Genomic DNA, 89,603 nt, shown 5'->3' on the forward strand with positions numbered 1-89,603 from the left:
AGCGGGCGTACCGCCACCCGCACTCGCGCTCGGTGCGGGGTTCGGGCTCTGCAGCGGCGGAAGGTCCGTGTAGTAACGCGAGTTGCCGGTCGCGGTGTCGTCGCCGCCCGCTTCGTTCGCGTCCTGGCCGACATCGGCGCCCGCCGACTGTCTCCCGTGGTCGTCGGTCATCACTCCCGGGGCCTGCGAGGCGGACAGAGCCGCGACCGCGGCCGCGGCCACAGCGGTGGTTGCCGCGCTCTTGCGCAGCCTCCTGCCGAATTGCGCCGCCATGAAGTGAACCCCTCCCACGGACGACCGGCCCAGCCCGCCGTCTCTCAGAACCCTGTGCGCTTCCACTGCTTCCGGTGTTTCCGGCCGTGTTCCCCGGCGCGGCGACCCAGGCGACCCTACGACAACTTCCGTTGAGCGGGGACCCGTTCGCGCCCGGTATTCACCAGTTGGCCATGTGACGTCGTCCCGCATACTGGCCGTCAGTGATCAACAGGCCGGACATAGCCGGTCACTCGTAGCCGCAGGGGGACGATTTGCCCTTCACTCTCAGTCACGCGGCCGCCGCACTGCCCGCCATACGCGGGGACGGAAGCGGTCGCGGCCGATTGATTCCCGCCGTTCTCGTGGCGGGTTCCTTCGCTCCCGACATGACCTACTACGCGGCGAGCGTAGTGCCCGGGGCGATGGAGTTCGGCACGTTCACGCACTCGTTCACCGGAGTGTTCAGCATCGATGTGCTTATCGCATGGGTGTTGGTGGGCGCCTGGCTGGTGCTGCGCGAACCGCTGGTGGCACTGATGCCTGCGGCACGACAGGGGCGCACGGCGCGGCTCTTGCGCTGTGGAGCCGTGCGCGAGCCGGTGCGCGCGCCGATGGTCCTGTGGTGGTATGTCTCGGCTGCGCTCGGCGCGCTGACGCATGTGGTGTGGGACGCGTTCACCCACCACGACCGGTGGGGGGTGCGGCTCTTCCCCGTCCTCGGGCAGAACCTCGCGGGCTCGCCGCTCTACTGGTACGTCCAGTACGGCAGTTCGGCGTTGGCGGCCGTCGTGATCGTGACCTTCGTGGTGCTCGCGCTGCGCCGCACGCCGTACGGCCCGGTCGTCGGGGTGCCCGTCCTGTCCACCGCCGACCGGTGGCTGGCCGCCGTGGTGATCGGTGGCCTCGCGCTGGCCGCCGCGGTGCAGCGGGCAGTGCGCTGGTGGGCGTACTGGGGGTCCATCGCGAAGCCGTGGGAACTGATTCCGCCGCTGTGCTTCGGCGGGGGCGCGGGCCTGGTCCTCGGCCTCGTCCTGTACGTCTCGGCGGTCAGGATGTGGCGTCGCGCTCCGGCTCGTCCCGGCCCGGCGGCGGCCCGTCCGGAGCCGAGCCGGCCGACTGCTCGCTGACCGCGGTACCGGCGGCGAGGCTCCGGAGCAGGCCGCGTCCGTGACCGAGGCCCCGGTGCACGGCCAGGGCGACACGTTCGACGACGCGGGCGCCGTACGGCATCGTCGGATGGTCGTAGGAGAGGACGATGACGCGGTAGGTGCGGGAGGGGCCGGTGAACGCCCCGATGCCATGGACGCGCCCGCCGTTCGCGGCCCGGGGCAGCCGGCCGGTGGAGATGTGCGCCTTCAGGCCGTGCGGCAGGGCGGAAGGCACGGCCCGGCGCCCCTCCCCGCGGACCCGGGTGAACAGCCCGAGGCCGTACGCGCGGGCCCTCAGGAACTCGTGGGCGCCGGAGAGCACCGCCGGCAGCCGCATCCGGTCGCCGGACGCGGTGCGGGCCGGGCCGCCTGTCCTGTCGTCCCCCACCGCCACCGGGCCAGTGCCCCGGCGTGCCGACGGCGCCGCCCGGAGGTCGCGGGACATCCGGGCGGCGAGGTCCGGGTCCTGAGGGGAACGGCAGGCTTCGGGCAGCTGGGCGGTGCCCGCTTCGGCGGCGACCGCGGGTATCGGGGCGAGCAGCACCGGGACGACGGCCGCGGTCACCGTCACGGTCGCGACCACGACGGTCGTGGCCATGGCCGTACGGCAGTGGAGCGTGCGTATACCCATGCCCGCATCCTTACGGCACCTTCCGGCCCGGGGCGCTTTGTGAGAGCCACGCGAGTGACAGCTCCCTCCGGGCACGGGCGGGCACCGCGCGATCCGCGCGGGGGGGCAGCGGAACCGCGAAGCCCGCAGTAGCGGGGGGCGGATCCGGTGCGCCGGAAGAGGTCAGGCACGCGCCCGAAGTCACCCGGCGCGCCCGAAACCCTCCTGCATGTGGCCGGGGCAGGCCCGGAGCCGCCCGGCGCGCGCCCGAAGAAGCCCTGCACGCGACCGGGGTACGCCCGGAGTCGCCCGGCGTGCGCCCGACCACAGCCGAAGACGCCCTGCATGCGGCCGAGGTGAACCCGAAGGGCGGCCCGCCTGTAGCCGAAGTCGCCCTGGACGCGGCCGGAATACACCCGGCGCGCGCCCGGAGTCGTCCGGCATGCGGGCCCGGTACCTCGTGTGGTGCCGGGCCCGCACCCGTTGGCCGATGGCGGCCCCGACGCTAGTGCGCCGCCGACTCCCAGTCCGGGCCCGAGCCGACGGAGACGTCCAGCGGGACGGTGAGCTCGACGGCGGACGCCATCTCGTGGCGCAGCAGCTCCTCGGTCCTGGCCCGCTCGCCCGGAGCGATCTCCAGGACGATTTCGTCATGGACCTGGAGCAGCATGCGGGAGGTGAGGTTCGCCTCGCGCAGCGCCCGGTCCACGTTCAGCATCGCGATCTTGACGATGTCCGCGGCCGTGCCCTGGATGGGCGCGTTGAGGGCCATGCGCTCGGCCGCCTCACGGCGCTGCCGGTTGTCGCTGTTGAGATCCGGCAGATAGCGGCGGCGCCCGAAGAGTGTCGCGGTGTAGCCCGTGGCCCGGGCCTCGTCGACCGCCCGGCGCAGATAGTCCCGTACACCGCCGAAGCGCTCGAAGTACGTGTCCATCAGCGCACGGGCCTCGCCCGCCTCGATGTTCAGCTGCTGGGAGAGGCCGAAGGCCGACAGCCCGTAGGCGAGGCCGTAGGACATCGCCTTGATCTTGCGGCGCATCTCGGCGTCGACCGCGGACCGCTCCACGGAGAACACCTGGGAGGCGACGGTGGTGTGCAGGTCCTCGCCGGAGGAGAACGCCTCCAACAGGCCCTCGTCCTCGGACAGATGGGCCATCACCCGCAGCTCGATCTGGCTGTAGTCCGCGGTCATGAGGGACTCGAAGCCCTCACCCACCACGAACCCGCGGCGGATCGCGCGGCCCTCGTCCGTGCGGACCGGGATGTTCTGCAGGTTCGGATCGGTCGACGACAGCCGGCCCGTCGCCGCGACCGTCTGGTTGTACGTGGTGTGGATGCGGCCGTCCGCGGCGATCGACTTGATCAGGCCCTCGACGGTGACCCGCAGCTTGGCCTGCTCACGGTGACGGAGCATGATCACGGGCAGTTCGTTCTCGGTCTGCGTCGCCAGCCAGGCCAACGCGTCCGCGTCCGTCGTGTAGCCCGTCTTGGTCTTCTTCGTCTTCGGAAGCGCCAGCTCACCGAAGAGGACTTCCTGGAGCTGCTTGGGCGAGCCGAGGTTGAACTCGTGCCCCGCGGCCGCGTGCGCCTCCTTCACGGCCTGCTGCACCGCGCCCGCGAACATCTGCTCCATGGCCTCCAGATGCGCCCGGTCCGCCGCGATGCCGTGCCGCTCCAGGCGGGCCAGCAGGCTGGACGTGGGCAGCTCCATGTCGCGCAGCAGATCCGCCGCGCCGACCTCCTGGAGCTTCTCCCCGAACGACTCGCCCAGGTCGAGGATCGTGCGGGCCTGCGCCATCAGCGCGTCGGCCTCGGCCTGCTCGTCCGTACCGAAGGCGAGCTGTCCGTCGGCCGCGGCGGCCGGTCCGAGCTCCCGGCCGAGGTACTCCAGGGAGAGCGCGTCCAGCGCGAAGGAGCGGCGGCCCGGCTTGACCAGGTAGGCGGCGAGCGCGGTGTCCATGCTCACGCCCTCGATGGTCCAGCCGTGCTCGGCGAAGACCCGCATCGCACCCTTGGCGTTGTGCATGACCTTGTGCTTGCCGGGGTCGGCGAGCCACGCGGCGAACGCGTTCTCGTCGGACTCGTCCAGCTGGGACGGGTCGAACCACGCGGCCGCACCCCCGCCGGCCGCGAGCGCCACCTCGGCGACGGACCCCGTGCCCAGCGCCCACGAGTCGACCGTGGACATACCCAGAACCGCCGTGCCGTGCTCGGCCAGCCACGGCTTCAGCTCGCCCGCGCCCAGCACCGTGCCGTCGATCTCGACGCCCTCGGCGACCGGCCGCGCCTCCTCGGCCTCACCGGCCCCCGGGTCCACGGCGAGAAGCCGCTCGCGCAGCGAGGGGTTACGGATCTCCAGGGTGTCCAGGACCATCGCGAGCGCCGTACGGTCGTACGCGGCCCGCTCCAGGTCCGCCACCGTCCGGGGCAGCTCGACGTCCTTGACCATCTCCGTGAGACGGCGGTTCAGCTTCACCGCCTCCAGGTGGTCGCGCAGATTCTGCCCCGCCTTGCCCTTGACCTCGTCGACCCGCTCGACCAGCTCCGCGAACGAACCGAACTGGTTGATCCACTTCGCGGCCGTCTTCTCGCCGACACCCGGGATGCCCGGCAGGTTGTCCGACGGGTCACCGCGCAGCGCCGCGAAATCGGGGTACTGCGCCGGCGTCAGCCCGTATTTCTCGAAGACCTTCTCCGGGGTGAACCGGGTCAGCTCGGAGACACCCTTCGTCGGGTACAGCACCGTCGTGTGCTCGGAGACCAGCTGGAAGGAGTCACGGTCGCCCGTGACGATCAGCACGTCGAAGCCCTCGGCCTCTGCCTCGGTGGCGAGCGTCGCGATGATGTCGTCGGCCTCGAAACCGTCCACCGCGAACCGCTGCGCGTGCATCGCGTCCAGCACCTCGCCGATCAGCTCGACCTGCCCCTTGAACTCGTCCGGGGTCTTCGACCTGTTCGCCTTGTACTCGGTGAACTCCTCGGAACGCCACGTCTTGCGCGACACGTCGAACGCCACCGCGAAATGCGTGGGCGCCTCGTCGCGCAGTGTGTTGGCCAGCATCGACGCGAAACCATAGATGGCGTTCGTCGGCTGACCCGTCGCGGTCGTGAAGTTCTCCACGGGCAGCGCGAAGAACGCGCGGTAGGCCAGCGAGTGCCCGTCCATGAGCATCAGGCGCGGGCGGCCCGTACCTGCGGTGTTCTCGGTCTTCTTCGATGCTGTGTCTGCCACATCCCCGATCCTGCCACGGCCCACTGACATCGAAAGCCGTCCCGGCCCGGCAGGCACCTCCCCCGCCCGGATTCCCACAACCCCCGACCGTCGCTGTCGGCCACGCGTGCGAGGATCCAACCGGTACGAAGACACGCACACCGACGTGCGCACGCGAAGGGGTTCAGCGATGGCCAGCAAGCCGCCGAAAAGCGATCCGGTCCAGCACGCGCCGCAGGTGGCCGAACCCCTGCGCGCGGCGGCCGGGCTCCCCGCCATCGGACACACCCTGCGCATCGCCCAGCGGCAGATGGGCGTGCGCCGCACCGCGCTGACCCTCCTGCGCGTCAATCAGAAGGACGGCTTCGACTGCCCGGGCTGCGCCTGGCCCGAGCCGGAGCACCGGCACGCCGCGGAGTTCTGCGAGAACGGCGCGAAGGCGGTCGCCGAGGAGGCCACCCTGCGCCGGGTGACCCCGGACTTCTTCGCCGCGCACACCGTCTCCGACCTCGCCGGCCGCAGCGGCTACTGGCTCGGCCAGCAGGGCCGCCTCACCCACCCCATGTACCTCCCCGAGGGCGCCGACCACTACGAGCCCATCGCCTGGGAGCGCGCCTTCGACATCGTCGCCGAGGAGCTCGCCGCGCTCGGCTCCCCCGACGAGGCCCTCTTCTACACCTCGGGCCGCACCAGCAACGAGGCCGCGTTCCTCTACCAGCTGTTCGCCCGCGAGCTCGGCACGAACAACCTGCCCGACTGCTCGAACATGTGCCACGAGTCCTCGGGCTCCGCCCTCAACGAGACCATCGGCATCGGCAAGGGCAGCGTCCTGCTCGACGACCTCTACCAGGCGGACCTGATCATCGTCGCCGGGCAGAACCCCGGCACGAACCACCCCCGCATGCTCTCGGCCCTGGAGAAGGCCAAGGCCAACGGCGCGAAGATCATCACCGTCAACCCGCTGCCCGAAGCGGGCATGGAACGCTTCAAGAACCCGCAGACCCCCCAGGGCATGATCAAGGGCGCCGCGCTCACCGACCTCTTCCTGCAGATCCGCCTCGGCGGCGACCAGGCCCTCTTCCGCCTGCTGAACAAACTGATCCTCGACACCGAAGGCGCTGTCGACGAGACCTTCATCGCCGACCACACCCACGGATTCGAGGACTTCGCCCAAGCCGCCCGCGCCGCCGACTGGGACGAGACACTCACCGCGACCGGCCTCACCCGCGACAGGATCGACGAGGCCCTGAGCATGGTCCTCGCCTCCCAGCGCACCATCGTGTGCTGGGCGATGGGCCTCACCCAGCACAAGCACTCCGTCCCGACGATCCGCGAAGTCGTCAACTTCCTGCTGCTGCGCGGCAACATCGGCCGCACCGGCGCGGGCGTCTGCCCGGTCCGCGGTCACTCGAACGTGCAGGGCGACCGCACCATGGGCATCTTCGAGCGCCCCGCCCCCGCCTTCCTCGACGCCCTGGAGAAGGAGTTCGGCTTCAAGCCGCCCCGCGAACACGGCTACGACGTCGTACGGGCCATCCGCGCCCTGCGTGACGGCGACGCCAAGGTCTTCTTCGCCATGGGCGGCAACTTCGTCTCCGCCTCCCCCGACACCGAGGTCACCGAGGCGGCCATGCGGCGCGCCAAGCTGACCGTGCACGTCTCCACCAAGCTGAACCGCTCGCACGTCGTCACCGGCGCCCGGGCCCTCATCCTGCCCACCCTCGGACGCACCGAGCGCGACCTCCAGGGCAGCGGCGAGCAGTTCGTGACCGTCGAGGACTCCATGGGCATGGTGCACGCCTCACGCGGCCGCCTGGAACCCGCCGGCCCCCACCTGCTGTCCGAACCCGCCATCGTGGCCCGCCTCGCCCGCAAGGTCCTCGGCGAGCGCAGCACCACCCCCTGGGAAGAGTTCGAGAAGGACTACGCGAGCATCCGCGACCGCATCTCGCGCGTCATCCCCGGCTTCCAGGACTTCAACGCGCGCGTGGCCGACCCGGCCGGCTTCACCCTCCCGCACGCCCCCCGCGACGAGCGCCGCTTCCCCACGGCCACCGGCAAGGCCAACTTCACCGCCGCGCCCGTCGAGTACCCCGAGCTCCCCGCCGGCCGCCTGCTGCTGCAGACCCTGCGCTCCCACGACCAGTACAACACCACCATCTACGGACTCGACGACCGATACCGGGGCATCAAGAACGGCCGCCGGGTCGTCCTCGTCAACCCCGAGGACGCCCGTGCGCTGAGCGTCGCGGACGGCTCGTACGTCGACCTGGTCGGCGAGTGGAAGGACGGCGTGGAACGGCGCGCCCCCGGCTTCCGCGTCGTGCACTACCCCACCGCCCGGGGCTGCGCGGCCGCCTACTACCCGGAGACCAACGTCCTGGTCCCCCTCGACGCGACCGCCGACACCAGCAACACCCCTGCCAGCAAGTCCGTGGTCGTCCGTCTGGAACAATCGACAGCCGACTGAGCGTTCGCTCAGCAGGGAGAATCCACGACGAACGGAGCCGGGCCCGATGGGCGAACAGCACACCCCGAAGTTCCCGCAAGGGGTCATCGACGAGTACGCCGCGCTCGGCGTCGATCTGCCCGCACTCTTCTCCGCGGGCCACCTCGGCAACCGCATGGGCGTCCAGATCATCGAAGCCTCCGCGGACCGCGTCGTGGGCACCATGCCGGTGGAGGGCAACACCCAGCCCTACGGCCTGCTGCACGGAGGAGCCTCCGCCGTCCTCGCCGAGACCATCGGCTCCGTCGGCGCCATGCTCCACGGCGGCATCACCAAGATCGCCGTCGGCGTCGACCTGAACTGCACCCACCACCGCGGCGTCCGCTCCGGCCTCGTCACCGGCGTGGCCACACCCGTCCACCGCGGACGCACCTCGGCGACGTACGAGATCGCGATCACGGACGAGGACGGCAAGCGCGTCTGCAGCGCACGCCTCACCTGCATCCTCAAGGACGTGCCCCAGAACTGACGCCCAGGGCCCCGGCCGCTCCCTCCGGGGTGCTCCGGGGTGCTCCGGGGCCCTCACGAGGCTCCAGAGGGGGAGAAACGGCTCCCGGACGGCGAGGCACTCAGGCGCACGCCCAGGAGCGTCCGCCAGGCCAGCCGCCCGGCCCCCGAACACCCGACCAGGGAGGGCCGGCCCCAGGACGTCCCGCCGCGGAATGCCGGGCCGCAAGGCACCCAGCCCCGGGACACACCCGACCTCGGGACACCCGACCCCAGGACGCCCCGCCTCGGGATGCCGGGCCGGGGAATGCCGGGCCGCAGGGCGCCCGGCCCCGGGACTCCCGGCCTCAGGACGCCGGCCCCCGGTCTCCTGGCCTCAGTACGCCCGGCCCCCGGACCCCCAACTCCCCGTCTCGCACGACCCCTTGGCGGAGCCGCGCCCTCCGGTCCAGCATGAGACATGACCGGCATCGGGCCCGTCGAGCCGTACCACCCCGATGAAGCCGACGGCCTCCACCAGGACGCACCCACACCCACCGACCTGCTGAAGTCCGACACCCCGCACCTCGGCACCCGTTGGGCGGCACTCCCGCGCTCCCGCCGGCGGCTCGTCCAGACCCTGGCCGTGATCGCGACCGCAATCGGCGCCCTCTTCGCCCTGCACCCCGCACCGGACACCCGGGCCGCCCCGAACCCCTACCCGTGGCCCGCGAGTGTCACCACCCTCCGCTACGAGGGCCGTGGCACCACGCCCACCTCCTTCCGCTTCGAGGTCGACGTCGCCCGGGGAACCCCCGTCACCGTCCACCAAGTGGGCGCCGGACTGCCCGAGTTGAGCGCCCGCACCACACCCCGGCTGCCACTGACAGTGAAGGCCGGAAATCCCCGCCTGATCACCGTGCGCATCTCCGTATACGACTGCGCACTCCTGCCGCCCGCCATCGTCCTGCCCTACCTCGACCTGCTCATCAGCAACGAGACAGCGCAGCAACAGCAAAGCTTTCTCTTCGGCGGCACCTACCCGCACGACCTGTGGACCGGTCTGCGCGCCCTCTGCTTCCCCAACCGGCCCTCCCCCACACCCACTTCACCCGGCCAGGACACCGGCGGCCGCCTCACACGGCAGTAACAGTCGGTTACCTCTGCTGTAACGAAGCAATCCCCGCGCCGCGAGGCGCGCCGCACCACGCTCCCCGCAGCACCCCGACCCGGCACCGCACGTACAGCTTCCGCTCTCCGCCATGAACCCGGAACAGCGCGTTCTCACCATGCGAACACACAACCGCCTCCGACCAGCACACCGAAATGCTCCGATCGTCCGCCCCACGTCCCCGGGACACCCCCCGCATAACAAGAGCGTCACAGCCTTCCCTACGGTCCTCCCCACTCCCCCTACCTGCGCTTATAGTCACGGCCAGTCACCGCGCCGCCGGGCGCGTCACTGCACGGCCCTGCTTCACCCAGTACGGCCCGGCGAGACACACGGCCCCCACCCTGGGGTGCCGCGCCAGGGAGAGGATTCAACGTGCGACAGCGTTCTATGGTCATACTCACCGCCGTGCTCACTACAGGAGCACTCACGCTGACCGCCTGCGGCTCGCGCGACAACAGCGGCGACAGCAAGGGCGACAAGAAGACCGAGATCATCATCGGCGTGGACGCGCCGCTGACCGGTCAGAACTCCGCCACCGGCCTGGGCATCCAGGGCGGCGTCCAGATCGCCGTCGACGACGCCAACAAGAACAACACCGTTCCCGGTGTGACGTTCAAGGTCCAGGCGCTCGACGACAAGGCCATCCCGGCCTCCGGCCAGGCGAACGCCACCCAGCTCGTCCAGGACGACAAGGTCCTCGGCGTGGTCGGCCCGCTGAACTCCGGCGTCGCCACCCAGATGCAGCAGGTCTTCGACACCGCCGGTCTGGTCGAGATCTCCCCGTCCAACACGGCCCCCGAGCTCACCCAGGGCAAGAACTGGCAGACCGCGAAGTCCCGCCCGTTCAAGACGTACTTCCGCACCGCCACGACCGACGCCCTCCAGGGCGGCTTCGCGGCCGAGTACGCCTACAGCACCTTGAAGAAGCGCAAGGTGTTCGTGGTCGACGACAAGCAGACCTACGGCGCCGGCCTGGCCAAGCTCTTCAAGGCGGGCTTCACCAAGTCCGGCGGCAAGGTCGCGGGCGAGGACCACGTCAACACCGGCGACACGGACTTCTCGGCCCTCGTCACCAAGATCAAGAACGCCAAGGCCGACCTCGTCTACTACGGTGGCCAGTACGACGAGTCGGAGAAGCTCACCAAGCAGCTCAAGGACGGCGGAGTCAAGATCCCGCTGTTCGGCGGTGACGGCATGTTCACCCCGACCTACATCGAGACCGCCGGCAAGACCTCCGAGGGCGACCTCGTCACCTCGGTCGGCCAGCCCGTCGACTCCCTGCCCTCCGCCGCCGACTTCATCAAGAAGTACAAGGCCTCCGGCCTCAAGGGCGACTACGGCACGTACGGTGGCTACTCCTACGACGCCGCCACGGCCATCATCAAGGCCATCGGCGCTGTCGTGAAGGACGGCAAGATCCCGGACGGCGCCCGCGCCAAGATCGTCGCCGAGGTCCAGAAGACCAAGTTCGACGGCATCGCCGGCCCCGTCTCCTTCGACGAGTTCGGTGACACCACCAACAAGCAGCTCACCGTCTACCAGGTCGTCGACGGTAAGTGGAAGGCTGTCAAGAGCGGTACGTTCAACGGCTGATCCGCACCACCCGGGCCACTCCGGCGGATCGGTCCGACTCCAGGCCACGGCGCCCGAAACGGCACCGTGAGCCCGGTCCGATCCACCGGACAGGCCCTCAGCACAACCACAGGGCCGCGCGGCCACGACCACACGTCACCGCGCGGCCCGATTCATACGCCCTGCTCAACTCTCCCCACCACATGGAGGCCATGCGGTGAACACCCTGCCGCAGCAGCTGGCCAACGGGCTGTTCCTCGGCTCGATGTACGGGCTGATCGCCATCGGCTACACGATGGTGTACGGCATCGTCCAGCTCATCAACTTCGCCCACGGCGAGATCTTCATGACCGGCGGCTTCGGCGCACTCTCGGTCTACCTCTACGTTCTGCCAAACGGCACATCCATGTGGATAGCCCTCCCAGCGATGCTGATAGGCGGCGGAATCGTCTCCGTCCTCATCGCCGTCGGGGCCGAACGCTTCGCCTACCGGCCACTGCGCGGAGCGCCACGCCTCGCACCCCTCATCACGGCCATCGGTCTGTCCCTCGCCCTGCAGCAGATCGTCTTCAACACGTACCCGGACGCCAAGACCGACATCACGTTCCCGCAGCTCCCCTTCGGTCCCCTGCACATCGGCTCCGTCAGCATCCAGAGCGGCTCCGTCTTCGTCATCGTCGCCGCCCCCCTCTGCATGGCGGCCCTCGCGCTGTTCGTCAGCCTCTCCCGCACCGGCCGCGCCATGCAGGCCACCGCGCAGGACCCTGACACCGCACAGCTCATGGGCATCGACACCAACCGCATCATCGTCATCGCCTTCGCCATCGGCGGCTTCTTCGCCGCCGTCGCAGCCGTCGCCTACGGCCTGCGCTACGGCACGGTGAAGTACGACATGGGCTTCCAGATGGGCCTCAAGGCCTTCACCGCGGCCGTCCTCGGCGGCATCGGCAACATCTACGGCGCCATGATCGGCGGCCTCGTCCTCGGCCTCGCCGAGACCATGGCCACCAGCTACATCGACGGCATCCCGGGCATGCAGCAGCTCGGCGGCGGCGGCTGGTCCTCCGTCTGGGCCTTCGTACTCCTCATCCTCGTACTGCTGTTCAGGCCACAAGGCCTCGTCGGCGAACGCGTCGCGGACAGGGCGTGAGCATCATGGCAACCACCGAGACCACCACCTCCGAGCGCGGCCTGATCGCACTCCCCGAGAGCGCCGCCCGCGCCCTCATCGCCTTCGGCGCCATCGCCACCATCGCCAGCACGTTCATGTCCTGGACCTACACGTCCGACTTCCCCGGGGACCTCACCTACTACGGCTCCCCGGCCGGACTCCAGGTCCTCGACATCGTCGCCGGCGCCCTCACCCTCCTCTACGCCCTGACTCTCTGGAACGTCCGCGGCCTCGGCTGGCTCAACCCGGCGGGCGCCACCCAGCCCGTCGTCCTCGCCGCCGCCTCCGCGTTCGCCGTCAGCTGGTTCAGCGCCATCGCCATCGCCGTCGACCTCAAGGGCCTCGTCGCACTCGACCCCGGCGCCTACGTCGCCGCCGTCGGCTCCCTGATCGCCCTCCTCGGCACCCTGGCACTCCCCAAGCCCGGTGACACCCTCAAGGACTACGTCACCAAGCCCGACCTCATCCCCCCGGCCGCCAAAATGGCCGGCTGGGGCGAGCGCCTCGTCATCACCGCCGCCACCGTCGTCGCACTCACCGCGTTCACGTACGGCATCGGCGTCGAGCCCGACGCAAGCGAAACGTTCCTGGGCTACCTGCTCCTCGTCGTCTTCGGCACCTGGGCCCTCCAGACCGCCGGACTCTTCGACCGCTTCGCCCAGCTCAACGCCCGCCACAAGGGATTCGCCACCACCATGGCGTTCCTCGCCGCGGCGATCTTCCCCTACGTCGCGGACAACGAGCACAACTCCAACCTCGGCGTGAACATCCTCGTCGTCGGCACCGTCGCCCTCGGCCTCAACATCGTCGTCGGCCTCACCGGACTCCTCGACCTCGGATACGTCGCCTTCCTCGGCGTCGGCGCCTACGCCGCGGCCCTCGTCTCCGGCTCCGAGTTCTCCCGCTTCTCCGGCGTCCAGTTCCCCTTCTGGGCCGCCATGCTCACCGGCATGGCAGCATCGCTCGTCTTCGGCGTCCTCATCGGCGCCCCCACCCTGCGACTGCGCGGCGACTACCTCGCCATCGTGACCCTGGGCTTCGGAGAGATCTTCCGCATCGCCGTCAACAACCTGGACGGCGCCTCCGGACCCAACATCACCAACGGCCCCAACGGCATCTCCATGATCCCGGACCTCAACATCTTCGGGTTCGACTTCGGTGCCACCCACAACATCGCCGGCCACGCCCTCGGCCGCTTCTCCAACTACTTCCTGCTGATGCTGCTCATCACCGGATTCGTCGTCGTCGTCTTCTCCCGCGCCGCCGACTCCCGGATCGGCCGCTCCTGGATCGCCATCCGCGAGGACGAGACCGCCGCCACCGCCATGGGCATCAACGGCTTCCGCGTCAAGCTCGTCGCCTTCGCCCTCGGCGCCTCCCTCGCCGGCCTCGCCGGAACGGTCAGCGCCCACGTCGGCTACAGCGTCAACCCGGCCCCGTACCAGTTCGCCGGCTCCGTACCCCCGAACTCCGCGTTCCTCCTCGCCGCGGTCGTCCTCGGCGGCATGGGCACCGTCAGCGGACCCATCCTCGGCGCCACCCTGCTCTACCTCCTCCCCGAGAAGCTCCAGTTCCTCAAGGAGTACCAACTCCTCGCCTTCGGCGTCGCGCTCGTCGTCCTCATGCGCTTCCGCCCCGAAGGCATCATCGCCAACCGTCGCCGCCAGCTCGAGTTCCACGAGAGCGACGCCGGCGACGAGACCATCCATATCCCCGAACAAGGCCTGCCCGACTCCACCGTCGGCGTCACCAAGGCAGGGGCGTAACCCACATGACCACCACCACAGCCCCCAGCCCCGTCCTCGAAGCCACCGGCGTCACCATGCGCTTCGGCGGCCTCACCGCCGTGCACAGCGTCGACCTCACCGTCAACAGCGGCGAGATCGTCGGCCTCATCGGCCCCAACGGCGCGGGCAAGACCACCTTCTTCAACTGCCTCACCGGCCTCTACGTCCCCACCGAGGGCAAAGTCGCCTACAAGGGCAAGATCCTGCCCCCGAAGCCGCACCTGGTCACCAGCGCCGGCATCGCCCGCACCTTCCAGAACATCCGGCTCTTCGCCAACATGACCGTCCTGGAAAACGTGCTCGTCGGACGCCACACCCGCACCAAGGAAGGCCTCTGGTCCGCCCTCCTCCGCGGCCCCGGCTTCCGCAAGGCCGAAGCGACCTCACGCGAACGCGCCATGGAACTGCTCGAGTTCATCGGCCTCGACCACAAGGCCGACCACCTCTCCCGCAACCTCCCCTACGGCGAGCAGCGCAAGCTCGAGATCGCCCGCGCCATGGCCAGCGAGCCCGGCCTGCTCCTCCTGGACGAGCCCACCGCCGGCATGAACCCCCAGGAAACCCGCGCGACCGAAGAACTCGTCTTCGCCATCCGCGACCGCGGCATCGCCGTCCTCGTCATCGAGCACGACATGCGCTTCATCTTCAACCTGTCCGACCGCGTGGCCTGCCTCGTCCAGGGCGAAAAGCTCGTCGAGGGAACGTCCGAGGTCGTCCAGGGTGACGAGCGCGTCATCGCCGCCTACCTCGGCACACCCTTCGAGGGCGCCCCCGGCCAGGAGGAACTCGCCGAGGTCGAGGCCGCCGAAGCCGCGGGAGCGGCCGGAGCGGCGGCGACCGCCGAGCCCGAGCCCGAGGACGCCGTCCCGGCAGTCACCGACGCCGAGAACGCGACGGACCCGGCGGAAGCCACCGCGACCGAGGAAGCCGGAACGACCACGGAGGCCGAAGAAGCCCCCGAGGCCGCGGCAACCGAGGAAGCCGCCGAAGCCGAGGAGACCGAGGAAGCCGCCGAGGCCGAAGGAACGTCCGACGCCCCCGAGGCAGCCGACGCCCCCGAAGACTCCGAGGCGCCCGAGGCCCCCGCCGCGTCCGACGCGACGAGCAGCACCAGCAAGGAAGGAAACGCCCAGTGACCGCACTGCTCGAGGTCGAAGACCTCAAGGTCGCCTACGGCAAGATCGAAGCCGTCAAGGGCATCTCCTTCACCGTCGAAGCCGGCCAGATCGTCACCCTCATCGGCACCAACGGCGCCGGCAAGACGACGACCCTGCGCACCCTCTCCGGGCTCCTCAAGCCCAGCGGAGGCCGCATCCTCTTCGACGGCCAGCCCCTCGCCAACGTCCCCGCCCACAAGATCGTCGCCCTCGGACTCGCACACTCCCCCGAGGGACGCCACATCTTCCCCCGCCTCACCATCGCGGAGAACCTCCAGCTCGGAGCGTTCCTCCGCAGCGACAAGGCGGGCATCGAGAAGGACATCCAGCGCGCCTACGACCTCTTCCCCATCCTGGGAGAGCGCCGCAAGCAGGCCGCAGGCACCCTCTCGGGCGGCGAGCAGCAGATGCTCGCCATGGGACGCGCCCTGATGTCCCAGCCCAAGCTGCTCATGCTCGACGAACCCTCCATGGGCCTCTCGCCGATCATGATGCAGAAGATCCTCGCGACCATCGCCGAACTCAAGGCGGCCGGCACGACGATCCTCCTCGTCGAGCAGAACGCCCAGGCGGCGCTCTCCCTCGCCGACCAGGCCCACGTCATGGAGGTCGGCAACATCGTCCTCTCCGGCACCGGCCAGGACCTGCTCCACGACGAGTCCGTCCGCAAGGCGTACCTCGGCGAGGACTGATCCTCCGCGACCCTCCGGTCGCGCGAAGAGGCCCGCACCTCCGTCAGGGGTGCGGGCCTCTTCGCGTCCGCGCGCAAGACGCGGAACCAAGCACTTCAACAGCGTTCTCCAGGGCGCGAACTAGCCCTTCGACGCCTTCTTCTCCTCGGCGTCCTCGATGACCGCCTCGGCGACCTGCTGCATCGACATACGACGGTCCATCGACGTCTTCTGGATCCACCGGAACGCCGCCGGCTCCGTCAGGCCGTACTCCGTCTGCAGAACGGACTTGGCACGGTCGACCAGCTTCCGCGTCTCCAGACGCAGCGTGAGATCCGCGATCTCCTGCTCCAGCGCCTTCAGTTCCGCGAACCGGGACACGGCCATCTCGATCGCCGGCACCACGTCACTCTTGCTGAACGGCTTCACCAGGTACGCCATCGCGCCCGCGTCACGGGCCCGCTCGACCAGGTCGCGCTGCGAGAACGCGGTGAGCATCAGGACGGGGGCGATGGACTCCTCGGCGATCTTCTCGGCCGCGGAGATGCCGTCCAGCTTCGGCATCTTCACGTCGAGGATCACGAGGTCCGGCTTGTGCTCCCGGGCCAGCTCGACGGCCTGCTCACCGTCACCCGCCTCGCCTACGACGGTGTAGCCCTCTTCCTCGAGCATCTCTTTGAGGTCGAGACGGATCAGCGCCTCGTCCTCGGCGATGACGACACGGGTCGTCAGCGGAGGCACGTGCGACTTGTCGTCGTCGGGCGCGTCTACGGGCTGGGGCGACTCGGGGGCGGTCACGGGGGCTCCTCGTTCAGGGCGGGACTGCTGACAAGAGCCTACCTAGCTGCGGTAAGGTGAGGGCACGGCGGGTGATCGCTACCCTCTGTTTCAGAGGAAGCCCCGGTAGCCCAGCGGTAGAGGCAATGGATTCAAAACCCATACAGCGTCGGTTCGAATCCGACTCGGGGTACTTTTCCTTGGATGTCAAGGTTGCTTCACAAAAGCGGATGTTCCCATTCTGGTGAACATCCGCTTTTTGCTGCGTGTCGCAAGTTCCGAGTGCACACAGTGGCCATATGTACGACATGGGCACACGTAAGCGGACTCTTGCCCTGGTGGACCAGGGGCGCAGCCTGAACTCGGTGAGCAAGGAAACCGGGATCTCCCGAGCCGCTATCCGCTCATGGCAGTTACGCATCGAGTCCCTCGACGGCAACCGCTCGCAGCCCTGTCCAAGGTGCCGCGCCATCCCAGGGGACCCCGACGAGCCCGCCGCGTACACCTATTTGCTGGGTCTCTATCTCGGCGACGGCTGCGTCAGCCTCCTGAGAAGAGGCGTCCACTTTCTTCGCATCGCATGCGCCGACGCCTGGCCCGGTCTGATCGACGCCTGCGCGGCAGCGATGCAGCTGGTGCGCCCCGACAACAAGGTGTCCGCGTCCAAAGCGCGGGCTGCCAGTACGTCACCTGCTGCAGCAAGCACTGGCCCTGCCTGTTCCCCCAGCATGGCCCCGGCAAGAAGCACGACCGCGAGATCGCTCTCGAACCCTGGCAGCGGCGAATCGTCGATGCCCACCCCTGGGAATTCATCCGGGGTCTCATCCACTCGGACGGCTGCCGCATCACCAACTGGACGACGCGCCTCGTCGCCGGGGAAACGAAGCGCTACGAATACCCCCGATACTTCTTCACCAACAAGTCGTCCGACATCATGCGCCTCTTCACCGACACCCTCGACGCCGTAGGCGTCGACTGGAAACAGCCGAACTCCCGCAACATCTCCGTCGCCAAGAAGGCCTCCGTAGCCCTCCTCGACGCCCACGTCGGCCCCAAGTACTGACCGGCGGCGGCGGAGAAGGCCCTGCCGGCTACTTCGGGCTGTCGTCCTCGCCGACGTGGTGGACGCGGACCAGGTTCGTGGAGCCGGAGACTCCGGGCGGGGAGCCCGCGGTGATCACGACGATGTCGCCCTTGGCGCAGCGGCCGTACTTGAGGAGGAGTTCGTCGACCTGGTCGACCATGGCGTCGGTGGAGTCGACGTGGGGGCCGAGGAAGGTCTCGACGCCCCAGGTGAGGTTGAGTTGGGAGCGGGTGGCGGGGGTGGGGGTGAAGGCGAGGAGGGGGATCGGGGAGCGGTAGCGGGAGAGGCGGCGGACGGTGTCGCCGGACTGGGTGAAGGCGACGAGGAATCTGGCGCCGAGGAAGTCGCCCATCTCGGCCGCGGCGCGGGCGACGGCGCCGCCCTGGGTGCGGGGTTTGTTGCGGTCGGTCAGCGGGGGCAGGCCCTTGGCCAGGATGTCCTCTTCCGCCGCTTCGACGATGCGGGACATCGTCCTGACGGTCTCGATGGGGTATTTGCCGACACTCGTCTCGCCGGAGAGCATCACCGCGTCGGTGCCGTCGATGACGGCGTTGGCGACGTCGGAGGCTTCGGCGCGGGTGGGGCGGGAGTTCTCGATCATCGAGTCGAGCATCTGGGTGGCGACGATGACCGGCTTGGCGTTGCGCTTGGCGAGTTTGATCGCGCGCTTCTGGACGATCGGGACCTGCTCCAGGGGCATTTCGACGCCGAGGTCGCCGCGGGCGACCATGATTCCGTCGAAGGCGGCGACGATGTCGTCGATGTTGTCGACGGCCTGGGGTTTTTCGACCTTGGCGATGACGGGGAGGCGGCGGCCCTCTTCGTCCATGATGCGGTGGACGTCGTCGATGTCCTTGCCGCTCCTGACGAAGGAGAGGGCGATGACGTCGAAGCCGGTGCGCAGCGCCCAGCGGAGGTCGTCCTCGTCCTTGTCGGAGAGGGCGGGGACGGAGACGGCGACGCCGGGGAGGTTGAGGCCTTTGTGGTCGGAGACCATGCCGCCTTCGATGACGGTGGTGTGGACGCGGGGGCCGTCGACGGAGGTGACTTCGAGGCAGACCTTGCCGTCGTCGACGAGGACGCGTTCACCGGGAGTGACGTCGGCTGCCAGTCCGTCGTAGGTGGTTCCGCAGTGGTCGCGGTCTCCTTCGGCGCCTTCTTCGACGGTGATGGTGAAGGTGTCTCCGCGTTCAAGGAGTACGGGGCCTTCGGTGAAGCGGCCGAGCCGGATCTTCGGGCCTTGAAGGTCGCCGAGGATTCCGACGCTGCGGCCGGTCTCGTCGGAGGCCTTTCGCACGTGTCGGTAGCGCTCCTCGTGGTCGGCGTGGGTGCCGTGGCTGAGGTTGAAGCGGGCTACGTCCATTCCGGCTTCGACCAGGGCTTTGATCTGGTCGTACGAGTCGGTGGCGGGGCCCAGGGTACAGACGATTTTTGCTCGGCGCATGATTCGAGCCTAGGCCTTACCGGTCGGTAGAGAATTGGTCGCGCATGACTACTCAACAACCTTTGCGTGAAGGGTTATTGACAACTGTTGAATTGTGCGCAGTGCTGCTCCGATGAGCAGGGCATTGCTCCCGGTGCGGCCGGCGCAGTTGCCTGCCGGTGTCCGTCCAGTATCCGTCCGGCTGTGCGACGGGTGCGCGGCAGAGTCGGCGGGTGACTTTCCGTGATGTTTCCATGAGCGGCTAGAGCCGTGGTGGCGCCATGGTGAAGCGGGCGTTGATCTGGGCGTGGACGTGTTGGCGCTGGGGTTCGAGGTCGAGGGGGGCGGGTTCTTCCTCGAAGGGTCCTGCTCCGGGGGCGGCTGCGCGCAGGGAGCGGGTGGCTTGGGCGGTGTAGGTGTTGCGGTGGGTGTCTTCGGCGCCGATGTCGGCGAGTTCGACGAGGGCGGTGAGGGTGGTGTCGAGGGCTTCGGCGTATTCGCGGGCGCGTTGGACGGCTTCGCGGACGGCTTGTTGGCGTGCTGTGCGGTGGGCGGGTGAGGTGGGGCGCAGGGTCCACCAGGGGCCGTCGACGCGGGTGAGGTCGAGGTCGGCGAGGGCGGTGGTGAGTTCGCCGAGTGCGGTGAAGTCGTTGAGTTCGGCGGTGATGTGGACGTGGCCGTGGTGGGTGCGGATGCGTTCTCCGCGGCCGTGCCGGCCGAGTTCGGGGCTGATGGTGAAGGCGCCGGTTTCGAGGTGTTCGACGGCGTCGCCGTAGGTTTTGACGAGGTCGAGGGCGAGGGTGTTGCGGCGGGTGAGGTCGGCGAGGGCTTCGCGGCGGTCTTTGCCGCGGGCGGTGACGGAGATGCCGATGCGGGCGATCTCCGGGTCGACTTCGAGGTGGGCTTCGCCTCGGACGGCGATGCGGGGTGCGTCGGGGGTGCCGTAGGGGACGGAGGGTGGGTTCTGCTGGGTGGTGGGGGCGGCGTTGGGGGTCATACGTCCCACTCTGTCACTGGGTGCGGGGTGTGTGGTGCCGTCGGGTCATCAGATGGCAACCTCCAGGGCCTTTTGCGGAGGCGGGTGTTGGGTCAGAATCTACGCGCGTCGTTGACCTTTTCCCGAGGAGTTCGAGACATGTCGTTGAACCGCCGGAAGTTCCTGAAGAAGTCCGCCGTGACGGGTGCGGGGGTGGCGCTCGCGGGTGCGGGCGCGGCTCCGGTGGCGCAGGCGGCAGAGGTGAAGGGGGGTTCCAGGCCGGTGAAGCGGTATGCGCTGACGGTGATGGGGACGACGGATCTGCACGGTCACGTGTTCAACTGGGACTACTTCAAGGACGCGGAGTACTCGGACAAGGCGGGTAACGCGCAGGGTCTGGCGCGGATCTCGACGCTGGTGAACAACATCCGTGCGGAGAGGGGCCGTTGCAACACGCTGCTCATCGACGCGGGTGACACCATCCAGGGCACTCCGCTGACGTACTACTACGCGAAGGTGGATCCGATCACCGCCAAGGGTGGTCCGGTGCATCCGATGGCGCAGGCGATGAACGCGATCGGCTATGACGCGGTGGCGCTGGGGAACCACGAGTTCAACTACGGGATCGAGACGCTGCGGAAGTTCGAGTCGCAGTGTCGTTTCCCGTTGCTGGGGGCGAACGCGCTGGACGCGAAGACGCTGAAGCCGGCGTTCCCTCCGTATTTCATGAAGGAGTTCCGTGTTCATGGCGCTCCGCCGGTGAAGGTGGCGGTGCTGGGTCTGACGAACCCGGGTATCGCGATCTGGGACAAGGCTTACGTCCAGGGGAAGTTGACGTTCCCGGGTCTTGAGGAGCAGGCGGCGAAGTGGGTGCCGAAGCTGCGGTCGATGGGTGCGGACGTGGTGGTCGTGTCGGCGCACTCGGGTGCTTCGGGGACGTCTTCGTACGGTGACCAGGTGCCGTATGTGGAGAATTCGGCGGCGTTGGTGGCGCAGCAGGTGCCGGGGATCGACGCGATCCTGGTGGGTCACGCGCATCTGGAGATCCCGGAGTTGAAGGTCACGAACACGGCGTCGGGGAAGACGGTCGTGCTGTCGGAGCCGCTGGCGTACGCGGAGCGGATGTCGGTGTTCGACTTCGGGCTGGTCTTCGAGAAGGGCCGGTGGCGGGTCGAGTCGGTGGCGGCTTCGGTGCGCAACACGAACTCGGTGGCGGACGACCCGAGGATCACGCGGCTGCTGAAGGACGAGCACGACGTGGTGGTGGCGTACGTCAACCAGGTGGTCGGCACGGCGACGGAGACGCTGACGACGGTGGAGGCGCGGTACAAGGACGCGCCGATCATCGATCTGATCACCAGGGTTCAGGAGGACGTGGTCCGAGCGGCGCTGGTGGGGACGCAGTACGCGTCGCTGCCGGTGATCGCGCAGGCGTCGCCGTTCTCTCGGACGTCGGAGATTCCGGCGGGTGATGTGACGATCCGGGATCTGTCGAGTCTGTATGTGTACGACAACACGCTGGTGGCGAAGCTGCTGTCGGGTGCGCAGGTGCGGGCGTACCTGGAGTATTCGGCGAACTATTTCGTGCAGACGGCCGCGGGTGCGGTGGTCGACACGGAGAAGCTGACGAACGCGAACAACCGTCCGGACTACAACTACGACTATGTGTCGGGTCTCCGGTACGACATCGACATCGCGCAGGCGGAGGGTTCGCGGATCAAGAACCTGACGTACAACGGTGCGGCGCTGGATGATGCGCAGCAGTTCGTGTTCGCGGTGAACAACTACCGTGCGAATGGCGGCGGTGCGTTTCCGCATGTCGCTTCGGCGACCGAGGTGTGGTCGGAGTCGACGGAGATCCGGACGCGGATCGCGGAGTGGGTGACGGCGAAGGGCTCGCTGGACCCGAAGGAGTTCGCTTCGGTGGACTGGAAGTTGACGCGGGACGGTTCGCCTGTGTTCTAGGGCGGGGCGAGTTGGGGGTCACGGCGTCGGCGCGGTTTCTCGCGTCGGCGCCGTTGCCGTTCGGGCCGGTGCGTTCGGCGTTACGGGCGCTCAGCCTTACCGGCCGTTCACGCTGGTCTGCGGGCCCCGGCCTTGCGGGTGTTCAGGCCGGCGTCTGCGCCGTCTCCCGCCCTCTCCGCCCTCTCCCGCTGGTTCTTCATCTCCCCTCGACCAGGGGGATCAGGGGAACGAGGGGGGTGAGGGTCCGGGTTTCCTGGCGGGCGGCCGGGACGCGGGGGGTCTGTTCCAGGCCGAAGGTGGTGAAGGCGGTTCTGCCGGGGAGGGGGTAGGGGTCTTTGCCGGTGAGGGAGTTGAGGATGGTGGCGCTGCGCCAGGCGGCGAGGCCCAGGTCGGGGGCGCCGACGCCGTGGGTGTGGAGTTCGGCGTTCTGGACGTAGACGCGGCCGGTGACGGCGGGGTCGAGGATCAGGCGGAACTGGTTGTCGATGTCGGGGCGTTCGGCGTTGTCGCGGCGCAGGTAGGGGTCGAGTCCGGCGAGGAGCGGGGCGATGGGTCGCTCGCGGTAGCCGGTGGCGAGGACGACGGCGTTGGTGGTGAGGCGGGAGCGGGTGCCCTGCTGGCCGTGTTCGAGATGGAGTTCGATCTTGGTGGTGGCGATGCGTCCGGCGGTGCGGACGGTGACGGCGGGGGTGAGGACGGCGTCGGGCCAGCCGCCGTGCAGGGTGCGGCGGTAGAGCTCGTCGTGGATGGCGGCGATGGTGTCGGCGTCGATGCCTTTGTGGAGTTGCCATTGGGCGGCGACGAGCCGGTCGCGGACGGGTTCGGTGAGGGCGTGGAAGTAGCGGGTGTAGTCGGGGGTGAAGTGTTCGAGGCCGAGTTTGGAGTACTCCATGGGTGCGAACGCTTCGGTGCGGGCGAGCCAGTGGATCTTTTCTTTTCCGGTGGGGCGGTTGCGCAGGAGGTCGAGGAAGACTTCGGCGCCGGACTGGCCCGCGCCGATGACGGTGATGTGTTCGGCGGTGAGGAACTGGTCGCGGTGTTTGAGGTAGTCGGCGGCGTGGATGACGGGCACGCCGGGGGCTTCCACGAGTGGTTTGAGCGGTTCGGGGATGTGGGGGGCGGTGCCGACGCCGAGGACGATGTTGCGGGTGTAGGAGCGGCCGGGGGCTTGGGCTTCGCCGTTGGTGTCGAGCCGGCTGTAGTCGACTTCGAAGAGGTCGTGTTCGGGGCTCCAGCGGACGGCGTCGACCTGGTGGGCGAAGCGGAGTCCGGGGAGGTTGTCGGCGACCCAGCGGCAGTAGGCGTCGTATTCGGCGCGCTGGATGTGGAACCGCTCGGCGAAGTAGAAGGGGAAGAGGCGGTCGCGGTCCTTGAGGTAGTTGAGGAAGGACCAGGGGCTTGTGGGGTCGGCGAGGGTCACCAGGTCGGCGAGGAAGGGGACTTGGAGGGTGGCGCCGTCGATGAGCAGGCCGGGGTGCCAGTCGAAGCCGGAGCGCTGTTCGTAGAAGACGGTGTCGAGTTCGGTGAGGGGGTGGGTGAGGGCGGCGAGGGAGAGGTTGAAGGGGCCGATGCCGATGCCGACCAGGTCGCGGGGTGTTTCGGCGGCGGGGCGCTGGGGGTGGGGTGTCGGTCTCATCGGGGGGTGTGTCCTTCCACCAGTTTCAGGAGCGTGGCCAGGTCGCCCGGCCGGGTGTGGGGGTTGAGGAGGGTGGCTTTGAGCCAGCGGCGGCCGTCGAGGGTGGCGCGGCCGAGGACGGCGCGTCCTTCGTTCAGGAGGGTGCGGCGTACGGCGGCGACGGTGTCGTCGGTGGCGCCGGTGGGCCGGAACAGGACGGTGCTGATGGCCGGGCGGTCGTAGAGCTCGAAGCCGGGGTGGGCGGCGATGAGGTCGGCGAGTTCGTGGGCGTGGGCGCAGACCTGGTCGACGAGTGCGCCGATGCCGTGCCGTCCGAGGGTTTTGAGGGTGACGGCGATCTTGAGGATGTCGGGGCGGCGGGTGGTGCGCAGGGAGCGGCCGAGCAGGTCGGGGAGGCCTGCTTCGGTGTCGTCGTCGGCGTTGAGGTATTCGGCGCGGTGTCCGAGTGGGGTGAGGTCGGCGGGTTCGCGTACGGCGAGTACTCCGGCGGCGACGGGCTGCCAGCCGAGTTTGTGCAGGTCGAGGGTGACGGTGTCGGCGCGGGCGAGTCCGTCGAGTTCGGTGCGGTGCCGGTCGCTGAAGAGGAGACCTCCGCCGTAGGCGGCGTCGATGTGGAGGCGGGCGCCGTGGGTGGCGCAGAGGTCGGCGATGTCGGGCAGTGGGTCGATGAGTCCGGCGTCGGTGGTGCCGGCGGTGGCGGCGACGAGGAGGGGGCCGCGCAGGTCGGTGAGGGCGCTGTCGAGGGCGGCGGGGTCGAGGGTGCCGGCGGGTGCGGGGACGACGACGGGTTCGGGGAGGCCGAGGAGCCAGGTGGCGCGGTGGAGGGAGTGGTGGGCGCCTGCTCCGCAGACGAGTTGGACGCCGCTGTGGGTCTCGCGGGCGAGGAGGAGGGCGAGTTGGTTGGACTCGGTGCCGCCGGTGGTGATGAGGGCGTCGCCTCGGGCGCCGTAGACCTCGTGGGCGAGGGCCTGGGTGACGAGTGTTTCGAGTTCTGAGGCGGCGGGGGCCTGGTCCCAGGAGTCGAGGGAGGGGTTGAGGGCGGAGGCGGCGAGGTCTGCGGCGGTGGCGACGGCGAGGGGTGGGCAGTGCAGGTGGGCGGCGCACAGGGGGTCGGCGGGGTCGGCGGCGCCTTCGGCGAGGGCGCGTACGAGGGTGTGCAGGGCGTCGGCGCTGCCGTGCTGGGGCAGGGGGTCGCCGAGGGCGGCGCGCAGGCGGCTGGCGACGTGTTCGGGTCCTCCGGCGGGGAGGGGTCCTCCGCGTGCGGCGGTGCCTTCGGCGAGTGCGTGCAGGACGGTGTCGAGCAATGGCCGCAGCGCGTCGGGGCCTTCGGGACCTGAGGCGAGGGGCGGCGTGCTCATGGGTGTCCTCCGGTGGACGCGCGGCGGGGTCGTTCCCGGCGTGTACGCGTTTTGGGCAGGTGCGCCCGCCAAGGACAACGATTCGGCCCCGGCGGGGGTACTGCCGTACGGAGGAAATGTGTGGGGGGGGCGGTCACCGGTACCCCGTCGCACGGTCGTTCGGGGCGGTTGGGCCTGAACGGCCGTGTACGCGAACGCCGGTGAGCTGAGGATCGGTCTCACCGGCGTTCACGGATCGCGGTCCGGAGCGGGGCTCCGGGGACGGCAGGGGGCGGAGCCCTGTGTTTAGGCCTGCCTCACCCGCAACGCCCGTGCGAGGTCGTCGAGTTGGTCGGCGAGTTTGCGGCGCAGCGCCGGGATGGGGTCGGCGTCGCGGAGGCAGGTCTCGCCGAGGGCGAGGGTGTCGGGGGCGACGGCGCAGGCGGGGAAGGCCCAGCGGCCGGCGGCTTCGGCGATGGCGGGGCCGCGCCGCTCGGCGACGGCCACGGCGTCGGGCCAGTAGCGCTCGACGTACTCGCGGACGAGGTCGGTCTGTTCGGGCTGCCAGAAGCCCTGGGCGGTGGCGGTGAACAGGTAGTTGGAGAGTTCGTCGGTGGCGAACATCGCTTCCCAGGCGGCGCGTTTGGCCTGCGGGTCGGGCAGTGCGGCGCGGCAGCGGGCGGCGCCTTCCTGGCCGGTGGCGCTGGGGTCCTGGACGAGTTCGGCGTCGATCACGGCGTCGTCGACGGCGCCGAGGACGGAGAGCCGGCCGAGGATGCGCCAGCGCAGTTCGGGGTCGAGTTCGGGGCCGCCGGGGACGGTGCCCTCGGAGAACCAGGCGCTGATGGTGTCGGGGTGGGCGGCGACGTCGATGAGGTGGCGTACGGCGGTCAGGCGCAGGCCGGGGTGGGAGCCGTCCTCGGTGCGGCGGATGAGGTCGCGGCACAGGTCGGTGAGGATGGCGAGGGCGGTGGGCCGATGTTCGGGGCGCAGGTACCGGTCGGCGACGTGGGCGGTCGCGAAGGACAGGATGCCCTGGACGAGGGCGAGGTCGGTCTCGTGCGGCAGGTGGGCGCGGGCGGCCTCGATGTAGGCCATGGCGGGCAGTTCGCCGTCGCGTACGGCGTCGCGCAGGGCGTTCCAGACGACGGCCCGGGTGAGGGGGTCGGGGAGGCCGGAGAGGGCGGCTCGTACGGTCTGGAAGGACTTGGGGTCGAAGCGGACCTTGGCGTAGGTGAGGTCGCCGTCGTTGAGGAGGAGCAGGTCGGGGCGGCGGCCCGGGCGGGGCCCGGCGGAGTCGCCCTGGGGAACGTCGAGTTCGAAGCGGTCGCGCAGGACCAGCCGGTCGCCCTCGCCCGGGACGGTGTCGTAGGCGCCGACGGCGATGCGGTGGGGGCGGCTGCCCTCGCGGTCGACGGTGAGGTGCCACTGGCCGGCGGCTTCGGTGATCTCGGGCCTGAGGGTGTCGACGCCGGTGGTGCGCAGCCAGGCGTCGGCCCAGGCGTGCACGTCGCGTTCGGTGGCGGAGGCGAGGTTGTCGATGAAGTCGGCGAGGGTGGCGTTGGCGAACTTGTGGCGGGCGAAGTGGGTGTTGATGCCGGCGAGGAAGTCCTTCTCGCCGAGCCAGGCCACGAGTTGGCGCAGTGCGGAGGCACCCTTGGCGTAGGAGATGCCGTCGAAGTTGAGCATGGCGGACGCGGTGTCGGGGACCGAGTCGGGGTGGGGGGCGACGGGGTGGGTGGAGGGGCGCTGGTCGGCGTCGTAGCCCCAGGACTTGCGGGCGACGCCGAAGTCGACCCAGGTGTCGGTGAAGCGGGTGGCTTCGGTGAGGGTCTGGTAGCCCATGTACTCGGCGAAGGACTCGTTGAGCCAGATGTCGTCCCACCAGCGCAGGGTGACGAGGTCGCCGAACCACATGTGGGCCATTTCGTGGGCGATCACCATGGCGCGGGTCTGCCGCTCGGTGTCGGTGACGGCGGAGCGGTAGATGAACTCGTCGCGGAAGGTGACGAGGCCGGGGTTCTCCATGGCGCCGGCGTTGAATTCGGGGACGAACGCCTGGTCGTAGGAGTCGAAGGGGTAGGGCTCGTCGAACTTCTCGTGGTAGCGGTCGAAGCAGGCGCGGGTGACGTCGAGGATCTCCTCGGCGTCGGCGTCCAGGTACGGGGCGAGGGAGCGGCGGCAGTGGAGGCCGAAGGGGAGGCCGCGGTGCTCGGTGCGTACGGAGTGCCAGGGGCCGGCGGCGACGGCGACGAGGTAGGTGGAGATCAGCGGGGTGGGGGCGGCCTTCCAGTGGCCGTCGCCGAGGTGTTCGGTGATGCCGTTGGCGAGGACGGTCCAGCCTTCGGGGGCGGTGACGGAGAGCTCGAAGACGGACTTGAGGTCGGGCTGGTCGAAGGCGGCGAAGACGCGCTGGACGTCTTCCATGAACAGCTGGGTGTAGAGGTAGGTCTCGCCGTCGGTGGGGTCGGTGAAGCGGTGCATGCCCTCCCCGGTGCGGGAGTAGCGCATGGCGGCGTCGACGCGCAGTTCGTGCTCGCCGGCGGTGAGGCCCTTGAGGGGCAGCCGGTTCTCGTCGAGGGTCTCGGGGTCGAGGGGCCGGCCGTCGAGGGTGACGGAGCGCAGTTCGGCGGGCTTCAGCTCGACGAAGGTGTCCGCGTCGGCACGGGTGGTGAACCGGATGACGGTCAGGGAGTCGAAGGTCTCGTCCCCTCCGGTCAGGTCGAGTTCGATCCCGTAGTGGTGGACGTCGAGGAGCCTGGCACGGGTCTGCGCTTCGTCGCGCGTCAGTACGGACATGGGAACATGCTGCCCGATGCCGCAGGCAGGACACAGGCGTGGTCCGGTATATGCGCATTGTCGCCACCCGGTCACGGGCCGCTGTTACGGCGTGCGGCCCTGTTCCAGTCGGCCGCTGCCCCGCGAGGCGTGCCGGTCGTCGGTCGTCGGACGACGGGTGCCGGTTCTCGCGGTTCCCACGGGGCTCGTGGGGTTCATGGTTCCCGCTGACCTCGTGGGGCTCGTGGTTTCCGCTGGGCTCATGGGGCCCGCTGGGCTCGTGGGGGTCCGCTGGGCTCGTGGGGCCCGCGCGGGTCCTCCACGGACTCCTGCAGGTCCTCTCCCGGCCCGTGCGGTTCCTCCCGCGGCGGGCGTGGGTCCTGCCCGGGGCGGCGTCGGCCGGGGATGCGTCCGTCGGGGTGCGCGAGGGCGGGGGCGGGGGTGTGTTCCTTGACGAGTGCGCGCAGTTCGCGCAGCTCGGCTTCGAGGGCCTGGTGGCGGCGCTGGGCCTCGTACAGGTAGCGGACCTTGGTGCGCAGGGCCCAGGGGTCGACCGGTTTCATGAGGAGGTCGGCGACGCCGAGGCCGAAGGCGGTGGCGGTGAGTCCGGCGTCCGGGCCGAAGCCGGTGAGCAGGATAACGGGGATGTGCTGGGTCTGCTCCAGGCGCCGCAGGTAGCGGACGACGTCGAGGCCGCTCACGCCGGGCATGCGCACGTCGAGGAGGAGCAGGGCGACCTGGCCGCGCAGGACTTCCTTGAGCGCCTCGTCGCCGCCGGTGGCCCGCACGACCCGGTAGCCGAGCGGGGCCAGGACGCTCTCGAGCGCGTACAGGGTGTCTTCGTGGTCGTCGACGATGAGGATCTTGGCATCCGACGGCATGGCCCGACGTCCCCTCGTTTGGGCATACCAGCTTATGCCCGTACGGACGCGCGACGCGGGCCCGTGGTGGTGGCGGAAGTGTCGCCGTCGAGGACGGGCGTGGCGTTCTCGACGGCGCCCACGGGCGTTGTGTGGCGGGCATGAAGTGTGCGGGAGTGCACAGCGCAGGATGCCCGCTGCGGGCCCCCGGTGTCACTCCCCCGGGTCGGCCGTACCGGTTCCCGCGTCGTCCGCGATGCGCTCGTGGTGCCGAATGACCTCGGCGATGATGAAATTCAGCAGTTTTTCGGCGAAGGCCGGATCCAGCTTGGCGCTCTCGGCGAGGCGGCGGAGCCGGGCGATCTGGTGGGCCTCGCGGGAGGGGTCGGCCGGCGGCAGCTGGTGGGCGGCTTTGAGGTGGCCGACCTGCTGGGTGCACTTGAAGCGCTCGGCGAGCATGTGGACGACGGCGGCGTCGATGTTGTCGATGCTGTCGCGCAGCCGGGCGAGTTCCGTGCTGACGGCGGGATCGACTTCCTGGGGCGTGCTGGTGCTCATGACATCCAACCCTACGTGGCTCGCGCGGGCCCGATCATGGGCGGCGCCGCCCGGCGGGAACACGGCGCCGCCGACACGGTGAACTCGTAGGATCACGCGGCCGGTTCGGCGACCGTCGGCGGTTCCGCTCGGGCGAGCCGACTCGTCTGCGCGCCCTGACCGACGGCGGTGGTCCAGGCGTACGGCCGCCTTGCCTTCTCGCACTGACGCCCCCAGCCGGGCGGGCCTCCGGTGGAGGGTCCCTACGGCCGTGGACCTCCGCTCCCCACAGGTTCCCGCGGGCCGCCACGGGTTCCGGGGCCCGCCCGGGGTCCCGCAGGCCCGCCACGGGCCGTCCACGTCCTCCTGGCGCGGTACCGCGTCGTACCCCGCGGCGGTCGCCCGCGACCGGGGTCGCGGGCGCCGCTGGTGCCGGCACTGGTGGTGCCGGCACTGGTGGTGCTGGTGCCGGTGCCGGTGCTGGTGGTGCCGGTGCTGCCGGTGCTGCCGGTGCTGCCGGTGCTGCCGGTGCTGCCGGTGCTGCCGGCAAGGTCACAGGCCGGCGGCCACCCTGGCTATGTCGGCGGCGAAGGTCGAGACCTCGCTGTACACGCCGGGGTATCCGGGCTCCGCGCAGCCCTGGCCCCAGCTGACGATCCCGACCTGGATGTAGGCGCCCGTGTCGTCCTTGCGGAACATGGGCCCGCCGGAGTCGCCCTGGCAGGTGTCGACGCCGCCCTGGGCGACGAATCCGGCGCAGATCTCGTCGCTGGGGACGAGATCACTGCCGTACGCCTGCCCGCAGGTGGCGTCGTCGACGAAGGGAACGGTGGCCTTGAGCAGGTAGCGCTGCTGTCCGCCGCCCTCGCGGGTGGCGCCCCAGCCGGCGACGGTGAAGTCGCCGTTGTTGTAGGCGGTGTTGGTGGCGATCTTCAGGGTGGGCTGCTCGATGGGCTTGGCGAGTTTGATGAGGGCCCAGTCCTTGCCCTTGCCGTTGTAGCCGGGCGCCTGGAGCACCTTGGTCGACTTGACCTTGACGGCGCTGCCGCTCTGCAGGTCCACGACACCGGCGGTGGCGGTGATGGAGGTGTTGGTGCCCGAGCCGTTCACGCAGTGCGCGGCGGTCAGGACGATGCTCTTGGTGTAGAGGGCGCCGCCGCAGCCCATGGAGAGGCGGACCATGAACGGGAACTCGCCCTGGGCGGCACGTGTTCCGCCGACGACGGGTGCGGGTGCGGCGTGCGCGGACAGCGGCTGGAGGGACACGGCGGCGAGCGCGACCGCGCCGACGGCGAGCAGTCTTCTGATGACGCCGAGCTTCTTGAGAGACTTCAACGCGCTTCCTTTCGTGGGGGGTTGTCCGCAGGGCAGGCGCACAGGAAACGCCTCATGGCATGCTCCTGCCAAGCTGGTGCGGATTATGGGGACCGGCCGCCGTACCGGGCAAGAAGCGCATTCCGGCCAGCCGCCGTCCCGACCCGCCTCCGCACCCCCGCCACCGGAGGGAACCCCGCTTACAGTGGAGAGGAGTTCCGGCGTCTTCTGGGGGTGCGGGCGTGGCGAACGGCGGACCCGTCGAGCACGGCTACCCGCATCTGGACACGGTGCGGGCGTCGATCACCGCGCTCTACAAGCGGCTCTCGTACGACACCATCCACACGTTCGCGACCAGCGTGGCGCCCGCCGACGTGGCCTTCGCCGACATCGACGACCTGCATCTGGGCGCCCAGCGGGTGGCCCGCGAGATGGTGCGGCACTACCGGCTGCCGGACGCCCGGATGATCGTCGGCTTCCGCGAGATGACCCACGCGGCGCACGTCGAACTCGCCGCGGGACCCGAGTACTTCATCGAGCTCAACGACCGCTTCCGCACCCATCGCAGGGACATCGGCGCCGCCCTCGCCCACGAGGTGATGCACGTCTATCTGCACCGCCTCGACCTCTCGTTCCCCGGCACCCGCGACAACGAGATCCTCACCGACACGGCCGCCGCCTACCTCGGCACGGGCTGGCTCCTCCTCGACGCCTACCGCGAGGACGCCGCGTCCTCGCAGAAGCTCGGTTATCTGACCCCCGAGGAGTTCGGTTACGTCCTCGCCAAGCGCGCCCTGGTCTTCGGCGAGGACCCCTCGGTGTGGTTCACCAGCCCGCAGGCGTACAGCGCGTACACGAAGGGCATGGCGCAGGCCCGCCGCGACGAGCAGCAGCCCCCGCTGACCGCGGCGGGCTGGGCGGGCCGCCGCCGCTATGCCAGGGACCGCCGCCACGCGCAGGACCACCACACCCCCGACCACTCCGGCGTCCCCTACGCCTTCGCGCCCGAAGACCGCGGCCCGCTGCGCGTCTCCTTCCCGTGCCCGACCTGCCACCAGCGCATCAGGGTGCCGGTACGCGGCCGGGTTCGGGCGCGGTGCGCGCTGTGCCGGACGGTGCTGGAGTGCGACACGTGAGGGACGAACCGTGGGCGGTACGGGGGAAGAGCTGACGCCCACGGGGTGCGGGTGAGGCAGAACACCCCAAAAGTCTTTGCCTCGCGGGTCGGTGGCGAGCGAGGGTCGAAGGATGAGCGCGAACGACCCGACCGCACGACTCTTCCCCGCCCTGTACGAGGGGGACGAGGACGCGGTCGTACGGCTGCTGCGCGCGGGAGTGAGCGCCGAGGCGGTCGACGAGGACGGCCAGAGCGCCCTGTACCTGGCGGCGGTGAGCGACCGGCCCGGCATCGTACGGCTGCTGCTGGCCGGTGGCGCCGAGCCCGACCGCCTCAGCCTGGGCACGGACGCTCCCCTGTGCGGTGCGGCCTGCGGTGGTCACACGGAGGTGGTCCGCGCCCTGCTCGCGGCCGGGGCGAACCCGGACACGGTGGAGGCGTTCGGTTTCACCGCCCTGACCTGGGCGCTGCGGCGGGGCCACACCGCGGTGGCGGAGGCGCTCCTCATGGCGGGCGCGGCCCCGGACCGGCCCGGACCGGCGGGCGAGCCCCCGCTGGTGACGGCCGCGCACCGGGGATCCGTCGGCTGTGTACGGGCCCTGCTCGCGCACGGGGCGGGCGCGCGGGGCGAGGCGCTGGCGGAGGCCCGCCGTCTGCTCGGCGTCGGCATCGAGGTCGAACTCCGGGGGAGCCTGGCCCGCACGCACGGCCCCGGCCATCCGTCGGTCACCCACCGTCACCCCTCACCCGAGGGCACGACCATCGAGGTCCAGCTCCTCGATGCCCAGGGACGGCCTTTCGCCGGCGACGACCTCCAGACCGGCCACGCGGAGATCGTCACCCTGCTGAAAGCGAGCACGACACGCCCCGGACGCTGAACATCCGGGGATCCAGGTGCGGTAGGGCACCACGGGCACCAGTTCCTGGACGGGATGCGCCGAGTCCTCACCGAGGTCCCTCGACCACCCCGGGGTCCCACCTCAGTCCCAGTGGGTCCGTCGGCCACCCGGGAGTCCCCGCTCCGTCCCAGTGGGGCCGTCGAACACCCCGGAGTCCCCGCTCCGTCCCAGTGGAGGCCACTTCCGCGGGAATCCCCGCCGCCGGGCCGGCGGGGCACCAGGGCGGGACAGGCCGAGCCTCCTACCGTGCGCCGTACACCGCCCCCGGAGTCTCCGCCTCCGTCAGGAGCTTCCGGGCCGTCTCACCGGCCTCCGCCGGGGTCCACCGGGCCCCCTTGTCGGCGCTCGGGCCCGGCCGCCAGCCCTCCATCACGGTGATCCGGCCGCCCTCGGTCTCGAAGACGCGGCCGGTGACCCCGGCGGACGCGGCCGACCCGAGCCAGACGACCAGCGGCGAGACATTGCCGGGGGCCATGGCGTCGAATCCGCTGCCGGGAGCGGACATGGTGTCGGCGAAGGTCCGCTCGGTCATCCGGGTGCGGGCGGCCGGGGCGATGGCGTTGACCTGGACGCCGTAGGGGCCCATCTCGGCCGCCGCGACCAGCGTCAGAGCGACGATGCCGGCCTTGGCGGCGCTGTAGTTGCCCTGCCCGACGGACCCCAGCAGGCCCGCTCCGCTACTGGTGTTGACGACTCTGGCGTCGGGCGCGCGGCCCGCCTTCGCCTCCGCCCGCCAGTGCGCCGCCGCCTGCCTGAGCGGCAGGAAGTGTCCCTTCAGGTGGACTCGCATGACGGCGTCCCAGGCGTCCTCTTCGAGGTTGACCAGCATCCGGTCGCGCAGGAACCCGGCGTTGTTGACCAGTGTGTCGAGCCGGCCGTACGTCTCCAGGGCGGTGCGGACGAGGGACGCGGCGCCCTCGGTCGTCGCGATGTCGCCGCCGTGGGCCACCGCTTCGCCGCCCGCCGCGCGGATCTCCTCCGCCACTCGCCGGGCCGGGCTGTCCGGTCCTGGGCTGCCGTCGAGGCCGACGCCGAGGTCGTTCACCACGAGCCGGGCGCCCTCGGCGGCGTACGCGAGCGCGTGCGCCCTGCCGAGCCCGCGGCCCGCACCCGTGACGATCACGACCCGCCCCTCACACAGCAATCGTGCGCTCATCCCACTTCTCCCTGCCGGTCCTTGTTGGCGGTGGCGGCGTCGAGGAAGGCGGGCCGCTCGCCGCCTCCGTGGACGAGGATCGAGGCGCCGCTGATGTACGCGGCGGCGTCCGAGGCGAGGAACACGGCGGCGGCGCCGACGTCGGACGGCCGGGCGAGGCGGCCGAGGGGGACGGTGCGGGCGACGGCGGCGACGCCGTCCTCGCCGCCGTAGTGCAGATGGGCCAGTTCGGTGCGGACCATGCCGACGACCAGGGTGTTGACCCGGATCTCCGGTGCCCATTCGACGGCCATCGAGCGGGCCAGGTTCTCCAGTCCGGCCTTGGCCGCGCCGTAGGCCGCCGAACCGGGCGAGGGGCGCGACCCGCTCACGCTGCCGATCATCACGATCGAGCCCCGGGCCCGCCTGAGATGTTCGTACGCGGCGATCGACGCGGTGAGCGGGACGGTGAGGTTGAGCTCGATCACCCGGGCATGCCGCTCGGCGTCCGCCTCGGCGAGGGGCCGGTAGGGGGCGCCGCCCGCGTTGTTGACCAGGACGTCGAGCCGGGGCAGGGCGTCGAAGAAGGCCCGCACGGCGGCCGGGTCGCGCAGGTCGACGGGGACGAAGTCGGCGCCTTCGAGGGGGACTTCGGGCGGTCGGCGGGCGCAGACCACGACGTGTGCGCCCGCCCGCGCGAAGGCCCGTGCGATACCCGCCCCGACTCCTCGGGTGCCGCCGGTGACGACGGCGGTCCGGCCGCCGAGGTCCACGGCGGCGCCTTCGCGGTCCTCGGTGTCCACGTTGTCCACAGGGGCCTCCCGCGCGGCCGCGATCGCTGCTAGCTTCGCATCACACCTAACAAACGTTTGGTGGAAAGGTAGCTGATGTGCCCATGGGTGTCTCCACCTCGTCCCCGGAAAAGGGGATTTCCGTCGTCACGGTCGACTACCCGCCGGTGAACGCGCTGCCGGTGCGGGGCTGGTTCGACCTCGCCGACGCCGTGCGCGCGGCGGGCAGCGACCCCGGGATCCGCTGCGTCGTCCTCGGAGCCGAGGGGCGCGGGTTCAACGCGGGCGTCGACATCAAGGAAATGCAGCGCGACACCACGGGTCACGGCGCGCTGATCGGTGCCAACCGCGGCTGCGCGGAGGCCTTCGCTGCGGTGTACGAGTGCGAGGTGCCCGTCGTCGCGGCCGTGCACGGCTTCTGCCTGGGCGGCGGCATAGGGCTCGTGGGGAACGCGGACGCGATCGTGGCGAGCGAGGACGCCACCTTCGGCCTGCCCGAGCTGGACCGCGGCGCGCTCGGCGCGGCCACACATCTGGCCCGGCTCGTCCCCCAGCACCTGATGCGCGCCCTGTACTACACCTCGCGCACGGCGACCGCGGCCGAGCTGCACACGCACGGCTCGGTGTGGCGGGTCGTACCGCGCGAGGAACTCCGGGCGGCCGCACTGGAGCTGGCTCGCGAGATAGCGGCCAAGGACGGGCATCTCATCCGGCTCGCCAAGGCCGCCATCAACGGCATCGACCCCGTCGACGTGCGCCGCAGCTACCGCTTCGAGCAGGGCTTCACCTTCGAGGCCAATCTCGCCGGAGTGGCCGACCGCGTCCGTGACACCTTCGGCAAGGAGGCCCCCCGGTGAGCGACAAGACCATGTCGGCGCGGGACGTCGTCGGCCGGCTGGAGAGCGGGATGACCCTCGGCATCGGCGGCTGGGGCTCGCGCCGCAAACCGATGGCCCTGGTGAGAGCGCTGCTCCGAACCGAGATCACCGATCTCACCGTCGTCGCGTACGGCGGCCCGGACGTCGGGCTGCTCGCCGCAGCCGGACGGATCCGCACCCTCGTCACCGCCTTCGCGACGCTCGACTCCGTCCCGCTGGAACCGCACTACCGGGCGGCCCGCGAGCGCGGGGCGTTCGAGCTGACAGAGGTGGACGAGGCGATGTTCATGTGGGGACTGCACGCGGCGGCGAACCGGCTGCCGTTCCTCCCGGTGCGGGCGGGGCTCGGCTCGGACGTGATGCGGGTCAACCCGGGGCTGCGGACGGTCACTTCGCCGTATCCCGACCCGGCCTCGGGGATACGGGAGGAGCTCGTCGCGATGCCCGCGCTGCGCCTGGACGCCGCCCTGGTCCACATGAACAGGGCGGACCGCCTGGGCAACGGCCAGTACCTGGGCCCGGACCCGTACTTCGACGACCTGTTCTGCGAGGCCGCGGACACGGCGTACGTCTCCTGCGAGCGGATCGTCGACACGGCGGAGCTGACCAAGGAGGCCGCGCCGCAGACCCTGCTGCTCCAGCGGTCGCACGTGACGGGCGTGGTGGAGACACCGAACGGCGCACACTTCACCTCGTGCGTCCCGGACTACGGGCGGGACGAGGCCTTCCAGAAGCTGTACGCGACCACGCCGTACGCCGAGTTCGCCGAGCGGTTCCTCGGCGGCGACGAACTCGCCTACCAGAGCGCCGTCCAGGCCTGGCGGAAGGAGCGGGACCAGTGAGCGCCGGTCGAGCCGAGTACTGCGTGATCGCCTGTGCCGAGGCATGGCGGGACAACGGCGAGGTGCTCGCCAGCCCCATGGGCCTGATCCCCTCCATCGGCGCCCGGCTGGCCCGGCACACCTTCTCGCCCGATCTGCTGCTGACCGACGGCGAGGCGCTGCTCGTCGGCCTCGACGGCACCCCGGAGGGCTGGCTGCCGTACCGCAGACATCTGACGGCGGTGACCGGCGGGCGGCGGCACGTGATGATGGGCGCGAGCCAGATCGACCGCTTCGGCAACCAGAACATCTCGTGCGTCGGCGACTGGTCCCGGCCCCGGCGCCAACTGCTGGGCGTGCGCGGCGCCCCGGTCAACACCCTGAACAATCCGACCAGTTACTGGATCCCGAAGCATTCCCGACGCGTCTTCGTGGAGCGGGTCGACATGGTGTGCGGGGTGGGGTACGACCGGGCCGCCACCGCGGGCCCGAGCGCCACCCGTTTCCATCGCCTCCCCCGGGTGGTGACCGACCTCGCCGTCCTCGACTTCGCGACGCCCGACCACTCGATGCGGCTGGTGTCCGTGCACCCGGGTGTCACCGCCGAACAGGTCAGGGAGGCGACGGGGTTCGAGCTGGCGATCCCGGACGAGGTGCCGTTCACCCGTGAACCGACCCCGGAGGAGCTGGAGTTGATCCGCGCGGTGATCGACCCGAAGGGTCTGCGGAACCGGGAGGTGCCCGATCCGGAGAGCACCGCGCGGGACCGGGACATACCCGGCGGGGGCAGCGGCGCACAGAACCCGGAGACACCTGCCCGGCCCGGCGCGGCCGGCGGAGGAGACCGGGGAGTGCCCGACGAAGGCAGCGGCCCCCGGGACCGGGGCGTACCCGGTGGTTCGCGTGAGGGTGGGCGCTGATGGAGACCGCGCTGACGGTGCTCGTCGGCGTCCGGCATCCCATCGTGCAGACGGGTATGGGCTGGGTGGCGGGGCCCCGTCTGGTCTCGGCGACGGCGAACGCGGGCGCGCTGGGCATCCTGGCCTCCGCGACGATGACACTCGACCAGCTCCGCGACGCGGTGCGGGAGGTCAAGTCCCGTACGGATCAGCCCTTCGGTGTGAATCTGCGCGCCGACGCCGGGGACGCCGGCGACCGGGTACGGATCATCGTCGACGAGGGCGTGCGCGTCGCGTCGTTCGCGCTCGCCCCCTCCCGCGAGCTGATCGCCTCGCTGAAGGAGGCGGGCGTGGTCGTCGTGCCGTCCGTCGGCGCCCGGCGGCACGCCGAGAAGGTGGCCGCCTGGGGCGCCGACGCGGTGATCGTGCAGGGCGGCGAGGGCGGCGGCCACACCGGGGAGGTGGCGACGAGCGTGCTGCTGCCGCAGGTGGTGGACGCCGTGGACATCCCGGTGGTGGCGGCGGGCGGCTTCCACGACGGACGGGGGCTGGTGGCGGCGCTGGCCTACGGGGCGGCGGGCATCGCGATGGGCACGCGTTTCCTGCTGACCTCCGACTCGACCGTCCCCGACGCGGTGAAGGCGAGGTATCTGGCGGCGACGGTGAAGGACGTCACCGTGACGACGGCCGTCGACGGGCTGCCGCACCGGATGCTGCGCAGTGAGCTCGTCGACGCCCTGGAGGGGGCGGGCCGCACCAGAGCCCTCGTCCAGGCCGTGCGTCACGCGGCCGGGTTCCGGCGGATATCCGGCCTGTCCTGGTCCCGGATGATCCGCGACGGCCTCGCCATGAAACACGGCAGGGACCTGTCCTGGAGTCAGGTCCTGCTCGCCGCCAACACCCCGATGCTCCTCAAGTCGTCGATGGTGGACGGCCGGACGGATCTCGGCGTGATGGCGTCGGGACAGGTCGCGGGAGTGATCGAGGATCTCCCGTCCTGCGCGGAACTGGTCGAGCGGGTGATGGCCGAGGCCCTCGCGGCACTCGACTCCCTACCCCGCGCGGGCGACCGGGCCCTCACGGCACCGGATGCCGCCGCGGGCCCGGACGGGTGAGCGCCCGGGCGGCCGGGGCCCGCTCACCCTGCCGCACGCCTCGGCCGCCCTGCCCGGTGTACGGGGGCCCCGCCCTCGGACGCCGCAGGGGTGGGAGGCCGGCACTCAGAGCCGCTCGATGATCGTCACATTCGCCTGGCCGCCGCCCTCGCACATCGTCTGGAGTCCGAACCGGCCGCCGGTGCGCTCCAGTTCGTGCAGCAGGGTCGTCATCAGCCGCACACCCGTGGCGCCGAGCGGGTGGCCCAGCGCGATCGCGCCGCCGTTGACGTTGACCTTCTCCGGGTCGGCGCCGGTCTCCTTGAGCCAGGCGAGGACGACCGGGGCGAACGCCTCGTTGATCTCGACGAGATCGATGTCGCCGATGGACATGCCGGTCTTCTTCAGGGCGTACGCGGTGGCCGGGATGGGGGCCGAGAGCATCCGGATGGGGTCCTCGCCGCGCACCGAGAGGTGGTGCACGCGGGCACGGGGGGTCAGGCCGTGTTCGCGGACCGCCCGTTCGGAGGCGAGCAGCATCGCGGCGGCGCCGTCGGAGACCTGGGAGGAGCAGGCGGCGGTGATGGTGCCGCCCTCGACGACGGGGTTCAGGCCGGCCATCTTCTCCAGGGTGGTGTCCCGGCGGGGTCCTTCGTCGACGGTGACCTCCCCGAACCGTACGGTCTCGCGGTCGAAGCGGCCCTCGTCGGCGGCGCGGATCGCCCGCTGGTGGGAGCGGAGGGCGAACTCCTCCTGGTCGCGGCGGCTGATGCCCCATTTGGCGGCGATGAGTTCGGCGCCGTGGAACTGGTTGACGGGGCGGTCGCCGTAGCGGGTGCGCCAGCCCTCGCTGCCCGCGAAGGGTCCCTCGGTGAGGCCGAGGGGTTCGGCGGCCTGGCGGGAGGCGAAGGCGATGGGTATCTGGCTCATGTTCTGCACGCCGCCCGCGACGACCAGGTCCTGGGTACCGGACAGGACGCCCTGGGCGGCGAAGTGCACGGCCTGCTGGGAGGACCCGCACTGGCGGTCGACGGTGACCCCCGGCACCTCCTCGGGCAGTCCGGCCGCCAGCCAGCTGGTGCGGGCGATGTCCCCGGCCTGCGGTCCGACCGTGTCCAGGCAGCCGAGGACGACGTCCTCGACTGCTGCCGGGTCCACGCCTGACCGTTCGACCAGTGCGCTGAGCACGTGCGCGCCGAGGTCGGCCGGGTGGACCCCGCTCAGCCCTCCCCTGCGCCGCCCGACGGGCGTGCGGACCGCTTCGACGATGTAGGCCTCGGCCATGACGACTCCCTTGCGGACGTGGGTGGTTCGCGTGGTTCGCTTACGGCTCCTCGCGGACGGAGATGCCGTCGAGCACCATCGACAGGTACTGCCGGGCGATCTCCTCCGGGCTGTGCTGACCGCCGGGCCGGTACCAGGAGGCGGCGACCCACACGGTGTCGCGCACGAACCGGTAGGTGAGGCGGATGTCGAGGTCGGCCCGGAAGACCTCGGCGTCGACTCCGCGTTCCAGGGTGCTCAGCCACGCCTTCTCGAAGTTGCGCTGGGATTCGGCGAGGAAGGCGAAGCGCTGCTGTGCGGCCAGGTGCCGGGCCTCCTTCTGGTAGATCGCGACGGCCGCGCGGTGCCGGTCGATCTCCCGGAAGGACTCGGTGACCAGGGCCTCCAGGGTTTCCCGGGGGCCGAGTCCGGCGTCCAGGACGGTGTCGTAGCCGTCCCAGAGCTCGTCGAGGAAGGTCCGCAGGATCTCCTCCAGCATCGATTCCTTGGAGTCGAAGTGGTAGTAGAGGCTGCCCGCGAGCATCCCGGCCTCGTCCGCGATCTTGCGTACGGTGGTGGCGTTGTAGCCCTGTTCGGCGAACACCTCGGCGGCGGTGCCGAGCAGTTCACGGCGGCGCTCCGGGGTGGCGGTCACCTGGGGCTTCTTCTTGGTAGGCACACGGTCATTCTCGTCCTAGGCGTGCTGGCTGCTCACGGACACGACCTCGCCGGTCAGATACGAGGAGTAGCCGGAGGCGAGGAACACGATCACGTTGGCCACCTCCCAGGGTTCGGCGTACCGGCCGAAGGCCTCGCGGGCGGTCAGTTCCTCCAGCAGTTCGGGGGTGGTGACCTTCACCAGGTGGGGATGCATGGCGAGGCTGGGCGAGACGGCGTTGACCCGGACCCCGTACGCGGCGGCCTCGACCGCGGCGCAGCGGGTGAGCGCCATGACGCCCGCCTTCGCGGCGGCGTAGTGGGCCTGTCCGGACTGGGCGCGCCAGCCGACGACGGAGGCGTTGTTGACGACGACTCCGCCGTCGCCCCGCTCCTTGAGCCGTCGCAGTGCCGCCCGGGTGCAGCGGAACGTGCCGTTCAGTGTCACGTCGAGGACCTTCGACCACTGCTCGTCGGTCATGTCGACGAGGGGGGAGGTGCCGCCGAGGCCGGCGTTGTTGACGACGATGTCCAGTCGGCCGTGGAGGCCTGTGGCGGTGTCGAAGAGGGCCTGGACCTGGTCCTCTTCGGTGACGTCGCAGGGCAGTGCGGCGACGTTCGCGGCGCCGAACTCCGCGGCCAGGGTCTCGGCGGTCTCCTTGAGCCGGCGGCTGTGCGCGTCGCTGATCAGGACGCGCGCGCCCTCCTCCAGGAACCGGCGTGCCGTGGCCCCGCCGATGCCCGCGCCCGCCGCGGCGGTGATGACGGCGGTGCGGCCCTTCAGCAGCCCGTGCCCGGGTACGTACGCCGGACTCTCGACGTCGCTCATGACCCCAAGCTAACCTACCAAACACTTGTTAGGGAAGCTTGGAGTCACCCCGAAGCCCCACGCCGCAGCCGCACACCGCAGCCCGAAGCCCCACGCCGAAGCCCCGGAGGCCACCGCCGACCCGGGGCACACCGCCTCCGGAGCCCACCGCCGAAAGGTGCCGTCGATGGATCTCACCCGCTCCCCCGCCGACGAGGCGTTCCGTGCCGAGGCCCGCGGCTGGCTGGACACCCATGTCCCGGCGACTGCCCTGCCCTCGCTGGAGACCGCGGAGGGCTTCGCCGCGCATCGCGCGTGGGAGGCCGAACTGGCGGCGGACCGCTGGTCGGTGGTGTCGTGGCCGACGGCGTACGGCGGCCGGGACGCGGACCTCGTGCGCTGGCTGGCCTTCGAGGAGGAGTACCACGCGGTGGGCGCGCCGGGCCGGGTCGGGCAGAACGGCATCAGCCTCCTCGCGCCGACCCTTTTCGACCACGGCACCCCGGAGCAACGAGAGCGGGTGCTGCCGCCGATGGCGACGGGCGAGGTGGTCTGGGCGCAGGCGTGGTCCGAGCCGGAGGCGGGTTCGGACCTGGCCTCGCTGACCTCGCGGGCCGTGCGCGCGGACGGCGGCTGGCGCTTGAGCGGACAGAAGACCTGGTCGTCGCGGGCCGCGTTCGCCGACCGCGCCTTCGGCCTGTTCCGCAGCGAGCCGGGTCTGCCGAGGCCCCACCAGGGTCTGACGTATCTGATGTTCGACCTGAGCGCGCCGGGCGTCACGGTCCGCCCCATCGGGCGCCTGGACGGCAAGCCCGCCTTCGCGGAGCTGTTCCTGGACGAGGTGTTCGTCCCCGACGAGGACGTGATCGGCGAGCCGGGGCAGGGCTGGCGGGTGGCGATGTCGACGGCGGGCAACGAACGCGGTCTGACGCTGCGTTCGCCGGGCCGCTTCCTGGCCGCCGCCGACCGGCTGGCCGCGTTGTGGCACGCGCACGGCGACCCCTTCGACTCGGCCCTGCGCGACCGGGTGGCCGACGCGGTGATCGGCGCCCGCGCCTACCAGCTCTTCACGTACGCCAACGCCTCCCGGTTCCTCGAAGGCGAGGGCATCGGCCCGGAATCCAGCCTGAACAAGGTGTTCTGGTCGGAGCTCGACATCGCGCTGCACGAGACGGCCCTCGATCTGCTGGGCGCCGAGGGCGAGCTGGCGGACACCGAGTGGTCCGAGGGGCATGTCTTCTCGCTCGCGGGCCCCGTCTACGCGGGCACCAACGAGATCCAGCGCGACATCATCGCCGAGCGGCTGCTCGGCCTCCCGAAGGGCCGCCGCTGATGCGCTTCCTCCTCGACGCCGAACAGCGCGCCTTCGCCGCCTCCCTGGACGCGATGCTGACGTCCGCGGACACACCGTCGGCCGTACGGGCCTGGGCCCGCGGCGATCACGGGCCCGGCCGGGCCCTGTGGTCGCGGCTCGCCGACGCGGGGGTCTTCGCACTGGCCGTCCCGGAGGCGTACGAGGGGGTGGGCCCGCTCCCCGTCGAACTGGCGGTCGCGTTCATCGAGTTGGGGCGGCATGCGGTTCCGGGTCCGGTGGTGGAGACGGTCGCCGCGGCCGCCCTGCTGAGCGAGCTGGGCGAGCTGGGCGCGTCGGGTCCGGCCAAGCGGCTGCTGCCGGGGCTGGCCTCCGGCGAGAGCGTCGCCACGCTCGCCCCGGCCGACGGGTACGCGCTCGACGCGGACGCGGCGACGGTGCTGCTCGTGGTGGACGGCGACGGTCTGCGGCTCGCGCCGGGCCACGATCCGGTACGGGCGTCCGTGGACCGGGCCCGGCGGCTCGCCCGGCCGGAGGCGGGCGGCGAACTCCTGGCCGCGGGACCGCAGGTCACCCGCGCCGCGAGCCGGGCCCTGGCCTGGGCCCGGCTCGCCACCGCCGCCCAGGCCCTCGGGGTCGGCCTCGCGCTCCTCGACCGGACCGTCGCATACGTCAAGCAGCGCACCCAGTTCGGTGTTCCCGTCGGCTCGTTCCAGGCGGTCAAGCACCGGCTCGCCGACGCGATGATCGCCCTGGAGTTCGCGCGCCCGCTGCTGTTCGGGGCCGCGCTGTCGATGGCGCCGGCGGACGTGGCCGCCGCGAAGGCCACGGCGGGCGAGGCCGCGTACACCACCGCCCGGACGGCGTTGCAGCTGCACGGCGCGATCGGCTACACGGCCGAGTACGACCTGTCCCTCTGGTTCACCAAGGCCCGCGCCCTGCGCACGGCCTGGGGCACCCCGGCCGAGTGCAGGGCCGAGGCGCTGGCCGGTCTCAGTGGTGCTCGTCCCCGCTCGTGAGCTCCCGGTACTCCTCGGCCGTCGGCTTCGGGATCCGGGCGCCGGGTCCGTACAGGGCGCGCGCCAGCCGGGCGCGCAGCCTTCGGGCGGGGCCGACCCGGCGGACCACACCGTTCGCGTCGACGAGCGGGCCCACCTCGTAGGGCGGCGCCTGTTCGTGCTGGGTGAGGGTGAACCGCTGTGCCGGGGTGAGCGGTTCGTGGACCTCGACGTACTCGCCGTGCGGCAGGAGTTTGATGGTGCCGGACTCGCGGCCGTGCAACACCTTTTCCCGGTCGGCGCGTTGCAGCCCCAGACAGATCCGTTTCGTGACGACGTAGGCGAGTGCGGGCCCGGCGAAGACGGCGACGCGGACGAACCAGGTGATCGCGTTGATCGACAGATGGAAGTGGGTGGCCCACAGGTCGTTGCCGCCGCCGACCAGCAGGACGGCGTACAGCGTCAGCCAGGCGACGCCGAGCGCGGTGCGGGTGGGCACGTTGCGCGGCCGGTCCAGGATGTGGTGCTCGCGCTTGTCGCCGGTGACCCATGCCTCGATGAACGGGTAGACGGCGATGGCGGTCATGATGAGCGGGAAGAGCGAGAAGGGGATGAAGACGCCCAACTGGAGTGTGTGGCCGAGGGCGTTGATCTCCCATCCCGGCATCACCCGGATCAGCCCTTCGGAGAAGCCGAGGTACCAGTCGGGCTGGGCGCCGGTGGTCACCAGGTCGGGCCGGTAGGGCCCGAAGGCCCACACGGGGTTGACGGTGGCGATCGCTCCCATGATCGCCAGGACCCCGAAGACCAGGAAGAAGAAGCCGCCGGCCTTGGCCATGTAGACGGGCATGAACGGCATGCCGACGACCGACTTCTGGTCGCGTCCGGGCCCCGGGTACTGCGTGTGCTTGTGGTAGAAGACCAGGATCAGATGGGCGACGACCAGTCCCAGCATGATGCCCGGCAGCAGCAGGACGTGGATGGGGAAGAACCTCGGGATGATGTCGTGCCCCGGGAACTCCCCGCCGAACAGGAAGAAGGAGATGTACGTCCCCACGACCGGGATCGACAGGATGGCGCCCTGGGCGAAGCGGACGCCGGTGCCGGAGAGCAGGTCGTCGGGGAGCGAGTAGCCGGTCAGGCCGGTGATGAGGCCGAGCATCAACAGGGTCCAGCCGAACAGCCAGTTGACCTCGCGCGGCTTGCGGAACGCGCCGGTGAAGAACACCCGCATCATGTGCACGAGCATCCCGGCGAGGAAGACGAGCGCCGCCCAGTGGTGGATCTGCCGGATCAGCAGTCCGCCGCGCACGTCGAAGCTGATGTCGAGCGTGGACTCGTACGCCCGCGTCATGATGATGCCGTTCAGCGGCCCGTACGAGCCGTGGTAGACGACCTCGACGCCGCTCGGCTCGAAGAACAGGGTGAGATAGACGCCGGTGAGGATCAGGACGAGGAAGCTGTAGAGGCAGACCTCGCCCAGCATGAACGACCAGTGGTCCGGAAAGACCTTGCGCATATTGGCCTTGGCCAGCGTGTACACGCCCAGCCGTCCGTCGGCCCAGTCGGCGAGCCGCTCGCCCTTGCCGGTCTCGGCCGCGCGGCGGGCCCGCGTGGTCCCCGTACGGCCGGCCTCCGGAATCCCGCTCCCGGGGGCTCCGTTCGCCGGAGTTCCCGCGGTCCGGCCGGAGTCGGTCCCTCGTGCGCCCATATGCCGCTCCCCTCGGCCCACCAGGGTGGCACGCCGCCTCGCCCAAGCCAACGGGGCGTCACAGGTGGAGTGTTGGGATGATCGATGCCCGCGGCTCGGACGGTTGCGGCCATGCGGTGCTCCGGTCGCGCGAGGGTGCGGAACGCCGGGGTCGCGTCAGCGTGCCGGCCGGCCGGTGCGCGCACGGACCCTGCCGTTCCCCTCCGGCCGGAGTGTCGCTATTTTGATCTTCGCCGTCCCCACCGGCTCACCGTTACCCCGTACCCGTGCGTTCCGAGGAGCCGGCCGTGGAGTCCGAGTCCGCTGTCACCACTTGCTACCGCCACCCCAAGGTGGAGTCGCATGTGCGCTGCACCCGCTGCGACCGTTTCATATGCCCGAGCTGTATGCGCGAGGCGGCCGTCGGCCATCAGTGCGTGGAGTGCGTGAAGGAGGGCGCGAAGTCCGTCCGGCAGGCCCGCACGGCCTTCGGCGGGCGGATCTCGACGGTGCCCGCGGTGACGTACGCCCTCATCGGCCTCAATCTGCTGGCCTACCTGGCCGAACTGCTGCGCTCGTCGGTCGTGGACCGGTTCGAGATGCTCGGCGCGGGTCTGGTGGACGGGGACGGGATCCACTATCTCTGGGACGCCGTGCACTCCCCGGACTACCACGCGGAAGGCCTGGTCAACGGCGAGTGGTACCGGCTGCTGACCGGGGCGTTCCTGCATCTGCCGCCCACCGAGGGCACCTTCGGCATCGCTCACATCGCGATGAACATGTTCGCGCTGTGGAACATCGGCCGGACCGTCGAGGCCCAGCTCGGCCGGGTCCGCTACCTCGCCCTGTATCTGCTGTCGGCGCTCGGCGGCTCGGTCCTCGTGCTGCTGATCGCACCGGACGAGCACACGGTCGGCGCGTCGGGCGCGATCTTCGGCATCGGCGCCGCGTACTACGTGATGGCACGCCGGCTCGGCACGGACATGGGGGGCGTCAACCGCTTCATGGGCGGCCTGCTGATCTGGCTGCTGATCTCGGCGGGGCTCACGTCCTGGCAGGGCCACCTGGGCGGCCTGCTGGCGGGCGGGGCCGTGACGGCGGCCTTCGCGTACGCTCCCCGCAACCGCTGGCGGGCACCGATCCAGGCGGCCGTGTGCGTGGGGCTTCTCGCATTGCTGGTGGTCCTGGCGGTGCTGAAGGTGTCGGCGCTGAGGAACGGCTCCGTGTAGCACGAGACGGACGGCGGGCGCGGCCGCCGCGGCGCGGGCTGCAGGAAGGGGCGCGGGACGGGCAACAGCCCCTGCCTGCACCCGTGTCCGGTCCCGCGCGGGCTGTCCGCGGGCCCTGCCGGCGACGCCGGGCCTTGCGGTGCCCCGGGCGGCCGGCGGGTCGCGTCCCCGGGCCGCGCACGCGTGCCGCCCTTGAGGGGCACAGACGTGCTGTACCCGTACGGCACCTCGGCCTGTCCGTCCGCACGTCGTCCCTGCGTACCCTTGCGTCATGAAACGTGCGGGTTGCCTGTTGTTCGCCGTCGCCCCCGTGCTGGTGACGGCGACGGTCTACTTCGCCACGCCCGAGCACACGGCCACCGCCGACGCCAAGGGCCCGGCGTCCGTGTCGCGGAAGGCCCGCGAGAAGGACTCGGCCAATGCCGAGCGGAAGGCCGACGGCGAGGTCGCCGACGCGCCGCCCGGCCTGGCGGCTCCGGACAGGAAGGAGCTGGCCCAGGAGATCGTGGCGAGTGCCGAGAACTCCACGCTGAAGTGGCACGAGGCGTACGCCTACGTCGAGGACATCGGTGACGGCCAGGGGTACACGGCGGGCATCATAGGCTTCTGCACCGGCACCCACGACCTGCTCACTCTGGTCGAGCGTTACACCGAGGAGCACCCGGACAACGGGCTCGCCCGCTTCCTCCCGGCCCTGCGCAAGGTCGACGGCACGGACTCCCACGAGGGCCTGGACCCGGGCTTTCCCGCGGCCTGGCGCCGCGAGGCCGCCCTCGCCGCGTTCCGCGAGGCCCAGGACCACGAACGCGACAGCGTCTACTTCGACCCCGCCGTCCGGCTCGCCAAGCTCGACGGGCTCGGCACGCTCGGCCAGTTCATCTACTACGACGCCATGGTGATGCACGGTCCCGGCACCAGCGCCGACGGCTTCTACGGGCTGCGCGAGCGCGCCGTGCGCGAGGCGAACCTCCCGTCCGAGGGCGGCGACGAGAAGGCGTACCTCGACATCTTCCTGGACATCCGCCGCGAGGCGATGAAGGCCAAGGACCCCCAGCGCGACACCACCCGCATCGACACCGCCCAGCGGCAGTTCCTCCATGACGGAAACCTCGACCTGCACACACCGCTGCGGTGGAAGGTGTACGGCGAGACCTACCGCGTGCCGTAGGCGGGAGAAGCCCGCGGGCATGCGGCGGCGCCTGCCAGGTCGTCCGGTCGGGGACAGTGAGGCAGGCGCCGTCTCGTGTTCCGCACGCCTTTGTGCGGGACGATTTCGGGTGACCGTCAGGTCACTCGTTCAAGGGGTCGGACCGTTTCGGGGTCAGACCATCAGCGAGCGGTCCGTCGGACGGATCGGGGCCGGCAGATCGCTCGCTCCGGTGAGGAAGCGGTCGACACCGCGGGCGGCCGAACGGCCCTCCGCGATGGCCCAGACGATGAGGGACTGGCCGCGGCCCGCGTCACCGGCGACGTACACGCCGGGAACGTTGGTCGCGAAGTCGGCGTCGCGGGCGATGTTGCCGCGCTCGTCGAGCTCCAGACCGAACTGGGAGACCACGCCGTTCTCGACGTCCGTGCCGGTGAAGCCCATCGCCAGCGTCACCAGCTGGGCGGGGATCTTGCGCTCCGTGCCCGGCTTCTGGTTCAGCTTGCCGCCGGTGAACTCTACCTCGACCAGGTGCAGCCACTGGACGTTGCCGTCCTCGTCGCCCTCGAAGTGGGTGGTGTTGACGGAGTAGACCCGCTCACCGCCCTCCTCGTGCGCGGAGGTGACCTTGTAGAGCATCGGGAACGTCGGCCAGGGCTGACCCGGGTTCCGCTCCTCGCCCGGCCGCGGCATGATCTCCAGCTGGGTGACCGAGGCCGCGCCCTGGCGGTGGGCGGTGCCCACGCAGTCCGCGCCCGTGTCACCGCCGCCGATGACCACGACGTGCTTGCCCTCGGCGGTGATCGGGGGCGCCACGTAGTCGCCCTCCTGCACCTTGTTGGCCAGCGGCAGGTACTCCATGGCCTGGTGGATGCCGCTCAGCTCCCGCCCGGGGACGGGGAGGTCACGGGCGGTCGTCGCACCGGCGGCGATGACCACGGCGTCGTACCGCTTGCGCAGGTCCGTCGCCTTGAGGTCGCGGCCGATCTCGATGCCCGTGCGGAAGCGGGTGCCCTCCGCGCGCATCTGCTCGATGCGGCGGTTGATGTGCCGCTTCTCCATCTTGAACTCGGGGATGCCGTAGCGCAGCAGGCCGCCGACGCGGTCGGCGCGCTCGTACACCGCGACCGTGTGACCGGCGCGCGTGAGCTGCTGGGCGGCGGCGAGACCGGCGGGGCCGGAACCGATGACCGCGACGGTCTTGCCCGACAGGCGCTCGGGGATCTGCGGGGCGACATCGCCCGTGTCCCACGCCTTGTCGATGATCGAGACCTCGACGTTCTTGATGGTCACGGCGGGCTGGTTGATGCCGAGCACACACGCCGACTCGCACGGGGCGGGGCACAGCCGGCCCGTGAACTCCGGGAAGTTGTTCGTGGCGTGCAGCCGCTCGGAGGCGGCCTGCCAGTCCTCGCGGTAGGCGTAGTCGTTCCACTCGGGGATCAGGTTGCCCAGCGGACAGCCGTTGTGGCAGAACGGGATGCCGCAGTCCATGCAGCGCGAGGCCTGCTTGGAGATGATCGGGAGCAGCGAGCCCGGAACGTAGACCTCGTTCCAGTCCTTGAGGCGCTCCTCGACCGGCCGGGACCTGGCGACCTCACGGCCGTGGTTCAAAAAGCCCTTGGGATCAGCCATTGGTCGCCGCCTCCATCATCTTCTCGGTGATCTCGGACTCGTTGAGTCCGGCTCGCTCGGCGGCGTCCTTGGCGGCGAGCACTGCCTTGTACGTGCTGGGAATGATCTTGCTGAAGCGCTCCACGGCCACGGGCCACTCGGCGATCAGCTTCTCGGCGACCGTCGAGGCGGTCTCCTCCGCGTGCCGGCGCACGACGTCGTGCAGCCACTGCTTGTCGGTGTCGTCGAGTTCCTCGACGGCGTCCACGTTGCCGATGTTCACGTTGTCGCGGTCGAGGTCGATCACGTACGCGACACCGCCGGACATGCCGGCCGCGAAGTTGCGGCCCGTCTCGCCGAGGACGACCGCGCGACCGCCGGTCATGTATTCGCAGCCGTGGTCGCCCACGCCCTCGGAGACCACCGTCGCGCCGGAGTTGCGGACGCAGAAGCGCTCGCCGGTGCGGCCGCGCAGGAAGAGCTCGCCGCCCGTCGCGCCGTACGCGATGGTGTTGCCCGCGATGGTCGAGTACTCGGCGAGGTGGTCGGCGCCCCGGTCGGGACGGACGATCACCCGGCCGCCGGAGAGACCCTTGCCGACGTAGTCGTTGGCGTCGCCCTCCAGGCGCAGCGTGACGCCGCGCGGCAGGAAGGCGCCGAAGGACTGGCCCGCCGAGCCCGTGAAGGTGATGTCGATGGTGTCGTCGGGCAGGCCCGCGCCACCGAACTTCTTCGTCACCTCGTGGCCGAGCATGGTGCCGACCGTGCGGTTGATGTTGCGGATCGCGACCTGGGCGCGGACCGGCTGGGCGTCGGTCGCGGAGTCGGCGGCGAGCGCGTCGGCGGCGAGCTTGATGAGCTCGTTGTCGAGCGCCTTCTCCAGGCCGTGGTCCTGCTCGATGACCTGGTGCAGCGCCGCGCCCTCGGGCAGTTCGGGCACGTAGAAGAGCGGGGTCAGGTCCAGGCCCTGCGCCTTCCAGTGGGTGACGGCGCGCTCCACGTCGAGGTTCTCGGCGTGGCCGACGGCCTCTTCGATGGTGCGGAAGCCGAGCTCGGCGAGGATCTCGCGGACCTCTTCGGCGATGAACTTGAAGAAGTTGACGATGTACTCGGCCTTGCCGGCGAACCGCTCGCGCAGCACCGGGTTCTGGGTGGCGATGCCGACCGGGCAGGTGTCCAGGTGGCAGACGCGCATCATGACGCAGCCGGAGACGACGAGCGGCGCGGTCGCGAAACCGAACTCTTCGGCGCCGAGCAGCGCGGCGATGACGACGTCGCGGCCGGTCTTGAGCTGGCCGTCGGTCTGCACGACGATGCGGTCGCGCAGACCGTTGAGCAGCAGGGTCTGCTGGGTCTCGGCGAGGCCGAGCTCCCAGGGGCCGCCCGCGTGCTTGAGGGAGGTCAGCGGGGAGGCGCCCGTTCCGCCGTCGTGGCCGGAGATGAGGACGACGTCCGCGTGGGCCTTGGAGACACCGGCGGCGACCGTGCCGACGCCGACCTCGGAGACCAGCTTCACGTGGATGCGGGCCTTCGGGTTGGCGTTCTTGAGGTCGTGGATCAGCTGAGCCAGGTCCTCGATGGAGTAGATGTCGTGGTGCGGCGGCGGGGAGATCAGACCGACACCCGGGGTGGAGTGACGGGTCTTGGCCACCCACGGGTAGACCTTGTGGCCGGGCAGCTGGCCGCCCTCGCCGGGCTTGGCGCCCTGGGCCATCTTGATCTGGATGTCGTCGGCGTTGACGAGGTACTCGCTGGTCACGCCGAAGCGGCCGGACGCCACCTGCTTGATGCTGGAGCGGCGGGCCGGGTCGTACAGCCGGTCCGCGTCCTCGCCGCCCTCACCGGTGTTGGACTTGCCGCCCAGCTGGTTCATGGCGATGGCGAGGGTCTCGTGCGCCTCCTTGGAGATGGAGCCGTACGACATGGCGCCGGTCGAGAAGCGCTTGACGATCTCGGAGACGGGCTCGACCTCGTCGAGGGAGATCGAGGGCCGGTCCGAGGTGAAACCGAACAGGCCGCGCAGCGTCATCAGACGCTCGGACTGCTCGTTCACACGGCCCGTGTACTTCTTGAAGATCTCGTAGCTGCCCGAGCGCGTCGAGTGCTGGAGGCGGAAGACCGTCTCCGGGTCGAACAGGTGGGGCTCGCCCTCGCGGCGCCACTGGTACTCGCCGCCTATGTCCAGGGCGCGGTGTGCGGGCGCGATGCCGGAGGCCGGGTAGGCCTTGGCGTGCCGGGCGGCGACCTCCTTGGCGATGACGTCGAGGCCGGCTCCGCCGATCTTGCTGGCCGTGCCGTTGAAGTACTTCTCGACGAAGGCCTTCTCCAGGCCGACGGCCTCGAAGACCTGGGCGCCGCGGTAGGAGGCGACGGTCGAGATGCCCATCTTGGACATGACCTTCAGGACGCCCTTGCCGAGGGCGTAGATCAGGTTGCGGATGGCCTGCTCGGGCTCGATGCCCTGGAGGAAGGTGTCGGCGCGGGCCAGGTCCTCGACGGACTCCATGGCCAGGTACGGGTTGACGGCCGCGGCGCCGAAGCCGATGAGCAGGGCGACGTGGTGGACCTCGCGGACGTCTCCGGCCTCGACCAGCAGGCCCACCTGGGTGCGCTGCTTGGTGCGGATGAGGTGGTGGTGGACGGCCGCGGTGAGCAGCAGAGAGGGGATCGGCGCGTGCTCGGCGTCGGAGTGACGGTCCGACAGGACGATCAGCCGGGCGCCGTTCTCGATGGCGGCGTCGGCCTCGGCGTAGATCTCCTCGATGCGGGCGGCGAGGGATTCGCCGCCGCCGGAGACCCGGTACAGGCCGGACAGCGTCGCTGCCTTCATGCCGGGCATGTCGCCGTCGGCGTTGATGTGGATGAGCTTGGCCAGCTCGTCGTTGTCGATCACCGGGAAGGGCAGGGTGACGCTGCGGCAGGAGACGGCCGTCGGCTCCAGCAGGTTGCTCGCCGGACCGAGGGAGGAGCGCAGGGAGGTGACCAGTTCCTCGCGGATCGCGTCCAGCGGCGGGTTGGTGACCTGTGCGAAGAGCTGGGTGAAGTAGTCGAACAGCAGACGCGGGCGCTGCGAGAGCGCGGCGATCGGCGAGTCGGTGCCCATCGAACCGATCGGCTCGGCGGCGGCCTTGGCCATCGGCGCGAGGATGATCCGCAGTTCCTCCTCGGTGTAACCGAAGGTCTGCTGGCGGCGGGTGACCGAGGCGTGGGTGTGCACGATGTGCTCACGCTCGGGCAGGTCGGAGAGTTCGATTTCGCCGGCTTCCAGCCACTCCGCGTAGGGCTTCTCGGAGGCGAGGCCGGCCTTGATCTCGTCGTCCTCGATGATGCGGTGCTCGACGGTGTCGACGAGGAACATCTTGCCGGGCTGGAGGCGGCCCTTGCGGACGACCTTGGCGGGGTCGATGTCGAGGACGCCGACCTCGGAGCCGAGGACGACGAGGCCCTCGTCGGTGACCCAGTAGCGGCCGGGGCGCAGTCCGTTGCGGTCGAGGACCGCGCCGACCTGGCTGCCGTCGGTGAAGGTGACGCAGGCGGGACCGTCCCAGGGCTCCATCATCGTGGAGTGGAACTGGTAGAAGGCCCGCCGGGCCGGGTCCATGGAGTCGTGGTTCTCCCACGCCTCCGGGATCATCATCAGCACGGAGTGCGGGAGCGAGCGGCCGCCGAGGTGCAGGAGTTCGAGCACCTCGTCGAAGGAGGCCGAGTCGGAGGCGTCCGGTGTGCAGACGGGGAAGATCCGCTGCAGCTTGTCGTTGTCCCCGAACAGGTCCGAGGCGAGCTGGGACTCGCGGGCGACCATCCAGTTGCGGTTGCCCTTGACCGTGTTGATCTCGCCGTTGTGCGCGACGAAGCGGTACGGGTGGGCGAGCGGCCAGCTCGGGAAGGTGTTGGTGGAGAACCGGGAGTGCACGAGCGCGATCGCGGAGGCGAAGCGGCGGTCGGACAGGTCCGGGAAGAAGGGCTCCAGCTGGCCGGTGGTCAGCATGCCCTTGTAGACGATGGTCCGCGCGGACAGCGAGGGGAAGTAGACCCCGGCCTCGCGCTCGGCGCGCTTGCGCAGCACGAACGCGGTGCGGTCGAGGTCGATGCCCTGGCTCGCGCCGTCGCCGACGAAGATCTGGTGGAAGGCCGGCATCGTCGAGCGGGCGGTGGCGCCGAGGAGTTCGGGGGCGACCGGGACCTCGCGCCAGCCGAGGACGGTGAGGCCCTCTTCGGCGGCGATCGTCTCGATGCGTGAGACGGCGTCGGCCGTGCCGTCCTCGGGGAGGAAGGCGATGCCCACCGCGTACGCGCCGGCTGCGGGAAGTTCGAAACCGGCCACCTCGCGGAAGAAGGCGTCCGGGACCTGGGAGAGGATGCCCGCGCCGTCGCCCGAGTCGGGCTCGGAGCCGGTGGCACCGCGGTGTTCCAGGTTCCGCAGAACGGTGAGCGCCTGCTCGACCAGCGCGTGGCTCGCCTCGCCGGTGAGGGTGGCCACGAAGCCGACGCCACAGGCGTCGTGCTCGTTGCGGGGGTCGTACATACCCTGCGCAGCAGGGCGAGCATCCATGAAGGACCACTTCTGGTCGTTCGTGGAATGCTGGGACGGCTGGCGCGGCGTACGCATCGGCTCTCCCGTCGTCGTCGGGGCGGGGGGTCCCTCCCAGGCCCTTGGGGCTCAGGGGGGAGACATCTGCCGAGGGACGACGTTGGCCCTCTGTTGGTGCAAAATTTCGTGCAGGTTACATGATGGAGCGATTCTCGGGAACCGGATACTCCGTTCCAACATGCGGACACCACGGGGTCGCGGCGGGGTACCGCGCTCGGCGGTGGAAGGTATGGGGACCTAAGCGGACAGATCAATGACCGTCGGCCCGGTTCGCGGCAGAGATCGTGATCCACCGCGAGAAGTGCGGAGCAGGCGTCATTGCCTGCGGCGCTTACGGCTCATGCCCAGTGGTTAAGGAATCGAAACCGCCGGGTAACGACTACTTATGCAGTCCCTTGCATAGGTGATCGAGGCCTCATCCTACGGCCGCACCGAACAGACTGCCCAGGGCGTACGTCACACCCGCCGCGGCGCCACCGAGAGCGAGCTGCCGCAGCCCGCTGAACCACCAGGACCGCGCGGTCACCTTGGCCACGACGGCACCGCACGCGAAGAGCCCGAGCGTCGCGAGCAGCAGCGCCGGCCACAGCACGGTCGCGCCCAGCAGATACGGCAGTACGGGGAGCAGGGCGCCGAGCGCGAAAGAGCCGAAGCTGGACACGGCGGCGACGGCCGGGGAGGGCAGGTCGCCGGGGTCTATACCGAGTTCCTCGCGCGCGTGGATCTCCAGGGCCTGCTCGGGATCGCGGGAGAGCTGCCGGGCCACCTCCTGGGCCAGCTCGGGATCGACCCCGCGGGCCTCGTACAGCGCGGCCAGCTCGCGCTCCTCGTCCTCGGGGTGCTTGCGCAGCTCGCGCCGCTCGACATCGAGTTCCGCCTCGACGAGCTCGCGCTGCGAGGCGACGGAGGTGTACTCGCCGGCGGCCATCGAGAAGGCGCCGGCGGCGAGGCCCGCGAGTCCGGTGATGACGATCGTCTGCTGGGAGACGGACCCGCCGGCGACGCCGGTCATCAGGGCGAGGTTGGAGACCAGGCCGTCCATCGCGCCGAACACCGCCGGGCGCAGCCAGCCGCCGTTCACATCCCGGTGGGTGTGGTTGTCGCGGTGCGCCACGTGCAGCGTCGCCTCGGTCTCGATGATCGCCATGCGGGTCCCCCAGCGTGCTTGATTGGACTGTTTCCACTTTTTGACAACTACGAAAGTACGCCTCGAAATTCCCCGCCGCCAGCAAGGAAAGGCTGGGCTAACCTGCGCTTTTACCTGTTAGCGCTCATCCGTGGCATGTCATGCACATATGTCGACCGGGTGACAGTGAGGCCCGTAAGGCTCCTGTCAACCGCCAAGGTGGGACAGATGCGCAAAGGGTTCCGCGCGCCGCACTCCGCGCTCCGGCAGGGGCCCTGAGAGGAGAGGCACGTATGGCTTCCATCGCCTGCATTCCCTCGGCCCCGGCATCCGGGAACGCCGCCGGTCTCCGCGACCGGGCCCGCGGCGCACTGCTCGGACTCGCCGTCGGGGACGCGCTGGGCGCCCCCGCCGAGAACATGCTGCCGTCGGAGATCCGCGCCAAGTGGGGCCGGATCACCGGGTACGTCGCCGAGCACCCGGCCGGAACGGACGACACCGAGTACGCGATCTTCTCCGGGCTGCTGCTGGCCCGGCACGGCTCGGCGCTGACCGTGGCCCACGTCGAGTCGGCCTGGCACCAATGGATCGCGGACCGTGACGAGGGACCGTTCCGCGGTGCCGGATTCAGCGAGCGGGGCACGCTGGAGAACCTGCGCAGGGGGCTCGCGGCGCCCATCTCCGCCCAGCACCGGCACGCCTGGAGCGACGGTCTCGCCATGCGCGCGGCGCCCTTCGGCGTCTTCGCGGCGGGCCGGCCCGCCGAGGCGGCCCGGCTCGTGGCGATCGACGGCTCGGTGAGCCACGAGGGCGAGGGCATCTACGGCGGTCAGGCGGTCGCGGCGGGGGTCGCCGCCGCGATGGCGGGCGCTCCCACCATCGCGGTCGTGGCCTCCGCCCTGGCCGTCGTCCCGGACGACTCCTGGACGGCCCGCTCGCTGCGCCGCGCGGTCGCGGTGGCGCACCGCGGCGAACGGGCGGTGCGCTCGGCGGTGGTGATCGGCGGCTACCCGTGGACCGACCTGGCGCCCGAGGCCGTGGCCCTCGCCTTCGGCGCGTACGCGGCGGCGGACGGGGCGTTCACCGAGTCGGTCCTCACCGCGGTGAACATGGGCCGCGACGCCGATACGACAGCCGCGGTGGCCGGAGCGCTGGCCGGCGCGACCAGGGGGGTGTCCGCGATCCCCGCCGAGTGGGCGGCTGCCATCGGACCGGCGCGCGGCAGCTGCCTCCCCTCGATGGAGGGCCACCACATCCTGGACGTGGCGGAACTCCTGACCCCGGAGAACGGGGAGAAGTGGGGCGCCGGGGGGCGCGTACCGCCCGCCCCCGAGACGTACGCGGTTCCGGACGCGTACGCCCTCTCCGGCGCGGACGCGTTCGAGGCGCCCGCCGATGACCCCGGGGCAGGCCGGTGAGCCCCGGCCTGGCCGGCGACGAGCCCGGCGACCGCACAGGCGAGGGCGCCGCCTCGGCGACACCCGCCGAACCGATGGCACCCGGCACGGGGCCGCCCCCCGAGGGCGCCGAGCCGGTTGCGCCCGGCCCGACGGGCGAGCCGAGGCCACTCGGCAGGACGGCCGGAGCGGGGATGCCCGGCGGGACGGCCGGGGCTGGGGCGCTCGGCGGGACGGCCGGAGCTGGGGCGCTCGGGACGGTGGGCGGGGGCGTTTCAGTCGGTGGGGCGGGCGGATTCGGGGTGGGCGGTGACGGGGTGCGGCGGGCACGGGGAGTCGTTCCGGTGGAGGGGCCCGTGAGGGCGGGGGTGCGGCGGATCGAGGGGCTGCTGCTCGGGCTGGCCGCGGGGGATGCCGCGGGATGGCCCGCCGCACGTCACCGGGCCGCGCGGATGCCCGAGTGGACCCGGCGGCTGACCCGCGAGCTGGACACCTTCGCGGAGCAGAACGCGACGACGACCCTGCCTGTACCGATCGCGCTGAACCAGCCGCCGGAACCGTTGAGGCTCGGCCCCTCGGACGACGCCGAGTGGGCGGCGTTCGCGGCCGAGGCCGTGCTGCGGGCCGGGGAGACCACGGCACTCGGCGACCTGAGCCTCGAACGCAGGATGCGCGCGTCCATCGACCTGTCCTGGAACGCCGTCGCCAGCGAGGTCGCCGCCGCGGCCGACCGCGCCCCCGAGGTCGAGTCCGCCCTGCTCCCGCTGCGCGCCCGGATCTCCGTACGCGCCGGACTCGGCAACCTCGCCACCGGTCTGCGCCCGCCCGCCACCGGCCACGACAACCCCCACTACTTCGACGACGCGGCCTGCGTACGGGCCTGCGTCCTCGCCGTGGCGTACCCGGGAGACCCCCGGCTCGCCGCGGAACTCGCCGAGTTCGACGCCCGCTACACCCAGGACGGCGACGGTGTGCACGGCGCCCGCGCGATGGCCGCGGCGGTGGCGCTCGCCCTCGCCGGGCACGGCGTCGACACCTGCGTGGAGGCGGCCCTCGCCGAACTGCCCGCCGCGACGGAGATCGGCCGCAACGCCCGGCACGCCCTCGCGCTGGCAGCGGGCAGCGAGAGCACCTTCGCCCTGGTCCCCCTGCTGGAGCACCAGATCGTCGACCACGTCTACAGCTACGGCATCGCGGCCGCCGAGACCGTCCCCGTCGCCCTGGCCCTGGCCGCCGCCGCGCGCGGCCGGATCGCCGAGGCCGTGCCCTCGGCCGCGTGCCTGTCCCGGGTCGCCGACTCGGCCCCCGCCCTGGCCGGCGCGCTCACCGGGGCGCTCGGCGGCGCCACCGCGATCCCCGCCTCCTGGCGCGACGCCTGCCGCACCCTGTCCGGCTGCGCCCTGCCCCGGCTGACCGGGACGGATCTCATCGGGCTCGCCGAACTCCTGGAGGCCGCAGGACTCGCCGACCCACTCGATTCCCCGGAACTTGCGGCCCCAGAGGGATGATTCGGGCATGACGCCCAAAGGAGAAGGAACGGGAACCCTCGACGAACGGATCAACGGAGCCCTCGTCGGAGCCGCCGTCGGCGACGCCCTCGGCGGCCCCGTCGAGGGGTACTCCCCCGAGCAGATCACCGAACGCCACGGCGGCCGCGTGCACGGCGTCGTCGGCCCCTGGAACGGCGACGACTGGCCCACCGCCCGCCCCATCGCCCCGTACCACAAGGGCGACGGACACGTCACCGACGACACCCTGATGACCCATGCGCTGGTACGGGTGTACGCCACCGTCCGCGACCACCTCGACGCCTACGCCGTCGCCGGGCACCTGGTCCCCGACCTGATGACGACCCCCCGCTGGATTCCGGAGCTGGAGGCCGAGGCGCTCCCCCTCCAGCGGATCTTCCTCGCCGAGAAGTGGCTGGTCGCCCGCCTCCACTACGGCCATGTGGACCCCCGGGAGGCCGGCTCCGGCAACATCGTCAACTGCGGTGCCGCGATGTACATGGCCCCGGTCGGCCTGGTCAACGCGGCGAACCCGGCGGGCGCGTACGCCGAGGCGCTCGACATCGCGGGCGCCCATCAGTCCTCGTACGGGCGCGAGGCCGCGGGCGTCTTCGCGGCGGCGGTGGCGGCGGCCTGCTCACCCGGCGCGACCCCCGACTCGGTCGTGGCCGCGTGTCTGTCGCTGGCCAAGGACGGCACCCGCGCCGCCGTCGAGGCGGTCTGCGAAGTCGCCTCCCGCCACACGGACTTCGAGTCGGCGCTTCTCCCGCTGCGCCGGGCGGTGGCCCCGTACGACACGGTCGGCCCCGACTACCGCTCCCCCTCCCTCGGCGCCCGCCGCCCCTCCCGGCTCCACTCCATCGAGGAACTCCCCGTCGCGCTCGGCATGTTGCTGGTGTCGGGCGGCGACTTCCGGCACGCGGTCCTGGGTTCGGTCAACTACGGCCGCGACTGCGACTCCATCGCCACCATGGCGGGCGCCCTCGCGGGCGCGCTGGGCGGCGAGGTCCCGCACGACTGGGCCAAGGCGGTGGCCGAGTCCAGCCGGCTCGACCTGGACGCCCCGGCGCGTACGCTCGCCGAGGTGACCCGGGAGATCTTCGGCCGCGACGTCCACCGCCGCCGGACCCACGAGGCGGCGTACGCCGCGCTGGCGGGAACACCGTGCTCCGACTGACCTGGGTCCAGCCCGAGGACCTCCTCGGGCACGAACTCCACCAGGCCGTCCAGGACGGCCGCGAGCCGGCCCGCGTCGCCGCCCGCTGGCACGCGGCAGGCGGCAGGCAGGCCCCGCTGCACGCGGGCGCGTCGGCGACCCCGGCCTCGCCGTCCCTGCGCCGCCTCGCGGCCGACCTCCTCGACGAACTCGCCGCCCTGCCCGGCAGGCTGGCGGACGACGAACCGACGGATCTGGCACTGATCAAGGCCCAGTGCCCCGCCTGGCCGCCCCCGCGGTACGCGCCGGTGCCCGCGCCCGACCGGGCCCGCCTGGAAACGGCCTGGCTCGGCCGGGCCGTGGGCTGTCTGCTGGGCAAACCCGTGGAGAAGCTCCCCCTCGACGGGATCCGGGCACTCGCCGGAGCCTCCGGCAACCGGCCCCTGCGCACCTGGTTCACCGCGCGGGGTGTACCCCGGGAGCTCCTGGACGCCCACCCCTGGAACCGGCGCTCCGCAGCCACCTCCCTGGCCGAGAACATCGACGGCATGCCGGAGGACGACGACCTCAACTACCCGCTCCTGAACCTCCTGTTGCTCCAGCGGTACGGCCGGGACTTCACCACCGCGGACGTGGCCCGCCTCTGGCTGGACGAACTCCCCGCCGGCCGCACCTTCACCGCGGAGCGTGTCGCGTACCGCAACCTCCTCAGCGGCGTCGAGCCGCCGGACACCGCCCGCCGTCACAACCCGTTCCGCGAGTGGATCGGCGCCCTGATCCGAGCGGACGTGCACGGCTGGACCAACCCGGGCGACCCTGCGGGGGCGGCGGAACAGGCGTACCGCGACGCCACCCTCACCCACACGGCCAACGGCGTCTACGCGGCCATGTTCACGGCCGCCGCCATCGCCGAGGCAGCCACCGCGTCAAGTGACGTCCACGCCTGTCTGCGCACCGGACTGAGAGTCGTCCCGCCCGGCTCCCGGCTGGCCCGAGCGGTCCGCCACGCCGTCCGGCTCGCCCGTACGACACCGGACTTCGACACGGTCGTCGACGAACTGCACGCCGCCCACCGCGACTGCCACTGGGTCCACGCCGTCCCCAACACCGCGCTGATCGCCGCCGCCCTCACCCACGCCGACGGTGACTTCAGCGGCTCGATCTGCCGCGCGGTGTCCGGCGGTCTGGACACCGACTCGAACGGCGCGACGGCCGGAAGCATCGCCGGTCTGCTCACGGGCGACCCCACCGGACTGCCCGACCGCTGGACGGCCCCCCTCAAGAACCGGCTCGCCACCTCCGTCGCCGACTTCAACGGCATCGGCTTCGACGCCCTCGCCCACCTCACACAACGGGAGACCGTTCGCCCATGACCCATATCGCCGTGCTCGGCAGCACGAACATGGACCTCGTCGCGTATGTCGCCAAAGCCCCACAGCGCGGAGAGACCGTCACGGGACGGGAATTCCGTACGATTCCCGGCGGCAAGGGCGCCAACCAGGCGGTCGCCGCCGCGCACGCGGGCGCCGACGTCTCCCTGGTCGGCGCGGTGGGCGCCGACTCCTTCGGCAGCCAACTCCGTTCCACGCTGGAGCACTTCGGCGTGAACACCGACCATCTGCGCACCACCGAGGGCCCGTCCGGCACCGCGCACATCGTGGTGGACGACGAGGGCAGCAACGCGATCGTCGTCATCCCCGGCGCCAACGGCACCGTCACCTCCCTCGCTCCCGGCGACGAGGGCCTCATCGCCAGCGCCGACGCGCTTCTCCTCCAGCTCGAAATCCCGCTGGAAGCCGTGCTCGCCGGCGCGGAGGCCGCCCGCCGGCACGGCGTCCGGACGATCCTGACCCCGGCCCCCGCACAGTTCCTGTCACCCCAACTGCTGTCCACCATCGACCTGTTGGTGCCCAACCAGCACGAGGCCGCCGCACTCACCGGCTTCACCGACCCGCGCGGGGCCGCCGCCGCGCTGCTCGAACAGGTCCCCGAGGTCGTCGTCACGCTGGGCGCGGAGGGCAGCCTGTACGCGGCCCGGGGCGCCGAACCCATCACGGTGCCCGCGCCCAAGGTGACCGCCGTCGACTCCACCGGCGCGGGCGACACCTTCGTCGGCACCCTCGCGGTGGCGCTCGCCGAGGGCCGGGAGATGTCGGAGGCCATGGTGTGGGCGTCGGCGGCCGCCTCGGTGTCGGTGCAGCGGCACGGGGCGACGTCCTCGATGCCGTACCGCTCCGAGATCGACACCCAGGCCGGCGCATGAGCGGGCCCAGCGAGGGCGGCTCCCTCGCCGGCCTGCGCGTCCTCGACCTCGCGACCCTGTTCGCCGGGCCGCTCGCCGCCACCCTGCTCGGCGACTTCGGCGCGGAGGTCGTCAAGGTCGAACACCCCGCCCAACCGGACCCGTCCCGCGGACACGGCCCCTCGAAGGACGGCATCGGCCTGTGGTGGAAGCTCCTCGGCCGCAACAAGCGCACGATCACACTCGACCTGTCGAAGCGCGGCGGCCGCGAGACCCTGCTCCGGCTCGCCGCCGAAGCCGACGTGATCATCGAGAACTTCCGGCCGGGCACCCTGGAGAAGTGGGACCTCGGCTGGGAAGAGCTGTCCGCGGCCAACCCCCGGCTGGTCCTCGCCCGGGTCACCGCCTTCGGCCAGTTCGGCCCGTACGCACACCGCCCCGGCTTCGGCACGCTCGCGGAGGCGATGAGCGGCTTCGCGGCGATCACCGGCGAGCCGGACGCACCGCCGACCCTCCCGCCGTTCGGTCTGGCCGACTCGATCGCCGGACTGGCGACGGCGTACGCCGTGCTGACCGCGCTGGCCGCGCGCGAGCGCACCGGCGAGGGCCAGGTGATCGACATGGCGATCATCGAGCCGATCCTGACCGTCCTCGGTCCGCAGCCGATCTGGTACGACCAGCTGGGCCATGTCCAGCCCCGCACCGGCAACCGCTCGGCGAACAACGCGCCCCGCAACACCTATCGCACGGCGGACGGTTCCTGGGTCGCGGTCTCGACGTCGGCGCAGTCGATCGCCGAACGGGTGATGCGGTTGGTCGGCCGCCCGGACGTGATCGACGAACCCTGGTTCGCGACCGGCGCGGACCGCGCCCGCCACGCCGACGTCCTGGACGGGGCGGTCGGCGCGTGGATCGCCTGCCGCAAGCAGGACGAGGTCCTCGCCGCCTTCGAGGAGGCGGAGGCGGCGATCGCCCCCGTCCAGGACGTCCGGGACGTCATGACCGACCCGCAGTACCAGGCCCTGGACACGGTCACCACCGTCGACGACCCCGAACTGGGACCGCTGCGCATGCAGAACGTCCTCTTCCGGCTCTCCGCCACGCCCGGCGCGATCCACTGGGCGGGCCGCCCGCACGGCGCGGACACCGACGCCGTGCTCACCGAGCTCGGCCTGACGGGGCCCGAGATCGAGGCACTGAGAGCGGAGGGCGCGCTGTGACCGCGGACCTCCTGCCCCTCACCTGGCTGTACGCGCCGGGTGACCGTCCCGAGGTGGTGGCCAAGGCCCTGGCCTCGGGCGCGGACGTCGTCCTCGTCGACCTGGAGGACGCGGTCGCCCCGCACCGCAAGGAGTACGCCCGCTCCGCCACCGCCGACCTGCTCACCGAATTGCCGCCCGTCCCGGTGCACGTCCGGGTCAACGCCCTCGACGGCCCCTTCGCCGACGCCGATCTGAAGTCGCTCTCGTCGCTCCCGGGCCTGTCCGGTCTGCGGCTGCCGAAGGTGACCTCGCGCTCCGACGTCGTACGGGTGGCTGAGAGCGCGACCCCCGCGGAGGGCAGCGCGGTCCCGCTCTATGCCCTGCTGGAGACGGCTCTCGGCGTGGAGCAGGCCTTCGCGATCGCTTCCTCCCATCGCGCTCTGCGCGGGATCTCGCTCGGCGAGAGCGATCTGCGGGCCGATCTCGGTGTCCGCGACGAAGCGGGCCTCGACTGGTCCCGGGCCCGCCTGGTCGTGGCCGCCCGAGCGGCCGGACTGCCCCCGCCGGTCCAGTCGGTCTACCCCGACATCCGCGACGTGGAGGGCCTGGCCTCGTCCTGCGCGCACGGCCGCGCCCTCGGCTTCCTCGGACGCGCGGCGATCCATCCCCGCCAGCTCCCCATCATCGAACGGGCCTACCTCCCCACCCCTGCCGAGGTCGACTCCGCCGAGGCCGTCATCCGGGCGGCCGCCGCCGATCCGGGCGCCCAGGCCCTGCCGGACGGCCGTTTCGTCGACGCGGCGGTGGTCACGGGCGCCCGCCGCACCCTCGCCCTCGCACAGCGCCTGGCCTGAGACGACACGAACCGGGGCGCCACGACCTGGGACAGCACGAAGGGGGCGCCGCGTCCCGGACGCGGCGCCCCCTTCTCTGTACGGGGAGAGCTCAGCTCTTCTTGGCCGACCCGGCCTCGTCCCGCGACACGGACTCGGCGTCGGTCTGCGTCTCGGATGCGGATCCGGCGGGCTTGGTGGACTCAGCGGGCTTGGTGGACTCGGCGACGGCCGGCTTGTCGAGGTCGACGGAGTCGTCCTCGGTCCCGGCGTCGGTCCCGCCCTCGTCCTCGCTCTTGCCGCCGCTCTTGTCCTTGTCGTCGGCCTTGTCCTCGGCCGCGTCCTCGTCCTTGCCGGAGGCGGTGGCGTCGTCCTCGGCCGACGCGTCCTCGTCGGCGTGGGGCTCCACGATCTCCTCGCGCCCCGGACGCAGCCGGGCCGAGAGCACGAAATAGAGCACCGCGAGGAGGAAGACCACCAGCGCGGTCCAGTCGTTGAGACGCAGGCCCAGGATGTGGTGGGCGTCGTCGACACGCATGTACTCGATCCAGCCCCGGCCGACGCAGTAGGCGGCGACGTACAGGGCGAAGGCGCGCCCGTGGCCGAGCTTGAAACGGCGGTCGGCCCAGATGACCAGGAATCCGACGCCGACGCACCACAGGGACTCGTACAGGAACGTCGGGTGGTAGTAGCCGGGGACCCGCCCGTCCGTGGAGGACGTGATGTGCAGCGCCCACGGAAGGTCCGTGGCCCTGCCGTACAGCTCCTGGTTGAACCAGTTGCCCCAGCGCCCGATCGCCTGCGCGAAGGCGATGCCCGGCGCGAGGGCGTCGGCCCAGGCCGGCAGCGGGATACCCCGGCGGCGGCACCCGATCCACGCGCCCAGCCCACCGAGGGCGATGGCGCCCCAGATGCCGAGCCCGCCCTGCCAGATCTTGAAGGCGTCCACCCAGTCACGGCCCTCGCTGAAATACAGCTCGTAGTCCGTGATCACGTGGTAGAGCCGGCCGCCGACGAGGCCGAAGGGCACGGCCCAGACCGCGATGTCGGCCACTGTGCCGGTCCGCCCTCCCCGGGCGATCCAGCGCTTGTTGCCGAGCCAGACGGCTACGAAGACGCCGATGATGATGCAGAACGCGTAGCCGCGCAGCGGAATGGGGCCGAGGTGCAGCACACCGTGCGACGGGCTGGGAATGTAGGCAAGTTCCATGGCAAGGTCGACGCTACCGTGCCGGACGCCACCGGCGGCGGGCAGCCCCGCAACGGGTCCATAACGTGCGGCGCCCCCGGCCTGTGGACAGGCGGGGGCACCGGGGCGTGCGGACGGCTCAGCCCTTGTTCGCCGCCTCCACCATCTGCTTGAGCTTGGCGGGGGTCATCGACTGGTCCGTGTAGATGTTCTTGCCGCCCAGGAGCACGGTCGGGGTGCCCGTGAAGCCGTTGCTCTGGAACGCGGCGTTCGATTTCTCGACCCAGGTGTCGTGGGTGCCGCCGTTGACGCAGCTGCGGAAGGCCGGGGTGTCCAGGCCGTCGACCTTGCCGGCGAGTTCGATGAGCTTGGCGTTGTCGGCGAAGGCGTCGTCGGTCTCCTTGGGCTGGTTCGCGTACAGCACGTCGTGGTAGTCACGGAACTTCCCGGCGTCCTGGGCGCACGCCGCGGCGTTGGCGGCCTTGAGGGAGCCGCTGCCGCCCAGGTTCCCGTCGATCAGCGTGACGAGGTGGTACTCGACCTTCAGCTGCCCGGAGTCGACCAGTTCGTGGATCGTCGGACGGTAGGCCGTCTCGAAGGCCTGGCAGGCCGGGCAGCGGAAGTCCTCCCACACCGTGAGGGTCGACTTGGCGCTGTCCTTGCCGACGGGGATCGCGAGACTGTCCTTGCCGGTGGCGCCCGAGGGCGACACGACCGGGCCCGACGCGCCACTCTTCTTGTCCTTGCCCGAGTTGGCGGCCACCACTCCGATCACGGCGGCCAGACCGAGGACGCAGACCACCGACGCCCCCACGATCAGCGCGCGCCGGCGCTTCTCCCCGGCCTTCTGCTTCTCTCGCTCGACCGCCAGCCGCTCGCGGGCGCTGCGCTTTCCGTCACGGTTCTTCTCGCTCACATCCGGCAGAACGAACCGGGGAGGCACAGCGCGCCTCCCCGGTCCAAGGTCCACTCGTTCGAGTGAGCGGATTGTCCGGTACGCGCGGATCCGGGCCGTCGAGTACGTCCGGATCCGCGTGGTGGCGTTACGCCGTTCCGCGCACGCCCTTCGCGAGGTCGGCCGCCAGCTCGCGTACGGCTTCGAGCCCGGCCGCGTCGTCCGTCGCGTCCAGCATCCGCTTCACGAACGCCGAGCCGACGATCACGCCGTCGGCGAAGCCGGCCACCTCGGCGGCCTGCGCGGCGCTGGAGACGCCGAGGCCGACACAGACGGGCAGCTCCGTGGTGGCCTTGGTGCGCGCCACCAGGTCCTGGGCCTGGGTCCCGACCGACTCCCGGGTTCCGGTGACCCCCATCAGCGAGGCCGCGTACACGAAGCCGCTGCCGGCCGCGGTGATCTCGGCGAGCCGGGCGTCCTTGCTGCTGGGCGCGACGACGAAGACGGTCGCGAGGCCGTGCTTCTCGGCGTGCTCCCTCCACTGCGCCGACTCCTGGACGGGCAGGTCGGGCAGGATGCAGCCCGCGCCGCCCGCCTCGGCGAGCTCGGCGGTGAAGCGCTCGACGCCGTAGCGGTCGATCGGGTTCCAGTACGTCATCACGAGGACGGGCTTGCCGGTGGCCTCGACGGCCTCCCGGACGGTCCGCATGACGTCCGCGATCTTGACGCCGCCGCGCAGGGCGATGTCGTCGGCGGTCTGGATGACGGGGCCGTCGAGGACCGGGTCGCTGTGCGGCAGCCCGACCTCGACGATGTCGGCGCCGCCGTCGAAGACGGCCTTGACGGCGGCGATGCCGCCGTCGACGGTCGGGAACCCGGCGGGCAGGTACGCGATGAGGGCGGACCGCCCCTCCGTCTTCGCCGCGGCGAGGGTGTCGCTCAACAGCCGGATGTTGCCGCTCACTTGGCGTCCCCCTCGATCTCGGCGTTCTCGCTGTCGGCGTCCGCGGCGACGACGGCGTCGACGCCGTCGTCGTAGAGGCCGAAGTAGCGTGCGGCCGTGTCCATGTCCTTGTCGCCGCGCCCGGACAGGTTGACGACGATCAGCCCGTCCTTGCCCAGCTCCTTGCCGACCTCCAGGGCCCCGGCGAGCGCGTGGGCGCTCTCGATCGCCGGGATGATGCCCTCGGTGCGGGAGAGCAGCCGCAGGGCCTGCATCGCCGCGTCGTCGGTGACCGCTCGGTACTCGGCGCGGCCGCTGTCCTTGAGGTAGGAGTGCTCGGGGCCGATGCCGGGGTAGTCGAGTCCGGCCGAGATCGAGTAGGGCTCGGTGATCTGGCCCTCCTCGTCCTGGAGTACGTACGACCGTGATCCGTGCAGGATGCCGGGCTCGCCGGCGGTCAGGGTCGCCGCGTGCTCACCGGTCTCCACGCCGTGCCCGCCGGGCTCGCAGCCGATCAGGCGTACGCCGCTGTCGGGGATGAAGGCGTGGAAGAGGCCGATGGCGTTCGAGCCGCCGCCGACACAGGCGACGGCGGCGTCGGGCAGCCGGCCGGCGCGCTCCAGGATCTGCCGACGGGCCTCCACACCGATGACCCGGTGGAAGTCGCGGACCATGGCGGGGAAGGGGTGCGGGCCGGCGACGGTCCCGAAGAGGTAGTGGGTGCGGTCGACGTTGGCGACCCAGTCGCGGAACGCCTCGTTGATGGCGTCCTTGAGTGTGCGGGAGCCGGACTTCACGGCGATGACCTCGGCGCCGAGCATGCGCATCCGTGCCACGTTCAGCGCCTGGCGCCGGGTGTCGATCTCACCCATGTAGATGGTGCATTCGAGGCCGAAGAGCGCGCAGGCGGTGGCCGTGGCGACGCCGTGCTGGCCGGCGCCGGTCTCCGCGATGACACGGGTCTTGCCCATGCGCCGGGTCAGCAGCGCCTGCCCGAGCACATTGTTGATCTTGTGCGAGCCGGTGTGGTTGAGGTCCTCGCGCTTGAGGAAGATCCGCGCGCCACCGGCGTGTTCGGCGAAGCGCGGCACCTCGGTGAGGGAGCTCGGGCGTCCGGTGTAGTGGACGAGCAGGTCGTCGAGCTCGCGGGCGAACTCGGGGTCCGCCTTCGCCTTGTCGTACTCGACGGCGACCTCGTCCACGGCGGCGACCAGCGCCTCCGGGATAAACTTGCCGCCGAACGCGCCGAAGTAGCCTTCGGCGCTGGGGACTTGGCCTTCGGGGTCGGGAATGAAGAACTCGCTGGGCATACGGATACCTCGCAGGGGCGACAGCCCCGGTTACGGAATCGGACAGGGGTCACGGAAGCCGGACGCACCCACGCTCCGCGGTCACCGACGAGCCTGTCGGTGACACCGCCCGCCCTGCCGCCGGTCCACCCGCACGGGCGACGGACCTGCCGTCGCGAGGACCGGTGGTGTGCCGGACTCGGACTCGGCCGGATCCCGCCAGGACCGGGGTGTGCCGGACTCGGCCGGATCCCGTGCGAGTGGATCCGGATCGGTCCGCTCCTGGACGGATCCGGCCCGGTCCACGCGTGCGGTGGACCGGCTCGGTCCGCCCGCGAGGGGGACTAGGCCGGGGAGGGCGTGAGCGCGCGTACGCGCTCGGGCCATCGCATGCCGTTGACCTGACCCGGCTCGTCGCCGATGACGTAACGGACCCGGCGCCCGTGCACACGGCGTGCGGGCGCCCGGCAGCCGCGCGGCCGGCAGCCGCGGGCGAGACGGGCGTAGGGGTCACGGGCCGCCGAAGGGACCGGGAGAACCGCGGCGGACGGCACGCACGGGTGCCCGGTGTACATGCCCCCGGGAAGGGAGAGGTGCGTGCCGGACGCGACGGGCGGGCACGAGTGCCCGCCGTCCACCCTCACCACGGGCGATCCGGCACGCGACGGCGGGACCAGACCTTCCGGAACCGGTACGGCCGGAGCCGTTGGGCCCCAAGCCGGTACGGCCGGACCCGGCACAGCCGGAACCTGTTCGGCCGGACGGGGTACGGCCGACCCGGCGCGCGCTGGTACGCCGTCCGGGCGGTGACCCGGACGGGGTACGGCGGGGGCGAGGGTCGGGGCGGACACCGGCAGGTCAGTCCCGTCCGTGCCGCAGGGCCGGGTGGGCGCCTGCCGCGACCAGGTCGGAGACGGCGGTCTTCGGGTCGCGGCCGGTGACGAGGGACTCGCCGACCAGGACCGCGTCGGCGCCCGCGTTGGCGTACGCGATGAGGTCGTGCGGGCCGCGGACACCGGACTCGGCGATCTTGACGATGCTGTCCGGGATCTCGGGGGCGACCCGCTCGAAGGTCGTACGGTCGACCTTCAGTGTCTTCAGGTTGCGCGCGTTGACACCGATGATCTTCGCGCCGGCGTCCACCGCCCGCTCGACCTCGTCCTCGTCGTGCACCTCGACCAGCGGCGTGAGCCCGATGGACTCGGCACGCTCGATGAGGGACTCCAGGGCGGGCTGTTCGAGGGCCGCGACGATGAGCAGCGCCAGGTCGGCGCCGTACGCGCGGGCCTCCCAGAGCTGGTACGACGTGACGATGAAGTCCTTGCGCAGCACCGGGATGTCCACGCGGGCGCGGACGGCCTCCAGGTCGGCGAGGGAACCGCCGAAGCGGCGCTGTTCGGTGAGGACGGAGATGACGGCCGCGCCGCCCGCCTCGTAGTCGGCGGCCAGGGCCGCCGGGTCGGCGATCGCGGCGAGCGCGCCCTTGGACGGGCTGGACCGCTTGACCTCGCAGATGACCTTGACGCCGTCACCGCGCAGGGCGGCCACGCCGTCCTTGGCCGCCGGAGCCTTCGCCGCGCGCTCCTTGAGCTCGTCGAGGCTGACGCGCGCCTGCCGCTCCGCGAGGTCGGCACGGACTCCGTCGATGATCTCGTCGAGCACACTCACGCGAGCGGCCCCCTTCCCTGCGGTGGACGGTTGAAGCGGTTGAGCAGCCGACCCGGGTTCACCGCCTCTGACGGAAAAGTGGGTCACTGCGATGGTATCCGGAGGAAGGCGTAGCCCTCGCATCCGGTTGACGCCGGTCCCATTACCTGGACATTTGTCATTTGATCAAGGATGCAGCCAGCCGCCGGACGGCAGGTTCCGGACAACGGTGAAGACCAGCACCAACGCGCCCAGACTCCACAGGTGGACGGGTCCGAGATCGAGCCGCGCCGGCCGTCCGCGCACCGCGCGGATCACCCAGACGGCCCACAGCACGGCGAAGGCCAGGTAGCCGCCGACGGCGAGCGCGTTGTCCGTGAGCGCCGTGGCGAGGTCTCCGTGCGCGAAGGCGTGTGCGCTGCGCAGACCGCCGCAGCCGGGGCAGTACACGCCCGTGAGGCGCAGCAGCGGGCAGACGGGGTAGTGACCGGGCTGATTCGGATCGACGGCCCCGACGTACGCGAAGGCCCCGGCGACGGCCGCGAGCGTTCCGCCGGGAACGGCGAGCCGTCGCAGCAGGACACCGCCGCCCGGCCCGGCCTGCGTCACCCTCTGGGTTTCGGCGTTCACGCGACGCATTCTGCCTCTCGGGCGGAGCGGGCGCTCGCCCGGGTACGCGGAAGGCGGTCCCGGCGGGTGTGCCGGGGCCGCCTTCCGTGAAGCCTCAGTGGGTCAGGCGTCGGCGCTCACGGTCGAGCGCGCCGTGTTCGCGGGGTGCGCGGTGGAGGTCTTCGGCTGGCCGAGACCCATGCTCCGCATGACCATGCCCACGACACCGCCGAGGACGACGACGACCATGCCGGCCCAGAAGCCCAGCGGTTCGGCCATCACCATGTAGGCACCCGCGATGCAGAAACCGATGAAGGCGATGATGACACCGGTCCAGGCGGCCGGGGTGTGACCGTGGCTGCTGCCCGCCATGACTTGCTCCTCGTTGCTGTATGCGTGTGTGAGTCGGACGCTCACCGTCCATTGTCCCGTACGCGCGGGCCTGCCGTGAGCGGGGGGTCGCCCCTCGCGCGTCGGCCGGCCGGGTGGGACGAAGGACCCGGGGCACGGGGCCGTGCGGGCGCCGGGGCCGGGGCCTCTCCGACCATTCCGGCCGGGCCCGCGACGTCGGGCACCGCGTCCCACCGTGTTGTCGTGCACGCCCGAGTGCGCCCGGTACGAGGGCGGCCCTGTGCCGTGCGACGCACGGCACAGGAGGCCGCCGTCCGACCCGAGGTGAACGGTCGGACAGCCCCTAGGTCCCGGCCGGGTCGGGACCGGTGGGGTCCTCGCCTCGGTCGAGTGCCTTCCAGATGTCCTCGGGGCGGTCCGGGTCGACCGGCTTGACCTTGCGGGGCCGGGGCCTGCCGTCCCGCTCGTAGCGGCCGGACATGGCGGGCCACAGGCGTCCGTAGCGCAGGGCGAGCAGCCCGGCGAGCAGGATGAGCGCGCCGCCCGCCGCGGCCACGTACGGCCAGACGGTGTGGCCGATCCCGGCCGCGGTGGCGGCGGTGTTGCCGGAGGCGGCGGCGGCCCGCTCGTCGAGGGCGGAGCTGTCGCTCGCGCCGAGGACGGTGGCGACGACCGTGCCGGCGCCGGAGAGCGCGAGCAGCGCGGAGACCAGGAGGCGGCCGGAGCGGCGGACGGCGAAGACGGCGACGAGCGCGGCGAGGCCCACTATCGCGAGCGCCGCGGGCACACCCGTGATGTCGCTGCCCCTGACAGTCAGCGGGAAGGCACCGCCGGCCACGGTCGCGGTCCCCTGTGCCCAGTTCTGCCGGGTGGACAGCAGGGCCACGGCCGCGCCGAGCGCGCCGCTCAGCAGGGTCACAGCGAGGCTGCGGCGGCCGGACCGGGAGGGTCCCGCGGCTTCGGATCGGGGGTGAGGTACAGCAGTCACAGACCCCACTATCGCCTGAACCCCGGGCGAACCGTCATTCGGGGTTGGGTGAGCCTCGTCCTATTGCCCGCGATTCGCCCACGATTCGCGGCGCGATTCACCCACGGTCGTACGGCCCCGGGCGCGGTCCGGGCACCAGCGGGCGGTACGGCGACCGCCCGCCGCCCTGCCTCCCGGGCCGCCCCCGCCCGGCCTCGCGAGCCCGCCCGGTACCGGCGGACCCGGGCCGGAGGCGGCCCGTCGCCGCTACTGTCCGAGCCGGTTCGCCGTGTGTACGGCGCGCAGGACCGCCGCCGCCTTGTTGCGGCACTCGTCGTCCTCCGCGGCGGGGACCGAGTCGGCGACGATGCCGGCGCCGGCCTGGACGTACGCCGTGCCGTCGCGCAACAGGGCCGTACGGATGGCGATCGCCGTGTCGGAGTCCCCGGCGAAGTCGAGGTAGCCGACGCAGCCGCCGTACAACCCGCGCCGGGACGGCTCCAGTTCGTCGATGATCTGCATCGCGCGCGGCTTGGGCGCGCCGGAGAGGGTGCCGGCCGGGAAGCAGGCGGTGAGCACGTCGAAGGCCGTACGGCCCGCGGCGACCCGGCCGGTCACCGTGGAGACGATGTGCATCACGTGCGAGTACCGCTCGATGGACATGAAGTCGACGACCTCGACGGAGCCTGGCTCGCAGACCCGGCCCAGGTCGTTGCGCCCGAGGTCGACGAGCATGAGGTGCTCGGCGCGCTCCTTGGGGTCGGCGATCAGCTCGTCGGCGAGGGCCTGGTCGTCCTGGACGGTCGCGCCGCGCGGCCGGGTGCCCGCGATGGGGTGCACCATCGCCTGCCCGCCCTCGACCTTGACCAGGGCCTCCGGGGAGGAGCCGACGACGTCGAAGCCGTCGAACCGGAACAGGTACATGTACGGCGACGGGTTGGTCGCCCGCAGGACCCGGTAGACGTCCAACGCGCTCGCGGTGCACGGCGTTTCGAAGCGCTGGGAGGGGACGACCTGGAAGGCCTCGCCGGCCCGGATGCGCTCCTTGATGTCCTCCACGGCGTCCTGGAAGTCGGGGCCGCCCCAGAGCGCGGTGTACTCGGGGAGTTCGGAGGGCGGGAGCGCGGCGGGCGGCTGGGACACCGCGCGCGAGAGGTCGGCCTCCATGGCGTCGAGGCGGGCGACGGCGTCCGCGTAGGCCTCGTCGACCCCGGTGTCCAGGTCGTTGTGGTTGATCGCGTTGGCGATGAGCTGGACCGAGCCGTCCCAGTGGTCCAGGACGGCCAGGTCGCTGGTGAGCAGCATGGTCAGCTCGGGCAGCTTCAGGTCGTCCCGCTCGCCGGGCCCGATCTTCTCCAGGCGTCGCACGATGTCGTAGCCCAGATAGCCGACCATGCCCCCGGTGAACGGGGGCAGTCCCTCTCCCTGCGGGGTGTGCAGCGCCTCGATGGTGGCGCGCAGGGCCACCAGCGGATCGCCGTCCACGGGGACGCCGACGGGCGGGGTGCCGAGCCAGTGCGCCTGTCCGTCCCGCTCGGTGAGGGTGGCGGCGGAGCGGACGCCCACGAAGGAGTAGCGGGACCAGGACAGGGAGGTGCGGCCGTTCTCCGCGGATTCGAGCAGGAACGTGCCCGGGCGTTCGGCGGCCAGCTTGCGGTAGAGCGCGACCGGCGTGTCGCCGTCCGCGAGCAGTTTGCGGCTGACGGGGATGACACGGCGGTCGGTGGCCAGCTTGCGGAACGTCTCGAGGTCCATGACGGCTGACCTTACTGATTCCCGGCCGCTGCACCGGAATCGGCGCCGTCGGGCCGGTCGCCGGCGTCCTTGAGCAACACGTCGGCGTCGAAGCAGGTGCGGTCTCCGGTGTGGCAGGCGGCGCCCACCTGGTCGACCCGCACCAGCAGCGTGTCGGCGTCGCAGTCCAGCGCCACGGACCTGACGTGCTGGAAGTGGCCGGAGGTGTCGCCCTTGACCCAGTACTCCCGGCGGCTGCGCGACCAGTACGTGCAGCGGCCCGTGGTGAGGGTGCGGTGCAGTGCCTCGTCGTCCATCCAGCCGAGCATCAGCACCTCACCGGTGTCGTACTGCTGGGCGATGGCGGGGACGAGTCCGTCGGCGCTGCGCTTGAGGCGGGCGGCGATCTCGGGGTCCAGGCTGCTGGCGGGAGGCGTGCTGGTCATGGGGGCCATTGTGCCGCGCCCGACCGTCGTACCCGGCCGTTGTCCACAGGCCGGACCCCTCGGTTGTCCACAGGCCGCGCGCGACCGGATCCGCGGCGCTCTCCGCTGGGCGCGGCGACTGCCCGGTCGTAGGCTGGCTGGCATGTCGACCCATGCCAAGCGTGAACGACTCCTCCTCGCCGATCTGTTGGAAGCCGTGGGCCCGGACGCCCCCACCCTGTGCGAGGGGTGGACCAGCCGGGATCTCGCCGCGCACGTGGTGGTGCGTGAGCGGCGCCCCGACGCCGCCGGCGGTCTCGTCGTCAAGCAGCTCGCGCCCCGCCTGGAGCGGGTGATGGCGGAGTTCGCCGAGAAACCGTACGAGGAACTCATCCAGCTGATCCGTACGGGGCCACCGCGCTTCTCGCCGTTCTCCCTGAAACAGCTCGACGAGGCGTCGAACGTGGTCGAGTACTACGTCCACACCGAGGATGTGCGGCGCGCGCAGCCGGACTGGACGCCGCGCGAGCTGGACACGGTGTTCCAGGAGGCCCTGTGGTCGCGCCTGGACCGCACGGCCCGGCTGGTGGGCCGCGGCGCCCCGACGGGTGTGGTCCTGCGCCGCCCGAACGGCCAGACGACGGTACTGAACAAGGGCACTCCGGTCGTGACGGTGACCGGCGAGCCCTCGGAGCTGCTGCTGTTCGGGTTCGGCCGGCAGAGCGTGGCGGACGTCGAGCTGGACGGCGACAAGGACGCGATCACCAAGCTCCACGAGGCGAAGCAGCTGGGGATCTAGGCCGCCGGGTCACCTGCTTCCCCGGCCCGCACCGGTCACCCGGCTCCTTCCGTCACCCCCGGGCCGCCAGGCCCGGGCTCCCACCGCCGGGCCACCAGGTTCATTCCGCCACCGCCGGGGCCGCCACCGTCGGACCGCCAGGTCCGTTCCGCCGCCGGTCAGCGGGGCAGTTCGGCGCGCCGCAGGTCCCGTACGCACAGGACGAGGACCCCGCCGAGGCCGCACACCGCGGCGCTGGTGACGAAGACGGGCCCGGTGCCCCACCAGCCGATCGCGGCGGCTGTCAGCGGCATGCTGAGGGGCGCGAGGCCCAGGCTGACGATCCCGCCGACGGCGCTGACCCGGCCCAGGTAGGCGGGGTCGGACTGGGTCTGCAGGAGTGCCCCGCACAGGGCTCCGCTGAGCCCGGCGAGCAGGCCGATGACGAGGGCGACACCGGCGGCCGCGGCGACGCTCGGCGCGAAGGCGAGCGCGCCGATCGCAACGGAGCCGCCCAGGATGGCCACGGCGGCGAGGGTCCCCGCGCGCGGCAGCCGTCCGCGCAGCGTCAGCAGCAGCCCGGCGGCTCCCGCACCGACGCCGAAGGCCGCGAGCACCCAGCCCATCCCGGACGCGCCCCAGCCGCGCCGGTCGGCGAGCAGGGTCAGTCCCACGTTCAGCGGTCCCACGAAGCCGAGGTCGCCGAGGGCGATGGCGGCGATGAGCGGGGCGAGGACGCGGTGGCCGCGGATGTAGCGAAGACCGTCGCGGAGGTCGCGCCAGGCGGTGCGGTCCGCCGGGTCCGCCGCGTCGTCCGGGGGCAGTTCCCGCATACGTACGGAGATCAGCAGCGGCACCGACACGGCGATCAGCATCCCCGCCAGCGCGAACGCCGCCGCCGAGCCGCCGAGGGCCACCCCGAGGCCACCGAGCGGGGCGCCCACCACACTGGCGAAGCGGATCGCGAGACCCCGCATGCCCTGTACCCGGGCGAGCTGGTCCCGGCCGGTGACACGGGCCGGAAGGGCGCCCACGGCGGGCATGAACACGGCGTCGACGGTGCCGAAGACGACGGCGAGCAGGGCCAGCAGCCACAGCCCGGGACTGGCCGCGAAGAGCAGCGCGGCGACCGTCAGCACGGCCGCGCAGCGCACCGCGTCGCTGCCGATGACGACCCTCCGCGGCCCGAACCGGTCGGCGACCACTCCCCCGCCCAGCATCAGCAGGGCCCTCGGCACGGCGCTGACGGCCATCACGAGCCCGGCCTGGGAGGGCGTACCGGCCTGGACGGCCGCCCAGGACAACGCGATGTAGAAGACGTTGTCGCCGATCATCGACGAGGTGTAGGCGCCGAGCCAGCGCAGGACGTTGCCGTCGCGGTGGGCGGGCCTGCCGGGGGCCCGCGTGGGAGCCTCGGCAGGGGCCGGTGCAGGGGCCCCTGCGGGGGCTTCTGCGGGGGTGGGTATGACGGTCGCGGTCACGGGATCGAGTCCTCTCGGGTCGGGCGCGCTCTCGGGATCAGACACGGAAGGGGAATCCGTACACGTGCAGCGCGACGTTCTCGCGCCCTTCGGTGTCACCGGCCGTTTCGTCCACGCGGCCCTTCTCGTCGTACTTCCTGATGACGGCGAGCAACTCGTCCTTCAATTCGCCCAGTTGGACCGCAGTCAGCCGCAAGGTCCCCTCCACGTCGACGGATGCGTCGTTCCACTCCGTCGGCCAGGCCGCTCGTTCGTCGAGGTAACGCCGGTACAGCTCGCTGCGCTGGTCGTGGTAGAGGCGGGTGAAGGCGAGATGGGCCGCCTCCTTCTCGGGCGCGTCCCGGAAGTCGACGCCCTGGACGCTGACGCCGTCGGACGCCGGCTGCCACCACCGCTCGCGTCCGTCGCCGCTGCGCGGCTCGGCCTCTTCGATCAGCCCGTGCTCGGCGAGCTTGCGCAGGTGGTAGCTGACGAGCGACGGCGCTTCGTCGACCTGCTCACCCAACTGGGACGCGGTGGCCGCGTCCGCGACGAGCAGTGCACGGTACAGCCGCATGCGCAGGGGGTGTCCGAGGGCTTTGAGCGTGCCCACATCCGTGATCCGGCGGTTCTCCTTGCTTGCCATGGGTCGACCCTAGATGCGAAAGAAAAGTTGCGCAACTAAAATTGCGCAACTTCTCTTTCGCATCTGTCCCGCACGGCGAACGCCTCGCGGGAGCCTGTCCCACCGGGCCGACGGCCGGGCGGCCCGGCGGACAGGTCAGGGGTCGAGCAGCGCGTGGGCGGCCAGGGCCAGGGACAGCTCCACGACGTCCGCGGGCCGGGTCAGGGAGCGGCCGGTGAGCTGTTCGCAGCGTCGCAGCCGGTTCAGGACCGTGTTGCGGTGGCAGTAGAGGCGGCCGGCGGCCCGCTGGGCGGAACCGTCGCAGGCGAGCCAGGCCGTCAGCGTGTCCAGCATGACGTCCCGGTCGGACAGGTCCAGCCGCAGCAGCGGCCCGAGAACCCGCTCGGAGAGTGCCGCGCCGAGGACCGGCGAGGAGACGACGAGTGCGGCGGGCAGATGCTCCTCCAGTACGACGGTTCCGCCGGAGCGCGGGCAGGCCCGTAGTGCCGTGTCGGCCAGACGACGGGCGTCGCCGATCGCCGCGAGACCGTCCACCACCGGACTCACACCGACCCGGGCCACCGGTGGGGCGGTCAGCCGACGGGCGATCTCCCCGGCGTCCACGTCGGGCCCGTGCGTCCGGGGGCGCTCCCCGCCGCGGCCGTCTCCGCCGCCTGTGCCCCTCTCGGCCGCCGGGCCGGGCGTCGGCTCGGGCTCGGCGTCGGCCTCGGCGTCGAGGAGGCCGATCTCGTGGCCGTGGCCGGGCGGGCCCCCGCCGTAGGGGTGGTCGCCGAGCAGGACGATGCCGTAGCTCTCCTCGCTGTCCCGGTCGCGGTCGCGGTACCAGAGGACCCGCAGACCGGAAATTCGCACCTGACCCCGTACGTCCGCGAACGCCCGGCCGACGGGCAGGCGGGCCAGCACCACCGCGTACCGGCCCTGTTCGGGAAGCCCCAGGGCGGCGGCTGCGGCCGGCAGATCGGCGATCCGGGCGGTGCCGTCGAGGAGCGCGGCCGTCATCAGCCGCAGCCGGTTCTCACGGCGCCACATCAGCTCGCGCTCCGTCTGGCGGTAGGCGTCGGCGACGACGGCGCAGTGGTCGTCGACGAAGTTCCAGACGTCGGCGGCCACATGGACGAGCAGCCGGGCGTCGGCGGGGTGGCGGCGGGTCGTCTCGTCGACGAGCTCCTGCCAGATCATGCCGCCGCCCAGCCGGAAGGCGCGCAGCAGGGCGTCCAGCGGGAGGCCGCGTTCGGCGCGGGCCCTGCCGATGGCCCAGGAGCAGCGGTGCGCGGCCTCGCGCAGTTCACCGGGCCGGATCAGGGATCCGACGTTGAGCCGCAGCGAGCGCCGCACCTCGTCGCGCACGCTCTCCGCATCGGCCTCCATGGCCGTGCGGTACGCGGGTTCGCGCTCCTTCAGGAGGTCCATCAGGCGTTCGGTGAGTTCGGGCAGCCCCGCCATCAGCGCCCGGGCGGCGCGGTGCAGTACCGAGAGGGCCTCCGCGTCGACGGCCGGGCGCGCGGCCGGTACCGGGGGCCGCGGTCCGGGCTGGGACCGGACGTGGGCGGGTACGAGGTGCTGCATCGCTGTCCTCCACCGGAGTCGGCTCGGTCCGGACCGCCCGGTCGGCCGACGCGCGGCACACGGGTGCTCCGGACCTCCTGATCCCGCAGGATGACATACCGCCCGGTCGGTACCTAGGGGTGTGCGGCGGTCTTCTCGGCCCGGTCCACCAACCGGGAGAGCTCGACGCGGGAGCGGACCCCCAGGGCGGCGAAGACATTGCGCAGGTGGTGGTCCACGGTGCGAGGGCTCACGGACAGGCGCAGCGCCACTTCGCGGTTGGTGGCCCCCTCCGCCACACAGCGGGCGATCCGCAGCTGCTGGGGTGTCAGAAGCGTGAGCTGACCGGCCGGTTCACCCGGTCCGGCGTCTCCGGTGGCCCGCAGTTCGGCCCTCGCCTGCGTGGCCCAGCCGAGCGCCCCGCCCCGCTCGAAGGACACCAGCGCGTCCCGCAGCCTGCCGCGGGCCTCGCCCGGTCTGCGCCGGCGCCGCAGCCAGGCGCCGTAGAGGAGTTGGGTGCGTCCGCGTTCGAAGTCCCCGGCCACCTCGTCGTGTCGGTCGAGCGCGGTGGTGAACAGCGCTTCGCATTCCTCGGGGCCGCTCAACAGCGCGCGGCAACGGGCCAGTTGGGCCGGGGCCTGGGGATCGGCGCCCTGCGCGGCCCAATGGGCGAACTCGGCCACCGCGGACCGGGCGGCCTCCGTCTGTCCGGTGCGGGCCGCCGCTTCCACGAAGCAGGGGACGGCGAGCATCCGTACCGCGAAGTGACCGCGGCGCGGGCCGGCTCCGACCAGGGGGCCGAGCCGCGCGGCCGCCTCGGGGAGCCGGCCGCGGGCCAGGTCGACACGGGCCCGAGCCCACTGGGACAACGTGGCCGCCTGGACGAGGCCGTGGGGCGCGGCGACGCGTTCGGCGGCGTCGGCGTGCTCCGCGACGGCCTCGCACGAGCCCTCGACCGACGCCACCAGCGCGAGGATCGCGTGGTGGTGTGCCGCGAGGTTGTCCTGCCCGGCACCGAGGGCCGTACGCAGGCCGTCCTCGGCGTGGGCACGGGCGCGGGCATGGCGGCCGGCGCGCAGTTCTCCGTAGGCCAGCCGTTCCAGCGCCTGGGCGACCAGGATGTACGGGCCCCGGGCTCTGGCGGCGGCGAGCGCACGGGAGTTGGCGCGGCAGGCGGCGGTGAGGTCACCGACGACGAGGGCGGCACCCCCGGCCCGCAGCAGGGCTTCCGGGCCGTCGAGGACTCCGGCCTCCCCCGCTCCGGACACCACCTCCCGCAACGGCTGCCGTCCGGTGTCCAGGCGCCCGTGCAGCATGGCGGACATCCCCGCCCGGTACGCCGCGAGCCGTCGGTCGGGTTCCGACCGCGCCGGGGGATGGTCCGGCCCCGGTTGGATGTGGTCCGGCCCCGCCTGGATGCGGCCTGGTCGCACCGGAGTGATTTCCAGCTGCGCCGGGGGGTGGTCCGGCCGCACCGGGATACGGCCCCGCTGCGCAGGGGTACCGTCCGACCCCGCCGGAGTGATTTCCGGCCGCGCCGGGATGTCGTCCCGCCGCACCGGAATGTGGTCCGGCCGCACCGGAGTGTCATCCAGCCGCACCGGAGTATGGTCAGGCCGCACCAGGATGCGGCCCCGCTGCGCAGGGGTACCGTCCGGCCCCGCCGGAGTGTTTTCCGGCCGCGCCTGGATGTCGTCCCGCCGCACCGGGGTGTGGTCCGGCCGCACCGGGGTGTGGTCCAGGGCTTCCACGCACGCCGCCGCGTCACCCATCGCCCAGGATGCCTCGACGGCGGCGAGCCGGGCGGCCAGGGCGCGGTGCGGATCGACGGGAGCCAGTAACTCGGCGGCCAGCAGCAGCGCTTCGCGGGCGTCGGCGACCGGGCCGTTCTGGAGGGCGAGCTGCCCGCTCACCAGTTGGGCCGCGCCGCGCACGGCGCCGTGCGGACCCTCGTACCCGGCCGACGCGAGCAACTCCCGCGCCCGGTGCGGCAGTCCCGCCAGCCGGGCCTGATCGGCGGCGTTGATCAGGCGGACGGCACGCGGACCCTCACCGGCGGCGAGTTCGGCCGACCGCGCCCAGGCCGCCGAGCGCTCCGCGTGTGTCGGTCCGCCGTCCGGCAGCGCGGCCGCGGTGGCGAGCGCGTCGCCGAGGCCGGGTGCGGGAGCGGTGGCCGCCGAGGCCCGGTGGAAGAGAACGGGCAGCGCGCGCGGGCCCCCGGTGTGGGCATCGGCCAGCAGACGGTGCGCCGCGCGCCGACGGGCGGGCGGGACGGTGGCGTATACGGTGCCGGCCAGGCATGGATCGACGAGGCGGATGCGGCCTCCGGCGAGCTGGAGGAGTCCCGCGGCTTCAGCGGCGTCGAGGGCACCCGCGTCGAGTCCCCCCGCCCCGGCCGCCCCGAGAATCACCACCGCATCCGCCCCGGCCGCCCTCACGTCCCGCTCCCGCTCGGCCGCCAGCAACAGCAACAGACCCTCCGGAGCTCCGCGCAAGTCCCCCGAACCCGAGCCCGCGACGCCGTCCACACCGGGCGGCGGACCGGGCCTGGGCCCTTCCCCGAACCCCGACGCCGGGTTGCCGGTCGGATGCGTCGCATCGGTCGGAAGAGCCGGGCCACTCGCCTCGCTCGCGCCGGTCGGGTAAGCCGGATCGGTCGCCTCGGATGCCCCGGTCACGCCGGTCACGCCGGTCACGCCGGTCACCTTGGTCACGCCGGCTGCCCCGGTCGCTTCGCTCGCGCCGGTCGCCTCGACCGCGCCGACCGCGCCGGCGTCGTATACCGCGGGGGCATCGGCGCGTACGGCGGTCGTACGGCCGCGACCCGCCCGATGCTCCGGATGCCCCGGCCACCGGCGCCGGTTCCCGCCGCCGCGAACGGCGGCGCGGAGGACTGTCGTCAGGCCCGGCACGGTGGGCGGCGGCGCCGTGGAACCCGGTGCCGAGAGGGGTTCCGGCTCATGCCCGGGGGCGAGCGGCCGACCGGGGCCGCGGCTCTGGACCGGGTCGTTCGACGCACCCCGGGCGGGCGGCGGTAAGGAGCTCCGGCCGGCTGCCCGGAGGGGACTTCGCGCGGTCGCGTTTCCGGTCACGACCGTCACGTTACTTCCGCGTAAACGAAGGCGGAAGTCCCGCGTTCGCTTGTCCCCGCAGGCCCGTAAACCCCCTCTGACCTGGGTGGACAAGGCTCTTACGGGGACGGCGGCTGGGCGTGCTCCCAGGCCCGGAGGGCAAGGCTTGTGCGCCCGCACAAGTACCGCGCACATGCCGCGCCGCGGTTCCCCGGACCCGTGCGCGCGTGACGGCCACCGGAAGCCGGCGGCCGTCACGTGCGCACGGGGCGGACCGTGCGGGGCGGATCAGGAGGTGTGCGGGCAGTTGCCCCGGTACTCGGCGATCGCCGAAGAGGGCTGCGGCAGCGGGCAGAGGAACTGCTCGTAGCGGGTGTCATTGTCGATGAACCGCTTCAGCCACGAAATGCTGTACTTCGCGATCGTCGTGTTCGAGCTGTTGGGCGTGAAGTGGGTGGCGCCCCTGAGTTCCAGGTACGCCTTGTCGAGCGTGCTCGGCAGACTCTGGTAGAAGGGCTCGGAGTGCGTGGCGACCGGTGCGATCGTGTCGCCGTCGGCGCCCACGATCAGGGTCGGCGTCTTGATCTCCGGCCAGGTGGTGTCCAGGTTCCAGCCGGTGAGCGGAATCGCCGCCTGGAGCGAGGGGCGGCTCTTCGCGGCCTCCAGCGTGCCGCCACCGCCCATCGAGTGGCCCATGACACCGAGCCGACTGCTGTCGATCCTGGCCCGCACGGAACTGCTCTGGGTCAGGTAGTCGAGCGCGGCCAGCAACTGCCGGCCGCGGCTGTCGGGCTGGTCGAGGGTGGTCAGGGTGTCGATGGTGAACACCACGAAGCCCTGGGAGGCGAGCCGGGGACCGAGCCAGGCGATGGACGACTGGTAGGCGGTGTACCCGGGTGCGATGGCGACCGCGCCGAAGGTGCCGTCGGCGGTCGAGGTCGGGTAGTAGACGGTTCCGCCGCCGAAGCCGCTCACGGACAGCGCGGAGACGGTGGTCCGGGAGACGGCGTAGGACCCGGTGGCCGCCTCGATGCTGGCGTTCGTGGGGGCGGGGCCGCGCTCGTACGGGTTCGTGGCGGCCTGCGCCGAGACGGACGGTGCTCCGATGGCCTGCGCCCCGGTGGCCTGCGCGGCGACGAGGCCGCCCGCGGCCAGGAGCACCGCGAGGCCGGCCCGCACCAGCCGGTTCGTGAGCCGGTTCGGGCGGCGGGGGGACGGGTCGGGGCCGACGGGTGCGGCGGGGAGTGCGCGGTTCGGGTGCTGCACGGTGGGTGCATCCTCTCGGTGAGGGAGGACGGACCCGCGCCGCGGTCGAAGCGCCGCCCTGGCATGGGTGTTGAAGGCGCACGCCGCGAAACGGCGGGGGTCCGTCTCGGTGGTTGCGGTGGCAACTGTCCGCCCCGGACCCGGCCCGTACATCGGCAGAATCACCGGTCTTGGGCCACCGCGCGCCGTCGTCCCTGTCGCCCCGCACCGAACCCGCGCGCAAAAGTCCGACGGCGGACGCCCCTTCGCCACGGACACGGCTCCTCCACGGAACACGGCCCGCACCCGGCAGCGGAAGCTGCCACGTGCGGGCCGTGAACGGTGGTGCGGGATCGTCAGCGGACGGGATGCCCCGCCTCTCGCAGGGTCTCCTTGACCTCGCCGATCCGCAGGTCACCGAAGTGGAAGACGGACGCGGCCAGCACCGCGTCGGCGCCCGCCTCGATGGCCGGCGGGAAGTGGCCGAGCCGGCCCGCACCGCCGCTGGCGATCAGCGGAACGGTGACGTGCTTGCGTACGGCCTCGATCATCTCGATGTCGTAGCCGTCCTTCGTGCCGTCCGCGTCCATCGAGTTGAGCAGGATCTCGCCCGCGCCCAGCTCGGCGGCCCGGTGGGCCCACTCGACGGCGTCGATGCCGGTGCCCTTGCGGCCGCCGTGGGTGGTCACCTCGAAGGAACCGCCCTCGGTCCTGCGCGCGTCCACCGACAGCACGAGCACCTGCCGCCCGAACCGCTCCGCGATCTCCCGGATGAGGTCGGGCCGGGCGATGGCGGCCGTGTTGACGCCGACCTTGTCGGCGCCGGCCCGCAGCAGCTTGTCGACGTCCTCGGCGGTGCGGACACCGCCGCCGACCGTCAGCGGGATGAAGACCTGCTCGGCCGTGCGACGCACCACGTCGTACGTGGTCTCACGGTTGCCCGAGGACGCGGTGATGTCCAGGAACGTGAGCTCGTCGGCGCCCTCGGCGTCGTACACCTTGGCCATCTCGACGGGGTCGCCCGCGTCCCGCAGGTTCTGGAAGTTGACGCCCTTGACGACCCGGCCGTTGTCCACGTCCAGGCAGGGAATCACTCGGACCGCCAGGGTCATGACTGCGCTTCTCCCTGCTCCGTGCGGCCTTCGCCGGACTGTTCCGTGTGGTTCTCGCTCGCGCGGAACGCCTCCACCTCGACCTCGACCACCAGACGCGAGTCCACCAGACCCGCGACAATGATCATGGTTGCGGCGGGGCGGAGTGCGTCGAACAGCAGCTTGTGGGCGCGACCGACGGCCTCCACGTCCCGGGCATGGGTGATGTACATACGCGTACGGACGACGTCGTCGCGGCCGAGGCCGAGCTGCTCCAGCGCCGCGAACGCGGCGCCGAAGGAGTTGAGCGCCTGCTCGTACGGGTCGCCCTCGGCGATCTGGCCGTCGATCACGGAGGTGCAGCCGGACACCAGCACCAGGCCGTTCGGCAGTTCCACCGCGCGGGAGTACCCGAAGGTGTCCTCCCAGGGCGCGCCGGTCGCAACGCGTCGTACGGCGCTCACCGGGCTACCGCCGCCAGGGCCTCTTCGAGGGTGAACGCCTTCGCGTACAGGGCCTTGCCGACGATGGAGCCCTCGACGCCGAGCGGCACGAGTTCGGCGATGGCGCGCAGGTCGTCCAGCGACGACACCCCGCCGGAGGCGACCACCGGGCGGTCGGTCGCCGCGCACACGGTGCGCAGCAGCTCCAGGTTCGGGCCCTGGAGCGTGCCGTCCTTGGCGATGTCCGTCACCACATAGCGGGCGCAGCCCTCGGAGTTGAGGCGCTCCAGCGTCTCGTAGAGGTCGCCGCCGTCGCGGGTCCAGCCGCGGCCGCGCAGGGTCGTACCGCGGACGTCGAGGCCGACCGCGATCTTGTCGCCGTGCTCGGCGATGACCTTGGCGACCCACTCGGGGGTCTCCAGGGCGGCGGTGCCGAGGTTGACGCGGGTGCAGCCGGTCGCGAGGGCGGCCGCCAGGGAGGCGTCGTCGCGGATGCCGCCGGACAGCTCGACCTTGATGTCCATCGCCCCGGTGACCTCGGCGATCAGGTCCCGGTTGTCGCCGGTGCCGAACGCGGCGTCCAGGTCGACGAGGTGCAGCCACTCGGCGCCCGCGCTCTGCCAGGCCAGGGCGGCCTCCAGCGGGGAGCCGTAGGAGGTCTCGGTCCCGGACTCGCCGTGCACGAGACGGACGGCCTGGCCGTCGCGGACGTCGACGGCGGGGAGGAGTTCGAGCTTGCTCACAGTGTTCCGATCCAGTTGGTGAGGAGCTGGGCTCCGGCGTCGCCGGACTTCTCGGGGTGGAACTGGGTGGCCCACAGGGCGCCGTTCTCGACGGCCGCCACGAAGGGTTCGCCGTGCGCGGACCAGGTCACCAGGGGGGCGCGCAGCAACGGGTTGCCGACCTCCAGGGACCAGTCGTGGACGGCGTAGGAGTGGACGAAGTAGAAGCGCGCGTCGGCGTCGAGGCCCGCGAAGGCCTGCGAGCCGGCCGGGGTCTCGACGGTGTTCCAGCCCATGTGGGGCACGATGTCGGCCTGCAGCGGCCCGACCGTGCCCGGCCACTCGTCGAGGCCCTCGGTCTCCACGCCGTGCTCGATGCCGCGCGAGAAGAGGATCTGCATGCCGACGCAGATGCCCATGACGGGACGGCCGCCGGACAGCCGCCGGCCGATGATCCAGTCGCCGCGCGCCTCCTTGAGGCCCTTCATGCAGGCGGCGAAGGCGCCGACGCCCGGCACCAGCAGACCGTCCGCGTTCATCGCGGTGTCGAAGTCGCGCGTTATCTCGACCTCGGCGCCCGCGCGGGCGAGGGCGCGCTCGGCCGACCGTACGTTTCCGAAGCCGTAGTCGAAGACGACGACCTTTTTGGGTGCGCTCAACTCCACACCTCCAGCCTCATGACGCCCGCGACGAGACACATCGCGGCGCCTATCGAGAGCAGTACGACCAGGCTCTTCGGCATGTCCTGCTTGACGAAGGAGTAGATCCCTCCGAGGAGGAAGAGACCGACAACGATCAGGATGCTCGACAGGCCTGTCACAGCGCGCCCTTCGTGGAGGGGAGGATTCCGGCGGCGCGCGGGTCGCGCTCGGAGGCGTAACGCAGGGCACGGGCGAGCGCCTTGAACTGGCACTCCACGATGTGGTGCGCGTTGCGTCCGTAGGGTACGTGCACGTGCAGTGCGATCCGGGCCTGGGCGACGAAGGACTCCAGGATGTGCCGGGTCATCGTCGTGTCGTACTCGCCGATCATCGGCGCCATCTTCTCGGGCTCGGTGTGCACGAGGTAGGGGCGTCCGGACAGGTCGACGGTCACCTGGGCGAGCGACTCGTCCAGCGGGACCGTGCAGTTGCCGAAGCGGTAGATCCCCACCTTGTCGCCGAGTGCCTGCTTGAAGGCGGCGCCCAGCGCGAGGGCGGTGTCCTCGATGGTGTGGTGCGTGTCGATGTGGAGGTCGCCCTCGGTCTTCACGGTCAGGTCGAACAGACCGTGCCGGCCGAGCTGGTCGAGCATGTGGTCGTAGAAACCGACGCCCGTGGCCACGTCGACCTTGCCGGAGCCGTCGAGATCGATCTCGACGAGGACCGACGTCTCCTTCGTCACCCGCTCCACGCGTCCTACGCGGTTCATGCGTTCTGCTCCTTCGGGGGCGTGGGGGTGTCCCCCACGGAGCCCAGTAGTTCACGTACCGCGTCGAGGAACGCGTCGTTTTCCTTCGGGGTTCCGGCGGAGACCCGCAGCCACCCCGGTACGCCGTTGTCCCGGACCAGGACGCCCTGGTCGAGGATCTTCCGCCAGGCGGCGTGGGCGTCGTCGAACCGCCCGAACTGCACGAAGTTGGCATCGGACTCGGTCACCTCGCAGCCCATCGCGCGCAGTTCGAGGACCAGCCGGTCCCGCTCGGCCTTCAGCTGCTCCACGTAGCCGAGCAGGGTGTCGGTGTGTTCCAGGGCGGCCAGCGCGGTCGCCTGCGTCACGGCCGACAGGTGGTACGGCAGTCGTACGAGCTGGACGGCGTCCACCACCGCCGGGTCGGCGGCGAGATAGCCGAGGCGCAGCCCCGCCGCGCCGAAGGCCTTCGACATCGTCCGGGAGACGACGAGATTCGGCCGTCCTTCCAGCAGCGGCAGCAGCGAGTCGCCGTGGCTGAACTCGATGTACGCCTCGTCGATCACGACCATCGACGGCTTCGCCGCCTGTGCGGCCTCGTAGAGCGCGAGGACCGTCTCGGGCGGAACCGCGTTGCCCGTGGGGTTGTTGGGGGTGGTGACGAAGACGACGTCCGGCCGGTTCTCGGCGATCGCCCGCTCGGCGGCCGCGAGGTCGATGGTGAAGTCCTCGTTGCGGGGACCCGAGATCCAGGCCGTGCCCGTGCCGCGAGCGATGAGCGCGTGCATCGAGTACGAGGGCTCGAAGCCGATCGCGGCGCGGCCGGGTCCGCCGAAGGTCTGGAGCAGTTGCTGGATGACCTCGTTGGAGCCGTTGGCCGCCCAGACGTTCTCGGCGGTGACCGGGTGCTTGCCGGTCTTCGTCAGATAGGCGGCCAGCTCGGTGCGCAGCTCCACGGCGTCCCGGTCCGGGTAGCGGTTGAGCCCGCGGGCGGCCTCGCGGACCCGCTCGGCGATCCGCTCGACGAGCGGCTCGGGCAGCGGGTAGGGGTTCTCGTTGGTGTTCAGGCGTACGGGAACGTCGAGTTGGGGCGCGCCGTAAGGAGTCTTGCCGCGCAGTTCGTCCCGTACGGGGAGATCGTCGATGCCAGTCACTTGCCCTCGGGTACCTTCCAACCGAACCTTGCCTTGATCGCCGCGCCGTGCGCGGGCAGGTCCTCCGCCTCCGCGAGCGTCACCACGTGATGGGCGACGTCGGCGAGCGCGTCCTTCGTGTAGTCGACGATGTGGATGCCGCGCAGGAAGGACTGGACGGACAGGCCCGAGGAGTGGCAGGCGCAGCCGCCGGTGGGCAGGACGTGGTTGGAGCCCGCCGCGTAGTCGCCGAGCGAGACCGGGGCCCAGGGGCCGACGAAGATCGCTCCGGCGTTCCTGACCCGGTCGGCGACCGCGGCCGCGTCCGCCGTCTGGATCTCCAGGTGCTCGGCGCCGTACGCGTCGACGACCCGCAGGCCCTCGTCGATGCCGTCGACCAGGACGATCGCCGACTGCCTGCCGCCCAGGGCCGGGACGATCCGGTCGTCGATGTGCTTGGTGGCCGCGATCTGCGGCTCCAGCTCCTTCTCCACGGCGTCCGCGAGGGCCGGCGAGTCGGTGACCAGGACGGCGGCGGCGAGGGGGTCGTGCTCGGCCTGGCTGATCAGGTCGGCTGCGACGTGCACCGGGTCGGCGGTGTCGTCGGCGAGGACCGCGATCTCGGTCGGGCCGGCCTCGGCGTCGATGCCGATCCGGCCGGTGAAGTAGCGCTTGGCGGCGGCGACCCAGATGTTGCCCGGACCCGTGACCATGGGGGCCGAGGCGCAGGACTCGGTGCCGTACGCGAACATCGCGACGGCCTGGGCGCCTCCGGCCGCGTACACCTCGTCGATGCCGAGCAGCGCGCAGGCGGCGAGGATCGTGGGGTGCGGAAGGCCGCCGAACTCCTTCTGCGGCGGGGAAGCCAGCGCCATGGACGGGACGCCGGCCTCCTGGGCCGGAACGGCGTTCATGATCACGGACGACGGGTACACCGACCGGCCACCGGGCACGTAGAGCCCCACCCGCTGGACCGGCACCCACTTCTCGGTGACCGATCCGCCGGGCACGACCTGCGTGGTGTGCGTCGTCCGGCGCTGTTCGCGGTGGACGAGACGGGCGCGGCGGATGGACTCCTCCAGGGCCGCGCGCACGGCGGGGTCGAGCTGCTCCAGCGCGTCGGCGAGGGCCTGCGCCGGAACCCGTACGGACTCCAGCCGCACTCCGTCGAACTTCTCCGCGTAGTCGATCAGCGCCGCGTCGCCCCGATGATGCACGGCCTCGCAGATCGGTCGCACCTTCTCCAGGGCGGCCGAGACGTCGAAGTCGGCTCGGGGCAGCAGGTCGCGCAGGGCGGAGCCCTCGGGAAGGGCGTCACCGCGCAGATCGATTCGAGTGATCGCGAAATGTTGCAGCACGGGGACAATTCTCTCAGACAGCGCCGAGGCGTCGGACGCCCGTATCAATGGCTGATACAAGCCACCTTCGGTTCCCCGGAAGATCCCCGTCACCAGTAGCGTTCGGGCCGTCACTGAACGGGCATTGCACGAACGTACGAAACCCGTGAGTAGCTGGGGAGGAAGGGACGTGCCGTGACCGAGGGTGCCGACCTCCGCACCGGGGACCTGCCGGACGAACTGACCGCCGCCGAAGCCGGGATGTGGCAGGCCTTCCGCAACGGCAGCGTGTACGACCTGCGCAGCGGGGACACGACCGTCGACGATCCGCACGGCGGCCATCCCTGGGGGCCCGAGCGCAGTGTCCGGGCCCGGATAGTCGCCTGGCTGCTGCTCGCCGGGCCGCCCGCCCTCCAGGGCCGGGTCGCCTCCCTGAAACTGACCGGCGTACGGATCACCGATGTGCTCGATCTCGCGGGCGGCACGGTGGTGCCGTACGTGGAGCTGAAGGGCTGCCGGTTCGAGAAGGAGGTCCTGCTGCCCGAGTCCCGGTTCACGACCGTACGGCTGGTGAACTGCGCGGTGCCGCGTCTGGAGGCGGCCCGGCTGCACACCGAGGGCGATCTGCATCTGCCGCGCTGCCACTTCCACAACGGGGTACGGCTGACCGACGCGCACATCGGCACGGATCTGCTGCTCAACCAGGCCGTGGTCTACCGGGACCGGCGCGGGCGTTCGATCACCGGCGACGGCATGACCGTCGGACAGGACCTCCAGGCCGAGATGCTGGAGTCGCACGGCGAGCTGAGCCTGCGCGGCGCCACCGTCGGCGTGTCGCTGAGCCTGCGCGGCAGCAGGCTCAGCAACCCGTACACCCGGTTCGCCCTCAACGCCCCCCAGCTGACCGTCAACCGCACGCTCTACATGACCCCCGCCGGCCTCGGCAATCCGGTGATGACCAGCGGCACCACGCCGGCGCGCGGCACGCTGGTGCAGCGGTTCGAGTGCCAGGGCGGCATCCGCCTGGACGACGGGCGGTTCGGAGACGCGGTCGACTTCGACCGGGCCCGCTTCACCTTCGACGACGACCAGGGGCTTTCGCTGCTCCGGGTCCAGACGCCCGAGCTGCGCTTCCTCGGCGAGCGGCCCGAGCGCGGCACGGTCGTGCTGTCCGGCGCGCGGATCGTCAACCTGGTCGACCGGGCGTCCAGCTGGCCGGGGCCCGGCAGCCTGCACATGGGCGGCTTCACGTACGAGAACCTGGTCCCGCAGGGGGCCTTCCCGCTGGCCCGGCGACTGGAGTGGGTGGCGGCGGCGACCGCCGAGTACGCCCCGGAGCCGTACGAGCGCCTCGCCGCCGTGCTGCGCAACTCCGGTGAGGACGAGGACGCCCGCGAGGTACTGCTCGCCAAGCAGCGCCGCCGCCGCGAGACCCTGCCGCTGGCCGCCAAGCTCTGGGGTTACGCGCAGGACTGGACGGTCGCCTACGGCTACCGGCCCGGCCGGGCCGCCCTGTGGATGGCGGTGCTGTGGGCGACGACCTCCGTCGCGTTCGCGCACGCCGGCCATCAGCCGGTCAACCGCGACGGGCACCCTCCGTGGAACGCCTCGCTCTACGCCCTGGATCTGCTGCTGCCGGTCATCGACCTGGGCCAGGCCGGCTCCTGGCAGCTGCGCGGCGGCTGGCAGTGGCTGGCCGCGGTCGTGATCCTCCTCGGCTGGATCCTGGCGACGACGGTGGCCGCGGGGGCCACACGGCTGCTGCGCCGCGGCTGACGCGGGGACCCGGCAGGCGCGGGGACCCGGCGGACGCCGGCCGGTACGCGGGCGCCGTCACGGGGGGACACGGACACGCTGGACGCCAGGGTGTGGGCGGCGTTGCGGGAGCGCCGCCGACGCGAGGGTGCTT

General features: G+C 71.6%; 72 protein-coding genes, 1 tRNA gene and 3 pseudogenes. 31 read left to right on the forward strand and 45 right to left on the reverse strand.

The features are described 5' to 3' along the window. Positions 1 to 273: pseudogene (locus tag N4G66_RS33735) on the reverse strand (lytic transglycosylase); the annotation flags it as partial. A 254-nt stretch (positions 274 to 527) separates the two neighbouring features. Between N4G66_RS33735 and N4G66_RS33740 the strand changes: the two are divergent. Then, on the forward strand, positions 528 to 1,382 hold the full coding sequence (locus N4G66_RS33740; protein ID WP_261708089.1) for a DUF4184 family protein: 855 nt from the start codon (positions 528 to 530) through the stop codon (positions 1,380 to 1,382). On the opposite strand, the gene N4G66_RS33745 is transcribed toward N4G66_RS33740, so the two are convergent. Both N4G66_RS33745 and polA read right to left on the reverse strand, forming a co-directional pair. Next, on the reverse strand, positions 1,303 to 2,034 hold the full coding sequence (locus tag N4G66_RS33745) for a hypothetical protein (RefSeq protein WP_261708090.1): 732 nt from the start codon (positions 2,032 to 2,034) through the stop codon (positions 1,303 to 1,305). The two genes, N4G66_RS33740 and N4G66_RS33745, sit on opposite strands and share 80 nt — an antisense overlap. A gap of 484 nt (positions 2,035 to 2,518) precedes the next feature. After that, positions 2,519 to 5,245, reverse strand: coding sequence for a DNA polymerase I (gene polA, locus N4G66_RS33750; RefSeq protein ID WP_261708091.1), 2,727 nt, complete (start codon positions 5,243 to 5,245; stop codon positions 2,519 to 2,521). Between the two features lie 169 nt (positions 5,246 to 5,414). Here polA and N4G66_RS33755 point away from each other — a divergent pair, with 169 nt between their 5' ends. The 8 genes from N4G66_RS33755 to N4G66_RS33790 all read left to right on the forward strand — a co-directional run bounded on the left by N4G66_RS33755 (position 5,415) and on the right by N4G66_RS33790 (position 15,712). Continuing rightward, the gene (locus N4G66_RS33755) at positions 5,415 to 7,694 is read left to right on the forward strand and encodes an FdhF/YdeP family oxidoreductase (RefSeq protein ID WP_261708092.1); all 2,280 of its coding nucleotides are present in this window, start codon (positions 5,415 to 5,417) and stop codon (positions 7,692 to 7,694) included. 46 nt (positions 7,695 to 7,740) lie between these two features. Continuing rightward, positions 7,741 to 8,202, forward strand: a complete 462-nt coding sequence (locus tag N4G66_RS33760) for a PaaI family thioesterase (RefSeq protein ID WP_261708093.1) — start codon at positions 7,741 to 7,743, stop codon at positions 8,200 to 8,202. A 438-nt stretch (positions 8,203 to 8,640) separates the two neighbouring features. After that, positions 8,641 to 9,309: a hypothetical protein gene (locus N4G66_RS33765; RefSeq protein ID WP_261708094.1), complete on the forward strand. Its 669-nt coding sequence runs from the start codon at positions 8,641 to 8,643 to the stop codon at positions 9,307 to 9,309. Positions 9,310 to 9,720: 411 nt separating this feature from the next. Then, positions 9,721 to 10,926, forward strand: a complete 1,206-nt coding sequence (locus N4G66_RS33770; RefSeq protein WP_261708155.1) for a branched-chain amino acid ABC transporter substrate-binding protein — start codon at positions 9,721 to 9,723, stop codon at positions 10,924 to 10,926. A gap of 196 nt (positions 10,927 to 11,122) precedes the next feature. After that, a complete protein-coding gene (locus N4G66_RS33775; RefSeq protein ID WP_261708095.1) occupies positions 11,123 to 12,055 on the forward strand; it encodes a branched-chain amino acid ABC transporter permease in 933 nt (310 codons plus the stop codon). 5 nt (positions 12,056 to 12,060) lie between these two features. Further along, a complete protein-coding gene (locus N4G66_RS33780; protein ID WP_261708096.1) occupies positions 12,061 to 13,842 on the forward strand; it encodes a branched-chain amino acid ABC transporter permease in 1,782 nt (593 codons plus the stop codon). Between the two features lie 5 nt (positions 13,843 to 13,847). Then, the gene (locus tag N4G66_RS33785; protein WP_261708097.1) at positions 13,848 to 14,999 is read left to right on the forward strand and encodes an ABC transporter ATP-binding protein; all 1,152 of its coding nucleotides are present in this window, start codon (positions 13,848 to 13,850) and stop codon (positions 14,997 to 14,999) included. Continuing rightward, a complete protein-coding gene (locus tag N4G66_RS33790; protein WP_261708098.1) occupies positions 14,996 to 15,712 on the forward strand; it encodes an ABC transporter ATP-binding protein in 717 nt (238 codons plus the stop codon). Before N4G66_RS33785 ends, N4G66_RS33790 begins: the two co-directional genes overlap by 4 nt. Positions 15,713 to 15,832: 120 nt before the next feature. Here N4G66_RS33790 and N4G66_RS33795 read toward each other — a convergent pair whose 3' ends face one another. After that, complete coding sequence (locus tag N4G66_RS33795; protein WP_261708099.1) at positions 15,833 to 16,489, reverse strand: ANTAR domain-containing response regulator; 657 nt, start codon at positions 16,487 to 16,489, stop codon at positions 15,833 to 15,835. Positions 16,490 to 16,588: 99 nt separating this feature from the next. On the opposite strand from N4G66_RS33795, the gene N4G66_RS33800 reads away from it, so the two are divergent. Both N4G66_RS33800 and N4G66_RS33805 read left to right on the forward strand, forming a co-directional pair. Then, positions 16,589 to 16,661 (forward strand) — tRNA-Leu (locus N4G66_RS33800). Positions 16,662 to 16,767: 106 nt separating this feature from the next. Then, positions 16,768 to 17,531 (forward strand): annotated as a pseudogene (locus N4G66_RS33805) (transcriptional regulator). A gap of 28 nt (positions 17,532 to 17,559) precedes the next feature. Here N4G66_RS33805 and pyk read toward each other — a convergent pair. Then, on the reverse strand, positions 17,560 to 18,996 hold the full coding sequence (gene pyk / locus N4G66_RS33810; protein WP_261708100.1) for a pyruvate kinase: 1,437 nt from the start codon (positions 18,994 to 18,996) through the stop codon (positions 17,560 to 17,562). Between the two features lie 241 nt (positions 18,997 to 19,237). Continuing rightward, positions 19,238 to 19,972 (reverse strand): SIMPL domain-containing protein, encoded by a 735-nt coding sequence (locus N4G66_RS33815; RefSeq protein WP_261708101.1) that lies wholly within the window; start codon positions 19,970 to 19,972, stop codon positions 19,238 to 19,240. A gap of 138 nt (positions 19,973 to 20,110) precedes the next feature. Between N4G66_RS33815 and N4G66_RS33820 the strand changes: the two genes are divergently transcribed. Further along, positions 20,111 to 21,916, forward strand: coding sequence for a bifunctional metallophosphatase/5'-nucleotidase (locus tag N4G66_RS33820; RefSeq protein ID WP_261708102.1), 1,806 nt, complete (start codon positions 20,111 to 20,113; stop codon positions 21,914 to 21,916). A 196-nt stretch (positions 21,917 to 22,112) separates the two neighbouring features. Here N4G66_RS33820 and N4G66_RS33825 read toward each other — a convergent pair whose 3' ends face one another. From N4G66_RS33825 to N4G66_RS33850, 6 genes are all read right to left on the reverse strand, one after another. Further along, positions 22,113 to 23,552 (reverse strand): lysine N(6)-hydroxylase/L-ornithine N(5)-oxygenase family protein, encoded by a 1,440-nt coding sequence (locus tag N4G66_RS33825; RefSeq protein WP_261708103.1) that lies wholly within the window; start codon positions 23,550 to 23,552, stop codon positions 22,113 to 22,115. Then, positions 23,549 to 24,910 carry a pyridoxal phosphate-dependent decarboxylase family protein gene (locus N4G66_RS33830; protein ID WP_261708104.1) on the reverse strand — a complete coding sequence of 454 codons (1,362 nt, stop codon included), beginning with the start codon at positions 24,908 to 24,910 and terminating at the stop codon, positions 23,549 to 23,551. Before N4G66_RS33830 ends, N4G66_RS33825 begins: the two co-directional genes overlap by 4 nt. 285 nt (positions 24,911 to 25,195) lie before the next feature. Then, positions 25,196 to 27,688, reverse strand: a complete 2,493-nt coding sequence (pepN, locus tag N4G66_RS33835) for an aminopeptidase N (RefSeq protein WP_261708105.1) — start codon at positions 27,686 to 27,688, stop codon at positions 25,196 to 25,198. A 239-nt stretch (positions 27,689 to 27,927) separates the two neighbouring features. Next, positions 27,928 to 28,548: a response regulator gene (locus N4G66_RS33840; protein WP_261708106.1), complete on the reverse strand. Its 621-nt coding sequence runs from the start codon at positions 28,546 to 28,548 to the stop codon at positions 27,928 to 27,930. A 192-nt stretch (positions 28,549 to 28,740) separates the two neighbouring features. After that, a complete protein-coding gene (locus N4G66_RS33845; RefSeq protein WP_261708107.1) occupies positions 28,741 to 29,085 on the reverse strand; it encodes a chorismate mutase in 345 nt (114 codons plus the stop codon). A 531-nt stretch (positions 29,086 to 29,616) separates the two neighbouring features. Then, positions 29,617 to 30,399, reverse strand: a complete 783-nt coding sequence (locus tag N4G66_RS33850; protein ID WP_261708108.1) for a S1 family peptidase — start codon at positions 30,397 to 30,399, stop codon at positions 29,617 to 29,619. Between the two features lie 221 nt (positions 30,400 to 30,620). Between N4G66_RS33850 and N4G66_RS33855 the strand changes: the two genes are divergently transcribed. Together N4G66_RS33855 and N4G66_RS33860 are read left to right on the forward strand one after the other, a co-directional pair. Continuing rightward, entirely contained in the window at positions 30,621 to 31,514 is an 894-nt protein-coding gene (locus N4G66_RS33855) for a hypothetical protein (RefSeq protein WP_261708109.1), read from the forward strand. A 112-nt stretch (positions 31,515 to 31,626) separates the two neighbouring features. After that, a complete protein-coding gene (locus N4G66_RS33860) occupies positions 31,627 to 32,373 on the forward strand; it encodes an ankyrin repeat domain-containing protein (RefSeq protein WP_261708110.1) in 747 nt (248 codons plus the stop codon). A gap of 262 nt (positions 32,374 to 32,635) precedes the next feature. Here the strand turns inward: N4G66_RS33860 and N4G66_RS33865 are convergent, their stop codons facing one another. Continuing rightward, positions 32,636 to 33,550 carry an SDR family oxidoreductase gene (locus tag N4G66_RS33865; protein WP_261708111.1) on the reverse strand — a complete coding sequence of 305 codons (915 nt, stop codon included), beginning with the start codon at positions 33,548 to 33,550 and terminating at the stop codon, positions 32,636 to 32,638. After that, positions 33,547 to 34,302, reverse strand: a complete 756-nt coding sequence (locus N4G66_RS33870; RefSeq protein WP_261708156.1) for an SDR family oxidoreductase — start codon at positions 34,300 to 34,302, stop codon at positions 33,547 to 33,549. Before N4G66_RS33870 ends, N4G66_RS33865 begins: the two co-directional genes overlap by 4 nt. A gap of 122 nt (positions 34,303 to 34,424) precedes the next feature. Here N4G66_RS33870 and N4G66_RS33875 point away from each other — a divergent pair, with 122 nt between their 5' ends. The 4 genes and pseudogenes from N4G66_RS33875 to N4G66_RS33890 all read left to right on the forward strand — a co-directional run bounded on the left by N4G66_RS33875 (position 34,425) and on the right by N4G66_RS33890 (position 38,033). Continuing rightward, positions 34,425 to 35,177, forward strand: a complete 753-nt coding sequence (locus N4G66_RS33875; protein WP_261708112.1) for an enoyl-CoA hydratase family protein — start codon at positions 34,425 to 34,427, stop codon at positions 35,175 to 35,177. Continuing rightward, positions 35,174 to 36,040 carry a CoA transferase subunit A gene (locus N4G66_RS33880; RefSeq protein ID WP_261708113.1) on the forward strand — a complete coding sequence of 289 codons (867 nt, stop codon included), beginning with the start codon at positions 35,174 to 35,176 and terminating at the stop codon, positions 36,038 to 36,040. Before N4G66_RS33875 ends, N4G66_RS33880 begins: the two co-directional genes overlap by 4 nt. Continuing rightward, positions 36,037 to 36,759: pseudogene (locus N4G66_RS33885) on the forward strand (CoA-transferase subunit beta); the annotation flags it as partial. The gene N4G66_RS33880 and the pseudogene N4G66_RS33885, both read left to right, overlap by 4 nt. Before the next feature lie 179 nt (positions 36,760 to 36,938). Further along, positions 36,939 to 38,033 (forward strand): NAD(P)H-dependent flavin oxidoreductase, encoded by a 1,095-nt coding sequence (locus N4G66_RS33890; RefSeq protein WP_261708114.1) that lies wholly within the window; start codon positions 36,939 to 36,941, stop codon positions 38,031 to 38,033. A 105-nt stretch (positions 38,034 to 38,138) separates the two neighbouring features. Here N4G66_RS33890 and N4G66_RS33895 read toward each other — a convergent pair whose 3' ends face one another. From N4G66_RS33895 to N4G66_RS33905, 3 genes are read right to left on the reverse strand one after another with little or no spacing between them, the layout of a single operon-like run. Continuing rightward, positions 38,139 to 39,296, reverse strand: coding sequence for an acetyl-CoA C-acetyltransferase (locus N4G66_RS33895; RefSeq protein WP_261708115.1), 1,158 nt, complete (start codon positions 39,294 to 39,296; stop codon positions 38,139 to 38,141). Between the two features lie 40 nt (positions 39,297 to 39,336). Next, on the reverse strand, positions 39,337 to 39,954 hold the full coding sequence (locus N4G66_RS33900) for a TetR/AcrR family transcriptional regulator (protein WP_261708116.1): 618 nt from the start codon (positions 39,952 to 39,954) through the stop codon (positions 39,337 to 39,339). A gap of 15 nt (positions 39,955 to 39,969) precedes the next feature. Continuing rightward, positions 39,970 to 40,761, reverse strand: a complete 792-nt coding sequence (locus N4G66_RS33905) for an SDR family oxidoreductase (RefSeq protein ID WP_261708117.1) — start codon at positions 40,759 to 40,761, stop codon at positions 39,970 to 39,972. A gap of 166 nt (positions 40,762 to 40,927) precedes the next feature. Between N4G66_RS33905 and N4G66_RS33910 the strand changes: the two genes are divergently transcribed. Both N4G66_RS33910 and N4G66_RS33915 read left to right on the forward strand, forming a co-directional pair. Then, positions 40,928 to 42,073, forward strand: a complete 1,146-nt coding sequence (locus tag N4G66_RS33910) for an acyl-CoA dehydrogenase family protein (protein WP_261708118.1) — start codon at positions 40,928 to 40,930, stop codon at positions 42,071 to 42,073. Next, the gene (locus N4G66_RS33915) at positions 42,073 to 43,071 is read left to right on the forward strand and encodes an acyl-CoA dehydrogenase family protein (protein ID WP_261708119.1); all 999 of its coding nucleotides are present in this window, start codon (positions 42,073 to 42,075) and stop codon (positions 43,069 to 43,071) included. The genes N4G66_RS33910 and N4G66_RS33915 overlap by 1 nt, the downstream gene beginning before the upstream one ends. Here N4G66_RS33915 and qcrB read toward each other — a convergent pair. Then, entirely contained in the window at positions 43,046 to 44,761 is a 1,716-nt protein-coding gene (qcrB, locus tag N4G66_RS33920) for a cytochrome bc1 complex cytochrome b subunit (protein ID WP_261708120.1), read from the reverse strand. The two genes, N4G66_RS33915 and qcrB, sit on opposite strands and share 26 nt — an antisense overlap. Before the next feature lie 287 nt (positions 44,762 to 45,048). Between qcrB and N4G66_RS33925 the strand changes: the two genes are divergently transcribed. Both N4G66_RS33925 and N4G66_RS33930 read left to right on the forward strand, forming a co-directional pair. After that, positions 45,049 to 45,969, forward strand: a complete 921-nt coding sequence (locus N4G66_RS33925) for a rhomboid family intramembrane serine protease (protein WP_261708121.1) — start codon at positions 45,049 to 45,051, stop codon at positions 45,967 to 45,969. 271 nt (positions 45,970 to 46,240) lie between these two features. Then, positions 46,241 to 47,137: a chitosanase gene (locus N4G66_RS33930; protein WP_261708122.1), complete on the forward strand. Its 897-nt coding sequence runs from the start codon at positions 46,241 to 46,243 to the stop codon at positions 47,135 to 47,137. Positions 47,138 to 47,290: 153 nt separating this feature from the next. Here N4G66_RS33930 and N4G66_RS33935 read toward each other — a convergent pair whose 3' ends face one another. From N4G66_RS33935 to N4G66_RS33945, 3 genes are all read right to left on the reverse strand, one after another. Further along, positions 47,291 to 48,751 (reverse strand): glutamate synthase subunit beta, encoded by a 1,461-nt coding sequence (locus N4G66_RS33935; RefSeq protein WP_261708123.1) that lies wholly within the window; start codon positions 48,749 to 48,751, stop codon positions 47,291 to 47,293. Continuing rightward, positions 48,744 to 53,339 (reverse strand): glutamate synthase large subunit, encoded by a 4,596-nt coding sequence (gene gltB, locus N4G66_RS33940; RefSeq protein WP_261708124.1) that lies wholly within the window; start codon positions 53,337 to 53,339, stop codon positions 48,744 to 48,746. Before gltB ends, N4G66_RS33935 begins: the two co-directional genes overlap by 8 nt. Before the next feature lie 397 nt (positions 53,340 to 53,736). Further along, positions 53,737 to 54,468 carry a VIT1/CCC1 transporter family protein gene (locus N4G66_RS33945; RefSeq protein WP_261708125.1) on the reverse strand — a complete coding sequence of 244 codons (732 nt, stop codon included), beginning with the start codon at positions 54,466 to 54,468 and terminating at the stop codon, positions 53,737 to 53,739. A 272-nt stretch (positions 54,469 to 54,740) separates the two neighbouring features. On the opposite strand from N4G66_RS33945, the gene N4G66_RS33950 reads away from it, so the two are divergent. The 7 genes from N4G66_RS33950 (at position 54,741) to N4G66_RS33980 (ending at position 62,806) form a co-directional block, all read left to right on the forward strand. Next, positions 54,741 to 55,865, forward strand: a complete 1,125-nt coding sequence (locus N4G66_RS33950; RefSeq protein ID WP_261708126.1) for an ADP-ribosylglycohydrolase family protein — start codon at positions 54,741 to 54,743, stop codon at positions 55,863 to 55,865. Between the two features lie 173 nt (positions 55,866 to 56,038). After that, on the forward strand, positions 56,039 to 57,352 hold the full coding sequence (locus N4G66_RS33955; protein ID WP_391858935.1) for an ADP-ribosylglycohydrolase family protein: 1,314 nt from the start codon (positions 56,039 to 56,041) through the stop codon (positions 57,350 to 57,352). A gap of 7 nt (positions 57,353 to 57,359) precedes the next feature. After that, positions 57,360 to 58,529 (forward strand): ADP-ribosylglycohydrolase family protein, encoded by a 1,170-nt coding sequence (locus N4G66_RS33960; protein ID WP_261708127.1) that lies wholly within the window; start codon positions 57,360 to 57,362, stop codon positions 58,527 to 58,529. Next, the gene (locus N4G66_RS33965; RefSeq protein WP_261708128.1) at positions 58,517 to 59,881 is read left to right on the forward strand and encodes an ADP-ribosylglycohydrolase family protein; all 1,365 of its coding nucleotides are present in this window, start codon (positions 58,517 to 58,519) and stop codon (positions 59,879 to 59,881) included. The genes N4G66_RS33960 and N4G66_RS33965 overlap by 13 nt, the downstream gene beginning before the upstream one ends. Further along, positions 59,878 to 60,771 carry a ribokinase gene (rbsK, locus tag N4G66_RS33970; RefSeq protein ID WP_261708129.1) on the forward strand — a complete coding sequence of 298 codons (894 nt, stop codon included), beginning with the start codon at positions 59,878 to 59,880 and terminating at the stop codon, positions 60,769 to 60,771. Before N4G66_RS33965 ends, rbsK begins: the two co-directional genes overlap by 4 nt. Continuing rightward, positions 60,768 to 61,970 (forward strand): CaiB/BaiF CoA transferase family protein, encoded by a 1,203-nt coding sequence (locus N4G66_RS33975; protein WP_261708130.1) that lies wholly within the window; start codon positions 60,768 to 60,770, stop codon positions 61,968 to 61,970. The genes rbsK and N4G66_RS33975 overlap by 4 nt, the downstream gene beginning before the upstream one ends. Continuing rightward, positions 61,967 to 62,806 (forward strand): HpcH/HpaI aldolase/citrate lyase family protein, encoded by an 840-nt coding sequence (locus tag N4G66_RS33980; protein ID WP_261708131.1) that lies wholly within the window; start codon positions 61,967 to 61,969, stop codon positions 62,804 to 62,806. The genes N4G66_RS33975 and N4G66_RS33980 overlap by 4 nt, the downstream gene beginning before the upstream one ends. Positions 62,807 to 62,897: 91 nt before the next feature. On the opposite strand, the gene lgt is transcribed toward N4G66_RS33980, so the two are convergent. From lgt to hisI, 11 genes are all read right to left on the reverse strand, one after another. Next, complete coding sequence (gene lgt, locus N4G66_RS33985) at positions 62,898 to 63,995, reverse strand: prolipoprotein diacylglyceryl transferase (RefSeq protein WP_261708132.1); 1,098 nt, start codon at positions 63,993 to 63,995, stop codon at positions 62,898 to 62,900. 118 nt (positions 63,996 to 64,113) lie between these two features. Further along, entirely contained in the window at positions 64,114 to 64,890 is a 777-nt protein-coding gene (locus N4G66_RS33990; protein WP_261708133.1) for a DsbA family protein, read from the reverse strand. A 127-nt stretch (positions 64,891 to 65,017) separates the two neighbouring features. Further along, positions 65,018 to 65,833: a tryptophan synthase subunit alpha gene (trpA, locus tag N4G66_RS33995; protein WP_261708134.1), complete on the reverse strand. Its 816-nt coding sequence runs from the start codon at positions 65,831 to 65,833 to the stop codon at positions 65,018 to 65,020. Then, positions 65,830 to 67,122 carry a tryptophan synthase subunit beta gene (trpB, locus tag N4G66_RS34000; protein ID WP_261708135.1) on the reverse strand — a complete coding sequence of 431 codons (1,293 nt, stop codon included), beginning with the start codon at positions 67,120 to 67,122 and terminating at the stop codon, positions 65,830 to 65,832. The genes trpA and trpB overlap by 4 nt, the downstream gene beginning before the upstream one ends. A 323-nt stretch (positions 67,123 to 67,445) precedes the next feature. Further along, positions 67,446 to 67,676, reverse strand: a complete 231-nt coding sequence (gene trpM, locus N4G66_RS46035) for a tryptophan biosynthesis modulator TrpM (protein ID WP_391858933.1) — start codon at positions 67,674 to 67,676, stop codon at positions 67,446 to 67,448. 283 nt (positions 67,677 to 67,959) lie between these two features. Further along, positions 67,960 to 68,769 carry an indole-3-glycerol phosphate synthase TrpC gene (gene trpC / locus N4G66_RS34005; RefSeq protein WP_261708136.1) on the reverse strand — a complete coding sequence of 270 codons (810 nt, stop codon included), beginning with the start codon at positions 68,767 to 68,769 and terminating at the stop codon, positions 67,960 to 67,962. Positions 68,770 to 68,934: 165 nt separating this feature from the next. Continuing rightward, positions 68,935 to 69,387, reverse strand: a complete 453-nt coding sequence (locus N4G66_RS34010) for a DUF2752 domain-containing protein (RefSeq protein ID WP_261708137.1) — start codon at positions 69,385 to 69,387, stop codon at positions 68,935 to 68,937. 93 nt (positions 69,388 to 69,480) lie between these two features. Next, positions 69,481 to 69,729, reverse strand: a complete 249-nt coding sequence (locus N4G66_RS34015) for an HGxxPAAW family protein (RefSeq protein ID WP_261708138.1) — start codon at positions 69,727 to 69,729, stop codon at positions 69,481 to 69,483. A 322-nt stretch (positions 69,730 to 70,051) separates the two neighbouring features. Continuing rightward, entirely contained in the window at positions 70,052 to 70,705 is a 654-nt protein-coding gene (locus N4G66_RS34020; RefSeq protein WP_261708139.1) for a TIGR02234 family membrane protein, read from the reverse strand. A gap of 237 nt (positions 70,706 to 70,942) precedes the next feature. Then, the gene (locus tag N4G66_RS34025; protein ID WP_261708140.1) at positions 70,943 to 72,430 is read right to left on the reverse strand and encodes an anthranilate synthase component I; all 1,488 of its coding nucleotides are present in this window, start codon (positions 72,428 to 72,430) and stop codon (positions 70,943 to 70,945) included. An 11-nt stretch (positions 72,431 to 72,441) separates the two neighbouring features. Further along, a complete protein-coding gene (gene hisI, locus N4G66_RS34030) occupies positions 72,442 to 72,855 on the reverse strand; it encodes a phosphoribosyl-AMP cyclohydrolase (protein ID WP_261708141.1) in 414 nt (137 codons plus the stop codon). A gap of 142 nt (positions 72,856 to 72,997) precedes the next feature. On the opposite strand from hisI, the gene N4G66_RS34035 reads away from it, so the two are divergent. After that, entirely contained in the window at positions 72,998 to 73,633 is a 636-nt protein-coding gene (locus N4G66_RS34035) for a TIGR03085 family metal-binding protein (protein ID WP_261708142.1), read from the forward strand. Between the two features lie 158 nt (positions 73,634 to 73,791). On the opposite strand, the gene N4G66_RS34040 is transcribed toward N4G66_RS34035, so the two are convergent. The 13 genes from N4G66_RS34040 to hisD form a co-directional block, all read right to left on the reverse strand. After that, positions 73,792 to 74,976, reverse strand: coding sequence for an MFS transporter (locus N4G66_RS34040; RefSeq protein ID WP_261708158.1), 1,185 nt, complete (start codon positions 74,974 to 74,976; stop codon positions 73,792 to 73,794). Between the two features lie 154 nt (positions 74,977 to 75,130). Continuing rightward, the gene (locus N4G66_RS34045; protein ID WP_261708143.1) at positions 75,131 to 75,718 is read right to left on the reverse strand and encodes an ArsR/SmtB family transcription factor; all 588 of its coding nucleotides are present in this window, start codon (positions 75,716 to 75,718) and stop codon (positions 75,131 to 75,133) included. A gap of 135 nt (positions 75,719 to 75,853) precedes the next feature. After that, entirely contained in the window at positions 75,854 to 77,284 is a 1,431-nt protein-coding gene (locus N4G66_RS34050) for a PucR family transcriptional regulator (protein ID WP_261708144.1), read from the reverse strand. Between the two features lie 113 nt (positions 77,285 to 77,397). Beyond that, positions 77,398 to 79,959 carry a helix-turn-helix transcriptional regulator gene (locus N4G66_RS34055; protein WP_261708145.1) on the reverse strand — a complete coding sequence of 854 codons (2,562 nt, stop codon included), beginning with the start codon at positions 79,957 to 79,959 and terminating at the stop codon, positions 77,398 to 77,400. A gap of 663 nt (positions 79,960 to 80,622) precedes the next feature. Further along, positions 80,623 to 81,600 carry a bis(hydroxyethyl) terephthalate hydrolase gene (gene bdeA, locus N4G66_RS34060; RefSeq protein ID WP_391858934.1) on the reverse strand — a complete coding sequence of 326 codons (978 nt, stop codon included), beginning with the start codon at positions 81,598 to 81,600 and terminating at the stop codon, positions 80,623 to 80,625. A gap of 335 nt (positions 81,601 to 81,935) precedes the next feature. Beyond that, on the reverse strand, positions 81,936 to 82,691 hold the full coding sequence (gene hisF / locus N4G66_RS34065) for an imidazole glycerol phosphate synthase subunit HisF (RefSeq protein ID WP_261708146.1): 756 nt from the start codon (positions 82,689 to 82,691) through the stop codon (positions 81,936 to 81,938). Next, positions 82,688 to 83,134 carry a RidA family protein gene (locus N4G66_RS34070; protein WP_261708147.1) on the reverse strand — a complete coding sequence of 149 codons (447 nt, stop codon included), beginning with the start codon at positions 83,132 to 83,134 and terminating at the stop codon, positions 82,688 to 82,690. Before N4G66_RS34070 ends, hisF begins: the two co-directional genes overlap by 4 nt. Further along, on the reverse strand, positions 83,131 to 83,856 hold the full coding sequence (gene priA, locus N4G66_RS34075; protein WP_261708148.1) for a bifunctional 1-(5-phosphoribosyl)-5-((5-phosphoribosylamino)methylideneamino)imidazole-4-carboxamide isomerase/phosphoribosylanthranilate isomerase PriA: 726 nt from the start codon (positions 83,854 to 83,856) through the stop codon (positions 83,131 to 83,133). Before priA ends, N4G66_RS34070 begins: the two co-directional genes overlap by 4 nt. Next, on the reverse strand, positions 83,853 to 84,500 hold the full coding sequence (gene hisH, locus N4G66_RS34080) for an imidazole glycerol phosphate synthase subunit HisH (protein WP_261708149.1): 648 nt from the start codon (positions 84,498 to 84,500) through the stop codon (positions 83,853 to 83,855). Before hisH ends, priA begins: the two co-directional genes overlap by 4 nt. Further along, positions 84,491 to 84,655: a hypothetical protein gene (locus N4G66_RS34085; protein ID WP_261708150.1), complete on the reverse strand. Its 165-nt coding sequence runs from the start codon at positions 84,653 to 84,655 to the stop codon at positions 84,491 to 84,493. The genes hisH and N4G66_RS34085 overlap by 10 nt, the downstream gene beginning before the upstream one ends. Next, complete coding sequence (gene hisB, locus N4G66_RS34090; RefSeq protein WP_261708151.1) at positions 84,652 to 85,245, reverse strand: imidazoleglycerol-phosphate dehydratase HisB; 594 nt, start codon at positions 85,243 to 85,245, stop codon at positions 84,652 to 84,654. The genes N4G66_RS34085 and hisB overlap by 4 nt, the downstream gene beginning before the upstream one ends. Continuing rightward, on the reverse strand, positions 85,242 to 86,378 hold the full coding sequence (locus tag N4G66_RS34095) for a histidinol-phosphate transaminase (protein WP_261708152.1): 1,137 nt from the start codon (positions 86,376 to 86,378) through the stop codon (positions 85,242 to 85,244). Before N4G66_RS34095 ends, hisB begins: the two co-directional genes overlap by 4 nt. After that, positions 86,375 to 87,715: a histidinol dehydrogenase gene (gene hisD / locus N4G66_RS34100; protein ID WP_261708153.1), complete on the reverse strand. Its 1,341-nt coding sequence runs from the start codon at positions 87,713 to 87,715 to the stop codon at positions 86,375 to 86,377. Before hisD ends, N4G66_RS34095 begins: the two co-directional genes overlap by 4 nt. A 174-nt stretch (positions 87,716 to 87,889) precedes the next feature. On the opposite strand from hisD, the gene N4G66_RS34105 reads away from it, so the two are divergent. Further along, positions 87,890 to 89,470, forward strand: coding sequence for an oxidoreductase (locus N4G66_RS34105; protein ID WP_261708154.1), 1,581 nt, complete (start codon positions 87,890 to 87,892; stop codon positions 89,468 to 89,470). Positions 89,471 to 89,603 lie beyond the last annotated feature (133 nt).

The sequence above is a fragment of the Streptomyces rhizosphaerihabitans genome (assembly GCF_025399795.1).
Lineage (GTDB): Bacteria > Actinomycetota > Actinomycetes > Streptomycetales > Streptomycetaceae > Streptomyces > Streptomyces rhizosphaerihabitans.

Excerpts from the sequence above, each read along its gene's own strand:
- N4G66_RS33765 (WP_261708094.1), top strand. The coding sequence starts at position 8,641 with ATGACCGGCATCGGGCCCGTCGAGCCGTACCACCCCGATGAAGCCGAC.
- N4G66_RS33780 (WP_261708096.1), top strand. The coding sequence starts at position 12,061 with ATGGCAACCACCGAGACCACCACCTCCGAGCGCGGCCTGATCGCACTC.
- N4G66_RS33745 (WP_261708090.1), bottom strand. The coding sequence starts at position 2,034 with ATGGGTATACGCACGCTCCACTGCCGTACGGCCATGGCCACGACCGTC.
- N4G66_RS33760 (WP_261708093.1), top strand. The coding sequence starts at position 7,741 with ATGGGCGAACAGCACACCCCGAAGTTCCCGCAAGGGGTCATCGACGAG.
- N4G66_RS33845 (WP_261708107.1), bottom strand. The coding sequence starts at position 29,085 with ATGAGCACCAGCACGCCCCAGGAAGTCGATCCCGCCGTCAGCACGGAA.
- pepN (WP_261708105.1), bottom strand. The coding sequence starts at position 27,688 with ATGTCCGTACTGACGCGCGACGAAGCGCAGACCCGTGCCAGGCTCCTC.
- N4G66_RS34045 (WP_261708143.1), bottom strand. The coding sequence starts at position 75,718 with ATGGCAAGCAAGGAGAACCGCCGGATCACGGATGTGGGCACGCTCAAA.
- hisB (WP_261708151.1), bottom strand. The coding sequence starts at position 85,245 with ATGAACCGCGTAGGACGCGTGGAGCGGGTGACGAAGGAGACGTCGGTC.
- N4G66_RS33890 (WP_261708114.1), top strand. The coding sequence starts at position 36,939 with ATGGAGACCGCGCTGACGGTGCTCGTCGGCGTCCGGCATCCCATCGTG.
- pyk (WP_261708100.1), bottom strand. The coding sequence starts at position 18,996 with ATGCGCCGAGCAAAAATCGTCTGTACCCTGGGCCCCGCCACCGACTCG.
- N4G66_RS33785 (WP_261708097.1), top strand. The coding sequence starts at position 13,848 with ATGACCACCACCACAGCCCCCAGCCCCGTCCTCGAAGCCACCGGCGTC.
- N4G66_RS33860 (WP_261708110.1), top strand. The coding sequence starts at position 31,627 with ATGAGCGCGAACGACCCGACCGCACGACTCTTCCCCGCCCTGTACGAG.
- gltB (WP_261708124.1), bottom strand. The coding sequence starts at position 53,339 with ATGCGTACGCCGCGCCAGCCGTCCCAGCATTCCACGAACGACCAGAAG.
- rbsK (WP_261708129.1), top strand. The coding sequence starts at position 59,878 with ATGACCCATATCGCCGTGCTCGGCAGCACGAACATGGACCTCGTCGCG.
- N4G66_RS33975 (WP_261708130.1), top strand. The coding sequence starts at position 60,768 with ATGAGCGGGCCCAGCGAGGGCGGCTCCCTCGCCGGCCTGCGCGTCCTC.
- N4G66_RS33770 (WP_261708155.1), top strand. The coding sequence starts at position 9,721 with ATGGTCATACTCACCGCCGTGCTCACTACAGGAGCACTCACGCTGACC.
- lgt (WP_261708132.1), bottom strand. The coding sequence starts at position 63,995 with ATGGAACTTGCCTACATTCCCAGCCCGTCGCACGGTGTGCTGCACCTC.
- N4G66_RS34010 (WP_261708137.1), bottom strand. The coding sequence starts at position 69,387 with ATGCGTCGCGTGAACGCCGAAACCCAGAGGGTGACGCAGGCCGGGCCG.
- N4G66_RS34035 (WP_261708142.1), top strand. The coding sequence starts at position 72,998 with ATGTCGACCCATGCCAAGCGTGAACGACTCCTCCTCGCCGATCTGTTG.
- N4G66_RS33955 (WP_391858935.1), top strand. The coding sequence starts at position 56,039 with ATGCCCGGCGGGACGGCCGGGGCTGGGGCGCTCGGCGGGACGGCCGGA.
- N4G66_RS33875 (WP_261708112.1), top strand. The coding sequence starts at position 34,425 with ATGGGTGTCTCCACCTCGTCCCCGGAAAAGGGGATTTCCGTCGTCACG.
- N4G66_RS33905 (WP_261708117.1), bottom strand. The coding sequence starts at position 40,761 with ATGAGCGACGTCGAGAGTCCGGCGTACGTACCCGGGCACGGGCTGCTG.
- N4G66_RS34025 (WP_261708140.1), bottom strand. The coding sequence starts at position 72,430 with ATGGACCTCGAGACGTTCCGCAAGCTGGCCACCGACCGCCGTGTCATC.
- N4G66_RS33865 (WP_261708111.1), bottom strand. The coding sequence starts at position 33,550 with ATGAGCGCACGATTGCTGTGTGAGGGGCGGGTCGTGATCGTCACGGGT.
- qcrB (WP_261708120.1), bottom strand. The coding sequence starts at position 44,761 with ATGGGCGCACGAGGGACCGACTCCGGCCGGACCGCGGGAACTCCGGCG.
- trpB (WP_261708135.1), bottom strand. The coding sequence starts at position 67,122 with ATGCCCAGCGAGTTCTTCATTCCCGACCCCGAAGGCCAAGTCCCCAGC.
- hisF (WP_261708146.1), bottom strand. The coding sequence starts at position 82,691 with ATGACCCTGGCGGTCCGAGTGATTCCCTGCCTGGACGTGGACAACGGC.
- N4G66_RS33825 (WP_261708103.1), bottom strand. The coding sequence starts at position 23,552 with ATGAGACCGACACCCCACCCCCAGCGCCCCGCCGCCGAAACACCCCGC.
- N4G66_RS33945 (WP_261708125.1), bottom strand. The coding sequence starts at position 54,468 with ATGGCGATCATCGAGACCGAGGCGACGCTGCACGTGGCGCACCGCGAC.
- N4G66_RS33950 (WP_261708126.1), top strand. The coding sequence starts at position 54,741 with ATGGCTTCCATCGCCTGCATTCCCTCGGCCCCGGCATCCGGGAACGCC.
- N4G66_RS33755 (WP_261708092.1), top strand. The coding sequence starts at position 5,415 with ATGGCCAGCAAGCCGCCGAAAAGCGATCCGGTCCAGCACGCGCCGCAG.
- N4G66_RS33960 (WP_261708127.1), top strand. The coding sequence starts at position 57,360 with ATGACGCCCAAAGGAGAAGGAACGGGAACCCTCGACGAACGGATCAAC.
- N4G66_RS33820 (WP_261708102.1), top strand. The coding sequence starts at position 20,111 with ATGTCGTTGAACCGCCGGAAGTTCCTGAAGAAGTCCGCCGTGACGGGT.
- N4G66_RS33930 (WP_261708122.1), top strand. The coding sequence starts at position 46,241 with ATGAAACGTGCGGGTTGCCTGTTGTTCGCCGTCGCCCCCGTGCTGGTG.
- trpM (WP_391858933.1), bottom strand. The coding sequence starts at position 67,676 with ATGTACACCGGGCACCCGTGCGTGCCGTCCGCCGCGGTTCTCCCGGTC.
- N4G66_RS33915 (WP_261708119.1), top strand. The coding sequence starts at position 42,073 with ATGCGCTTCCTCCTCGACGCCGAACAGCGCGCCTTCGCCGCCTCCCTG.
- N4G66_RS33910 (WP_261708118.1), top strand. The coding sequence starts at position 40,928 with ATGGATCTCACCCGCTCCCCCGCCGACGAGGCGTTCCGTGCCGAGGCC.
- N4G66_RS33830 (WP_261708104.1), bottom strand. The coding sequence starts at position 24,910 with ATGAGCACGCCGCCCCTCGCCTCAGGTCCCGAAGGCCCCGACGCGCTG.
- N4G66_RS33935 (WP_261708123.1), bottom strand. The coding sequence starts at position 48,751 with ATGGCTGATCCCAAGGGCTTTTTGAACCACGGCCGTGAGGTCGCCAGG.
- N4G66_RS34015 (WP_261708138.1), bottom strand. The coding sequence starts at position 69,729 with ATGGCGGGCAGCAGCCACGGTCACACCCCGGCCGCCTGGACCGGTGTC.
- N4G66_RS34050 (WP_261708144.1), bottom strand. The coding sequence starts at position 77,284 with ATGCAGCACCTCGTACCCGCCCACGTCCGGTCCCAGCCCGGACCGCGG.
- N4G66_RS33815 (WP_261708101.1), bottom strand. The coding sequence starts at position 19,972 with ATGACCCCCAACGCCGCCCCCACCACCCAGCAGAACCCACCCTCCGTC.
- N4G66_RS33840 (WP_261708106.1), bottom strand. The coding sequence starts at position 28,548 with ATGCCGTCGGATGCCAAGATCCTCATCGTCGACGACCACGAAGACACC.
- N4G66_RS33895 (WP_261708115.1), bottom strand. The coding sequence starts at position 39,296 with ATGGCCGAGGCCTACATCGTCGAAGCGGTCCGCACGCCCGTCGGGCGG.
- hisI (WP_261708141.1), bottom strand. The coding sequence starts at position 72,855 with ATGACCAGCACGCCTCCCGCCAGCAGCCTGGACCCCGAGATCGCCGCC.